Raw genomic sequence first — 114,011 nt, forward strand, 5'->3', positions numbered from 1 at the left:
CGTTCGATCATCCGGGTGCGGGCATCGGGCAGCATGCGGTCGGCCGGCCAAAGCACCCGGCGCTCGATGAAATGGCCGGTCAGTTTCAGCCCAGCCGCCACATCGCCCACGGCGACCGAACCGCCACCCTTCATGAAGCCCGGCAGAGCCAGCATGCGGTCCTTGTAGGGCTCCCCCGCCTCGGCGCTGACTGCCCGGCCGGATTTGGGGCTGACATAAACGAGATCAGTTTCAACGCCGGTGGCCGCGCAGCGCCTCAGATCGAGCCCGTATCCGAGATCAGACAACAGCCCCGCCTCCCACCGCACATAAAGCGCAGGCCAGAGATCGGGATCTTCCAGGGCGCTGATCAGCACCTCGAACGCGTCAGCGACGGCCGGGTGCTCTTCGCGTTCGGGCAAGCACATTGACGCCATGGCGCACGCCGCGTTCAGCCCGGACAAGGCCAGCGGGTCATCCATGAGGACACCGGCGGACAGGTCTTCCGCCTCGATCGCGAAACCGCCCAGATGGCTTTCCAGACGCGCCCGCCAAACCGCACGGACGCGGTTGCCCGGTTGCAGGATGGGCCGCATGGACTTTGATCGTCCGCCCCGGACCAGGCCGGCATGGCGGCCATGCTCCGCTGTCAGGACCTCAACCACCGCGCTCGTCTCCCCATGGGGACGCACGGCGACGATCCGGCCTGAAGCGGTCCACTCCATCAGGCGTCGAAATCAAGCCCGAGCGCGTTGAACCGGGCGCGTTCATCGCCCCAGTTCGGGCGCACCTTCACGAACAGGAACAGGTGCACCTTGCGGTCCAGCTGCTCTTCGAGATCGGTGCGTGCGGCGGTAGAGACCCATTTGATGGTCTGCCCGCCCTTGCCGAGGATGATCGGCTTGTGGCCTTCACGCTCCACATAGACCGTCTGCTCAATACGAACCGAGCCGTCCTTGTTGTCCTTCCAGCTGTCGGTCTCGACCGTCAGGCCATAGGGCAGCTCGTCATGGACCCGCAGATAGAGCTTTTCACGCGTCACCTCGGCGGCCAGCATGCGCTCGGACAGGTCCGCGATCTGATCCTCAGGATAGAGGAACGGGCTTTCCGGCATCAGGGTGACCAGAAAGTCCGCGAGGTCCTTGATCCGGTCGCCATTGCTCGCGCTGATCATGAAGACATCGCTATAAACGCCTGTTTCATAGAGCTTTTGAGACAAATCCAGAAGCTCTTCGCGTTTGATCAGGTCAATCTTGTTCAGGACGAGCACCGCCTTGAGATCATGGGCTTTGAGCCCGTCGATCACCCGCTCCACATCCTCAACTGTGCGGCGCGCCTGGCTCAGCTGAGCGGCGGCGTCCACCACATGGACGATCGCGTCCGCATCATCCGCGCCCTCCCAGGCGCTGGCGACCATGGCGCGATCCAGACGCCGGCGCGGCGCGAACACGCCGGGCGTATCCACCAGCACCAGCTGGGCGGCGCCGTGCATCATCACGCCGCGCACCTGAAAGCGCGTGGTCTGGACCTTGGGGGTGACAATGGAGACCTTGCGGCCGACCAGCGCATTCACCAGCGTGGATTTACCAGCGTTCGGCGCGCCAATGATGGCGACAAAGCCGGCGCGTGTCGCATTTTGATCAGCCATCTGCGGCCTCCCGTTTGAGCATTTCCGAGGCCGCGGCGCGTTGGGCGTCCTGTTTGGACCCGCCCTCGCCGCGCGCCGGTTCGACGCCGTCGAGCCGGACTTCAATTTCAAACACCGGACGATGATCCGGCCCCTTGCGCGCCACCGTTTCATAGATCGGGACGCCATAGCCTTTTTGCGCCGCCCATTCCTGGAGCTGGGACTTGGCGTCTTTCGGACGGCGGGTCAGCTGTTCAATCTCATCCGCCCAGAAGGTGGAGAAGAAGGCCCAGGCCGCATCCAGCCCGCCATCTAGATAGAGCGCGCCGATCACCGCTTCGCAGGCGTCAGCGATAATGGATTCCTTCTCGCGCCCGCCCAGCCGTTCCTCCGCAGCGGAGAGACGAAGTCCCTCGCCCAGCTCGCAGCGCCGTGCGGCGCGCGCACAGGCGGACTTGTTCACCACCGCATTGAGCCGCTGGGCCAGCCCGCCTTCCTCCAGATTGGGAAAGGTCTCATACAGACGCTGGCTCGCCATCAGGCCCAGAACCCGGTCACCGAGAAACTCCAGGCGCTCATTGGACGAGGCCCGAGAGCGCCCATCACCGTGCGAGGCATGGGTCAGCGCGCGCTCCAGAAGTTCCCGGTCCTTGAACCGGTACCCGATGCGCGCTTCAAAATCTTTGATCCGATCACTCATGATACGGGCTTCATTCTCTCAAGCGAGCCCCGGGTCAACCGCTTCGATCACCACAAAGGCCTGGGCGTAGGGCGGCTCGTCACTCATCGTCACATGAAACCGGGCGGCCCGGCCTTCGGGAATGCGGGCCATGAGCTGGGCCTGCGCCTCGCCACTGAGATGAATGGTGGGCTTGCCGCCCTTGAGATTCATCACCTCGATATCGGTGAAGCTGACCCCGCGCCACAAGCCTCCGCCAATGGCCTTGGCGCAGGCTTCCTTGGCCGCAAATCGTTTGGCGTAGGTATTGATCCGCCCCGGACGCGCTTCGGCGCGCGCCTGCTCGGCTTGAGTATAGATACGATCCAGAAACCGCGCGCCAAAGCGCCCGATCGCCCGGTCGATCCGCCGAATGTCGGTCAGGTCCGATCCAACGCCCAGAATCACAGGGCTGTCTCCGACCAGGCCTCATCCATCAAGGCGCGCATATGCTTCACCGCCGTGTCGAGTCCGGTGAAGATCGCTTCGCCGATAAGGAAATGCCCGATATTGAGCTCGGCGATCTCTGTAATGGCGGCAACCGGTTTCACATTGTCAAATGTCAGACCATGACCGGCATGGGGTTCCAAACCGCGCTTGCGCGCCTCAACCGCCGCCATGCGAATGCGCTCGAGCTCGGCCGCCGCTGCATCCTGACCACCTTCAAGCCAGAGCTCGGCATAGCGCCCGGTATGAAGCTCGACCACAGGCGCGCCCAGCACTTCGGCGACGGCGATCTGAACCGGGTCTGGCTCGATGAAAAGCGACACCCGGCAACCGGCATCCGCCAGACGGCGCACCACAGGCGCGATCTGATTGTGAAGGCCGGCGACATCGAGCCCGCCTTCAGTCGTCCGCTCCTCGCGCTTTTCAGGAACAATGCAGGCCGCGTGCGGTTTGAAGCCGACCGCGATCGCGGTCATTTCCTCGGTCGCAGCCATTTCCAGATTGATCGGCAATTGCGAGGCTTCACGCACTTTCTGAAGATCCGCGTCCTGTATGTGACGCCGGTCTTCTCGCAAATGAATGGTCAGCCCGTCCGCGCCCGCCGCCTGGGCCATGGCCGCCGCGCGCGCGGGATCGGGATGCACACCGCCGCGGGCGTTCCGGATGGTCGCCACATGGTCGATATTCAGGCCCAGTCTCTGGCGCGGCTTGGTCATCAGGCCAGCCCTCGGCTGCCCGGTTTGATCGCGGGAATGCGTTCCAGCTCTTCAGGCAGATCATCCGCCGGATAGGCCGGGAAGTTGACCGAGGCGAGCGCTACCAGCGGCACGCCCACATCGGCCTTGCCGCCGGACCGGTCCACCAGACAGCCTTCCGCCACGACCTTGGCGCCGGATTTTTCAATGGCCGCAATGCATTCGCGCGAGCTGAGTCCGGTGGTGACGATATCCTCGATCACGAGCACCCGGTCCGCAGCCGTCAGCTCAAACCCGCGACGCAGCGCAAACTCACCGTTCTCGCGCTCCACGAACATGAAGGGCAGATCCATGTGACGGCTGGTTTCATAGCCGGGAATGATTCCGCCCATGGCCGGTGAGACGATGGCCGTAAACGGGCCATGCCCTGCCTGTTTAAGCGCCTCAGCGAGCGCCTTGCACAGACGCTCGGTGCGCGCCGCATCGCGAAAGACCAGGGCCTTTTGCAAAAAGACCGGACTGCGCAGCCCGGACGAGAGAATGAAATGACCTTCAAGAAGGGCGCCCGCCTCCTTGAACTCCGCCAGCACGTCCTCGGTGGTCATGCGGTCTCCTTTAAGGCAGCGTCTTCGGTCAAACGCGCACGTTCAGCCGAAACGACGCGATCGCTGGTCTTCAGCGCCGAAACAATATTGCTCAGATGGCGCGCGTCAAAAACCTCGACATCAAACGCCATCTCGAAAAAGTCGCGAGTTCGCGACAAGGTCTTCACATCGGTGATGTTGCCGCGTGCATCCCCCACGACGCCCGCGATTTCCGCCAGCACGCCCGGTTCGTTCCGGATGGTGGCGTGAATCCGGCCCACAGATACGCCGCGCGTATCCGCTTCAGGCGTCCATTTGAGGTCGATCCAGTTGGCGAGGTTCGCGTCGTCTTCAAGCGCCGCCAGACGTTCGCAATCAATCACATGGACCTGAACGCCCCGGCCAGGCTGCATGACGCCCACAATCCGGTCACCCGGAATGGGCGAGCAGCACTCGGCGAAATGCAGCGACACGCCCGGCGTCAGGCCCCGGCCATGAACAAAGAGCGCGCCCTTGTCATCCTCAATGAGCTCGCGGTCAGACAGGCTGTCGCCACGATACTCTCGTTGACCGGGGAACACCGCATCAAGCATTTCAGACGAACTCACAGTGCCGCGCCCCAGGGCAATCAGCAGGGCTTCCGCGTCTTCAAGCTCGAGACGCTTGAGCGCGTCGCCTAGCGCATTGTCCTTGAATTCCTTGCCCTCACGCGCAAAGGCGTGCTCGGCGATCACGCGACCGATACGCGCAAACTCCTCGCTTTCGGATTCGCGGATCAGTTTGCGTATAGCCGCGCGGGCGCGTCCGGTGACCGCGACTTCTTCCCAACCGGCGGGCGGCTGGCGCTCGCCGCCTTTGACGATCTCAACCACATCGCCATTGGAGAGGCGCTGGCGCAGCGGACGTTCGCGACCATTGATGCGCGCGCCAATGGCCGTATAGCCCAGCTCGGTATGGACCGCGAAAGCGAAATCGAGCGGAGTCGCCCCGTTGGGCAAGGCAATGAGCCGCCCCTTGGGTGTGAAGCAGTAGACCTGGTCTGAGAACATTTCGAGCTTGGCGTGCTCGAGGAATTCGTCCGGGTCCCCACCCTGCTCCAGGATCTCCACAAAGGGGCGCAGGCGATCGAGCGGATCGCCGCCAGCCTCGCGCGCCGCCTTGGGATCATAGCCATAGCCATTCTCGGTCTTGTAGCGCCAATGCGCCGCAACCCCGGTATCGGCCACGCGCTCCATCTCTTCGGTGCGGATCTGAAGCTCCACGCGAATATTGCCCGGCCCGATGATCGTGGTGTGCAGCGAGCGGTAATTGTTCGGCTTGGGCGTGGAGATGTAGTCGTGGAAACGCTCGGGCACGCAGCGCCAGGTCCGGTGCACCACGCCAAGCGCGGCATAGCAGTCTTCCGGCGTCGCAGTGAGGATGCGGAAGGCGTAGATGTCGGCGATATCGTCAAACGACACGCCCTTCTTCTCCAACTTGCGCCAGATGGAATAAGGGCGCTTCTCACGCCCGAACACCCGACACTCAATTCCGGCGTCGGTGAGCTGCTCTGAGAGTGTGGACGAGACGATTGCAACAGCGTCAGCGCGGGTTTCACGCAATTCGGTCAGACGGCGCGTGACAGACTCATAGGCGGCCGGATTGACGTTCTCGAAGGACAGGTTTTCAAGCTCGACACAGACCCGGTTCACCCCGATCCGGCGAGCCAGAGGCGCATAGATCTCAAGGGTTTCAAGCGCCACGCGTTCACGCTTCTCGGGCTTGGGCACATAATGCAGCGTGCGCATGTTGTGCAGCCGGTCGCACAGCTTCACGAGCAGCACGCGGACATCGCGCGTAATCGCGACCACGAGCTTTTGCAGGTTTTCCGCTTGCTTGGTGCGTTTGGAGGCGAGCTCCATCTGCCCCAGCTTGGTGACCCCATCAACGAGCTTGGCGACGTCCGCGCCGAACAGGCGTTCGATATCCTCAAGCGTCGCCGAGGTATCCTCGACCGTATCGTGCAACAGGCCGGTGCATACGGTCGCCACATCCAGACGCAGCTCCGCCAATAACATGGCGACGGCGACGACGTGGGAGTAATAGGGGTGACCGGACTGGCGCGACTGTCCCTCATGACTGTCGCGCGCAAAGTCGTACGCGCGACGGATCAGATCCGCATCAGCCTGAGGATAATACGCCTGGACACGCGCAACCAGATCGTCGGCGCTCGGGATTGCGTCGGCGGATGCGAGCGCAGACGGGGACGCCAGCGCACTCATGAGGCTTAAAGTCGGCCGTCAGCCGGGCCGTCACGGTCAGACTGCAGCGCCTTCAGCATGGCGGTTTCGTCCATTTCAGGCGCAGGCAGCGCCGGAGCGGCAGGCGCTTCAGTTTGCGGCACGCGCTCTTCAATGCCGCCTTCGTCATCATCGGACGGGATGACGCGCTGCAGACCGGACACCAGGCTTTCACCCAGCGTCTCGAGGTCCAGCTTCTCGTCAGCAATCTCACGCAGCGCCACGACCGGGTTCTTGTCGTTGTCACGATCCAGGGTCAGCTCCGCGCCGGCGGAGATGTTACGGGCGCGATGCGCGGCCAGAAGAACCAGACGGAACCGGTTATCGACCTTCTCGATGCAATCTTCGACGGTAACGCGAGCCATGCCGGGGGGCGCTCCTTGAATACGTAAGAGTTGAAAGAGTGCTGATAGCTTAACTGGCCGCCCGCTTCAACCTGTACGACGCAGCATCAAGCACCCCGCCCGCAGGGCGACAGTCCTTGCGGTCATGCCAGCTGAGCCGACCGATCAAGCGGTCTATGTCCATGCCCGTATCGGGCGCTCGCCAGTGTGGCGCAATCTCCCGCAGAGGCAAGAGCACGAAAGCGCGATACTGAACCCTGGGATGGGGCAATGTCAGCTCGAAGGCGCTCTCTGGCCTGAGCACGCTTCCCTTGTAATCAATCAGATCTAGATCGAGCGTTCTGGGCGCATTGCGTATGGAACGCTCGCGCCCGCAAGCCGTTTCGACTGTGTGCAGGATCTGCATCAGACGGTGAGGATCATCGCCTGACCAGGCGATTTGCGCAGCAGCGTTCAGAAAGGGAGGCAAGGACGGGTCCGGCCAGGCCGGCGTTCGCCATGGACGCGAGCAAGACAGGAGGCGAACCCCATGTCGCCCTAATAACCCCAATGCACGACGCAGGTTTTCAAACGGCGTGCAACGACGGTAATGTTGATTGGCTCCCAGGGCGATGAATATTCCTGGCTGAGCCTTATTCCCGCTTAAAGATTGTTGGAAAGGCATAGATATGACCTTCTACCCGAACGAGAAGCTCGGATTGTTCATAGATGGCGCAAACTTGTATTCGGCTGCGCGAAACCTTGATTTCGACATCGATTACAAACGCCTACTGGAAGAGTTTCGTAAGCGCGGTCGCCTTATTCGCGCCAATTACTACACCGCTTTGATTGAAAGCGAAGAGTACACGCCCATCCGCCCCCTGATCGACTGGCTTGATTACAACGGCTTCAAGGTCATCACGAAGGCGGCCAAGGAGTTCACCGACGATTCCGGTCGTCGCCGCATCAAGGGCGATATGGATGTCGATCTGGCCATCGATGTCATGGAAGCCGCCGATTACCTCGATCACATCGTGCTGTTCTCTGGGGATGGCGACTTCAAGAAAGTGGTCGAGGCTGTGCAGCGCAAGGGCGTGCGGGTGTCGGTCGTCTCCACCCTGAAATCATCCCCGCCCATGGCCTCGGATGAACTGCGTCGCCAGGCGGACACTTTCATCGAGCTGCAGGATCTGGGCAAGCTGGTCGGCCGTGAACGTCGTCAGCGTGATTATGACGACGCCGACACTGACGATGACGAATAGGACGATCCCGGCAGAGCCCGCGCCTGATTGCGCGCTCTGCCCGCGACTGGTCGCGTATCGCCTTGAAAACATCGCGGCCGAGCCGGACTGGTTCAACGGCGCCGTTCCCAGCTTCGGGGACGACGCCGCCCGTCTGCTCGTGGTCGGGCTGGCTCCTGGTCGCGGCGGCGCAAACCGCACGGCTCGCCCGTTTACCGGCGACTGGGCCGGCGATCTCCTTTATCCGACGCTTGACGCCTTCGGCTTTTCCAGGGGCCCGTTTCAACCCGACGGCCAGGATGATCTGCGCCTTGTGGACGCCATGATCACCAATGCCGTGCGTTGTGTCCCGCCGCAAAACAAGCCCATTGGCGCGGAAATGAACAATTGCCGCCCCTTCCTGACCGCACGCATCACCGCCCTGCCCCGGCTGACCACCCTGATCTGTCTGGGACGGGTCGCGCACGAGAACACGCTCAAGGCGCTCGGCTACAAGCAATCGGCGTTCAAGTTCGCCCATGGCGCACGCCATGACGTGGACGGTCCCAATGGCCCGCTCGCCCTCTTCGACAGCTATCACTGCTCACGCTACAACACGAACACCGGGCGGCTGACCGAAGCCATGTTCCATGACGTGTTCCGCGCAGCGAGAACGCATATCGATGCACGCTGAGGCAGCTTAGCGTTCGTTTAGCCGAAGGTTTTCATCAGGCGCGACTTCTGGCGCTGCCAGTCACGCTCTTTCTTCGTCTCGCGCTTGTCCACGGTCTTCTTGCCCTTGGCGAGCGCGATCTGGAGCTTGGCGATGCCGCGTTCGTTGAAATACATGCGCAGCGGCACGACCGTCCGACCCTCGCGCGCCACAGAACCGGCGATCTTGTTGATTTCCTTCTTTTTCAGAAGGAGCTTCCGACGGCGACGGGGATTGTGGTTGAAGCGATTGCCATGATCGTAGGGCGGGATATCCGAATTGATCAGATAGACCTCGCCATCTTCGGGACTCACATAGGACTCGGCGATATTGGCCTTCCCCGCTCGCAGCGATTTCACCTCGGTTCCGACTAGCTGGATCCCGGCCTCGAACGTGTCCTCGATCTCGTAATCGAAACGCGCGCGCCGATTAACGGCGACCAGTCCGGCATCCTCTTTTTTCTTGCTCATATCAGACCACAGCCTTCCATCGCCGTGCGAACCCGGGCTTTCACATCGTCAGGGCATTCCACCAGCGGAAGCCGGACTTCCTCTTCGCACAGGCCCAGAAGCGACAGCGCATATTTGCTGGGCCCCGGGCTGGGCGCAGCGAACAGCGCTTCATGTAAAGGCTGCAGCGTGTCGTTCAATGTGCGCGCCTCGTCCCAGCGGCCTTCCAGACAGGCCGTCTGGAACTTCGCGCACAAATCGGGCGCGACATTGGCGCTGACCGAAATCGCGCCGTGCCCGCCATGGGCGTTATAACCCAGGGCCGAGGCGTCATCGCCGGACAACTGGATAAAGCTCTCACCGATCAGATTGCGATGGCGCGTCACCCGGGACATGTCCGCCGTCGCATCCTTCACGCCGACGATATTGGGATGCCGCGCCATCTGCGCCATGGTTTCCGGCGTAATGTCGACGATCGACCGACCGGGAATGTTGTAGACAAAGATCGGCAGAGCCACGGCGTCGGCGATGGCCGTGAAGTGCGCCAGAATCCCGGCCTGGGACGGCTTGTTGTAATACGGCGCGACGACCAGGCCCGCATCCGCCCCGGTCTCCTTGGCGTGCTGCTGGAACTGGACGGACGTCGCTGTCGAATTCACGCCCGTGCCCGCCATCACCGGAACCCGGCCGCCCGCCACCTCAACGCACAGCTCGACCACGCGCAGGCGCTCTTCCTGGGTCAGGGTCGGGGTTTCGCCCGTCGTGCCTGCGGGCACCAGGGCATGCGTGCCGGCCGCGATCTGGCGCTCAATCAGGGCTGCGAAGGCCTTCTCGTCAACGGCGCCGTTCTTGAATGGGGTGACCAGCGCTGTCATGGAGCCTTTGAACATGGGGCAAACCTTCATCGGAACTTCAAATTCTGGCGCGGACCATACGCGGGCCGCCGATTTGCGCCAAGTGCAGAGGACAACCATGGACAGCAGCGTGCACTTGGCTCACCCTGATCCTCATCTGGCTCTTACATAGGACGTTCAGCCGTGACTTCGACTCGCGCCGCGCTGCTCCTGCTCGCCCTTGCCCTGCCCTTGTCCGCCGCTGACGCGCAAACGCCGTCTCCGCGTCTGAAACCGGCCGTTCCCAACCATTCACTGGTGCTGAATGACGCCGATTTCACCGCGTTCCGACACGGCATGCGTGATGCGGATGACGATGATTGGGCCGCTGTCCGCCAGGCGATCATGACGCTCGAAAACCCGGTGGCCGATCACATCCTGCTGTGGCGCGTGGCGGTGAGTGATGCGCGCGCCCCCTTCTCCGATCTCGACCGCGCCATTGATGAGCTCGAAGGCTGGCCGCGCCACGCCTCCATCCGGCGCGAAGCGGAATGGAAGATCGAGGATTCAGGGCTCAGCCCGGCGCTGATCGTGGCCTGGTTCGAGGATCGCGAGCCGGTGACCGGAGAAGGCCGGATCGCCCTGGGCGAAGCGCTGATCGAGCTGGGACGCGCCGATGAAGGGGCTGAACAGATCAGGACCGCCTGGCGCACCCAGACCATGCGCCTGTCCAACCAGAATGAGGTGCTGCGCGAGCATGGCAACATATTGAGCGATGAAGATCACGCCGCGCGCGTGGACTTCCTGCTCTGGGCCGGACAACGCACCTCCGCCAGTCGTCTGCTGCCGCAGCTGAGCGCCGGTCAGCGCCGCGTGGCCGAGGCCCGCATCCGTCTCGCCAGCCGCTCCAGCGGCGTGGACAGCGCTGTCGCCGCGGTGCCGGACTCTCTCACCAACACGCCGGGGCTAGTCTATGAACGCGCCCGCTGGCGGCGTCAGCGCGGGCTCGACACCTCGTTGGAACTGCTGCTGGAGCTGCCTGACAGTTACACCAACAGCTCGGCGCTGGAATCCATGTGGACCGAGCGCAAGCTGATGATCCTGGACCTGATCCGCGATCAGGATTTCGAGACCGCCTATGAACTCGCCGCCGCCAACGGCATGGAAAGTGGTGTGGATTTCGCCGACGCCGAATTTCTGGCGGGCTGGCTGGCGCTGACCAAGCTCGACCAGCCCGGTGTGGCGTTTGATCATTTCGACCGGCTTGAAGACGGTGTAACCACCCCCGTATCAACATCGCGCGCGCTCTATTGGCAGGGCCGGGCCGCCGAAGCCGCCGGCGAACTGGAGATCGCTTCAGAGCGCTTTGAAGCCGCCGCAGGCTATCCCACGGCGTATTATGGCCAGCTCGCCATCCTCGCGCTGGGTCCGGATGCCGCACAGCTTGACCTGCCGCCCGATCCGCAACCCAGCGAAGAAGCGCGCGCCGCGTTCAACGCCCGTCCGGAAATCCAGGCGCTGCGCCTTCTGGCGGAGGTCAATGCGGACTATCTTTTCCGGGTCTTCATGTACCATTTCGATGACGAGATGCAGACGCCTGAAGAACAGGCCATGCTGACCGACATCGCCCTGGAATACCTCCAGATTCGCCAGGCCGTGCGGGCTGCGAAAGCGGGCCGCCTGCAGGGCATGATCCTGGCCGAGCGCGCCTATCCGATGATTGATCTGCCCGAGTCCGCGCCGGTCTCTCCCGAAGCCGCGCTGACCTATTCTGTGATCCGTCAGGAAACCGAGTTTGATCCGCAGGCCATCTCCGGCGCGGGCGCACGCGGGCTGATGCAGATGATGCCGGCGACAGCGCGCCAGACCGCGCGTCAGCTGGACCTGCCCTACAGCTTCCACTGGCTGACCGATGATCCGAACTACAATCTGACGCTCGGCATGGCGCACCTGCAGGAAGTCGTTACCGATTACGAAGGCTCGCTCGTCATGGCGCTCGCCGCCTATAATGCGGGCGGGCATCGCGTGCGGCGCTGGGTCAGAAATTACGGCGACCCGCGCACGGACGACATCGACCCGATCGACTGGGTGGAATCCATCCCGTTCTCGGAAACGCGCAATTATGTTCAGCGCATCATCGAGAACCTTCAGGTCTATCGCGCCCGTCTCAATGACGGGCTGACCACGCCGCTGAACATCACCGAAGACATGTCGGGTCAGTTTGCGCGCGACCTGCCGGCCTTGCCCGATGATTTCGTCGCGGCCTTGCGTGAAGCACAGGCGGCCGAAGCGGCCATGGAAGAGACCGATCCGGCTCAGGGACCGGACGCGCCGGTTCTCACCCTGCCTGAAGACGGCGAAGACGGCGGCGCGGAGCGTTGAGGCGCTAGCTGGACAGCGCCTGCTTGAAGACGGCGCTGTCCACATTGCCGCCGGTCAGGACGATCACCGTCGTCTTGTCCTTCACATCAACCTTGCCGGACAGAACGGCCGCCAGGGCCGCGGCGCCGCCCGGCTCCAGCACCAGCTTGAGCGTTTCAAAGCCGAGACGCACCGCCTGCAACGCCTCAAGGTCGCTGATGACGCCAATGTCCGCCAGGCGCGGCTGGTTGATCGCATAGGTCAGCTCACCCGGCGTTTCGGTCAGCAGCGCATCACACAGCGATCCGCCCTTGCGCGTATTGACGACCTTGTCCCCGCTGGCGAGCGAGCGCGCATGGTCATCAAAGCCTTCAGGTTCGGCGCCATAGATCTTGGTTGAAGGCGACAGCGCCTCGGCGGCGAGATTGATCCCGGCGATCAGACCGCCGCCACCGACACAGCAGACCAGCTGGTCTGCCTGAATATCCTGCGCCTTCAGGGTTTCGAAGATCTCCAGGCCCGACGTCCCCTGCCCGGCGATCACGTCCGGATGGTCATAGGACGGGATCAACGCAGCGCCGCTTTGGGCGCACAGCGCTTCGGCGATCTCGACCCGGCTCTCGGTTTCGCGATCATAGGCGCGGATTTCAGCGCCCCGCTCCAGAACGCCCGCCTTCTTCACCTCCGGCGCATCCTCCGGCATCACGATGACGGCCTTGATACCCAGAATGCGGGCGGCCTCGGCGACGCCCTGGGCGTGATTGCCGGACGAGAAGGCGACCACGCCGGCCCGCCTTTGCGATTCGCTCAACTTCGAGAGCGCATTGAACGCGCCGCGAAACTTGAAGGTGCCGGTGCGTTGAAGGCATTCCGCTTTTAAAAATATTCGTCCGCCCATCCGGGCATCGAGAGCGGGATTGGTCAGGAGCGGAGTGAGAACCGCCTGATCTTTCAAGCGTGCGGCAGCTGCACGAACATCTTCGAACACGGGAAGCGGATGCGTCATGGATACAAAGCCTTTCGCGGAGTTGTGCAGCTGCAAGAAACTGATGTGAAAGGGATTGCGTAGTGCGCTTTCGAGCCTTTTGATAGAGCCAACAACAAAACGAACCGGCATGTGATCGAACACATGTCAGGTGACAGGGGAGGAATACGACATGCTACGCGGTCAGATGATGAACCGTCCGCTGATGATTGCGGACATCCTGCGCCATGCGGCGCTGAACCACGGTCAACGCGAGATCGTGTCCCGGCTGCCCGATACTGGCGAGATCCATCGCTATGGCTATGCCGACTGTTTCAAGCGCACCCAGAAGCTCGCCAATGTTCTGACAGGACCGCTGAAGGTGAAGCCGGGTGATCGGATCACCACCATCGCCTGGAACACGCACCGCCATATGGAGCTCTATTACGCCGTGTCCGGCGTGGGCGCTGTCGTTCATACCGCCAATCCGCGCCTGAGCCCCGAACAGCTCGCCTGGATCATTGATCACGCCAAGGCCAAGCATGTCTTTTTCGACGTCAGCTTCGCGCCGCTGGTGGATGCCGTCGCCAAGCATTGCAAGACCGTGAAGCGCTGGGTCGCCATGACCGGCGAAGCGACCAAGCCGGAGATGAAGACCAAGGTCGACATCTACGAAACCCTGCTCTCGAACGCGGACGATCATTTCGACTTCCCCGAATTCGACGAGAATGCCGCTGCGGGTCTTTGCTACACCTCCGGCACGACGGGAGATCCAAAGGGCGCGCTCTATTCGCATCGCTCCACGGTGCTGCACGCCATGGCGTGCTGCGCAGCCGACGCCATCGGCGTGGGCGCGTCCGGTGTTGTGATGCCGGTGGTTCCGATGTTCCACGTCAATGCCTGGGGCGTGCCCTATGCGGCGGCGATGGCGGGCGCAAAGCTCGTCATGCCGGGCGCACAGCTTGACGGTGAGAGCCTGCAGAACCTCATCGAAGGCGAGTCCGTCAACAATATCCTTGGCGTGCCGACCGTCTGGCTGGGTCTGCTGCAGTATCTGCGCGACAGCGGCAAACGCATCGACAGCGTCGACAAGGTGCTGATGGGCGGCTCGGCCATGCCCGAAGCGCTGATGCGCGCCTATCAGGACGAGTATGACGTCGAGATGCAGCAAGGCTGGGGCATGACCGAGATGAGCCCGCTGGGGACAGTCGGCAAACTCCTGCCCAAGCACGAAGAGCTGACCGAGGACGAAAAGGTCGGCATCAAGCTCAAGCAGGGCCGCCTCCTGTTCGGCGTGGACATGCGCACCGTGGATGATGACGGCAATGTCCTGCCGCGCGACGGCCAGTCCTCCGGCCATATCCATGTGCGCGGCCCCTGGATCATCGACAGCTATTATCGCGGCGCCGGCCCGGACAGCTTCACTGATGACGGCTGGTTCAAGACCGGCGATGTCGGCCATATCGACCAGGATGGCTACATGACCATCACGGACCGCTCCAAGGACGTCATCAAGTCCGGCGGCGAGTGGATCAGCTCGATCGATCTGGAAAACGCCGCCATGGGCCATCCCGATGTGGCGATGGCTGCGGCTGTGGGCATGCCCCACCCCAAATGGCAGGAGCGTCCGCTTCTGGTCATCCAGCCCAAGCCGAACACAAACCCCACCGCGGACTCCATTCGCGATTATCTCGCAACCCGGGTCCCCAAATGGTGGCTGCCCGACGGCGTCGAGTTCATCGACGAGATGCCGATCGGCGCGACAGGCAAGATCCTGAAGACCAAGCTGCGCGAAATCTACAAGGACTACACCTTCCCTGAATAGGCTCAGGCCATATCAGGCTTCTGAAACCCCGGCGCTCCGCGTCGGGGTTTTTTGTGTCGGCCAACCTTACAAACTCGTCACTTGAAGTCTGACGGGCGCACCCCCACATTTATCGACAAACAATAAGGAGGTTGGTCATGGAAGTCATGGTTCTGCTTGCGTTGCTGCATTTTCTGCCCACGGTGATTGCGCTGCTGCGCGGACACCACAACAGCTTCGCGATCTTTTTGACGAATTTGCTGCTGGGCTGGACCGTAATCGGCTGGATCATCGCCCTGATCTGGTCCTTTACGGCAGTGGCGCGTCCCGTCCGCGCCTGATGGCAAAGATAAACGCGGCGTTTACCAACTGAGCGTTACCCCTATCGCATAGATCATACGGGGACATTCATGCTCAGCTTCGGTCGCAAACCTGCCGCGAATGCGTCGGCCCAATCTGCATCCGCTCCAGCGGCGGCTTCTCATCCATCTGATTGGACCGACGCGCTTGCGGTCGCCATCGCCGACATCAAGTCGGGACGGCAGCCGGATCTGAGCGCACTACCGCCCAAGGCGCAAAGCGCTCTGGCGGATCTGTCTGATGAGCTGAAAAAGCGCAACGCCGCAGAACTGGAGCGCACCGTTAACGCCTCGGTTCAGAATTCCAATGCGATGGCGGCAGTGTCACGTGCTACCGGCGAAGTGCGCAAGATGGACACCCACGTCTCGGGCATGTCCAAAGCGGTCGAAGAGCTCGACTTCTCGATCCACTCCATCACCAAGCTCGCCAATAGCGGCGCCGAATCGCTTAGCGCCTGCGTGGAGCAATCCCAGACAGGTCTGGACGCCGTGCGTCTGACCCGATCTGAAACCGAACAGCTTGGCGGCGCCTTTGAAACCATCACCGGACGCGTGACCGATCTTGAGCAGGCTTCGCGTCAGATCGCCGAGATCGTCGACACCATCGCCGCCATCGCCGACCAGACCAATCTTCTGGCCCTGAATGCGACCATCGAAGCAGCGCGCGCCGGTGAAGCCGGTCGCGGTTTCGCGGTTGTGGCAGGTGAAGTGAAAGCACTGTCGGGCCAGACGGCGAAAGCCACCGAGGATATCCGTCAGCGCATGGATCATTTGCAGCAGCAGGTGGGCGCCATCACCGAAGCGGTCTCGAACTCCTCCGGGTCGGTTCAGGAAGGCATCAATGCGGCGAACGCCTCTGAAAACGCGGTCAACTCCGTCACCGACACCATGCGTGAAAGCGCGCGCATCGTCTCCGAGATCGCCAGCCTGATCACCGAGCAATCAAGCGCCACCACAAACCTGTCGAGCTCGGTCACCGAAATCGCGAGCGGAGCCACCCGCGCCCGCGAGCGTGTCGAGCACGTAGTTGAAGCCAGCGCCGGGACAGAGTCGACCATTGGCCAGACGCTGGCGGCGCTGAGCGAACGCAATATCGAGAACTTTGTCCTGCATTGCGCCAAATCCGACCACCTGCTCTGGAAGAAACGCCTCAACAGCATGCTCGTGGGCGCGACCGAGCTGAGCGAGAGCGAACTGTCCGATCATCGCTCCTGCCGCCTGGGCAAATGGTATGAGAACGCCCGTCAGGACTATGGTCACATCCCGGCCTTCCAGGCGATCGAGCCGCCGCACGCCAAGACCCATGAATGCGGCAAGCGCGCCGCGCGACTGTGCGCCCAAGGCGACTACGCGGGCGCAGAATCAGCGGTTGAAGAGATGGAAGCGTCCTCAGAAGACGTGCTCAACGCATTGGACCGTCTCATTGGCGAGTTGAGCAGCGGCTCCGTCCGCCAAGCCTCCTGATCACATAGGCCTCAATGAAAAGGGCGGCGGGTCAGCCCGCCGCCCTTTTTGTATTCGCTATCGAAAATCGCTGATCTCGGAGAGCGCCTTTTTCTGAAGCGCATGCAGCGGCACCTGGGCGCCCTCCTGTGGATAGCCACAGACGACCAGCATCATCGGCTTTTCAGTTGAAGGCCGTTCACACAGCTCGGTCAGAAAGCCCATCGGGTTGGGCGTATGAGTCAAGGTCGCCAAGCCCGCCTGGTGCAGGCTTGCGATGAGCAATCCGCAGGCGATTCCAACGCTTTCAGAGACATAATAGTTCTTCCGGTCATCGCCGGGCTTTGGCCCGCCGCGACGCTGGGCGAAGACGGCGATGATCCAGGGCGCGGTTTCCAGAAACGGCTTGCTGGCGTCCGTGCCGAGCGGTTCGAGCGCTTCAAGCCATTCCGCGCTGGCCTTGCCCTCGTAAAAGGCGCGCTCTTCCGCTTCTGCCGCCTCGCGCAATTGCGTGCGCAACGGCCCCTGCCCCAGGGCGGTAAAGTGCCAGGGCTGGTGATTGGCGCCGTTGGGCGCTGTGCCCGCCGTCAGGATCGCCGTCTCGATGATCTCACGCGGCACGGGCCGATCGGAGAAGTCACGCACGGTACGACGCTGACGCATGGTGTCATAGAACGCCTCCGCCCGCGCGCGCATTTCGGCTTGGGGCAGTTCGGAAAACTCAAGCGGGGTTACGGGATGGGTCATTTGTCTATTCTTATCGCACGGACACAAAAGCGCCACTCACGAAATGATCAAACCTGCGTCCAGTCGAGGATCACCTTGCCCGCCTTGCCCGAGCGCATGGCGTCAAAGCCGGTCTGGAAGTCGGTCGCCGGCAGGCGGTGTGTGATGAGCTGGCTGACATCGAGGCCGGACTGCAGCATGGCCAGCATCTTGTGCCACGTCTCGAACATTTCCCGGCCATAGATCCCCTTGAAGGTGATCGCCCGCATGATCAGGCTGCCCATATCGAGATTGAACGGCTTGCCGGGCAGGCCCAGCATGGCGATCTTGCCGCCCATCACCATGTTCTCGACCATCTGGTTGAAGGCCGGTTCCGCGCCGGACATTTCAAGGCCGACATCAAAGCCTTCGGTCATCTTCAGGCGCGCGCGCACATCCTTGAGGTCATCTTTGGTGGTGTTCACCGGAACAGCGGTCGGGCAGACCTTTTCCAAGAGCGCCAGACGGTCGGGATTGATGTCGGTCACCGCGATATGGCGCGCGCCGCAATGACGCGCGACCGCAGCGGCCATGATGCCGATCGGCCCTGCGCCAGTGATCAGCACGTCTTCCCCCACGAGATCAAAGGCGGTGGCGGTGTGAACCGCATTGCCCAGCGGATCAAGAAAGGCCGCCTGCTCCATCGCGACTTCATCAGGCAGCGGCACCACATTGAACGCCGGGATGACGAGATATTCGGCGAACGCGCCGGGCATGTTCACGCCCACGCCCTTGGTGTCCGGATCGAGATGGAAGCGACCGGCGCGCACGGCGCGCGACTTCTCGCCCACCACATGCCCTTCGCCCGACACGCGCATGCCCGGGGTGACCCGGGTGACGTCCGCGCCAACTTCCTCGATCACGCCGCCAAACTCATGGCCGACGACCATGGGCACGGGCACGTTTTTTTGCGCCCAGCTGTCCCAGTTGTAGATATGCACGTCGGTGCCGCAGATGGCGGTGTTGTGCACACGGATCAGGACATCGTCCGGCCCGATGACCGGCTTGTCGACCTCCTGCAACCACAGACCTTCTTCGGCTTTGGCTTTGACGAGGGCTTTCATGAGGGGGCTCCCAGGTTGAGAGGTGGACGTCTCGGCTCGGTTTGATCACGCCGCGCGCCGAAAGAAAAGCGCTTTGCCTGACTCTGCGCCTCTCCCCGCCTGGAGCTTCATGACGTCTGCACCTGTCGCTGTTTGAGACGATGCCCGACATGAACGATGGCATCGAGGGCGGGCAGTAGCTCAGCTCCCAGATCGGTCAACTCGTACTCGGTTGAAGGCGGGGATGTATCGCGCACATGCCGCACCAACACGCCTCGCCCTTCGAGTTCGGAGAGCCGTGTAGACAACACCTTGGCGGAAATGGGTGGAATATCGGCGCGCAGCTCGCTGAACCGGCGCGGACCTGCCCGCAAACACCAGATCACATTCGGCGCCCAGGCGCCGCTGATCACAGTCATGCATTCCGTCAGCATGCAGGGCTCAGGCGGGTTTGACGCCTTGTTATGGCGCATTTTGAGCGGCATTCGGAGATACCTCGTAACTGGCGGGTAACGCGAAAAGAGACGTTACCCTTGGTGACCTGGTTGTCAATGGAAACTCCAAGTCTCACCTTCCAAGCCTCGACCAACACAGCAGAGGCTGAAGCCATGAAACTGTATCTCTCCCCCGGCGCCTGTTCGCTCGCCAGCCATATGACGCTGCGAGAACTCGGCGCTGACTTTGACGTCATCCGTGTCGACACTCAGAGCGGTCAGACCGAGACGGGCGCTGACTACCGCGCGATCAATCCCAAGGGCTATGTTCCCTCGCTTGAACTGGATGAGGGTCAAATCCTCACCGAAGGCCCCGCCATCTTGCAATATCTGGCGGATACGCATCCTGAGGCTGAGCTGGCGCCGCCTCTGGGAACGCTCGAACGCGCCCGAATGCTCGAAGTGCTCACATTCACCTCTTCGGAATTGCACAAGGCGTTTTCCCCGCTCTTCCGCGCCAGCTCATCAGAGGCGATCAAAACGGATGCGCGAGCTGAGGTGAGCCGGAAAATGGCGTTTGTTGAGGCGCTACTGGCTGATGGGCGCGAACATGTAACCGGTGCGACCTACACAATCGCCGACGCTTATCTCTTCGTCGTCAGCAACTGGGCCCATTTCACCGGGATCGATCTCAACGCCTGGCCAAACCTGTCCGCCTTTGTGCAGCGGGTCTCGCAGCGCCCCGCAACACAGGCGGCGATGAAGGCTGAAGGTCTGATCTGATGAGCGCTCAGGACTATGCCGAGATCAGCAGCCTGATGCAGGCTTATGCGGACGGGCTCTACCACGCCGATAGCCAGGCCTTGCGCCAGGTGTTTCACCCGAACCTGGCCTATGTCTGCGCCACACCGGGCGATGAGTTGCATCTCGATCTTGAAGCTTACATGGCCCGGATCGACAAGCGCACGCCGCCTTCGCAAACCGGCGATGTTCGGGACGATCGGGTGCTCGAAATCAAACTCGCAACACCTCAACTGGCCCACGTCACCGCCTCGATGGCGCTCATGGGCCGCACCTATCTTGATCTGCTCACTTTACAACGCACGCCCGAAGGCTGGCGCATCGTGACCAAGGTGTTCAGCTATGTGCCAATGGAGAAGTCCTGATGCCTTACGTCAATATCAAGATCACCCAGGAGGGCGGACCTGAAGGCAAGGGCCCTTCTGATGCGGAGAAAGCCGAGCTGATCGCCGGCGTGACCGACTTGCTTCATCGCGTTCTGGGCAAGACCCCCGCGACGACCGTCGTGGTCATCGACGAGGCGCCTTTGGCCAATTGGGGCATTTCGGGCCTTCCCGTTGAAGAATACCGCCACTCAAGACGCTAAACGCCTGACGCCCGGACGGCCGCCAACCCAGAGCGCGCCGTCCGAGCCCGCGTATACCAAGAGAACGCCCAATGTCGCCTTACTCAGCCCTGATGGTCCTCGCCGGCCTGGGCATACCCGTGTTAGCGGCGCTCAATGCTGCTTTGGGCGCCAAGTTGGGGGCTCCGCCGCTAGCCGCCCTCATCCTCTTCATTGTCGCACTGTGCGTTACGCTGCCGGTGGTCATCATGACGCCGACACCGGCGCTGTCAGAGCTTTCACAGGCGCCCCGACACCTGTTTCTGGGCGGCGTATTCGTTGTCATCTACATTCTTTCAATAACATACGTAGCACCGAAGATCGGGGTGGGCGCCGCCATCTTCTGTGTCCTTCTCGGCCAGACGATGGGCGCCGCCCTGATCGATCATTTTGGTCTGTTCGGAGCGCAGCCAACCCCGCTTTCCCTCAATCGGGTGGCAGGTCTGGGCTTGATGGTCGCCGGACTCTGGCTCACTCAACGTGCGCCAGCCTCGGCCTAGATCACCCCCAGCTCCTTGCCGACCTTGGTGAAGGCGGCGACGGCGCGGTCGATCATCTCGGGCGTATGCGCGGCGCTCATCTGGGTGCGGATCCGGGCCTTGCCCTTGGGCACCACAGGATAGAAGAAGCCGATCACATAGACGCCCTCCTCCATAAGCTTGTCCGCCATCTGCTGGCTCAGGGCCGCATCGCCCAGCATGACCGGAATGATCGGGTGCTCGCCCGGCAGAAGATCAAATCCCGCCTCGGTCATGCCGCTGCGGAAACGCTTGGCGTTGTCAAACAGGCGCGCGCGCAGATCATCGCCCTCGCGCACCATTTCCAAAGCCTTGAGGCTGGCCCCCGCAATGGCCGGCGCCAGCGAGTTGGAGAACAGATAGGGGCGTGAGCGCTGACGCAGAATGTCGATCACCGGCTTCTTCGCGGCGGTGAACCCGCCCATGGCGCCGCCGAGCGCCTTGCCAAGCGTGCCGGTGATGATGTCCACCCGGCCCATGACGCCGCAATGCTCGTGCGTGCCGCGGCCCTTGGCGCCCATGAAGCCATGGGCGTGACAGTCATCCACCATGGTGAGCGCGTCATACTTGTCCGCCAGATCGCAGATATCCTTCAGATTGGCGATATAGCCGTCCATCGAGAACACGCCGTCGGTGACGATGAGGATGGTGCGCGCGCCATCCTCGCGGGCCTGTTTGAGCTGGGCCTCCAGGTCATTCATGTCCGAGTTGGCGTAGCGATAGCGCTTGGCCTTGCACAGACGCACGCCATCAATGATCGAGGCATGGTTGAGCGCGTCTGAAATGATCGCGTCTTCCGGGCCCAGAAGCGGTTCGAACACGCCGCCATTGGCGTCAAACGCCGCCGCATACAGGATCGCGTCTTCCTGGCCGGTGAAATCGGCGATGGCCGCTTCAAGCTCTTTGTGAACCTCCTGAGCGCCGCAAATGAAGCGCACCGACGCCACGCCATAGCCATAGCGATCCAGCGCGGTCTTGGCCGCATTGATCAGCTCGGGCCGGTTGGCGAGCCCCAGATAATTGTTGGCGCAGAAATTGAGGACATGGCGTTCGGCGCCATCGGTTCCGCGCACATCGATCTCGGAAAATTGCTGCGAGGTGATGGTGCGCTCGCGCTTGTAAAGACCATCCGCTTCGATCTCGGACAGGGTTTCGGTCAGGCGGTCATAAAAGCTCTGGGACATGGGTGGACTCCCGTTGGAAGAGCGAAACTGGAAAGAGTCTAGTTCAGCGACAGCGTTTTGCCCGGCGCAATATCGGCCAGGCTCTGTTTGACATGGATGAGCGCGGGCCGACCCGCATTTAAAGCCTCATCAAGCGCGGCGGCGAAGTCACCGGTCTTGTCGACATAATACCCGGCGCAGCCGCACGCCTCCGCCATCATCTTGAAGTCGGGATTGGCGAGGTCCGTGCCGCTGACCCGGCCCGGATAGGCGCGCTCCTGGTGCATGCGAATGGTGCCATAAGCGCCATTGTCAAAGACACAGACGACGATGTTCGCCCCGTGCTGGACCGCCGTCGCCAGCTCTGGCGCAGCCATCATGAAATCACCATCCCCGCACACCGCGATCACCGGACGGTCGGGACTGTGCAGCTTGGCGGCTATTGCGGCCGGCAGGCCGTAGCCCATCGCGCCCGAGGTCGGGGCCAGCTGGCTGGGGCAGCACTGGTGCACCCAGAAACGGTGCAGCCAGGCCGCAAAATTGCCGGCGCCATTGGTCATGATCGCCTGGCCGCCCATCTTCTCGGAGGTTTCGCGCCAGATGATCGACGGGTTCACATCGCCGGTCACCTCGACCGGCTCGATCCATGCGTCATAGGCGGCGCGGCACTGCTTGACCCAGTCAATACGCGCAGCGGCGCGCTGGGGCCTGGATGCGGCGTGGATCTCGCTCAGCGCCGGGCCGGCTTGGGCCGTCACCGCCAGCTTGGGCCGATAGACGCGGCCCAGCTCTTCACCGCCCGGATGAATATGGACCAGACGATCCGCCACCCCTTCAGGCACATCAAACAGGTCATAGCTCTGGGTGGTCATTTCCCCGAGACGCGGACCAATGGCGACGATCAAGTCGGAGTCTCGAAGCGCGCCCACCACGGCGGGGCATGCGCCAATGCCAGCCTCGCCGCCATAATGGGAATGCTTGTTATCAAACAAATGCTTGACGCGGAAACTTGTGATGATGGGGCAGTTCATCTGCTCGGCGAAGGCATGTAGCGCCTGCCGATCCTCATCGCGCCAGCCCGGCCCGCCCACCATGACGACCGGACGCTCGGCGGCGTCGATCATGGAAGCGATATCAGAGGCGGTGGAGGCTGACACTTCGCTGCGCGCCACAGGCAAAGCCGCCGCAGCAGGCGCGTCCGCAATCTCGGTCAGCATGTCTTCAGGCAGGCCCACCACGACCGGCCCCGGACGGCCGTGCATGGCCAGCGCGAAGGCGCGCATCATCATCTCGGGCACGCGGGCCGGGTCGCGGATCTCGAACGCGGCCTTGGCGAGACCGGCGAAGGCCTGGCCATAATCAAGTTCCTGGAACGCCTCGCGCCCTTCATCTTCACGCCGGACCTGTCCGACCAGAAGGATCATGGGCGTTGAGTCCTGAAGCGCAGTATGCACCCCCACCGCCGCCTGGGTGGCGCCCGGACCGCGGGTCACGAAACAGATTCCCGGCTTGCCCGTCAGCTTGCCATGGGCTTCGGCCATATTGGCTGCGCCCGCTTCATGGCGGCACTGGATGAAGGGGATGCCCGCATCCACCAGCGCATCAAGCGCGGCCAGATAACTCTCTCCGGGAACACCGAAAATCCGTTCAACGCCATTGGCGGACAAGGCGTCGATCAGGTGCTGGGCGCCGGTGCGGGAGGGCATGATGAGGTCTCCGAATTTGTGGACCCGATCTGCTACCGCGGTCCGGCCGTACAAGGCAAGCTCAGCTCATGCATGGCCAAGTCTGTGTGGTCTAGAAGTCCAGACGCGCCCTGACGCTGAATGTCCGGGGCTCGCCGGGGAAATATCTGTAGCGTCCGAAGGCGAAATCCGCGCGCTCGGCGTAACGCTCATCCAGCAGGTTCCGGACGGCCACAGTCAGAGCCAGGGTCTGGGTCAGCTGGTAATCGGTGCGCAGATTGAACAGGTCGTGGCCCTCATACAGCGCTGTATTGCCCGCATCGGCGAAATACTCGCCCAGATGAACCCATTCGAGCTCGGCCGTCAGCGCGGCTGTCGGCCGCCAGGTCGCTCTGATATTGGACATCCATTCGGGCGCCGTATCTATCCGGGCGCCTTTGCGGATGGTTTCAGAGCTGTTGGGCGCGCCGCCATCAAAATCATATTCATGGACCGCCCAGCTGACCGCCCCGGACAGACGGAGCTGGTCGGAGAGGCTCCAGACGCCCTCCGCCTCAATCCCGTGATGTCGAGTGCGCGCCCCCGTCACCGTCAGACCGTCCGCATCGCGCAGAATGACATTGTCCTTTTCCATGACATAGCCGGTGAGCTCCAGCTGGGTTCCCGGAGTGGGCGTGAAACGGATTCCCGTCTCCAGGCTGTCGAGCGTTTCAGGCTCGATGCCCTCAACACTTTGCCCTGGTTGAAGCCGATAAAGCTCGGCGGTCTGCGGCGCCCGGACGCCCCGTGCGGCGCGACCGAACACAGACACGCTGTCACTCACATCGAGGATCCAGCCCGCATGCGGAGCCAGCGTGTCAAAGGTGTCCTCACGGTCGGGCAAACGCAAATAACGCCCCACGGCGCCATCCGGGGCCGCATTGGCGTAGTCATAGTGCGTGGCTTCCCATCTCAAGCCCGCATCCAGGCGTAGTCTGGGCGTCAGCTGATGTTCGCCCATGACGAAAGCGGCATAGGTCCGGGAGTCGACCTCGTAATCATAGTGGAGCCCCTGAACAAAGGGCCCGAGCGTGGGTCGGGTCTGAAATTCCCGCAAAGCGCCTTGGGTAAAGTCCGCATCCAGACCCAAGCGAACCGTGCTTTGATCCAGCGTCCAGACGAGCGCGGATTGCAGGCCGACGGAATCATGCCCGCTGGTCTCAAGCGCTTCGGATGGCAAGAAGTGCATGCGGAATTGCATGTCGTTGCTGCGCGCAAACAGAACGGCCTGAGCGCTCAGCGTGTCAGAGAGCGGGCGTTCGAGATGCAGGGCCGCGCGCAAGGCGTGAGCGTTGCGAAAGGCTTCCGGATCGGAATTGCGACGTGACGCGGCCTCATCCTCATATGCCTTGAAGCCGCCCACATAGGTCGCGGTTTCCTGCTCCAGATCAATACCGGAAAACCGCAAGGACCATTCCGTCAGTCCCATCTGCCCATCCAGTCGCGTTTGCAAGGCGCGCCGATCCAGGGATGCATCTTCGCGCCAGCTATCCTCATGACGCAGGCTCAGCCCCAGCCAGCCGGCGCCGAAACGCGCCTGCCCGGCCAGTGAGCCCCGCAGAGCCGCCCGGCCATATGATCCGGCTTCAATCGTCAGATGCCGATCCGCTGTTTCGGGATCAGGGGTGAGCACATTCACCAACCCGTGAAGCGCGTTGGATCCGTAGGCGGCAGATCCGGGGCCGCGCACGACCTCGATCTGTCCGGCCAGGCCATCGGCGGCTTCAAACAACCCGTTCAGATTGGCGAATCCGGCGGCGCGAAGCGGCACGCCGTCTTCCAGATAGAGGAAGCTGCCCGCGCCCTGCCCGCCCGTGAGCACGGGGGACCGGATCGCCGTCAGGTGCTCGGCTCCGTTCCCCCGGTTCAGAAAGACGCCCGGCAAGCGATTGAGCGCCTCGCTCACATGATGCGCGCCCAGTCGGTCGATCTCGTCAGACGTCAGGACGGAGACAGACAGCGCATTGTGCTGCTTCAGGGTTTCGCTGCGCGTGCCTGTCACGACCACAACATCGCTCACCGAAGTCTCTGTTTGTGCGACCGCAGCACTGTCCGGATACGTCAGAAAAGCCCACACCGACGCGGAGCATAGAGCCATGGATCGAATGGGGCTGATCATCACATTGAAATCCTTGTCTGCTTTCGCTCCAACATCTCGAAGCGGGCGGGTTCTGCGCGGAAGATAGCGCGCTTGGGGCATTCAGACATGCTTGACCGCAGGCGCGGCCTGCTTACCGTTACAAATTAACAACAAAATGGGGAGCTGCTGACATGCTGCGCGCGCTTGCAATATCTCTGGCCCTGGCCTTGCCCACGGCCGGAGCCGCTTCGGCTTATTTCGAACCGGACTACACGCCCAAACCGATCGCTGACCTGCTGGATTTCGATGCGCGCTATGACGCCGCCATCCCCACCCCTGAGTCAGTCCTGGGCTATCAAAGTGGTGAGATCATCTTCACCCCGGAAATGCATGCGGCCTATATCAATGCTGTGGCGGCGGCCTCCGACCGGGTGAGTGTGGAAACCATCGGACGCAGCCATTTTGGTCGCCCCATCCTGCGCGTCACCATCACCTCGCCCGCCAATCAGTCGCGTCTCGACGAAATCCGCCAGACACAGCTGTCCTTGAGCGAGCCGGGCGCGGCGACGCCGGCCGACCAGCCGGTGGTTGTGCAGTTCACCCACGGCGTCCACGGCTCGGAATCCTCAGGCTATGATTCCGCCCCGCTGATCTTGTATCACCTCGCCGCTGCGCAAGGCGCCGAGATCGAAACCCTGCTGGACCAGACGGTCATCCACCAGATCGTGATGATCAATCCCGATGGCGCGAACCGGTTCGCCCAATGGACCAACATGCACCACGCCAATGTGCCGGTCGCAGATCCCCAGCATCGCGAGCATTACTATGAGTGGCCCTGGGGCCGCACCAATCACTACTGGTTCGACATCAATCGCCAGTGGCTGCCCGTCACCCAGCCGGAAGCGCGCGCTCTGGTCACCGCCACTCAGGACTGGCGTCCCAACGTCGCCGCCGACCTGCATGAGATGGGCGAAAACTCGACCTTCTTCATTTCGCCGGGCCCGCGGGAAGGACTGCATCCGCTGCTGAGCCAGTCCGGCTTTGAACTCAATCTCGAACTCAACGAAACCCTCAACAGCCAGCTCGATGCCGAAGGCGCGGTCTATGTCAGCGAAGAGCTGTTTGACGACTTCTACCTTGGATACGGCTCCAGCTATCCCGGCCTGATCGGCTCCGTCCCTTATCTCTTCGAGCAAAGCTCCGTGCGCGGCATCGTGCAGGAGACCGAGTTCGGCGTGCAGCGCTATGATGACAAGATCGCCCAGCAAGCACGCACGGCGATCGCCCTGATCCGTTCCGCCCATGACAACCGGACGGAACTGCAAGATCATATGCGGGCCTTCTTTGACGAAACCCGCCAGATGGCCAATTCGGACTCCGTGCGCGGCTATGTCTTCGGCTCATCGGATCGGGGCCGGCTCGCCGATTTCCTCGATGTGCTGGCCACCCACCGCATCGAGGTGCGGGCGCTGACCCAGGCCTTCAGCCATGACGGCCAGGAATTCCGCCCCGGAGAAGCCTTTCTCGTGCCGCTGCGTCAGGACCAGTACCGCACGGTGCGCGCCCTGTTCGAAACCCGCGTGATCGAGGACAAGGTCGAGTTCTACGATGTGTCCGGCTGGACCCAGCCCCTCGCCTATGATCTCGATTACGCCGAACTGCGCGGTCGGGAATTCCGCAGCCAGCTGGCTGGCGAGGTCGTGACTGCCTACGACATGGCGGAAACCGCGCCTGACACCAGTGCGCTGGGCTATGTGATGGAATGGGATAGCTATTACGCCCCCCGCGCCCTCTATCGCCTGCTTGATGCCGGCGTGCGCGCCCGCATGATCCCCGATGAAACTTCGGTGCAGACCAGCCGCGGCGAGCAGGAGATCGGACGCGGCGCCGTCATGATCGAGCTGCGTCGCCAACCGGTCAGCGGTGAAGACATTCATGCGCTGCTCAGCCGCGCCGCCCGCGAGGACGGCGTGAAGGTTCATGCCATCACCTCGGCCAGCACCTCGCGCGGCTCGGACCTGGGCGGCTTCGCGCTGTCCAATGTCGAACGTCCTGAAGTGCTGCTGGTTACAGGCCGCGGCATCAGCACGGGGGATGCCGGGGAAGTCTGGCACCTGCTGGACCATGACATGCGCATGCCGGTCAGCATGATCGACCAGTCCGAACTCGGCGGCTCCGATCTGAGCCGTTACACCCACATCATCCTGCCCAATGGCCGGTTCAACCGTCTGCCGGACGACTTTTCCGCCGAGCTGGGCCGCTGGGTGCGCAATGGCGGCACCCTGATCGCCACAGGCAACGCCTCGCGTTGGGCGATTGATCAGGAGCTGACAAGCGCCACATTGGCCGAGCTGGAGACGCCTGAAGCGGATGCGGCGCCCGCGCCTCGGTATGAGGATATCGCCGCCTGGGACGCCGAAATGCGGATTTCCGGCGCGATTTTCGACACACGGATCGATACCAGCCACCCGCTGGCCTTCGGTCTGAGCGATGCGAACCTGCCCAGCCACCGGTCGAGCGACCTGGCTTTCGCGGTAGGCGACAATCCGCTCGCCCTGCCCGTGCGCTATGCGCCCGAGGACCCGATCCTGAGCGGTTATGCCTCCGAGGAGCTGCGCCGGGCGCTTGCCGATCAGGGCGCGATGCATGCCGAGCGGCGGGGTTCGGGTTCCGTCATCCTCTTCGCGGATGATCCGTATTACCGCGCCTATTATCGCGGCACGGCTCGCTTGCTGATGAACGCCATCTTCTTCGGCAATGATTTCAGGAACGCCTATCGCCGCACTGACGGCTAGACATGAAAAGGCCCGGTCACACGACCGGGCCTTTTTCTTCTCAGATCCACGTCTCTCAGCCTTTGGATGCGTGCCTTTGTTCCAGCACACCGGCCACATCCGCCAGGGACAGGCCCCGCGCCTTGAGCGTCACCATCAGGTGAAAGACCAGGTCGGCCGCCTCGCCCAGCAGGGCCTCATCATCTTCCGCGGCCGCGGCGAGCGCGGTTTCCACGCCTTCTTCACCCACTTTCTGAGCGCATTTCAGGACACCCTTGGACAGAAGCTTGGCGGTGTAGCTGTCCTTGGGCGCATCATTGGCGCGCGCATCAATCACATGCTGCAGCTCGCCCAGAAAGGCGAGCTCCGGTCCGGGCGCTTCGCCAAAACAGCTATGACTGCCCGTATGACAGGTTGGGCCCGCCGGACGCGCCCGCACCAAAATCGCATCAGCGTCACAATCGGTCGCCACGGAGACGAGCGAGAGCGTATTGCCTGAGGTCTCCCCCTTGGTCCAGAGCCGCTCCTTGGAGCGCGACCAGAACGTCACAAGGCCCTTTTCCTGGGTTGCATCCAGCGCCTTGGCGTTCATATAGCCCAGCATCAGCACCTCGCCGGTGTCGGCGTGCTGCACGATGGCCGGGGCCAGGCCGCCACCCTTCTTCCAGTCGATCTGCAAGCTCATAGCCGTATCTCCACGCCTTCTGCGGATAACCAGGCCTTAAGATCAGGGATGGCGATCACAGCTTTATGAAAGACACTGGCCGCGAGCGCGCCATCCACATCCGCTTTCTGAAAGACGTCGCGGAAATGGTCCATGGCGCCGGCGCCGCCCGAGGCGATGAGCGGAACCGAACACGCCTCACGCGCCGCTGCGAGCTGATCGATGTCATAGCCTTCGCGCACGCCGTCCTGGTCCATGCAGTTGAGCACGATCTCGCCCGCGCCGCGATCCACAACCTCGCGAATCCAGTCCAGCGTCTTGCGATGCTCGGTAGAGGTCTTGGACGGGTCGCCCGTATTCTTGTGGCAACGCCAGTCACCATCGATCACACGGCTGTCGATGCCGACCACCACACACTGGGAGCCGAACTCCTTGGCCATGGCATCGATGAGACCGGGGTTTTCAAGGGCTGGCGTATTGATCGAGATCTTGTCCGCCCCGCCAAACAGGCGCGCCCGGGCGTGTTCAAGTGAGCGTATGCCGCCTGCGACGCAGAACGGAATGTCGATGGCCTGCGCCACGCGGCCCACCCATTCAGGTTCAACCGTGCGCCCGGACGGGCTGGCGCTGATGTCGTAGAAGACCAGCTCGTCCGCGCCCTCTTCGGCATAACGTCGCGCCAGCTCTTCGATGCCGCCCACATCCTCGTGGTTCTGGAACCGGACGCCCTTCACAACACGGCCGTCACGCACATCCAGGCAAGGAATGATCCGACGCGCTAGCATGCCAGCGCCTCCTCCAGCGTGAACCGGCCCTCAAATAACGCCCGACCGATAATCGCGCCCGAGACGCCCTGGTCCTTCAGCGCCCTGAGATCGTCGAGCGAGGATACTCCGCCTGACGCCTGCCAGTTCATGTCCGCACGGATCTTGGACAAGTCCTCATACAGCTCGAGATTGGGACCCTCGAGCATGCCGTCACGCGCCACATCGGTCGCAAGGGCATGGCTGAGCCCGCCTGTGCGATATTCGGCCAGAAGGTCGGCCAGCGGCGTGACGGATTGTTCGGTCCAGCCGCGCAGGGTCGGGTAAGCAACGCCATTATCGGCGATCTTGACGTCAAAGGCGGCGGCGATCTGTTCAGAACCAAAGGCCGCGATCCAACCGATCACGGTCTGGGGCTCGCTGACCGCCAGGCTGCCGATCACGGCCCGACTGGCGCCGGCATCAAGGATGGCCTCCACGTCTTCACGCGTGCGCACACCGCCGCCGGTCTGGACCTTCAGACCCACATCGGCAATGGCGCGCACCAGATCCTGCTGGCGACGCGCGCCGTCGCGAGCGCCGGACAGGTCCACAAGATGCAGCCAGTCCGCGCCGGCGGCCTTGAATTGCTCGGCCACGGCGACCGGATTGTCGCCATATTCGGTGACGGCGTCGAAATCGCCCTTGGCCAGCCGCACGACGCGACCGTCAAGAACATCAATGGCGGGATAGAGGATCATGCCGCGCCCTTTACAAAATTGGTCAGGATTTGCGCGCCGGTCTTGGCCGAGCGCTCGGGATGAAACTGGCAGCCGGCCACATGGCCCTTGCGAGCGATGGCCGTAATGCCGATTCCATAATGCGTGGAGGCCGAGGTGTGCGCGCTGAGCGGCGTGTAAAAGCCATGCACGAAATAGACATGCGCCCCGTCAGTTACGCCTTCAAGCAGCGGCTCGTCCGACTTCACCGGCGTCAGCGTGTTCCAGCCCATATGCGGCCAGGGTCCATCGCTTCCAGGATCCAGTCGCTCGACCCGTCCCGGGATCAGCCCCAATAGCTCGCAATCACTTTCGACCGAGTAATCAAACAGCAATTGCATACCCAGACAGACCCCCAGAAGCGGCCGCTGATCACCTTGCAGGGCCTGGGCCCAGCCGGTCGCTTTCAATCGCGTCATGGCCGGCCCGGCCGCGCCGACGCCCGGCAGGATGATGCGGTCACATTCGCTCGCCTCATCAGGCGTTTCCGCCAGCTTGTAGCGCGCGCCCAACCTCTCCAGCGCATAACGCACCGACGCGATGTTCGCGGTCGAAGTGTCGACGATCGCAGTGGTCATCACAAAACGCCTTTCGTAGACGGAAGAGCATCACCCTCGACGCGCACCGCCATGCGCAGCGCCCGGCCGAACGCCTTGAACGTGCTCTCGATCATGTGGTGAGCATTGTCGCCCTCCACCTTCACATGCAGCGCGGCCTTCAGGCTCTCCGCTATGGACCGGAAAGCGTGCGGGCACATTTCGACCGGGAAATCGCCCACACGATCGCCCGGGATCTCGCCTTCAAACACCGCGTAGGGCCGGCCGGACAAATCAATCCAGACCCCGGCGCGGGTTTCATCCATGGGCAGTTCAAAACCGAAGCGGGCAATGCCGCGCTTGTCCCCGAGCGCCTGTCGCAAGCCTTCGCCCAGGGCCAGACAGACATCTTCAATGGTGTGGTGGGCGTCGACCTCCAGATCGCCTTGGCAGGACACGCTCAATGCAATCCCGCCATGGCGCGCGATCTGCTCGAGCATGTGATCGAAAAAGGCGTTACCGGTATCAATATCCGCGCCCTCACGATCAAGATCGAGGCTGAGCGTGATCTCGGTTTCCTTGGTCACCCTGCGAACGGTCGCGATGCGCCGCTGGGCGGAGAACCCCAGAAAGTCACTCAATTCGCGGGCTGTCTGGGCATCACGCACATGCCCGACCAGGCCTTCGCCATCTTCAGCAAGCACAAGTCCGAGCCGCCCCAGAGTCATCGGATTGGTGTGCTCATAGACCAGACCGCGGGAAGTAACCTGCGCCACCTCGCCCAGTTCTTCTGACAGAAGCTGGGCGATGTCCTGCAAGATCGCATCGCGTTCCTCGCGATCCTTGCGAGCGGCCAGACGGGCGCCCGGGCTGAGCTGGGTCAGGCCTTCTTCCAGAAGACAGCATGGCACGGCGTTGAGCTTGCTCTGCAGCAAAGCCGCCTGATTGGCGTCCATGGCGGACAGAACCGTGATCGGGGTCTGCTGCCCGCCGATCCGATATAGCGTAAGGCCTTGCTGGGCCGGCTCGTCCAGAGCAATGACGCCATCCGCGCCGAAATCATGGGTCAGGGTCAGCTCGCTGCTCCAGACCGCCTGCCGGGCTTCATCCGTGCTCGAGGCCAGCGCGAGATATTCCTTGGGCGTCTCCAGAAGGGTTTCCAGCCGCTCCAGCAAGAGCTGCTCTCCCATGGCGCGCATATCCTCAGGACGTTTGGAGAGATCGAATACACCGCTCATCGGTCTGCCTTTCTCTGTCGGCGCAAAACCATGGCGAGACGGTGAGCGTCCAGCCCTTCCAGGGTCGCCAGGCGCTCCACGACAGGGCCCAGCGTCTGAAGGCTGGTCTGGCTCAACTCCAGCACGGTTGTCGTCTTCTGGAACATCTCGACCGTCACACCCCCATAGGCGCGTGCAGCGCCCGCTGTGGGCAGGGCGTGATTGGGTCCGGCGGCATAATCGCCTGCAGCTTCAGGCGTCCACGGCCCCAGAAAGATCGAACCGGCATGACGAATTTTGTTCGCCAGCGCACGCGGATCGTCTGTCTGTACAATAAGGTGTTCGCTGGCATAGGCGTTCGCCGCCTCGGCCGCTTCGTCATCCGAACTGACCAGCACCACACGAGAGTTCGCCAACGCTGCTCGCGCTGTCTCTGCACGGGGCAGATCGCCCAGCAAACGCTCGATCTCGTTTTCAACCTGGCGCGCGAACGCATCCGAATAGGCGACAAGAACCACCTGGGCCAGAACATCGTGTTCAGCCTGACTCAAGAGGTCGATCGCCACAAGCTCAGCGTCAGCCTTGTCGTCGGCGACCACCATCACCTCGCTCGGCCCGGCCGGCAGATCCGCCGCTGCGCCATCCGGGCTTTGGGCCAATAGGGATTTCGCAGCGGCGACATAGGCGTTGCCCGGACCGAAAATTTTGTCCGCTTTCGGCAAGCCAGCCGCGCCTAGCCCAAGCGCGGCGACACCATGCGCGCCGCCAATGGCGTAGACCTCATCAACGCCCAGCAAGGACGCAGCGGCCAGAACCGTGGGCTCCACCCCCTGCCCCTTGCACGGCGGCGCAATCACGGCGATGCGCGGCACCTGCGCCAGCTGGGCGGGCACGGCCAGCATGATCAGGGTTGAGACCAGTGGCGCCGTGCCCGCTGGCACGTACAGTCCGGCCACATCAATCGGGGTCACCCGGCGTCCGGCCCGGGCGCCCGGCCAGGTCTCGACCTCATAGGAGCGGTAGCCCTGTTCCGCGTGAAAGGTGCGAACGGCGTTCGCAGCATCCAGAATGGCCGCCCTGTCATCTCCGCTGAGCGCATCAGCGGCGGCTTTGAGTTCAGTCTGCGGCACGCGAAACCCGGCCTCAGGCGCCCAGCCGTCCAGACGAACTGCATATTCGCGCACAGCCGTTTCGCCCCGCGCACGCACATCATCCAGGATGGATTGCGCGACCTTGAGCGCATCAGACCCCAGCGACGGTCGTTCGAACAGGCGCTGACGCGTCTCGGCGTCCGCCTGGCTCCATTCAATTCGGGTCAACATGTCAGGCCATCATCTTTTCAATCGGCATGACCAGGATGGATCGCGCGCCAGCCGCCTTGAGCTGTTCCAGCGTGGACCAGAATACGGCTTCGGTGCAGACGGCGTGTACGGCGACAACGTCCTCCCGCCCCACAACAGGCGCCACGGTCGGCGCATCCGTGCCCGGCAGAATGGCGCGCACCTGTTCCAGCCGGTCGCGCGGCGCATTGAGCAGGATGTATTTGGTCTGCCGGGATGCGATGACCCCCTTGAAGCGCTCGATCAGGCGTTCGGCAGTATCGGCAACGGTCTCGGAGGACGCCGTCTTGCGACGCACCAGAACCGCCTCGCTTTCCAGCACGGTTTCAAACGCCGCCAGCCCGTTCGCTTCCAGCGTGGCGCCGGTCGAGACCAGGTCGCAAATGGCGTCCGCCACGCCCATGCGCGGGGCCACTTCGACGCTGCCGCCCATTTCCACGATTTCCGCGTTGACGCCTCGCTCCTTGAGATAGGCGTCGGTCAGGGCGGGATAGCTTGTGGCGACCGTCTTGCCATCCAGATCCGCCGCCGATGTGATGCCGCCCTCCTTGGGCGCTGCGAGTTTCAGCGTGCACCGGGCGAAACCGAGCTTGAGCGCAATTTCCAGATCGGCCATGCGGCTGGACTTGTTCTGCGCCTCATAGAGCACGTTCTCGCCCACAATGCCGTAATCGCACGCGCCAGATGCGACGAAGCTCGGGATGTCGTCATCGCGGATCAGCATCAGATCGATCGGTTCGTTTTCGGACCGGCGCAGCAGGTCATCCCGGCTGTAGGCCAGCTTGACCCCGGCTCGCTTGAGCAGATCCAGGCCGCCTTCGGCCAGTCGCCCCTTTTTCTGGACGGCCAGCGTCAATCGGTTCTCGGTCATGAGCCTTGCTCCTTCAGACGATCCAGCACCAGCTGGTATCCTTGATGCTCTTCCTGGGTAAGGAAACGGGCGACTCGGGTGACGGTGGTGGTGCTGACGCCCGTATCCGCGCTGATCTCGCGGTAGGACTTCTCTCCTTCCGCCAACAGACGCGCCACGCGCCAGCGTTCCGCCAGAGCCTGCATTTCGCCCGGCGTCGTCAGGTCCTTCAGGAAACGCTGCATCTCCTCGCTTGAGCGCAAGGTCAGCAACGCATCACACAGCGCCTTGATATCTTCCGGACCGCCTACGCGGGTGCGTGTCAGGGACTCCGCCATCGCTCGCCTCCATGGTTCGGAGGACGTTATAGCGTGTTAGCGTGATAAAACAATGACGCAGATGCAGCGCGACCTAATTGAACAGAATGTTCTGAAAACTCTCGCTTATCCGCTCTGCCCGCTCCATGAAAAAGGCAGCCGCCTCAGGCGTGGGCGCGCGGTCTCTCAAGGTTTCCGCAAAGAGCGCGAGCCAGATTGAGAAGTGCTCAGGCCTAATCTTGTCGAGATGTTTGTGATGGGCGGGCACGGGACGGCCGCCATAGCTGCCGGCATTCAGAGCAATGGAGGACCAGAACTGCTTCATGGTCTGAAGATGCGGCGCCCAGTCGTCTCCAATGGCGGCTGCGAAGACCGGTCCGAGCTCGGGGTTCGCGCGCACGCGATCATAAAAGGCATCCACAAGCTCGGAGATGAGGGCCTCGTCAATGCCAAGCGCCTGCGCCCGTCGCGCAATGTCGCTTTGCCTCGCAGATGCGGTGCGGATCACGATTTCGGACATGGGACTCTTCCTTTCCAGCCGCCATGGCGATGCCGCACATCACAGAAAATGACAAGCCGCAGGAACGCGGCGGAATACCTCAAGGCGAACGCAGTCCGCTTTGCTTAAATGAAAGACTCTCTATTCAGAAATGCACCCCTCTGCGTTGTGCGTCGAAAACTGGGCTTTGGGCTGTCTATCCTAAAGTTCAGCGTTACAGAGCGCTGACACAAAACACACATTATAAATCACCGATATATGCGCTTTTCTGCATGTCAGCTTGACCTGCTGCACCAATTCCCTATCTAATACTCTCGATCCCTATTTCGTTCATTTAGCGCCGCTGGCAGCGGCAGGAGGACATGTGGCTTTTTCCAAACCCAATGCACGTCAAAATCGAATCGATCTCAATCACCTCGGCGCCTCCGGCGATATTGCGGTTCTCGCGGTCGACGGATTTGATGCGGGTGATCTGACTGACATCGCCGGATCTGCGGAACGCGCCGGATACCGGACGGTGATGATCAGCCCCAAGAAGGGTCTGATCACGGGCCGCCCCCAGGGTGGTGATGAAATGAATTTCGTGGTCGACGCCCAGCCGGGCGAAAAGACTGCGAGCGCGTTTACAGGTCTCGTGTTGCCGGCCGGCGCCGCCAGCATCGAGCGGCTGCGCAACGATCAGGATGCGCGCCTGTTGATCGCTGACTTCCTGCGCGCCGGCGCACCTGTGTGCGCCCTTGGCGAAGCTGTGGCCCTGCTCGCAGAAATCGCGGAAACCACCGATCCGAAATCTGACGCCGTTCTGGCGCTGAAAGGTGATCTGTTCGCTGCAGACGGCGACGATGCGCGCGCCGATGCGCGCAGCCTCTTCATCAAGGCGATGTCGATGACGGCTGAAGCCGCCTGACGCAACACGCCTTGCGACAATGGAAAACGCCCCGGCCGATGGCCGGGGCGTTTTTTGTTGCGCAAGGGGCGGAAGCCTCAGGCCTCTTCCCAGTCCTTGGCGATGGTCCGCGCGCCGATGAGGAATAGCGCACCCGCCACGAGATACAGGGTCGCGCCGATCATGATCGAATAGCGCAGCGCCTCCTCCCCGAAGCTCGGGGTGAGCAGCGTCGACAGCTCGCCCAGCGCATACACGCCAACGCCTATGCCCACGAGATTGTTGATCAACAGGAAGATCGCCGACGCCATGGAGCGCATATTGGGTGGCGCCATGTGCTGGAAGGCTGACAGCGTCGGACCAAGCCAGGCCAGACCCAATCCGGTCGGGATCATGAACATCAACACCGCAACAAGCGGAGTCGGCGCCAGAACGCCCGCAATATAGAACGGATAGGTCACAAAGAAGGCCACCGCCGGAACAATGGCGTACATCCGCTTGGAGCCTTTGCCCATCAGATCACCCAGCACGCCCCCCAGGATGATGCCCAGCGAGCCGCCCACGAACAGGATGGCGCCGAACAGCCAGCCCGACTGGATGATGGCGTCCTGCAGACCCAGGTCGGAAAAGAAGCTGCGACGGAAAAAACTGGGCACCCAGAAGAAGACGCCATAGCCCATCATCGAGCTGCAGGACGCTCCCAGAGTCATCCACCAGAATGAGGGCTTAGAGATCAGAACCGCCAAAACATCTGCAAAACTTGGACTGGGCTTAGCCCGTAAAAGGTCAAAGTAATTACTTGGGACAGGATTTGGCCCGTGAGAGTTATCCTCCACAGATGGCCGAGCAAGAATGACAACCACGAACACGAAGGCCAGAATGCGAGCCACAACTGCCAATGCGCCTGTCACCAAGCCAAAACCGACGCCGCCCAACAAGAAAAGAGGGATCAGTAACCAGAAGCCACTCATCCCAACATCGTGAAAACGGCGAACAGCGACAGAAATCAATAGCAGATTCAATGCCATAAAAACAGTCGAAACGGCTTTGAAGTCAGGAACAAATAAGGCAATAGCTATCAGCGCAAGTTGAGAAACAGACAGCAAAGCATATGCCCACCAGAACTCGGAGCGTCTCGCCCTTCCAGTAAAGGTGATTACCTTCTTTATTACCGTAAGAATGCTTGCCAATGGCGAAGGGCGCAGCGCGACTTGCTCCTTCGCCTCCATTGAATTTACGACAGCCGGCTCGCCTGCGGCCGCCTCATTTTCCGCCAGTTCGGCTTCAACGGCGGGACGCTGGGGCGCGTCCAGTCCGCCACGCTTGGGTTCGCGCACGGTGAACTTGAAGATCGGGGCGATCACAAGGCCAAGCACGCCGACAATGATGAACGCGGCGCGCCAGTCGAGATTTTCGCCCACAGCGCCGCCCGCAATCAGGGCGCCCGCAACAACCCCGAAGGCGGAGCCGATCGGAATGCCCAGAGAATAGATGGCCAGCGCGCGCGCCCGGCTTTGCGGCGGGAAATAGTCTGCAATCAGCGAATAGGACGGCGCCACGCCGCCCGCCTCGCCAACGCCGACGCCCACACGCGCCAGGAAGAGCTGGGTGAAGTTGGTCGCCAGCCCGCAAATGGCGGTGAAGCCGGACCAGATGGTCAGGGAAATCGTGATGATCCAGGTGCGCTTGGTCCGATCCGCCAGCCAGGCGATCGGAACGCCCAGGGTGGAATATAGAAGCGCGAAGGCGATCCCGCCCAGCAAGCCCAGCTGACGGTCAGACAGGCCCAGCTCTTGCTGGATCGGAATGGCCAGAATCGAAATGATCTGACGATCCAGGAAATTGAACGCGTAGACGATGAAGAGCATGGCCAGGACCCATGCGCTGTATCGTGTACTGGTTGGCGTGGGAGCGGCGCCCGGTTGCGCCTCGGTTTGAGTGGTCATGTCTCTCCCCAGGTCGTGTTGTTTTGTATGCGCCTAATCGCGCTCACCACATACTGAAGGGGTAAACCTTCAAAAGGCAAAGAAAAAACGCCGCCAACCCGGCAAGGTTGGCGGCGTTTTTCCGTCACACGCGATTAGTAGCGATAGGTGACGGAGGCGGTGACGGTGCGCGGATCGCCATAGAAGGCTGTCAGCGTCCCTTCAAGGCCCAGCGTCGGCGTGAACGGACCGCTGGTGCTGGAGTAGTCCACAAAGTCATAGCCCGCGACCTTGTAACGCTCGTCGGTCAGGTTCCGACCATACAGACCGGCCGTCCAGACGCCGTCATCGGAGTTCCAGACCACGCTGGCGTTCCACAGCGTGTACGCTTCCTGGTCGATCAGCGGGCTCGACAGCTCGAACTGCTGGGAGTCGCCGCGATGCGACACGGTGGTCAGGACGCTCAGCTCACCCGAATACACCGGCGCATGATAGCCCAGCGATAGCGAGCCAGTGGTGTCCGGGGTGTTCTGGATGGACGCCTGATCAGAGATATCCGCACCGAAGGCGTTGATGAACTGATCGTATTCGCCGTCCAGCAGGCCCAGGGTGGTGTTCAGCGTCATGTAATCGCCGTCCACGAACGCATTGGTTTCCCAGGCGCCGGACAGTTCAAACTCGATGCCGCGCAGGGTCGCTTCACCCGCATTGGTGGTCACGCCCGTGAAGGTGTCGGCCACGCCGTCGCCATCGGTGTCCACACCCACGGAGCCCGGCACCTGAACGTCGGAATAATCCATCTGGAACACGGCCAGGGAGTGGCGCCAGCCATTGCCCCAATCGGCTTTCCAGCCCAGCTCATAGCTGTCGACTTCTTCCGGATCGAACTGCATGAACTGGTAGACCTCGGCCGAGGACACGGAACCGTCGCCATTAAAGTCAGGCGCTGCCGAGGTTTGACCGCGCGGGTCGAAACCGCCGCCCTTGAAGCCTTGCGAGTAGGTCGCATAGACGTTCTGGCCCGCGGCGAAGTTCCATGCGATGGACGCCCGCGGAGAGAAATCGTCGAACTCGGCCGTGCCGTTGAAATCGGACGTCACAGCGATCGGAACGGCGCTGCCGCCGAACAGGTCCGAGGCGCCGCCGATAAAGGTAGTGCGACGCACCACGGAAGACCGCTCATCCTCGGTGTAGCGCGCGCCCAGCGACACTTCGATGGTGTCGGTCAGGTCATAGGTGAAGTCCGCGAACAGGGACCAGGTCTCGGTCGCCACGTCACCAAAGGTCTGCGCGTTCAGGCCCGGAAGCCCGATGACCGCCCCCGTCGTCGCCAGGATCACGTCAAAGCCGGTCATGGCGTTGGCGTCCAGATAGTATGCGCCAACCACGCCATTCAGGCGCTCGGATGAATACTGCAGCTGGAATTCCTGGGAGAACTGGTCGTTGGCGTAGATCGCCGGCACGTCGAGATCCGCTTCGGGCAGCGAATCAAAGTCGATCGGGGTGGTGCTCTCGTCTTCGCGATACGCAGTGATCGACTTCAGCGTGATCGAGTCATTGACCATCCACTCGGCGGTCACAGAGCCGCCATAGGCTTCAACATCCTGCTCGGGAAAAGCCAGGCCGGCGCGCGTGTCGTATTCGTCATCAAGCACGGGATAGGTGAAGGGCGGGAACTGGTCCGGGATCAGACGGTGACCCTGACGCGCGTTAGACGAGTCAGAGCTGTAATCGCCCGCGACGCGGATCTGGAAGGTCTCGGTGAGATCAAACTCCGCAGACAGACGACCAGCCCAGACAGATTTATTGTAGTTGTCCACGCCATTATAGAGGTTTTCGCCATAGCCTTCACGGGACAGGCGCGCCACAGCGCCGCCGACCCGGACAGTGTCGCTCAAGGGCGTGGAGCCGCTGGCGATGACGTCCAGCTGGTTATAGCTGCCCACATTGACGCGCACGCTGGCGGTCGGCTCATCCGACAGGCCGCGCGTGACGTATTTGACGGCGCCGCCAATGGTGTTGCGGCCATAGAGAGTACCTTGCGGACCACGCAGGACCTCGATGCGCTCAACGTCGTAGATATCGAGCACGGACGCCTGGGGACGGTTCAGGTAGACATCATCGAGATAGATTCCGACGCCGGATTCAAAGCCCGCCACAGGATCCTGCTGGCCCACGCCGCGGATGAAGGCGCTGAGCGTGGTGTTCGTGCCGCGCGACACTTCAAGGGTCACGTTCGGGGTGACCTGGGCGACAAAGGTGATGTCCTGCGCGCCGAACTCGTCGAGCTGATCGCCCGAAAACGCCGTCACGGACACCGGAACATCGGTCAGGGTCTCTTCCCGGCGACGGGCGGTGACGGTGACCACGTCCTGGATCGGACCGGCTGAAGCCCCGGCTTCCTGAGCAACAGCGGAAGCGGCGAATGGCAGGGCGGACGCAGAAACGAGCAATGCGGCCGCACCCAGAATGGTGCGTTTCATAGTCATGGGGTAATCCCTCCCTGTGAACGGAAGCTTCTATGAGCTTTTGCATGAGGTAAATTCAACGTTGAATGAAAAGTCAATAGGCATTAGGACTTCGGTCACAAACAATAAGGCGGCTGAGACCTGATAGACACAGGCTATGGCTGGCCAATTCATGGCTTTGGGCTCTAAAAGGGAGCCCAAGGGAGGACCAGAATAATGACCGACGCCGGAGGAACGCGCCGGGGCGAGCGCACGCGCACCCGCCTGCTGGACGCTGCAGAAAGCCTGTTCGCTGAAAAGGGCTTTCATGGCGTCACCGTTCGCGCCATTGCGCGCCAGGCCGACAGCGATCCGGCCCTGGTCGCCTATTATTTCGGCGGCAAGCGTGAATTGTTCGATGCGGTGCTGCTGCGCCGCGCCGAAGAGCTCAATACGATTCGCCTGGCCGAGCTTGAGGCCTGCGAAGCCAACGCCGGTCCGGACGGCCCCACCCTGGAAGCCATTATTCACGCCTTCACCCATCCGCTGCTTGATCGCAGCGCCAATGGCGGGCCGGGCTGGAAAAGCTATTTCGCGCTGGTCGGTCAGGTGACCAACTCCCCCGAATGGGGCGTGGCCATCATGTCGAAATACTTCGACCCGATCGTGCGGCGCTTCCTGGACGCCGTGCGCCGCGCCCTGCCCGATGCGCCCGATGAAGAACTGTTCTGGAGCTATCACTTCCTGTCGGGCGCCCTGGTTCTGACCTTTGCCGACACCGGCCGTATCGACGCCCTCTCCGGCGGGCTGTGCAAATCCAGCGATCTCGAAGCCGTCACCGAACGCATGCCCGAATTCCTGGCCGCCGGCTTCAAGCGCATGGCGCAACGCGGCTCCAGTACAACACAAGCCACAGAGACTGTTTGATGACCCCGTTTTCAGAGCACTATTTCACCGCTCCCGATGGCGTGCGCATCTATTACCGCCGATATCCGGCGCAAGGCGACAACGGCAAGACGCCGGTGATCTGCCTGCATGGGCTGACCCGCAACAGTCGCGATTTTGAAGACCTCGCCCCGATCATCGCCGAAACGGGCCGCTCCGTGGTGGCCGTGGATGTGCGCGGACGGGGACGTTCTGATTATGACGCCAATCCCGAGAACTATACGCCCGTGAAGTATGTCGAGGATGTCATCGGAACCCTTGATGAACTGGGCTGGCCGAAAGTGATCTCTGTCGGCACCTCCATGGGCGGACTGATGACGATGATCCTGTCCACCATGCGCCCGGGCCAGCTGACCGGCGTCGTCATGAATGATATCGGCCCCGAGCTTGATCCTGTCGGCCTTAAGCGCATCCAGGGCTATGTGGGCGGCGCCGGCCGGTTTGCGAACTGGGAAGAAGCGGGTGAAGCCCTGCGCGCCATCAATGGCGTCGCCTTCCCCAAAGAGACTGGTCAGGACTTCTGGATCGCCTTCGCCAAGCGCACCTGTCGCGCCATTGATACGGGTGAGATCGTGCTTGATTACGACGCCAATATCTCAAAGCCGGTTCAAAGCGGCGATGTGGCGCCGCCCGATCTGTGGCCCTTCTTTGAGGGCCTGAAGGGCGTGCCGCTGCTTCTGGTGCGCGGCGCCATCACCGATCTGCTGGCCATGGAGTGCGTCGAGGAAATGTCGCGCCGCCATGGCGCGATGGAGCTTGTGCAAGTGCCTGATGTGGGCCATGCCCCGCTCCTGACCGAACCTGAAGCGCTTGAACCGATCAAGGCTTTCCTGAACCGTCTCGACTAACGCCTAGAAGGATGACGACCATGTTGCTGCGAATTCTGGGCGGGGTGATCCTGCTGGCGGTTCTGGTGATCGCCTTTATCGCCTGGACCCTGAGGCCGCTGGATGCGGGCGCGGTCCAGTCTGAATGGATGACCGAGGCAGACCGGTTCGTCACCATTGAAGGCGAAGACTGGCGCGTGCGCGAGACGGGCCCCGCCGATGCCCCGGCGCTGATCCTGATCCACGGCTACAGCCATTCGCTCGAAGCCTGGGACGGCATGTCCGCCGAGCTGGAGGATGACTTCCGGGTCATTCGCTTTGATCTGCCCGGCCATGGCCTGACGGGCCCTCGCGAAGATGGCGCCTATTCAGTTCCCGACACGGTGAAACAGGTAAGCGCCCTGCTTGATGAGATCGCGCCGGAGCGGTTCGCCATTGGCGGCAATTCCCTGGGCGGTCTGATCGCCTGGCGCTATGCCGCGGACCATCCTGATCGTGTGGATCATCTGGTGTTGATGGATCCGGGCGGCTATCCCAATCTGGGTGTGGGCGACGAGCCTGCGCCTATTCCCGACGCCATGAAAGCCTATCTCAGACTGGCGCCGGAAGCCGGTGTGGCGATGGCGACGTCGGGCCTATACGCCGACCCCACCCGCATCACGCCCGAGCAGCTTGAGCGCATTCGCGCCATGATGCGCGTCGAGGGCAATGGCCAAGCCCTGATCGAGCGGATCGAGCAATTCACCCTGCCCGATCCCAATCCGGACCTGGCGCGCATCCAGGCCCCGACCCTGATCATCTGGGGCGATCGTGATTCCATGATCCCGGCGGCCCATGGTCCGCGCTTTGACGCGGCCATCCCCGATTCCCGGCTGGTGCTGATGCAAAACACCGGACACATGCCGATGGCGGAATGGCCGGTCGAGACCGCCGAGCTGGTGGACGACTTTCTGGACGACTGACCCAAGCGATTGTTCCAACAAAAAAGGGCGCTCAGATCACTGCGCGCCCTTTTCCATGCGTTTGCAAGGCTCAGCCCTGCAGCACCATCTGACCGGTCGACGGTTCGATCCGGTAATAGCCCAGACCCGCCGCTTTCCAGGCGCCCATGCCGCCGGCCATGTGCGTGACCACATCCGAGCCGGCCGCCGCACACGCTTGCAGGGCCTTGCCCGATCGGCCGCCGGCGGCGCAATGCAGAACGACCTTGCGCCCCTGCCCGGTCGGAAGCGCAGCCGGATCAAAGGTCGACAAGGGCAAAAGCAGTGCGCCGGGGATGCGTTCGTTCTCGTACTCTCCGGGCTCGCGCACATCGACAAGGATGATCTCGCCAGCCTTCAGAGCCGCATCAACCTGTTCAGGGGACCATTCTTCCATCTTCGCTCTCTCTTTGCAGCGCCGGGCGGAGGCGCCCCGCCCACTTCAATTATCAATTTTGACAAGTTTGGAGGCAGAGCTCAAGTGCGACCTGCCGTCACTGATGCGTGATCAGTCTTCGAAGACGATCTCCGGCGCGGGTCGGTGAGCGCCTTCAAGGGCGTGCAGCATGCCCGCGGCGGCGCGCTGGAAGGCTTTGGCGACCGGCCCGTCGCCCGACCCGACCAGACGGCCTTCATCGCTGGCTTGGCGCAGTTCGGGATGCAGCGGGATCTCGCCCAGGAAGGGCACTCCCAGAAGCTCAGCTTCAGAGCGGGCGCCGCCGCGACCGAAGATTTCCGTGCCCTCGCCACAGGACGGGCACAGGAAGAAGCTCATATTCTCGACAATGCCCAGAATCGGAATGGCGGTGCGATCAAACAGCGAGACCGCCTTGCGCGCATCATCAAGCGCCAGCGTTTGCGGTGTAGACACCACGACCACGCCCGAAATCGGTGCGCCCTGGGCGATGGCCAGCTGGGCGTCGCCCGTGCCCGGCGGCATGTCGATGATCAAAACGTCCAGATCGCCCCAATTCACCTCGTTGAGAAACTGGCGGATCGCGCCGGTCACCATCGGGCCGCGCCAGACCACCGGATCGCGCTCGCCAATCAGAAAGCCCATCGAGACCACTTTCACGCCATGCGCTTCGACCGGTTCGATGCCGTGTTCGGATTTCTGCAGACCGGACACCTCGCTGAGACCGAAAATCCGAGGCGCCGAGGGGCCGTAGACGTCCGCATCCATCAGCCCGACCGACAGCCCCATTTTCACGCAGGCCGCAGCCAGATTGGCGGCGGTTGTGGACTTGCCCACCCCGCCCTTCCCCGAGGCGACGGCGATGATCGCCTTGGCGGGCGCCTTGGCGGTTTTTGAAGCATCATCGGGTTCGGGCTTGGTCGTCTTGGCGCTCAATGCCGCTTCGATGATGACGCGGGCGCGGTCAATCTCGGGATGGGCTGTCAGCGCGGTCTGGATCGCCTCGCGCAAGGCGCTGGCGTCTTCCCCGGCGGCGCCGGGTTTGAGCACGAGCGTCGCCACGCCATCGCGCAAATCCGCGCCCTCAATCCGGCCGGAACGGTTCAGGGGCGCACCACTGGCCGGATCGGCCACCGAAGCGAGAGCATTGAGCACGGTTTCGTTCATGGGGCTGAGATAGGCGAGCCCTGCGCCGAACGCAAAGCCATCGGCGCTTATTCCCGTCTGTTTGCAGCATAAACTGCAGCTCAGACGCGCGAGCGACTTGATCGGCGGGGGCAAGCGCGGCTAAACCCGTGAGTGGAGACGTGGCCGAGTGGTCGAAGGCGCTCCCCTGCTAAGGGAGTAAGCGGCAAAACCGCTTCGTGGGTTCGAATCCCATCGTCTCCGCCATTTCAAGTTCCCACTGAGAATTCAGAGGGGGCGATACGAGCGGAACCAAGCGTACTTTGGCGAGTGAGGTTGGTTCCACTTGCGATGTCTTCGGCCCTGTTCTGTGACACAGAGTCGGAGACACCCATCGGGGTAGGTTGACAAAAATCCCTTCCTATACATTGGCTTAATTGCTTCGGGGCAAAAACGTGCAAACTGCACTGTGCCAATCGAGACCGATCCTCTGCTAAGGGAGTATACCTCAAAAGGGTATCGTGGGTTCGAATCCCATCGTCTCCGCCAGACCTTCTGACCTGTCGAAACCGACACCAATCCATCTACAGAGTTTCAAAAGTCTGGGCGCTCACTGCGGAGCGTCATGAATATCTGTGCGATCTACTCGGCCTTAACACAGTCATGAAAAAAGCCGGACCGTGACCGGCCCGGCTTCTTCCGTTGGCGTTCAGATACGCCTAGCGCAACGAGCTGGCGACTTCGTCGATCACATCCTGCAGGCGTGACAGGCGACGCACAGAGGCTTCGCCCTGCACGGATACATCAGACAGGCCGCGACGCAGCTGGCGCAGTTCGCGCGACAGCTGAGCGTTGTCTTCGCCAGCCTCAACGGCGTCCGCCGCCTGACCGAGCGCGGCATAGAGCGCTTCAGCCTGTTCGGCCGGCAGCGCCTCGTCACGCATCAGCTGATCCATATAGGCGAGCCCGACCACGGGATGGTCCGGCCAGCTCACGGGATATTGCTGCTGCGGGTTGAAGGTCTGGCCCTGGTCCGCCAGGCGAGCCGCCGCGATTTCGTTCTCGCTCAGATACTCGCTCGGCTCCAGCTCGAACACATCGAGCCCGCGCACGATCTCGGTGCCGTAGATGCGGCCGTCATACCAATAGGTGGACCAGTAACCGCCCAGCACCATCACGTCCGGATCGATGGGACCGCGGTCGAAATACGCGATCTCATAGGCATTGCCCGGATCGGTGAAGTCCAGGATGGACATGCCGCCCTGATACCAGGCCTGCACGAAGACATCGCGGCCCGGCACCGGAATGATCGAGCCGTTATGGGCGACGCAATTCTCTTCCTCGGACTGGGCGGACGGGATCTTGTAGTACCCGTCAAACTCCAGCTGGCCGTCATTGATGGAGTAGATCGCATTGGCGCCCCAGTCGGACGGATCCTGTGCGCGGCAGCGCGGACGACCGCCCCCGCCCCATTCGTCGGTGAAGAGCACCTTGTCGCCGTCATTGCTGAAGGTGGCGGAGTGCCAATAGGCAAAGCCCTGATCGACCACGGCGTCGATGCGGCGCGGCGCCAGCGGGTCGCTGATGTCCAGGATGATGCCATTACCCGAGCATGCCCCTGCGGCCAGGTCGAGCGAGGGGAAGACCGTGATGTCGTGGCACTGGTCGGTCCGGCGGGTCCGCTGGGTGCCCTCGCCATGATCGCCGCCCGTCCACAGACCGGCGATCCGGCCCGTTTCATCATCGGCGAAGACGCGCGGGCTATCGACAATGCGCGACGCGGCCGGGTTGTCGACCGGGATCTCGATCACGTCGATGCTGAACAGCGCCGTATCCTCATCCCCCGGCAGGCCGGCGACACAGCCCGCCAGTTCCTCTTCGTCGCGAATGGAGCTGGTGCCGGAATTGTAGACGACGACCCGCTCTTCATTGCTGGAGACCACCGAATGGGTGTGCGACCCGCGGCAGGTCTGCACCTGGCCGACCTGGCGCGGCGCCAGCGGATTGCTGATGTCGAAGATGCGCAGGCCGCGGAAGCGTTCATCACTCACCTCCTCGCTCACGCCCTGACGCCCGCAATCAACCCGGGCGCGGGTGTCCTGCACCGAGACCAGCAGCAGATCGCCCACGATCGAGACATCGCCCTGCCCGCCCGGACAGACGACCGAGCTCATCAGCTCGGGCTCATCACCGCCCAGACGATACAGGTTGAAGCCGTGGTAATTGCCCACCGCGAGCAGATCGCCGGCGAAAGCCATGTCCGTGTTCGAGAAGCTCAGGAAAGGCGCGCGCTGTCCAAAGCGGCGCTCCACCTCTTCATCGGTATCCTCAGGCTCGATTTCCGGCGGCAGGCCCGCCGGGTTCTCGCTGTCGAAAAAACCGGTCGGCTTGGGCAGGCTGGCGATCAGCTCCAGATTGGAGATCGCCTGGCCCGCATCCCGGAAACCCGCTTCCAGACCATTGCGCGGATCTTCCGACAGGGAGGACAGAACCGAATTCATCCGGCGGATCTCAGCGGTCTGCTCACCGCGCACATCATTGATGAAATCGTACAGCACAGGGTCATAGGCCGAACCACGCTGGTCCAGCAGGTGGTCCACCATGTCCACGGCGCCTTCGTGGTGCGCAATCATCAGCTCCAGGAACAGGGCGTCGAACTCGCCGCCATTCGCCGCCGCCAGCGCCTGCATCTGCTCGGGCGTGGCCATGCCTTCCATGGTGGCGTGGCCCATATGGTCCCCGGACCCGTGATGCATGGCGTGCGCGTCATTGGCCGGATCAGGCGCATCCTGGCCCCGTTCGGTCAGCCAGTTCTGCATGAAGGCGATCTCATCGGCCTGGCTGGCGTTGATGCGGCCTGCAACAGCGACAATCTCGTCCGTGCTGGTCCGGTCCGCCACCAGATCAGCCATTTCCACAGCCTGGTAGTGGTGGATGATCATGTCCTGCATGAAGCGCACATCATCAACCGAAAACCGGTTGGCCGCGATCTCGACAGCTTCTTCCGCACTGATCTCGCGCACATCCTCGCCCGGCGCGCCGGGCTGAACGATGGGTGCATTTTGCGCGGCGGCGACAGCATTGGCGCTAAGCCCGGCCGCCAGGGCAACCATGGCGGACTGCAGGAGCAGTCGTGAGTTTATGGACATGAAAGTCTCCCCGTTATTTTGCCGGGAAGATTAGTGGCCCACTCAGAGAGGGCAAGTGAATCCCGAGAAAGCCCACAGTTGCGCCGCCTCTCCAGACTGAAACCGGATTGACTTGCAGCGCGTGCGCGTCGCGCTATTACACCGTCGGCTCAGCAAGGGGACAAAACATGAAACGGTCAAAGCCCGATATCGCACCCGGCGCGTTCAGGCTCTACGACGCGTACGCCCATGGCGACATGTCCCGACGCGATTTCCTCGACGGATTGAGGACCTATGCCGTCGGCGGCGTGACCGTGGCCGGATTGGCGGGCGCATTGATGCCCGATTACGCCAATGCCCAGCAGACCGAAGCGGGCGATCCGCGCCTTCTGGAAGAGGATCTGCTGTACGACTCCCCTCAAGGTGCAGGCGAGATGAGCGGCTATCTCGTACGTCCTGCCGGCGACGCGGTCCCGCGCGGCGGCGTTTTGATCATTCATGAAAATCGTGGCCTGAACGCGCACATCCGCGATGTCGCCCGGCGTGCAGCGCTGGCGGGCTATGTGGCCTTCGCACCGGACGCGCTGCACCCGCTGGGCGGCTATCCGGGAACCGATGACGAGGGCCGCACCCTGCAGCGCCAGCGCGACCGCGCCGAAATGCTTCAGGACTTCATCGCGGCCGCCCATGTCCTACGCGATCACCCCGCCACGACCGGTCGCGTCGCCGCTGTCGGGTTCTGCTATGGCGGCGCCGTCGCCAATGCGCTGGCCGTTCGTCTCGATTGGCTCTCAGGTTCCGTCCCGTTTTACGGCGGCTGGCCCGAACCCGAAGCTGCGGAGCGTGTCCGCGTACCCCTACAAATCCATCTCGCCGAGCTCGATGATCGGGTCAATGCCGGCTGGCCGGCTTGGAGAGACGCATTGGAGGCGGCTGGCGCGCCCTACGAGGTCCATCTCTATGAAGGCGCCCAGCACGGTTTCCATAATGACACCACGGCGCGATTTGATCCCGATCAGGCGGCACTGGCCTGGGCGCGCACGCTCAGCTTCTTCGAGCGACTTCTAGTCGACTAGGCGCCGGACGATACCGCTATGACGCGATCAGCGAGCGCGTGAAGCGCCTCACTGTCGAGACGTTCCGTCTTGAGTGTCGTCACGCTCTGCCTCATGCGCTTTCGCCGCGAGCGGTCATACGCCGGGTCATAGTGCGCCTGCATCAGCTCGGTCGCCAGCTCAATGGACGCGCCCGAATGGGCTAGCTCGCGCCAATGCGCGATCCGGTCACGAGGCTGAAACGGGCTGATCAGGTCGAGCGCCTGCTCGGCGCGCTCGGGATCGTCGACGATATCGGCATAGCTCTGCGTCAGAAACCGCGCCCGCTCTGCCAGCGGAGCCACGATCTCAAGCCGGGGCGTGTTTTTCATAAGGTTCCACAAGGCGGCAGGCAATCGGATGGATCCGATACGGGCGGATTCCGCTTCGACGAACACCGGCCGCGTCTCATCCAGAAGCTCGACCTGGCTCCATAGCGCACTTTCAAAGGCTTTCTGGCTGGGCTGGTCTGCATCGGCAAACCCGCCAAAGGCCGAGCCGCGATGCCGGGCGAGCCCTTCAAGATCAATGACCTGTTCGCCCTTCTCGCGCAGCACCTGCAACAGCGCTGTCTTTGCCGTTCCGGTCTGGCCGTCAATGAGGACAAGATCGAGCTTGGGGCAAACGGCCTCGAGGCCAGCGATCACGGCGCGTCGCCAGGTCTGGTACCCGCCTTCAAGTACCGCCACCGGCCATCCGACCGCGGCCAGGATCGTCGCCATGGAATTGGAACGCATGCCCCCGCGCCAGCAATACACGAGCGGGCGGAAGCGCTTGGGTTTGTCCGCCAAAGCGGTCTGCAAGTGAACCGCCGCATTGCGCGCCACCAGCGCCGCACCGGCGCGCCGCGCTTCGAAGGGTGAAACCTGCACATAAGTCGTCCCGATCTCGGCGCGTTCGGCGTCGTTCAGGACGGGCATGTTCACCGCGCCGGGCAGATGATCCTCCCCATGCTCGGACGGGGAGCGGACATCGATGATCATGTCATAGCGTTGCAGCCGGGCTGCACTGACATCGGTCAGGGTCTCGTAACGTATCATGCGCGCCTTATAGTTCCGTTCTCGGCTCGAATCGAACACAGACGGATGCTTGTGATGACTGACGCCTCTTCCGCCCCTGCGCCATCCCTGACAAGCCTTGCGCGCGGCGGAGGCTGCGGCTGCAAGCTCGACCCCGCTTTCCTCGATCGCATTCTGGCCGATAGCCCGCCCTTGCCGCTCAACCCCGCCTTGATGGTGGATGCAGCGACCCGCGATGACGCAGCCGTCTACCGGATCAATGACGAGACCGCTTTGGTGGCGACGACGGATTTCTTCGCCCCGGTGGTGGATGATCCCCACGAATTCGGTCGTATCGCCGCCACCAACGCCCTGTCCGACATCTACGCCATGGGCGCCAAACCGATCTTCTGCCTGGCGGTTCTGGGCATGCCCATCAATACGCTGCCGCCTGAAACCATTCGCCAGATCCTCGATGGCGGTCGGAGCGTGGCTGAAAGCGTGAATGCGCCGGTGGCGGGCGGGCACTCCATCGACGCCGCCGAACCGTTCTACGGCCTCGTGGCTTTGGGACTGGCCCATCCCGACCGGATTCTGACCAATGCCGGCGCTCAGCCCAGAGACGTCCTGATCCTCGGCAAACCGCTGGGCGTGGGCGTGTTCAGCGCCGCCCAGAAGCGCGGTCTTCTGAACTCGTCAGATTACGAGGCGATGATTGACTCCACCACGAAGCTGAATACGCCCGGCGCGGACCTCGCCCATCTGGACGGCGTTCATGCGGTCACAGATGTGACCGGCTTCGGCTTGCTGGGGCATCTGTCAGAGATGTGCCGCGGATCGGGCGTTTCGGCGCAGCTGGACCGCACCGCCCTGCCCGTTTTCGACGGCGCCCGCCGCCTCCTGGCCGAAGGTGTGCGGACCGGCGCCTCCGGACGCAACTGGGCAGCCGTTGAACCTCACGTGGAACGCCCACAGGATTGGTCCGACGCAGATCGCGACATGTTGTGCGACCCTCAGACAAGCGGCGGGCTATTGGTGGCCTGCACGCCGGACTCCGCTCCCCAAGTCCTGGAGGCCTTCCGCCGTCAGGGTCATGACGCCGCCGTGCAGATCGGACAGGTCGAGGCTGGCGCCCCGCTTATCCGGTTCAGCGCCTGACCCGGATCGCTCTGCGATCCCCACTTAATCCATAAACAGGATTAACTTTTACTCGTCTCTCGTGCCGGGCCGGGGCATGCTGGGCGCATCTGTTATAAGTTAATGACGCTGGGGGGACATCATTATGACCATCAAGACGAGCCGCAAGGCGCGTTTACGCGCGACTGTCGCTACGGCCTTGCTGGCGAGCCTCCTTCCCGCGACAGCCTGGGCCGAGTGCCTCGTCGAAGCCGACACGATCCTGATCTGTTACGACGACGCACCGGACACCCGGATCATCGAATCCGCGTATGATCGTTACGAGATCACAGGTCGATATCAGGGCGTAACGATCAGCGGCCTGGACGGCGCCCTGATCCTGACCGCTGCATCCCAGATCAGCCACACCCCCTCTGATGCCGCGGACGCCGCGATCGTGATCGAGAGCGCGTCTGCAAATGGCTCTTTCACCCATGAGGGGCTGATCCAGTCCAGCGTGGGCAATGGCGTCTATCTCGCCGCGGAGAACGCGGCGGGCGCCGCCAACGAACTGGGCGGCTTCACGAACACCGGCACGATAACCACCTCGGCGCCGGGCTACGAAGCCGTGGTGCTGGAAGGCCGGATAACCGGTGATGTGAACAATTCCGGCACGATCAGCGGCGCCTATACCGGCCTGTTCTCCAGTTATATCGGTGGCGACCTGATCAATTCAGGCACGATCAGCGCGACAGGTGATGTGGACGCCGCTGGCGTTGAGGTCACCAGCGTCATCGGGGGCGTCATAAACTCAGGCACGATCAGCGGCGACGCATACGGCGTGATTGGCGTGTCGCTTGAAGGCGGACTGTTCAATGCCGGCCATATCACCAGCGGCGGAACTGCAGTGGATGTCATCACGCTGGGCGGGTTCACCAATGCCGGTCGTGTTGAAGGTGGCGCGTACGGACTGGTTTCGCAAACCCTCAATGGCGATCTGGACTTACGCTCGAACAGCCTGATCTCCGGCGGCGTGCGGGCCATTGATGTGGGCACGCTCAACGGCGATCTGCTGATCGGCGCTCAGGTCCGGGCTGACAACGGGATAGTCATTGATCAGCTCAATGGCGGCGTCCTCAACACCGGCGATCTCATCCTGACCGGCGCCGGACTGAGCATCGGAACCCTCACGCAGCCCCGCAACACCCCCACCATCGATTTTGGCGCCCTTCGGCTCGAGAACGCCTCGACCGGGACCGGGCTGGCCTTGCGTGTCGATGACTTCCAGCTCGGAGATCATGTGCTGATCAACGCGGAGCTGGATGGCGGCGCGTCCTTTGACTTTTCCAACTCTGACGCGTCCCTCACCCGCAATGTGTTCGTGCATGGACGCTATGAGACCGATCTTGGCAGCGGACTGTCAGGCTTGGTGCTCGATGGAGGCGCCAATATCCGCTTCCTGAACAGCTTTGGTGAAACGCTGGAAGTCTTCGGGGACGATTGCGGGCTGTGCGTGACCAACCTCACCGCCATTCCCGGCATTGATATAGAGCCAACCACACCGGTTGGCCTGCCGGGCGCGGGCTCTGCTCATTCCCTGGCAGGCCTCTTCTTCGGACGCACGGCGGCCCTGGATATCGAACTGGTGAATTCCGGTGAAACTGCAGACCGGATGAACACGCTTTTCCTGAATGGCAGCGCCTTCTCCCAAACCGGCGACGCCATTCATCTGCGAGGCGATCTGAGCGGGCTTTCACTTGCACAATTTCCGATACTGGGCGCATGGGCGCCGCAAGGCAGCGCCGTGACGATTGAGGGGAATGTGGATCGGCTTCTTGTACGAGGCAGTCGACAGGGCGCCTCCCCCACTGACGTGCTCCAAGATTATCTTTCAGGCTTTCTCGACGATGAGGATATTGAGACCTATCTGGCGCCAAACCGGGACTTCACGGACTATTTCTCCAGGCGCGTCGCCATGTTCGCGGCCCGTGATCACGCCCTGCACGTCACCGGTGACATCGAGCAGTTCCGCTTCGGGTTCGGCAGCGACAGAACGCGCCCATCCGCCTATAGCCTGGAAGGCGACGCCATCCGCATTGACGGCGATGTCAGTCAGGCCTTCATCACCGGTGTGGCCATCAGCTATGCCGCCTCGGCGGACGCAGCCGGCCTGCGGATTGGCGGGACGTCCGGAACCCGGCTTTCAATCGCCCCCTTCTCGGTCATTCACGGACAAACGGCCGTAGTGCTGGGGGATGGCGACGATCAGGTCTTCATCGGCAGAGGCGCAAATCTGTTCGCTTATGGCGATACGGTCATGGATCTGGGCGGCGGTGATGACACCGTGTATGCGACCGGCGCCATTCTGGAGGCCAATGTCACCCCCCCCACGGTCCCGACGTCCTCAAGCGTCGCCTCGATCCAGTCCGTCGCCGCTCCCTTCAATCTGAGTGCAGGCCTGATACAGGGTGGCGACGGCGATGACACGATCATTCTGGAAGGCGACAGCACGCTTGACCTCCTGTTGACCGATTTTGAACAGCTCACTGTCGCTGAAGGCGGAACGCTGACATTCGGTCGCGACCAGACGGTGGACAATGTCACTGTGCTGAGCGGCGGCCTCGATCTGAACGGGTTTGATCTCACAGGCGATCTGACGCTGGTCGACAGCACGCTGACAGGCAATGGCGGACGCATTGAAGGCGCGCTGACAACACTGGGTAATGTGCTGGTCGAGGATCTGGAGCTGGGGGGCGACTTCACCATTTCCGGTCTGCTCAATCCCGGCGGCTTCGGCGTCATCGACACGCTCTTTGTCGGAGGCGATTTCGCCTTACTGCCCGAGGACGGCGCCCTAGCGGTGGCAACGATCGCGAACCAGCAAGCGACAGATGTCACAGCCGGCGCGGCCGCGCGCCTGGCGATCGATTTTGACGGTCTGCGCCATGACCGGGTCCGCGTGGATGGCGCGGCTCAATTGCAGGGTGATCTCTATCTGCTGGGCGATCTGACAGACGCGCTCAAATCGCGCCAGTCCTTCAACCTCGTCACGGCGCAAGGCGGGCTGAGCGGCGGTTTGACCCTCGCCAATACCGGCGGCGTGCTGTTCACCCCCGTGATCGAGCAAAGCGCGACCGCTCTGAGCTTGAACTTTGAGCGCGCTGCGGACTTCGCAGACGCGCTCAACGCCTCCACGGGCAATCGCCGGCGCGCCGCCCAAGGGCTTCAGGCGCAATGGGATGCAGGGCCCAGCGAGGTGGATGATGTCCTGCTGTCGCTGGATGCCGGCCTGCCCGCCGCCGGGACATTGCAGGGCTATGCCGCCGAACCGGCCGCCGCCGTCTTGCGCGACGGTGCGGAAACCGCCGGCCTGATCGCCCGCACCATCGCCGCCTGCGGCCATGACACCGCATCCTGTTCGGGCAGCGATCGGGGCTGGGTGCAGTACTCCCGCAGCGCGACCTGGCTAGATGGCGACGCCAATGCCGGCAAGGTGCGCCAGAGCACGAGCCTGACCTCGTTCGGCCTGCGTCACGCCTTCACCCCCGAGCTCAATCTGGGCGCGTATGGCGCGATGGCGCGAACCCGCGTCAAGGTCGAGGCCGGTGATTACGGTCGTGGGGAGAACGAAACCCTCTCGGCGGGCGCATTCGCCGACTTCACGTCAGGGCGCGTTTCGATGTTCGCGCTTGTGGGCGTAGGCAAGGCCGAGTCCGAAACCAATCGCCGAACGCCGCTGGGTGTCGCGACGGGCAATACCGAACAATGGCTGACATTGGGACGCGCTTCGGCGCGACTGGCCTTGTCTCAAGGCCCGCTCATGTCGGGCCTGACGGTGTCCTACGCCCATGCCCGGTCGGACATGGATCGCTATACCGAAGCGGGCCCGAACGGATTTGATCTCGATCTGGCCCCTGAGGACTATCAGTCCGATCAGGCCGAGCTCGCATTCGATGCGTCCACAACTCTGGGCGAGCCTGGGTCCGGGCGGATCTGGCGCGTCGGCGCGGAAGCGGGGTATGCGGTCAATCTCAGCGACACCGCAGCGATTGTGCGCGCAAGTTTCGCAAACAGCTCTGTCGGCTTTGACACCTTCGGTCCGGACGGCGGCGAAGACGGCCCGGTTGCTTCCCTGTCGCTGTCGAGCCAGGACCCGGATGGTCGCTTCCGGCTGGATCTGCAGGCTTCGGGACGCTGGACGGACTCCCGGGCCAGCGCGACCGTGACCGGGCAGCTGGGCTGGCGGTTCTAGGCGCGCATCAGGTATCGCCTCAGGTCCCGTCCCGGGCGGGCTGATGTCGCCGTTTCGGGACTTGGGCGCGCGATGATCTAGCTTCTTTCCTCCAAAGAGGATGAAGCATGACTGACAGACGCGACAATCGAGGCGCCGCGATTCCCAAAGGCCGGTTGAGCCGGCTGGGCCGGTTCGGGCGGCTTGCGGCCGGGACTGCGAGCGAAGCTCTGGGCAATTCGCTTCAGGCCCTGGCGCGAGGCGAAAAGCTTGATGCGTCCCGCCTCGTCCTGACCCCATCAAACGCGCGTCGCATGGCGAATGAGCTGGCGCATTTGCGTGGCGCCGCCATGAAGATGGGGCAGATGCTGTCCATGGATGCGGGCGATCTTCTTCCGCGCGAATTGACCGACGTGCTTGCGCGTTTGCGCGAGAGCGCCCAGCCCATGCCGCCTCATCAGCTCAAGCGGGTTCTGACACGCAATTGGGGGCCTGACTGGCTGAGCCGGTTCGCGCATTTCGAAGCGCGCCCCATGGCCGCCGCGTCCATTGGCCAGGTCCATCGCGCCCGAACACAAGACGGCCGGGAGCTGGCGATCAAGGTTCAGTATCCCGGTGTTCGCGACAGCATCGACAGTGATGTGGACAATCTCGCCAGCCTGATCGCGCTATCCGGGCTTGCCCCGCGCGGCCTCGACCTCAAGCCCATGCTCGAAGAGGTAAAGCGCCAGCTGCGCGACGAGGCCGATTATCTCCGTGAGGGGCGCATGATGACCCGGTTCGGCGACTGGCTCGCGGGGGCGGATGCGTTTGTGACCCCGCAACTGGACGAGGAACTGACCACGCCCAATGTGCTGGCGATGTCATATCTGCCCGGAGATCCCATAGAAACGGTGGCTGAGGCTGCACCGGATATACGCAACCGGGTCATCGCGGACCTCTCCGAACTGGTCTTGCGTGAAGTCTTCGAGTTCGGCGCCATCCAGAGCGATCCCAATTTCGCCAATTATCGCTATCATCCCGAGACGGGCCGGATCGGACTTCTCGATTTCGGCGCCGTCCAGGACATTCCCGACACGGTTCGCCAGGCCGGGCGGCGTTTGCTCAGAGCCGGGCTCGCGGCGGATGGATCGGAGCGGGAACAGGCCCTGATCGAATTGGGCTATCTGTCAGACGAGACCCCGCCCGATCAACGCGCGCTGGTGCTTGAGCTGACGGATATGGCGCTGGCGCCCCTGTTTGAAGCGAGGACCTTCGACTTTGACGCCTCCACGCTCATCGCGCCCCTGCGGGAAGGCGGGTTCAAGCTGCGCGAAATGGGATATGCCCGCACCCCTGCCCCCATGGCGGTGTTCATTCAGCGCAAGGTCGCGGGGCTGTACCTGTTGGGCGCAAAACTGAACGCCCGGCTGGACACACGAAGCCTGCTCGAACGCTACGTCTAGTCTGACGGTCCAAGCTCAGGCCTCAAGGTGCAGGTCGAGCAAGATCCGATAGCGCCGAATATTGCTCACATAATGGACGGGCTCGTGCCCGCGCGCATATCCGCGCGGCAGGGTCCGGTAATGCTCTGGATCTGACAGCAGGGGCAGCACTTTACGCACATCGCCCCAACGTCCCTTCTCCAGCGATTGTCGTTCCGCCAGACGCCGCGCGTCGTAAAGATGGCCCATGCCCACATTGTAAGCAGACAAAGCCAGGAACAGCCGGTCGCGGCCCTGCACGTCGTCCGGCAGGCGCTCCATGAGATTGGACAGATAACGCGCGCCGCCCTCAATCGACTGGGCCGGATCAGTGCGGTCCTCAATGCCCAGCTCATTGGCGGTGGGCAGGGTCAGCATCATGATGCCCCTCACCCCGGTCGCACTGACCGCGTCCTCATCCCAATGGGATTCCTGATAGGCTTGGGCGGCCAGCCAACGCCAGTCGATGCCCGTGGCCTCTTCCGCGGCCTCAAAGTGTGGACGCAGGGCGGGCAATCGTTCCTCGATCCGGCGGATGAACCGGGCCGTATCCACATAGTCGAACTCCTGGGTCGCGCCATACCAGCGCTGGTCCAGACGCTCGAGCAGGCCGGTTTCATGCAGACGGTCCGACCAGGTGTTCAACCGATCGGTCAGCGCCGTGTCAGTGGGCAGCACCAGGGCGAGCGAGCGTTCTTCACTCAGATCGAGCGGCGTCAGCAGCTCGGGGAAACGCAAACGGGCATGGGCGATGAGATTGGAATCCGCCACGGTGCAATCGATCGATTCCGCCTGGACTTGCTCGAGCAAGGGCATGGCGGAACGTGCATTGACCGTCCGCCAGCTGAGGTCGGGATAATCCGCCGCCAGGCCTTCCAGGGTTTCGACGAAGCTGGAGCCCTGCAGCACCACAATCTCCACGCCAGCCAGATCGGACAGCGCCTGTATGCGCGGCCCGCCGCGTCGGCAGACAAGCTGTTCGGTCACCGTCTTGTAGGCCGGACCGAAGCTGACTTGGGCAGACCGCGCTTCGGTGACGGTCACGCCGCCCGCAGCCAGATGGCCCTGCCCTTCGGAAATACGGGTCAGCAGCTGGTTGAGATTGCGCTGCGGCTCATAGCGAACGCTCACGCCCAGTTCCTGAGCAAAATCCTCGATCAGCGCGACTTCATAGCCTTCCGGCTCGCCATCTTCGTCCAGATGATAGGTCGTCGGGCTTTCCAGCGTCAGAATGATGAGCTCGCCACGTTCGACGATTTCATCCAGCGTCTCGCCCCCGGGCAGTTCGGGCGATGAACAGGCGACCAGGCTGACAAGCGACGCGGTCGCGCCGCCCAGCCATTTTGTGCTTTTTGTCCAAAACTCCATGCCTCAAACCTAGGCGATTTTCGGGCACAACCCAAATTTTGCCCTATTTCGAGCGCCGAAACCGGATCAAGAAACCACGCTATCTCACTGTTTTTGATTCAGCTCTGCTTTTTGACAAAAAAACGGCGTCAGGCATGAGCCTGACGCCGTTCCGACCAGAGAGGGGCTGGTCTTTAAGTCTGTCTGGAGACCTTAATTCAGGCTGGTGCGTAGGCTGACGCCCCAGATGCGCGGCTCGTTGACGAACCCGGTATTGTTGTTGAAGTCGATGCCGCCCATGAGGTTTTCCTCATCGGTGATATTGCGCACGAACAGCGCCGCTTCCCAATCGCGGCCATCGGCGTTGCCGGCATAGCCCAAGCGCAGACCGCCTTCGAAATTACCGTCGGAATAGAATTCCTCGGACTCATACAGGAACAGATTGGTTTCGCCCTGCCAGAACCAATCGGTGTAGACGAACCACTCTCCGCCCCATTGAGACGGGATACCGTAGCGCGCGGTCAGGCTGAGAATATAGTCCGGCGCTTGCGGGAACGGATTGCCGTCCACTTCGACGAACCCGTCATTGTCCGCATCCGGATCGGTGGGCGTGCACTGGCCCGAACCGCACGGCGCAACCTCCAGATTGGAGTCCTGCAGCTCGGTCTCGTTCCAGCTGAAGCCTGCGGTCAGCAGCAGGTTGTCTCCGATCAGGAATTCGGAATCCACCTCGAAGCCATAGCCCACGCCTTCATCGGCATTGACCAATTGCACGAGATTTCCCGCCCCGCCGACGGCGGACAATTGCAGGTCCGACACGGTATAATAGAAGGCCGTGGCGTTCACGCGTGCGCGGCCATCGGCGAACTCGGACTTGAAGCCGGTTTCAAAAGATGTGGAGGTTTCGCTGTCCGCCGTGGAAGGCGGGCTGAAGAAGGCCACATCGCGCGCCTGGATGGTCGGGCCGCGGAAACCGCGCGCCACACGCCCGAACAGCGCAAACTCGTCATTAACGTCATAGAAGGCGGACACATCCCAGCTCACTTCCTCGTCAGACACCGAGACCGGGCTGACCGGGAAAGCGGCGAGCGGGACCGTCAGATCCTTTTCATCGCTGGTATAGCGCAGGCCGCCGGACAGGCGCAGCTGGTCGTTGAGCTGATGGCTGACCTGGCCGAACAGCGCCCAGAGCTGGTTTTCATGGGTCACCGTGGTGGTCGGCGGGAAGCCGATCGGGGAAGAGGTGGTCACCGAGAATTCGGAATCGAACCAGTACGCGCCAACCTGCCAGCTGGTGGCGCCATCGGTATCGGACGCCAGGCGAATTTCCTGAGTGAACTGCTTGAGATCATCAAGCGAATCCTGGGTTTCGGACTGGAAGGGAATAAAGCCCGGCCCGCCCGGATTGCCGCCATCAATATCGCCCAGCGAGAAGCCGTCCGCGTATTCATACCCTGTGATCGAGGTCAGCGTGAGGCCGTCAAAATAGCCGTTCAGCGTCAGGCTGGCGCCATGACCTTCATATTCCTGCGGATTGTTCGCCGGGGAATCGAAGAAGACGGTATCGCGGTCGAAATTGGCGTTGAGGTTATTGGACCCCGTGGTCAGGATGTTGGCGCGGAACACCGCGGATGTGCCCTCATAATCGCGCGCATGCACATTAAGCAGGGCATCGAACTGGTCGTTGGGCGTGTACAGAAGCTGTACCCGGGCGGCGCGCTCATCAAACCCGCCCAGAGCATCATCCTGACCGCTGAAGCCATTGTCGATCCAGTCATCACGATGCTGGCTGAGCACCGACACGCGTGCGCTCAGGACATCTTCGACCAGAGCGCCGCCCACAGCCGCTTCGGCGTTCACCGTGCCGAGCGAGCCGACCGTCCCGCTGAGATAACCGTCGAACTCCTGGCTGGGACGAACCGATTCAAAGCGCACCAGACCGGCCGTGGTGTTACGACCGAACAGCGTGCCTTGCGGACCGCGGGCGATCTCCACCTGCGCGATATCGAACAGCGGGAAGCTTTTCAGGATCACGTTTTCCTGCACCACGCCGTCCATCAGGATGGAAACCGGCTGGGAGGCGGCGAGATCGAAATCGGTGTTGCCCAGACCGCGAATATAAAAGCGCGGCGCGACCCGGCCGTTCGAGCTTTCCGCGTACACGCTCGGCGCCCGCGCAGCGAGCTGGAGAATGTCTCCGCCCGCTTCGGTGATGGCGTCCAGTGTCGGCTTTTGAACCGTGGTGACCGACGCCGCCACGTCCTGGACGTTTTCTTCGCGACGCGTGGCGGTGACGATGATCGTGTCGAGACGATCCGGCGTCATTTCCGCCTCATTGGCGAGCGCTGCGGGCTGGGCGGCGGCCATGAGCGCAAGCGCGCTGGCAGAGCTGGCGGCGAGTAAGGACAGGCGGGTCTTGAACTGGGGCACGAGTTCGACTCCGAAGAGGCGTCAGATAGCACTGACGCGAAGGGTGGAGGTCCATCGCTCCGTATCTGCGGAGCGGGCTCGTCCCGAGCGTGTTACGGATTTTTGTCAGCAGCAAAAGGGAAATATGACGCTTCAACATCTCAAGAAGCGTTCTGTGTGCGCTTGCAGCAACAGTTTTCACTTGATCCGTATACGGCGCTTTGAGTTATCGCATGTTCAAGGCGCTGCCGGTCTGGTTGAGCGACCAGTCATACGCGTAGCCGGCGATCCTCGGCCGGGCGCGAATCGCGTTCGCGAGATCATCGGTCGCATACTCAAGCAGGTGCGCCCTCACCCCGGCGTCATCTCCGCCAAAATCCTCATCGAACCAGTCATAGATCCGGGAAACCACGAGCCCTTCTTCGGTCACGCTGACGCCGCGCGGATGATTGATATAGGCGCGCGCCGCCGTCTCGAGATCGGTGTCCAGCGTCGCCCCGCGCCAGGCGGTCGCTTTCAGGTTGGGACAACCGATGGAGGCGCAATTGACGGCATAATGGACCAAGGGCGCTTCGAACTGTTCGCGCATGATATCATGCTCGATATTGTCCAGCGACAGCGCGCGGCCTTCCACCTCGACCCGGTCCACGCCCCAGGGGCCGATGGACCAGGGCCGCGGCCGGATTTGCCGGATAGAGCGTTCAGGCGCTTCATCCACGATCAGTTTGACGGTGACGGCGTTGTAGAGATTGGCCCAGAACGCGAACTGGTCCTCGGCGGCCAGCGTGCTGACCGGAACCGTTTCCAGCGTCTCGATATAATCATCCAGGCTGGACCGATCCTGGCTGGCATTCCGCAAAGCGTCATAATCGAACCGGTTGATGCCGTCCGGGCTCGGCGAGAGATAGCCCTCGAGAATCTGGTCCCAGGGGTGATGCAGGTCTGACGACTCCTGCGCCAGACCCGGCCCGGCAAGGCCGAGAACCAGAACACACAGACTGAAGAATGCTTTCATGCCACGCTCCTGAGCTCAGGAGTTTAGGGTAGCGGACTGTCCATCCAAGGCCAGTCACGCCCCGGTGAGAATCGGGCATGGTCAAACACTTGTGACCGCCAGACCGAAAGCCGCGCCATGACCGAGCCCATTCGCACACAATTCACGCTCGAACAGGGCGTCATGGCCGCCTGGCATTGGCCCAGGCCCGACGCGCCTCTGCTCGTCTTCGCGCACGCCAACGGCTTTAACGGCGGAGTTTATCGTCGGCTTCTGACGCCGCTGTCCGAGCATTTCGAGATCATCGCGCCCGACCTGCGTGGCCATGGCCGCACCACTCTGCCCGCGGATCCGCAAAGCCATAAAAGCTGGGACATTTATGCGAGCGATCTTCTGGCGCTCTATGACCAGCTCGATCGCACGCCGGCGCTGCTGGCCGGCCATTCCATGGGGGCGTCCAGCACCTTGCTGGCCGCCGCGCGCATGACGGCGGCCCCGCCGCTCGCCCTCATCGAACCCGTTGTCCTGCCCGCCTCGCTTTACACGATGGCGCGCTCACCGCTCTGGCGGTTCATGAAGGGCACGGTCAAACAAGGCCAGATGGCGCGCAAACGCTCCAATGGCTGGCCGGACGCGCCCAGCGTCGCAGAACGCTACAAAAGCCGCCCCACCTTCGCCCGCTGGGCGGAGGGCGTGCTTGAAGATTATCTTGAGGACGGCCTCACCGAGACCTCGGACGGCGTGCGCCTGTCCTGCGATCCCGAATGGGAAGCCGCCAATTTCGAAGGCCAGGCGCATGACCTGCTCAAAGCGGCGCGCCGCGTGGGCCACAAGACGCACGTCCTCAAGGCGCTCAAAGGCTCCACAGTGATCAACGCAGAAGGCCTGAAGCAGCGTGGGGTCCATATTGACGCTATTGAGGGCGGCCATCTGGCGCCCATGGAGCAACCCGAAGCGGTCGCGGACTGGCTGTCTCGAACCGCCCGGGCGGCGGGCCTCTGATACAAAAAGGCCGGGCAAGCGCCCGGCCTTTTCATCAGATGTGCGAGAAGCCTATTTCGCCTTTTCGCGGCTGGCTTTCTTGCGTTCGTGCTCAAGCAGATACTTCTTGCGGATGCGGATGCTTTCCGGCGTCACTTCCACAAGCTCGTCATCGTTGATGAACTCGAGCGCGTATTCCAGCGTCACGCGGACCGGCGGGGTCAGGACCACCGCTTCATCGGTGCCCGAGGCGCGCATGTTCGTGAGCTTCTTGCCCTTGAGCGGGTTGACGATCATGTCCTCTTCGCGCGCGTTCAGACCGATCACCATGCCCTCATAGACTTCGACGCCGTGACCGATGAACAGCTTGCCGCGCTCCTGGATGTTCCACAGGGCGAAGGCCAGCGCCTTGCCGGTCTCCATGGAGATGATCGCGCCCTTCTGGCGTTGACCCACCTCGCCCTGCGACCGCGGTGCGTAGTGGTCGAAGGTGTGGAACATCAGGCCCGACCCCTGGGTCAGGGTGAGGAACTCGGACCGGAAGCCGATCAGGCCACGCGTCGGCGCCATGTATTCCAGGCGCACCCGGCCGTTGCCGTCCGCTTCCATGTTCTTGAGTTCGGCCTTGCGCGAACCCAGGCGCTCCATGACGCCGCCCTGGTGCTCTTCCTCGACGTCGATGGTGAGCGTCTCGAACGGCTCGGACATCACGCCGTCGACTTCCTTGTAGATCACCTGCGGGCGACCCACGGCCAGTTCGAAGCCTTCACGACGCATGGTCTCGATCAGCACCGACAGGTGCAGTTCGCCGCGGCCTGAAACAAGGAATTTGTCGGCATTGTCCTGCTGCTCGACCCGCAGGGCCACATTGTGGATCAGCTCGCGATCCAAGCGTTCCTTGATCTGGCGCGATGTGACGAACTTGCCTTCGCGACCGGCGAACGGGGAATCGTTCACCTGGAAGATCATCGAGATGGTCGGCTCGTCCACCGTCAGCGGCGGCAGCGCTTCCACATGCTCGGGATCGCAGAGCGTGTCGGAGATGTTCAGCGGATCGATGCCGTTGAAGGTGATGATGTCGCCCGCCGACGCGGAATCGCGCTCGACCTTGTCCAGACCGTGGAAGCCGAACACCTGCAGCACCTTGGCGCGACGCTCGACGCCGTCCGCGCCCACCACGACCACCTGCTGATTCTTGCTCAGCTTGCCGCGGCGGATGCGGCCCAGGCCGATGACGCCGGTATAGCTGGAATAATCCAGCGCAGAGACCTGCAGCTGCAGCGGCGCGTCCTGATCCACTTGCGGATGATCCACACGGTCGACAATGGCCTGGAACAGCGGGTTCAGATCGCCGCCGCGCTCATCCACATCGAGCGACGCCCAGCCTTCAAGGGCCGAGGCGTAGACGACCGGGAAATCCATCTGCTCGTCGGTGGCGCCCAGACGGTCGAACAGGTCAAAGGTCTGGTCAACGACCCAGTCCGGACGCGCGCCCGGACGGTCGACCTTGTTGATCACCACGATGGGCTTGAGCCCCAGGGCCAGCGCCTTCTTGGTCACGAAGGTGGTTTGCGGCATCGGACCGTCCACCGCGTCGACCAGCAGCAGCACCGAATCCACCATGGACAGCACGCGCTCGACCTCGCCGCCGAAATCGGCGTGGCCGGGGGTGTCCACGATGTTGATGGCGTAGTCGTTCCAGGTCACCGCCGTGTTCTTGGCGAGAATGGTGATGCCGCGTTCTTTCTCCAGATCATTGGAGTCCATGACGCGTTCGACATCAGCGGCGCGTTCGTCGAACGTGCCTGATTGCCGGAGAAGCTTGTCCACCAGGGTGGTCTTGCCGTGGTCGACGTGCGCCACGATGGCGATATTGCGAATGCGCTCAACGGGAGCGGTCATGGGGAGGTCCTTGTCTCGCAGATCAGTCTCTTCGCAGGTGCGAAGCCTGCGGTCTTTGGCGCTCTCATACAGGGGGAAATTGCATTCGGCTAGCACTGGTCGCCGCAGGACGGTCGGTCTAGGTTGCCCAGCAAATCATCGCCATGACAAAATCGAGCCCAATAACGGCTCATGGGGAGACATTATGAAGAGCATTATCCGCGCAAGCATCGCTGCGCTTGGCGCTGCTTTGGCAGGCGCTCAGGCGTCTGCCGAGCCCATTTCCTTCTTCATGCCCGAAGACGTGACCTATGACGACGCCATCCCGGCGCCGGAGGACAGCTTCGGCTATGAAATCGGTGATCGTCCCGTGCGCCATGCCGACATGGTCGCCTATCTGCGCGATGTCGCCGAACAATCCGACCGGATCAGCGTGGAGACCATCGGCTACACCCACGAGCACCGCCCGATTCTCTTTTTCACCGTCACCTCGCCTGAAAACCAGGCGCGAATCGACGAGATCCGCGCGGCGCATCTGGCCCGCATGCGCGGGGAAGCGGTCGCCGAAGACACCCCGCTCGTGCTGTGGATCAATTTCGGCGTTCATGGCGCAGAATCCTCGGGCATGGATGCCGCCATGCCGGCGCTCTACCACTTCGCAGCCGCCAGCGACGCCGATGTCGGCGAAACACTGGATGACACGGTGGTGCTGTTCACCGCCGTCTTCAATCCGGACGGACATTCGCGCCGGGTGAACCATGTGGAGACCTTCCTCTCCGAAGCGCAGAACACCGATCCGGCCGACATCATCCACAATCTGTGGGTCGAAGCGCGCACCAATCACTACTGGTTCGACCTCAACCGCCAATGGCTCCTGCTGACCCAACCCGAAGCCCAGGCCTGGATCGGCAAATGGCATGAGTGGAAGCCGATGGTCTCGGCGGACTACCATGAGATGGGCTCTTCCAGCCCGTTCTACTTCCACCCGGGTGAAGCACTACGTCGCAACCCGCTGATCCCCGAACGGGCGCGCGATCTGACCTATCGCATCGGTCAGCAGCACACTTCTGATTTCCTCGATCCCGAAGGCCGCCTGTACACGACCCAGGAAGGCTTTGATAACTTCTATATCGGCAAGGGGTCGACCTATCCCCAGATCAATGGCTCGCTCGGCATTCTGTTTGAAATCGGCGCGGCGCGTGGCGGCGCTCTGGAAACCGATCGCGGCCTCGTCACCCATGGCGACAATGTGCGCACCCAGTTCCGCACCGTGCTCACCACGATCGAGGGCGCGCGCAACATCCGCGATGAGCTGATCGACTATCAACGCAGCTATTTCGAAGAGTCTGCGCGGATGGCGAACCAGGACAATCGCCGCGCCTATGTCTTCACCGCCTCGGGTGATCCCGAGCGCGCAAACCGCTTCGTGCGCCTTCTGCGCATGCACGATATCGAGGTGTTCGAGCTGGAAGGCGATGTCCGCGCGGATGGGCGCACCTATCGCGCCGGCGAAGCCTTCATCGTGCCCATGGAACAGACCCAGCACCGGATGATCCGGGGCATCTTCGACCGGGTCACCGAATTTCCCGAAAACATCTTCTATGACGTTTCCGGCTGGACCCTCCCTCTGGCCTATGACCTCGACTATTCGGCTCTGAACGGCCTGCGTTCGGTATCCTGGTCGGATGAGCTGGCCACGGGTGATTTTGAACCCGCGCCGGCGCCGGATGTCGCCCCCTACGGCTATGTTCTGGAATGGTCGCACACCTATGCGCCGCGGGCTCTGAACCGCATCCTGTCGGCCGAGCTTTACGCCCGCGCCGGAAGCGAGCCGGTCACGGCGGAAACCACGCGCGGCCGCGTCGAGCTGGGCCGCGGGGCCGTGTTCGTCCCCTATGCCCGCCAGGATATGAGCCGCGAGGACATTCACGCCCTGATGGAAACCATCGCCCGCGAGGACGGGGTGACTGTGCACGCTCTCACCTCGGGCCTCACGCCCACTGACGGCGCCGATTTTGGCGCGGCGGGCGTGTTCCGCTCTCTGGAAGCGCCGCGCGTCGTGCTCGCCTTTGATGATGGGCTGACCCGGTATGATTCCGGGGAAATGTGGTGGACGCTCGATCATCAGCACAACATGGAAGTCACCCTTGTGCGAAAGGATGATCTGGGTCGCCTGACGATGAGTGACTATTCCCATCTCATCCTGGTGGGCGGCAATGCCCGCCTGTCAGAGCGCACCCAGGAACAGATTGAAGACTGGATCCGTCGCGATGGCGGCACGCTGATCGCCACCCGTCAGGCCGCCGTCTGGGCGCAGGAGGCCTTCTTTGACCGCGTGATGGAGGAGGACGAGGAAGAGCGCGAGCCGCTTACCCGTCTGAACGTGTCCGAAATGGCGGTGCGTGAAGCCGAACACATCATCGGCGGGGCGCTGTTCGAGACCGATCTCGACATCTCCCACCCGCTCGGCTTCGGCTTCAATGACCGCACCTTGCCGGTCCAGCGCAACATGACCAGCGTGCTGATCCGTCCCGAAGACGATCCCTATGCGGTCGTGGCCGAATATACGGATGAACCGCTGTTGTCCGGCTATGCCTCCGAGCGCCGTCAGGGCGAGATCGCCGGCACGCCGGCCGTGGTCGCCGAACGGCTGGGTCGCGGCTCGGTCATCATGATGGCCGACAACCCGGTCTTCCGCGCCACCTTCCCCGGCTCGGAGCGGCTGTTGATGAACGCCATCTTCTTCTCTGACATGATCGACGGCGCCCGCGGCGTCTACGCAGAGGAATAGGCGAACGCCACTCCTGAACAAGAACGCCCCGCCAGGATATGGCGGGGCGTTTTGCATCTTGTTCCTAGAATTGACCGTGCCGGCCCTGGCCTTGTGTGAAGCGCGTCGCGCCTTCCACCGTCTCTCCGCTGGCGAGCGTCTGAAGCCCGAGCCGCGTTTCATTGAGGAGCGCCCCGGCTTCATTGAGCGACCATTGCTCCAGCACCGACTGGCGATCATGGCGCAGGCAAAGCTGGGGAAAACCCGCAATCTGTTCTGCAAGCGCCAGGGCCATCTCCAGCGCCTGACCCTTGGGACAGGTGCGATTGGCGAGCCCGATCTGCAGCGCTTCGTCCGCATGAACCGCCCGTCCGGTCAGGATCATGTCCATGGCCCGGGACTGCCCGATCAGGCGCGGCAGGCGGATCGTGCCGCCATCAATGAGCGGCACCCCGAACCGTCGGCAATAGACGCCAAAGACCGCATCCGCGGCCATCACCCGCAGATCACACCACAGCGCCAGCTCCAGACCGCCCGCCACGGCATGGCCCTCGACCGCGGCGATGACCGGCTTGGACAAGCGCATGCGTGACGGCCCCATGGGGCCATCGCCGGTCTCTTCGACCCGATTACGCCCTTCGCCGGTGCTGACCGCCTTGAGGTCCGCGCCGGCGCAGAACGTATCGCCAGCCCCGGTCAGGATCGCGACGGACAGCGCCTCATCGGCGTCAAATCGGCGAAAGGCCTCCGCCAGCGTCTCGGCGCTCGGCCCATCGACGGCATTGCGCCGATCGGGACGGTCTATGGTGATGATCGCAACGGCGCCGCGCGTCTCATACTGAACGCTCATGGCTGTCCTCCCCTGTTGTTTTGAACAAGGGTCGGTCAGCCTCGACACACAGGCAAGCCTTATTGCGCGGGCGCCTGCACCTGTGATGTTTCAAGGGTGTAGAAGCGCAGGCTCAGCTCTCGCCCCTTCACGGCGTTATAGCCTTCCAGGGTCGCCAGCTGACGGATCGCGGCGCCGTTCAACGCACTCTGGAAGGCCGCGTCTTCAGACTGGTCCACAATGGCGACGCCGCAATCGGGATGGTTCAGGAGATACGCCGCCGTATCCGCCCCATCCGTGCCCAGATGCACGTCGGTGGAGAAGTTGAAGACATTGGACGGCTCGCGATAGCCCGCCGTCGCCACGTCCAGCACTTCGCACCCTGTAAAGGTGTCGGCGATGCGCGCAGCGTTATAGGACGGCCACAGCTTGTGCACGCCAGGAATGGCGACGCCGAACGCGACCACATAGACCGCGCAGGTTGCCGCGGTCACTGCGAGAAACCGGGTCAGGTCCGGCTTGAACGCCAGCACGATCAGGCTGGCCACCGCCAGGGCGCCCATGACGGCGGTGACCTGACTGGCCAGGCTGACGGGTTCGCCAAACTCGATCTGGCCCACCCAGGGGACCAATCCGACCAGCACGCCCACAAGGATGGCCGCGACAGCCAGCACGCCAAACAGCGTCCAGTGCTTCCAGCTGCTCAGCAGCGCCTTGGCGTTCACAAGCCCGATCCCGATCAGGATGGCGATCGCCGGGAACATCGGCGAGACATAATGGGGCAGCTTGGTCTGGATCAGTTCAAACACCAGCCAGGACGGCAAAATCCAGACGAGCAGGAACTGCACGCTCGCTTCGCCCTTGCGCGCCCAGGCCGCCAACCCGGCCAGGCCCAGCAGCGCCGAGGCCGGCCACAGCGTCACCGGCATCAAAAGGGTGTGGTAACCGAACGGCCCGCCATGGCTGTCATCGGCGACACCCACCTTGCCGAACAGGGCATGGCCCACCGCTTCCTGGAAAAAGCCCCACTCGGTCTGGATGTTGATGGCGACCAGCCAGGGCATGAAAATCGCCATGGCCAGCAACAGCCCTGGAAAGGGCCGGATTTTCAGAAGCAGTCTGGGATCGCGCTTCAGGGCGACAAAACCGATCAGGGTCAGCGCTGTGACCATGAAGAAGATCGGCCCCTTGATGGCGACCGCAGCGCCCGTTCCCGCCCAGAGCACCGCTGGCCAGCCCCAGAATTTCGGCCGGGCCTCCTTGACCTTCAACATCAGCATGGCGAGCGCGACCTGGGCAAACATGCCCGCCGCCAGCAGCGCTGCATCCGTCTTGGCGGTGCGCGCCTCGATCTGCATGGCGAGGCTGAGCGCCATCACAAGACCCGCAATCAAGCCTACCGAGGGCGAGAACAGGCGCGCCCCCAGCCAGGCGGTCAGAGCAACCGCGATGATCGAGCCGACAAAGCTCGGCAGGCGGTGCGCGCCGATGGGCGCATCCTCGCCGCCAAAGGGCTGCGTGGTGATCACTTGAAGCCAGTAGATCCCGCTGGGTTTAACGTGGCGCGGATCGCCCTGGAACCGGATGTCCACATAATCGCCCGTCTCCATCATCTGGCGACTGGCCTGGGCGTAACGCGCCTCATCCCGGTCCATGGCCGGAATGGAGAACAGGCCCGGCAAATGCGCCAGCACAGCGACCAGCATCAGGACGATCCAGGCGCGAACAGACAGCCCCCCGGAATCACCGGGCTGGGTGAGAGACTGCGTGAAGCCGTTCATGGTTAGTGGTCCTCGCCCCGGGCGCCCAGCAGCATGTGCGGGTCGGGATAATGGGTGCGGCGCATCAGCCAGATGACGCCCATCAGGTCAAACAGGCCGGCCGCGGCGCGACCGATATTGGTGTATTTGCTTTCCCCCGCCGCACGCGGACGGTTCACCACCGTCACATTGACGGTCTCAAAGCCCAGATGACCGGCCAGCGCCGGCAAATAGCGATGGATCGCGTCAAAGAACGGCATGATCAGGAACAGGTCCCGCGGCAGGATCTTGAGCCCACACGCCGTATCCGGGCAATCATCATTCAGGAGCGAGCGACGCAGACCGTTGGCGAACCGCGAGGCGAACTTGCGGTTCGCGCCATCGGTGCGGTTCTGGCGGCAGCCCGCTACCACGCCGGTCTTGCCCACAGTCTTGAGATCAATCGCCTTGCTCATCTCCACGACCGAACGCGGATCGTCCTGGCCATCGCCATCCATGGTCGCAACCCAGATCGCCCTGGCCGACAGAAAGCCGGTGCGCAGACCGGCGCTCTTGCCCGACCGATTGGGATGACGGATGACGCGCACGCGCGGATCGGCCTTGGACAGCGGGCCGAGGGCGCCGGCCGTGTCGTCATCGCTGCCATCGTCGACCACGATGATTTCGAAGCTCTCAAGGCCGGCGTCGAACACCGAGATGGCCTCCTTGACCACTTCTTCGATGCTGTCCGCTTCATTGAAGGCGGGAATGACGATGGACAGGGCTGGCGTGGTCATGAGCGCTCATCTGGCAAGGCCGATCGCAAAACGCGCGATCTAATGAGCTAGCGTTTAGCGCGAACCGGCCAAGCGCGGCAATGACTACCCGAAGCGCAGGCTGCGATAGAGCGTGCTAGACCCCGTAAAGCGCTGCAATCCGGTCGATCTTGCGAAACGCCTTGCCCGGCGCACGCGCCAGCGGCCCCAAGGGCAAGGGATCTGCGGTCTTCTCTATGAATCCCGCCGCCTGGCGCGCCCAGCCCATAACGCCCGGTCGAATTATGCAACCGGTTGCGAGGCCTTCCTGGAACGAGCCCATGGCCTGTTTCTGGCGCTGATCGCCCGGTCCCATATGCACTTCACGCACACCCGCCTCGGCGCCCGCCTTCAGCATCTCGATCAGAAGAGCATTGCCCGGCGTCAGATGCGCGAACTCGGGATCATAGGCCGGGAACCAGGAGTGCAGCACGGTTGGGCCGATCAGGCCGAAATGCACGGCCGCGAGACGACCATCCAGCTCGAGCGTGGACATCAGACCCGCGCCCACATCCCGATCCTGCCGCCAAAGCTGCTCGAGAAGGTCCCGCACCCAGGTCAGGGCGAACAGGTCGGGAAAGCCGGACTCGACATATTGCGCGGACTTCCAGGCATAGAGCGCCTCCAGGGTCTCCGGTCGGCGATCATCAAACCGGAAGGTCAGCTCGCCGTTCTTGGCCAGTTTTTTCGGTGCGCCCAGAGCGCTGCGAAACGTGTTCCCGCCCGGCTTCTTGCGCAGAGCGGCATAAGCCTCGAAGCCGTCGCTGATATCGATCACCCAGCCGCCTTCGACCATTTCGGCATGACGGCGGAAGGGCGCCTGGGCGGACAGACAATCCTTGAAGTCGAACACTTCGACTCCCGCCTGGGTCAGGACATGACTGAGCGCGATGTCCTCGCCCGGCGCACAGATCACGGCATGACAGTCATTGACCATGCCGCCCGGCGCGCGGGCATGGCCCATGGGCCCCTTCTGGAACGAGAAGAACCCCGCAATCCTGTCAGACTTGCGAATGACTGCGACCTTGATATCCGGCCGCGCCAGCGCAATCGCGTCAAGATACCCCAAAGTCAGATAGGGGCTGACCAGGAACGGGTTGGCCGCCAGCATGGTGCGCCAGGCAGCGCGTTCTTCATCAGACAGCGTTTGAGGCGTCTTCAGATCCACTGACAACATCTGCATTCCGGTCCCCGTCTCGTATTGCAACAGTCCTGACAGACAGAACTGAACAAAGCCTTGGCGGGAGCCCGTACTGGCCCGCTTCGGCACAAAATTCCGGCTGTTAGGCCGTTTTTCAGCACTCTGAGGCAAACTTGGGACCGGTCGCGCTCTTGCATGGGCGCGAAGAGTGCTGAACTGGATACTGAACCGCTCATGCTGAACCGTCACCTTCTGGCTTATCTGCCGGTCTATCTGGCCCAGGCGCTTGTCGGCTTTGGCAGCGTGGTGGTGTTCACGCGCCTTCTGAGCCCGGACGCTTACGGCCAGTACATGCTGGTGCTGACAGGATCCGCGCTGATCAGCACGCTGATCTTCACCTGGCTCGACGCCGCAGTGGCGCGCTATCACGCCCGCGCCGCCTCGCGCGGACGTCTGGGCGGACACCTGTTCACCGCCCTCACCCTGTTTGCGATGATCGCGGCTCCGGTTCTGATCATCGGTGCAGTCGCGCTCCTTGTTCTTGATCTTGGACCGAGTCTCAAAACCGCCTGCGCCTACGCACTCGCTTATGTGTTGCTGCGCGCCGGCGTGATGATTGCCCTCGAAACCCGGCGAGCGGCGGGCGAGGCCTGGCGCTATTCGATGCTGGAAACCTTTTCGCTTGCTGGCGGGTTCGCCTTCGGCGCCGCGCTGACGCTCCTGACCGATCTGGGCTCCGCCGGACCGCTGGCCGGGCTGGCGCTGGCGTCGGCGATGGCGCTGGTCTTCGACCTGCCCGCCCTGGCGCGCAAGGCGCGCAAGGATCGCGCTCATCGCGCACGGGTCACCGCCTTTTTCGCCTATGGGGGGCCGATCGCCTTTTCGCTCATATTCGAGCAGCTTCTGACCAGCGGAGACCGCTTCCTCATCGCCGCCTATCTGGGCGAAGCCGCCACGGGCGCCTATTCGGCCGGCTATGCATTGGCGGACCGCTCCTTGAGCATCATGTTCCTTTGGCTGGGCATGACGACCGGGCCGCTGCTGATCGCTGCGCTCGAACATGAAGGCCGCAGCGCGGCGCAATCGGTTGCTCGTCAGACCGGGGCGCTGATGGGCGCGATCGGCTTTCCCGCCGCCGCCGGACTGGCGCTGGTCTCTCCCGATCTCGCCCGTCTGATGATTGGCGAAGAGCTAGCTGCGACCGCCGCCTCCATCGTGCCCCTGATCGCCCTGTCCGGGCTGATGAACGGGGTGATGACCCATTACTTCCACACCGCCTACACGCTGGGACGCCGGACCGGATCGATGGCCTTCATCATGACCGGCTCTGCGGTCCTGAACCTGGTATTGAACGCGGCGCTGATCCCGCTGCTGGGCCTGCATGGCGCAGCCTGGGCGACGGTCGCGGCCTATGGCGTCGCGATGATCGCCTGCATCCTTCATGGCCGCACCATTTTCGCGATGCCTATTCCTGTGCGTGAATGGAGCAAGGCGGCGCTGGCGACCGCCGGCATGAGCGCCGGCGTGGTGCTGGCGCCGGCGATGGGCCCGGTTGTGCTCGATCTCATGGTCCAGATCGGTGCGGGCGTGGGCGTCTACGCCATCATCATGTTGGCGCTTGATGGACTGGGCGCGCGCAGCTGGCTCGTCGAGAAACTTGCAGACCGACTTGCGCGGAGGGCCGCCGCATGACCGCCCTGCCCCTGGAACTGACCCGCTCGTCTGCGTCCCCATCGCGCCCGATCACGCTGTCCGTGCTGATCCCGTTCTATGGCGATGATCCGCGCCCGCTGCTCGATAGCCTGGCCGCGCAGGCGGACACTGAAACCGAAATCATCCTGTTTGATGACGGGGCGCCTGACGCGGCTCTGTCAGACAAAGTGGCTCACGCCGTGAAGGCGATGTCAGCGCCGGTCATCCTGATCACGAGCCCGGACAATCAGGGCCGCTCCCGGGCGCGCAATGCGCTCGGCGCCGCCGCCCAGGGCGAGTGGCTGCTGTTTCTGGATGCCGACATGGAGATAGATCCCGGCTTCATTCCGCGCTGGCGGCGCGCCTTGGCGGCGACATCCCAGGACGCCCTGTTTGGCGGCTATGCGCCCTGCGCCCCGCGTTCGCCCGAAGACCATTTGCACGCCGCGCTCGCACAAGCCTCTGATGCGGTGGAGGCGCAAAGCCGGTCAGCGCAAGGCGCCTATGCGGTGTGTTCCTCCAACCTGGCGGTCCGCGCGTCCCTCTTCGCCGAATGCCCCTTTGATGAGGGCTATGCCGGCTGGGGCTGGGAAGATGTCGACTGGGCGCTCAGTGCGTCGAAAGTGGGGGCGCTCGGCCATGTGGACTGCCACGCCGCCCATGGCGGACTGCAAAGCGCGTCTGAATTGCTGGCCAAGTTTGACCGCGCCGGACCGAATTTCGCGCGGCTCTTGAACCGCCATCCCGACTATGAAACCCGGCCGGGCGCACGACTGGCCCGCAAGATGCAAGCCTTGCGTCTGGCAGGTCCGGCGCGCGTCATCGGTCGGGGTCTGGCCTTGAGCCGCTGGGCGCCGATCAAGGCGCGCGTGCTGGCGTTGAAACTGTTCCGTGCGGGCGCTGCCGCCCGCGATTTGCCCAGGGGGCGTGCATGAACCAGACAGCGTATAATCCTGACGAGGTCGTCTATCGCCCGCGCGGCGGGCTGACCGGACGCGTTCAGAAGCATCTGGCGCGACGGTTCGGCGTAACGCCCCTGAAGATCAAGCTGGATCGACCGATCGTGACATTCAGCTTTGACGACTTTCCCAAGTCCGCCTTGGAGCTGGGCGCGTCTCGGCTGAATGCGCGGGGCTGGCGCGGCACCTTCTTTGTCAGTGGCGGGCTCGCAAGCATCAACAACCATCATGGCGACCTCTTTGACCCCGAAGACCTTCTTCAGCTTCAGTCAGACGGGCATGAGGTCGCCTGTCATGGCTACAGCCATCTGGACGCTTCTCGTCTGACGGCCGAGGCTGTCGCCTCAGACGCCGCGCGTAATCGCGCCTTTCTCAAGGAGGCGGGACTGAACCGCGCGCCCTCGAGCTACGCCTTTGCGTATGGGGAAGCGACCCCGCAGGCCAAGAAACGTCTTCTGGAAACCTATTCGAGCCTGCGCGGCGTCCAGCCCGGGATCAATCGGGGCGTGGCAGATCGCGGATTGCTCAAGGCCATGCCGCTGGATGGCGGAGAAGCCGGTCTCAAACGCGCTGTCGACGCCGTCAGGGATGTGGCGCGCAATCCGGGTTGGCTGATTTTCTACGGTCACGACATTCGCCGCACCCCGTCAGAATGGGGCTGCACGCCCGAATTCTACGACGTCGTCCTGCACGCCGTCGAGCAGTCGGGCGCGCAGGTGCGCACCCAGTCTGAAGCGCTCAAGGCGATCCTGGCCAAACAATGAGTGTTGCGGTCCTGATCCCGACCTATCGGCGCAATGACGCCCTGGCTGAAGCCGTATCCAGCGTGCTCGCCCAATCCCGGCTGCCCGATGAAATCGTCGTGGTCGATAACGATCCCGAGGGCGGCGCGGCTGAAACGGTCGCCAATCTGGCCAAGGGCGCGAGTACGAAACTGGTTTACGTGCACGAACCCAAGCCCGGCGTGTCCAATGCCCGCAATGCCGGCTTCGCCACGACCGCCGCACGCTTCATCGCTCAGCTCGATGACGACGAAACCGCCCATGACAACTGGCTCGACGCCCTTCTGAAGGCGCACAAGCGCCTGCAAACGCCCATCATCTTCGGTCCGGTCATCGCACAGATATCCGGCGCGGTGAGCGGCCCGGTGCGGCGCGCCTATCTGGCGCGGATCTATTCGCGTCTGGGCCCGTCCGAGGACAAGATCATTGATGAGCCGTTCGGTTGCGGCAACGCCCTGTTTGATCGCGCGGCGCTGGATCTGCCTGATCCGGTTTTCGATCCGGCCGCCAATGAGCTGGGCGGCGAGGATGACTTGCTGTTTGAAGCGCTGGCGAACCGCGGCGTCCGCTTTGGCTGGGCAGCCGAGGCGCGCGTGAACGAGCATGTACAAGTGTCGCGGCAAAGCTGGCGCAAATTGCTCGAACGCAGCTTTGCGCACGGACAAAGCCCCAGCCAGTCCTGCGCCTCCGCCCATCCGTCCAGCTGGCCCCGTGTCGGCTTCTGGATGACGGTGGGCCTGGCGCAGCTGGTGGGTTACGGTCTCAGCGCTCCGCTGGCGCGACTGGTTTCCGCAACCGCTGCCGCCAAATGTCTGGATCGGGCGGCGCAGGGAGCGGGCAAGATCTTGTGGTTCGATCGTGTGGCGCCGCGGCTCTACGGCGCAGGAGCGACCTAGGCCTCGCGCCGCGCGGCGAGCTTGCTGAAGGTGATGCAGAACAGCGTCCAGGTCAGGCCGTTCGTGGTCATGAAAATGCTTTCCGACTGGCTGGTCAGCCCCCAGATCGCCATGGCGGGCAGCGCCCAATAGGCTTCTACACCGGCGAAAACGCGCTTCACCGAAGCAGCCAGTCCTCCGAGATAGACCAAGAACGCCCAGATCGCTCCAGGCAGGCCGAGCGCCAGCGCGATCTCTATCCATGAATTGTGAGCCGACGGCACCTCCCATCCGGTCGCCTGACGCACCCAGAACACCGGCCCGTCTTCCACGAGCCAGAAGGCGCCCCAGCCAAACCCCGTCCAGGGCCGCATCTGGACCGCCTGCATCAGGCCGATCCAGATATCGGTGCGTCCGGTCAGCGTCGGGTCGCGACCAAGCGCCTCCAGGATCACGCCCGGCCCGATCACAATGACGAGCGTCAGCGCGAACACGCCAAACAGGCCACTGAACACCGCCAGAGCGGCCATGATGAAGCCCTGCCGGGCGAAATAGATCATCAAGGGCCCCGCCACGCCGATCATGCAGGCCATCAGGGCCGTCCGAGAGGTGGACATGAGCACCAGCGCGACCGCCAGGATCACAAGCGCGCCCCAATACCGCACTTCCCGGCGATGGGGCGTCGTGAAGGCGGCCGCCATGCCTGCAAGCGCAGCCAGCGCCATGACCCCGCCCAGACGGTTCTTTTCAAACCAGAGACCGGACCAGGCGCCAGGGTGAATTTCCGACATCACCCCATAGGACGGCATCAGAACCGACATCAAAAGCGAGCCGACAGCCAGGATTGCAAACGACAGCGCCAACAAGCGGATCAGATCGCGCCAGCTGTATCGGCTCGCCATCCAAAGGCCGAACAGGGCCGGCATGACAACGCCCAATCCGCGCCGCAGGCTCAGCCCGGGATCGAGTGACCAGCTCGCCGAAACAAGCGGCAGCGCCGCCAGCAGCATCAACGGCCAGGCGCGCGCCAAAAGCCCCAGCACTGGCATGGGACGCACCCCGATCAGGATCAGCGTCAACAGATAAACCGGCGGCCAGATCAGGCGCAGGATCGGACTGCCCTCTTCGCCGCCATCAAAAATTTGCGGCAACAGCGCGCTCGAGAACAGGAAGATCAGGAGTGCCGCAAGGCCGGTTTCCAGCATGGATGCGAAACGCAACCGGGGCAAACCGCCGCGCCAGCGATCGGCCAGAGCGAGCGCGCTCACGCTGTCGGCGCGGTCCGGGCGCGATTGACGACCACGCCCCAGACCTGCGCTCCCTGCTCACGCAACCGCGCCGCTTCGGCCTCACAGCGTTCGCGGCCATCCGTGCGCGCATTCGCGACCAGGATGACCCCATCCATGTTCGGCGCCACCAGGGGAATGGCGGCGCTGTTATAGGACGCGTCCACCAGGGTCAGTCCCGCACTGCGCCGCGCCTGCATCCAGTAATCGGGCGTGTCGAGAAAAGTCAGGCTGCGCACCTGCCCCGGTTCGCGCTCGAACCGGCTGACATAAATCGGCTGATCCTCGACCCGGCGCAGCGCCACACGTCCGGCATTGTCCGGCGTCGTACGCCAGAACCGCCGACCTGACAGCGCACCCGAATAGGCCTTTCCGTTCAGGCGGAAAGCGTCCGATTGGGGATTGTTCCGGAAATCGAGATCATAAAGCCAGACCGGTTTGACCCCGCGCTGGACTGACGCGCGCGCCAGACCGGCGGTGATCGTCGACGCACCGGCATTGGCGCTGACCGGCACGACCATGACCGCACGCGCATTGGCGCCCTGCGGCGCCAAGCGCCGGGCCAAGCCGTCCAGTTCCACCTCGATGCTCATGCGCACAGCCATGCCTGTTTACCCAACAGACAGATGTATGCGTGAATGGTTAACGGAGCCCTGTCAGATCAGCGCGTATCACTGACCCGCGCCAGCACCGGCAAGGGCGCGCGCTGCGGCGGTGGCTCTGAAGCGCCGTATTGCGGCGTCGGAGCGGCGTTTGGCTCATGCTGCGAGGGCGGGTTTTGCGGCGACGGGCTGCGGGGCGCAGGCTCATGACGCACACTCACCACATAACCACGGATCAGGCCCAGCAGCAGCGCAACGCCGCCCGCCAGAACGCCCACCGCCATGACGGCCAGCTTGCGCTTTGACGAGGCCTGAACCGGCGGCGTGGCGCGGGATACGATCCGGATGGCGTCTGCGCCGCCCGGCGGCATGTCCCGACGCGCCAAGGCATCGGCCGCCTGAACCGACAGCTGGTCCGCTGCAGCTGAGCGCGCATCCACAGCGCGCGTCAGGCGCTCATAATCAGATTGCAGGTCCCGCAGACGGTCCACTTCGGCGCGCGCCTCGCGCAATTGCGCATTCAGGGACGCCGCCAGACGCGCCTGCCCGGCGGCGTTGGATTCCTGCTGCAGGCGGGAGGATTCCAGCTCCTGCCAGATCGGGTTCACGCCCGTGCGGCGCTGGCCCTGTCCATTGGCGCGGCCTTCCTCGACAAAGCGTTCGAGCGCTTCGATTTCGCGCTGAACCGCGATGACGGGCGGAGCGTCGGGTTGATACCGCGCCATCAGTTCGGCCTGGCGCACCTGCAGGTCCAGCAGCTGCCCTGTGACCGAGTTTTCGACATAGAGCTCAATAGTTTGCGGGATATTCTCAAGCCGCTGCTCCAGCGCCTGGGCCAGGGCGCGCGCCTGCGCGGCATCCGCGTCTGCCTCCAGTTTCCGGCCTTGCAGATTCGCCAGCCGCCCCAGGGCCGAATTGAGCTCGGTCTCGAAATCCGTAATGTCATTCTCGGCCAGAAACGCTCTGAGCGCCCGTTGCGCGGCCTGCGCGTCGCGTTCCGCCGCGTCGAGCCGCGCCTGGATGCCGCCTTCATACCCGCCGGTCAGGAGCTCCACGCGATAGCGCAAATAGGCGTCGACAATGGCGTTGACGGTATTCGCCGCCACCACCGGGTCGGGATTCTTGAAGGTCGCGATCAGGAAACTGGCGTTCGGCGCACGCGACACCCCGAAGCCCTCGCCTAGCGATTTGAGCTGCTCAGGATCCGCTTCGCCGGTCAGTTCGATCAGCATGCGCCGCCGCACTTCCTCTGACGCCAGAAGATCAGCTTCTGACTGCATGATCTGGTCGAACATGAATTCACCGCCCGCCCCGGCGGCGCCCGGGGTCAGGTCCTCATCATCCATGATCACCAACAGACGGCTGCCGGCTGTAAAGGTCGGCGTCAGGCTCATATAGGCCGCCACGGCGAGCGGAATAAAAAGCAACAGCGTAATCAGGATGATGAAGAGTCGTTGCGTCCAGGCGATCGCGACCAGATCCACAAGATCCAGTTCGCGCCGCACCCGCCCGTCGGCGGTGGAGTTCGAAGGCGTTGACGTCATAGGTGCATCTGGCGTGATTGCGCTTAATTTTTCCTTAGCCGCAGCCTTTCATGGTGAAGATCTTATTAGGGGAGTTTCCGGGATGGCTTCGCCAACACGACGATCTGTCTTGTCCGCTCTGGGCGTTCTGGCTCTGGGCGCCTGCACCAGCACGCCTCAGGGGCGGACGGCCGAAGGCTTTGAACCGAGCCGGTTCCAGACCTGGTCCGACAGCGATCCCGCCTATCGCCTGTTTCCCGGCGACGAAGTGGCCGTGACGGTTCACACCGCTGAAGAGCTCAACAGGACGCTGTCGATCGGACCGGACGGGCGCGTCAGTCTGCCCCTGGCCGGATCGGTAATGGTGGCGCAGATGACCGCGCCTCAGGCCGCCCGCAGCATCGCCGAGCGTTATGCGCGCGTTCTCAGGGATCCGATTGTGGAAGTGCGCCCTGTCGCCTTCGGCGCCCAGCAGATCCTGGTCGGCGGCGAAGTGCGCAGTCCGGGCGTCTATGAAATGATCAGCCCGCGCATGGGCGTGATGGAAGCGCTCACGCTCGCTGGTGGCGCGAACAATCGCGCCCGGCTCAGCCAGGTGGTCGTCCTGCGCCGCGCAGACGATGGCGGCGTCATGATGCGCACGGTCAATATTCGCGACGCCCAGAGGGGCGCGCCTGCGGATTTGATCCCGCTCGCCCGGCACGACATTGTGTTTGCGCCCCGCACGACAATCGCTGAAATCAACGATTTCACAGAGCTTTACATTCGGAACATCCTGCCGCTCGACAACGCGTTCGCGTATGCCCTCGCTGATCAGGTGTTCAATTCAAACTAGGGAATGCAGACGGATCGAGCCTGTCGCTTCTGTCGGCGATCATGGCTCGATCTGTCCTAGTGCCGCGTGGACAACCACTCGCGCGCAGCCGTCAGGGCGGCGGCGATCTGATCGCCATCCATCTCGGCGGCGACTTCGCTGCGGTAGTATTTCGCGGTGTCCGAGCCCATCAGCGAGGCCAGGTTGAACCATTTGTGCGCCTCGATGTAATCGATCACACCGCACTGGCCCGTCGAGTACAGAAGGCCCAGCTTGCACAGGTCATCCCCGGTCGGGTCCATTTTGACCGCGTCGTGAACTTGCGCCGTTTCCACATCAGTGAAAGCCATTTTAGTCTTCCCATCGTTGGCGAAGGGCCGGACTTTTCGCCCGTGTCGCCTTCGCATCCCACCATGCACCCGATGCCTTTTCGGTGGCCCGTTGTGCACGATCAGAATGCTCGCGATGTCTGACCACAGGGTTAAAGAGTCTCAAGAATAACGCCGATTAACCCTTTAATTCCGTTAGATATTCCTACCCAAAATTAACCGACTGATCTCGGCGTCCAACCGTTCCAGCGCGCCCGGAGAGCCACCCGAACGCCGAATCCGCCCTGAAATCAAAACGATTCCCAACATCGCCACAGCCAACAACGCCAACAGAGCAGCCAGCAGAAGCTGGGGCCGATCAAAATCGGTCCTGAAAAAACTTTCAGAGGGCGACAGCGTGACCATTTCCTCGGCCAACAGGATACGTCCCGCCAGCATGCGCCCCTCGCTGATGGCGCTCAGCCGGGCCAGGACTTGAACATCGTCCCTGGAGTCCAGCACGTCAGAAACACGGAGGGCGACGAGCGCGTCTTCGTTGCGCCGGATCTCTTCAAAGGCGGCAAACCAGCTCTGTCGCCGCCCGTCATCCAGTCCCGCCATGGCGTGAAGCTCCGCCATCGCCGCCGCACACCGGGCATGACAGGTAGCAGGCCGGGCATGGATCTGATCCGCATCCGCCAGGATCGGCATTAGGGCGGTCAGCAAGCGCATCTCCCGCTCACGCGCTGGCGGGCCCAGCATCAAGGAAGCAAGCCATTCGCCATCCAGGCGGCCTGCAGCGCGCGCAGCCAGCGCCAACCTGACCGTAGCCGGGTCAAGCGCAGGGTCATGAAGCGACAGGGCCAGCGCAGCACGCACAGGATCCGCCTCGGGCAGGACCAGCTGAGCCCGCTCACAAGCGGGAACCCGTTGACTTTGCGCCCGCGCCAGAGCGCAGCCTTGCACGATCAATTCACGGGCATCGGGCAGCACGCGCGCCTGAGACGGTGACAAACCCGGTGCAAGGCCCGGCAGGGCCGCCAGATTGAGGGCCAAACCATCAGGGCTGTGAAACCAGGATTCGGCCGCCTGGAAGCTGCGTTCGTAAAGCGCTTGGGCCCGCCGGTAGCGTTGTTGCGCTCTCGGACTGGCTTCGCGCAACCAGACTGGTTCGCCGACCAGTCCTTCAGATTGCTGGCGTCCTTCAAGCACGCCATTGATAATCTGTTCTCGCCGCCAGACCGGCATGGCGGCCAGATCCGCGCGCATCAATTCAGGCCGGCGTTCATTCTGCATGAGGTAGAGGGCGAGCGCCTCCCGCCCCATCAAAGCTGGCAGGCTTGAAGCAAAACTGCGCGCCCGCGGCAAGTCCGGCGGTCCAGGCAATGTCGGCGCGAGAGACTGCTCAATCTCCGTGCGCCAGCGCGACAGAGTGTCCTCTGCATCCTGCGCGGGAACCGCAGCGTTAAGCGCAGCGTCAAATTGTTCAGACAGGGTTTGCGGCGCTCTCAGCGAGTCCGCAGGGGCCGCCTCCAAAGCGCGATACACGCTGATCAATGCGCCAGCGCACAAGGCCAGAAACAGCGCAGGCCGGACCAAGGCGAACAGCGCGCGCCAGATCAGATAGACTGCCGCGCGCCAACGCGGCGCCAGCCATGGCGAGCGCGCGCCATAGCGTTCGCTATAGGTACGAGACGGTGGCGTCCCAGCCCTCATCAGTCTTCCCCCTGCCCTCATCCGCCAACCTAAAAGGCGACACCGGCAGGGGAAAGCCCAATTTACGTTTGGTTAGGATTTGGCGCGCTGACCGAACAGCACATCCCGCGCCTTCTTCATTTCCTCGCTGTCTTCGGCGAGCGACTTGAACAGGTCCTTGCCCACGGCGCGACCGGCCTTGACCGCTTCTCGCGCGCCCACACGCTCATGCCAGGCTTTCAGACGCGGAAACTCATCCAGGTTCTGCCCCTGCCCCTCGGGCAGAATCCAAGGCCAGGCGGCCATATCGGCGATGGAGTAGAAATCACCCGCCAGATAGTCGCGGTGCTCGAGATCACGCTCGATCACGCCATACAGGCGATGCACCTCATTGGTGTAGCGGTTCTTGCCGTATTCGAGCTTGGTCTCGTCCGGTTCAATCTTCAGCGCATAGGTGCGGAAATGGTGAGCCTGACCGCACATCGGGCCCAGACCGCCCATCTGCCAGAACAGCCATTCCTCGACCGCGGTCTGCTCGCGCAGGTTCGAGCCATAGAACTGACCCGTCTTGCGCGCCAGATATTGCAAGATGGCGCCGCTTTCAAAAACCGAGATCGGTTCGCCATCCGGACCGTTCGGATCAATGATCGCGGGCATGCGATTGTTCGGGCTGATTTTCAGAAAATCCGGTTCGAACTGTTCGCCCAACCCGATATTGACCGGTTTGAGCTCATAGGGCAGGCCCATTTCCTCAAGAGCGATGCTGACTTTCCATCCGTTGGGGGTGGGCCAGTAATACAGTTCGATCGGCTTGCTCATCGGGGGGCCTCCCTGCCCTTAAATACAGCTTTGAACGTCCTATGTCGGGCCCTGCGACCATTCGTTCAAGACATAGCGACTTCACGAGCCTGCGAGGGAGCGCTAAAGAGCCCGACATGACCGATATCATTCTTACCGACCAGAACCTCGAACCGGTGTCCTTCAAGCTCGCCGGTCAGGATCCTGAAGCGTTCGCCCGCGAACTGGGCGCGAGCTTCCGTGAAACCGGCTTTGCCGTGATCAGCGATCACCCTGTCGATACCGATGTGATTGATCGCGCCCTGGAAGACGCCAAGGCCTTTTTCGCCCTGCCTGACGCCGCCAAGCGCGCCTACGCCATTGAAAACGGCGGCGGCCAGCGCGGCTACACCCCGTTCGGCACCGAAAACGCCAAGGGCATGGACCAGAAGGATCTCAAGGAATTCTGGCACCATGGCCGGAACCTGCCCGAGGGCCACAAATACTCCGACGTCATGCCCCCGAACGTGCCGGTGAAAGAGATCGCCCGCTTTGACGACAGCATCCAGGCGCTCTACGCCGCGCTCGACGAGATGGGCGCGGTGCTGCTCCAGGCGCTGGCCAAGGATCTGGGCCTTGAGGAGAACTGGTTCTCCAAGACCGTCAATGACGGCAATTCCATCCTGCGTCTGCTGCACTATCCCCCGATCGATGGGGATCCGGACGGCGTGCGCGCCGGCGCCCATGAGGACATCAATGTCATCACCCTGCTGCTGGGCGCTGAGGAAGCGGGTCTGCAGGTGAAGACCAAGACCAGCGCCTGGCTGCCCGTGCAGCCGCCCGAAGGCGCGCTGGTGATCAATATCGGCGACATGCTGCAGCGCCTGACGAACCATGTGTACCCGTCCACCACGCACCGCGTGGTGAATCCGTCAAAGGAACGCATGGCCTTCTCGCGTTATTCCACGCCCTTCTTCCTGCACTTCAATCCCGATTTCCTGATTGAAACCCTGCCGGGCTGTATCAGCGCGGACAATCCGAACCGGTATCCCGAGCCGATGACGGCGCACGAATACCTCCTGGAACGCCTGCGTGAAATCGGACTGATCAAGGCGTGACTGATCCGGCACTCACCCGCTCGCTCGCCAGCCGGACCCGACTGTTCACGCGTTTCTTCGGCGCGGGCTTCGCCGGCTGGCAGGGCGGTGAGGCGCTGATCGCCTTTGGATTAGGAGCGCCGGGCTTCTTTCTGTCCGGCATCGGCATGGGCGTGACCATTGTCAGCATTATCCTGCTGGCGGGTACGGTCCTGCACGCCCGCAAGGCCAAGGCGTTCGACGTCTTCAAGGCGCCGGCCATCGCACCGGCGTCGCGCACGGCCGTGATTGCACTGGGCGTCGCCATGGCGGTCTCGGCCGCGTTGATCGGGCTTGCTCAAGCGCCGCAGTCGCCCCTGATCGACCTGATCATCGCCGCGCCGGTTCTGGCGTTCTGTCTGCATTTCGCTCACAGCTTCAAACCGAACCTCGACTGATCCGCAAAACCGTGTTTAAGTAACCTAAAGGTTACACGACACGGGAGAGCCGTCATGGACCAGCTCGAAAAAATCAATGCGCGTATGCGCGTGCTGCTGCTGTGCCAGGCGGCAGGCTTCTTCTTCTGGCAGGCAGCAGGCGGCGTGGCTCAAACCGACTCGCTGCCGCAAGCGTTCTCAGGGCCGGGTCTGATGGTCAGTCTGTCCGGGTTCGGGCTCTGGCTCGTGTCGATCAGCCTCTATTTCCTGGATGCGCGTCGCGCCCACAAACTCTTTGGATACGACGTGATCAATGACGAATGGGCGCGCGATGTACGTCGCCGCGCCGCTGAAGCCGCGTTCTGGGTGATCACGGTCTCAACGGTTCTCGCCATGACCATCAGCAATTTCGGCGTCGATGGCGGGCTTTTGCTCAAACTCCTGACCGGAGTGACGGTTTCCAGCTTCTTCGTCGCAACGGTGTTTTATGATCGACGCGGAGACACGGCAGAGGACACCCACGCATGAGCGGAGCAGAGCTGGGCAACGCCATGAAGGCGCTGCGGGCGCAAGCGGGCATGACCCAGGCCGAGTTGGCCGCGGCGGTCGGCGTGACCCGCAAGACGATCAACACTGTTGAAAACGGCGTTTTCATTCCGTCAGCTCTGCTCGCGCTGAAAATCGCCAAGGCGCTCGATCATCCCGTCGATCAGGTGTTCTGGCTCCAAGAGGACATGTGAACGGACTGAACACGACACAGACACATCCTCTTGAGCGTGATTGTCGGGGCCGCGTCCCTGCCCTAGCTTTCGGTTTCCCGCTTGCAATGACTCGGATCGTTCATGCCTGACGCTTCAGCGCCGCTTCTGAAATTTTCTGACCCTGTGACGACCGCCAAGGGCGAGCAGCGCGCAAGCGTCAGTTTCGATACGCTCAAGACGCTGTGGTTCAACACCGGCACGCTGTGCAATATCGAATGCAAGAACTGCTATATCCTCAGCTCACCCACTAATGACGCGCTGGTCTATCTGACCGAAGCGGATGTAACCGCTTATCTCGATGAAGTCGACGCCCTGGGTTTCGGCCCTGTGGAGATCGGGTTTACCGGCGGCGAGCCTTTCATGAACCCGGACATGATCCGTCTTATGGAGGTGTCGCTGGAGCGTGGCCACCGCGTGCTGGTGCTGACCAACGCCATGAAGCCGATGATGCGCCCGCGCGTTCAATCAGGCCTTCTCGACCTGCAAGCTCGCCATGGCGACCGGATCGAGATGCGGCTGAGCCTTGATCACTATACCCGCGGCTATCACGACGCCGAGCGCGGACCGGGCGGCTTTGACGCCACCGTCGAAGGCATGGTCTGGCTGGCCGAGCACGGCTTCACGCTCAGCGCCGCCGGCCGGTCAGTGTGGAATGAAACCGACGCCGAAGCGCGTCGGGGTTTCAAGGCGCTGTTTGACGGGTTGGGCGTGGATATTCCCTCGGAGGATCCGGCCCGCCTCGTGATTTTCCCTGAAATGGATGAGAGCGGCGATCCGCCCGAAATCACCGTGGATTGCTGGGGCATTCTCAACCAGAACCCCAAGGACATCATGTGCGCCAGCCAGCGCATGGTGATCAAGCGCCGCGGCGCGGACCGCCCCAGCGTCGTGGCGTGCACGCTCCTGCCCTATGAAGACGAGTTTGAATTGGCCGACACGCTGGAAGCCAGCCTCAAACCGGTGCGCCTGAACCACAAATACTGCGCTCAGTTCTGTGTGCTGGGCGGGGCCAGCTGCTCGGCCTAGTCCGCGTCCTTGGCCTCGTCTGACGCTTTCGCGCGCTCGGGCAAGGCCTTCACATGCAGGTCCATTTGCGGGAACGGGATCTCGATGCCCTCTTCGTGCAATCGATCCCAGATCGCCAGATAGACGTCGGACCGCACATTCGCCTGACCGTTCTGCGGATCACGGATCCAGAAGCGCAGATCGAAATTCACTGACGAGTCGCCAAACTCCATCACATTGCAGACCGGGTCCCGTTCACTGACGACCCGGTTCACCGTCTTCGCCGCTTCAATGGCGAGGCTCTGCACCTTTTTGAGATCGCGCGTGTTGTAGGACACGCCGAACGGCGCGTGCATGCGCACGATATGATCCGATTTCGACCAGTTGGTGACGCCGTTATTGATGAAGTGGTCGTTCGGCAGCAGCATTTCCGTGCCGTCACGGGTCCGGATCGACACATAGCGCGCCTGCATGCCGGTCACCCAGCCGAACTGATCATCCACCGAAATGGCGTCGCCAGGCTTGATCGACTTGTCCGCCAGGAGCGTGAAGCCGGCTGCGAAGTTCGACACGGTTTTCTGCAGGCCCAGACCCACGCCAATGCCGACCGCGCCGGAAAAGATCGCGAGCGTGGCGAGGTTGAAGCCGGTCATCTGCAGCGCGATCAGAAGCGCCAGAACCGGCAGCAACACCCCCAGAACCTTGGAGATCAGGGCGCTGAGCGCCGGAGAGATCTCGTCCGAGCGTTGCAGCTGCTTGTCGATGGTGCGTCCGGCGAAGCTCGCGATCGAGAACAGCAGGCCGAAATAGATCATCGTCCGCAGCACATCGAACAGGCTCAAAGTAACCGGCTCGCCTTCGCTGGTTTCGCCCAGCGGAATGGCCAGCGCCTGCAGCTGGGCGATGACGTCATCGAGCAGGCCGAACACATCCAGCGCCGCAATGGGCCAGATGATGTAGAACGCCAGGGTGGACCAGAAGCGCGAGCGGATGACCAGGGTGACCGCCCGGATGATGAGCCAGGCGCTCATCAGGCTGATCGCCGCGCTGACAATGGCCACCGGCCGGTCCAGCGCGCCCAGCCCCACCCGGATCGCCGTCAGGATGAGATAGAGCGCCAGCGGCGTCATCAGCTCGAGCGCGGCGGACAGCAAGCGTCGCCACAGCCCTGTCTTGATACGCGTTTTCGTCTGCTCATTGATGACATGACGCAAACGCGGACCGAACAGCAACGCTGGTGCGATGGCCGCAATGATCAGCGCCAGTTGCAGGGCGTTGTCGATATTGAACGCAGAGACCTGAACCCAGTCCCAGAGCGCTTCTGCGCGCGTGCGCAGCTCATCAACGGGCACAATGTCTGTAATCGCGGAGTTCGGCTGTTCAGTCATGACGATAAGGGTAGCGCGTTTGGGGCGCGTGTCACCAGAGCGGGTGCGGAGAGAGCCGAACTTATCCGCCCCCAACCGAAGCCGCATCATACTCTGATCCGTTCCTTCCATGACGGGCGGCCGGCGCGTTCAGGCTGGGAGGGGCGGGATGTCCCGAGGACAGAGGCTGTAACGCTGTCTCTGGCCGAAAAGGCGGGCAATCACCGGGCGGTCCAGGGCAGCGGCGTCTGATGAGGCGGTGACTGCACCGGCGGCGCGACAGCGCAAAAGTCTCCGGACGGTGATCCCGATAAAACATCTCAGGCGCGGGAGCCGGGCTCGGTTCTCATTCAACCTTGTCGCAACTCAAGACGCCCAGCTCTCGCGCGACCCGTCTTCGCCTCCCCCTGCGTTTGCGCGCGGGGCGATTGGTGCATGGGTCCCCGGGTCAAGCCCGAGGACCGAGAAGATAAAGCCCCAACATTTCGGCCTTCGGACTTGATCCGGAGGCCCAAAACAAAAACCCCGGAGCCGCGCTCCGGGGTTTTGTCATCGTGATCGATGAAGTCGTCTAATCGAGCAGTTTCTTGGCGAGGATCTCGTTGACCGCTTGCGGGTTGGCCTTGCCGCCCATCGCCTTCATCACCTGGCCCACGAACCAGCCCATGGTCTTGGGCTTTTCCTTGACCTTCTCGGCCTGTTCGGGGTTCGCCGCGATCAGGTCATCGACGACCTTCTCGATGGCGCCGGTATCTGTGACCTGCTTCATGCCGCGGTCTTCAACGATCTGAGCGGGGTCGCCGCCTTCGGCCCAGACGATCTCGAACACATCCTTGGCGATCTTGCCCGAAATGGTCTTGTCGCTGATCAGCGAGACGATGCCGCCCAGCTGTTCGGGGCTGACCGGGCTTTCGGTGATGGAAAGCCCTTCCTTGTTCAGGCGACCAAAGAGCTCGTTATTCACCCAGTTCGCCGCCAGCTTTGCGTCACGGCCTTCGAGCACTTTCTCGAAATAGTCCGCGCGATCCTTGTCCGCGGCCAGAACCGAGGCGTCATATTCGCTCAGGCCCAGCTCCTCGACGAAGCGCTTGCGCTTCTCGGCGGGCAGTTCGGGCAGGTTCGCCTTCAGATCCGCGATGAAGCTGTCTTCGAGCTGCAGCGGCAGCAGGTCGGGATCGGGGAAGTAACGATAGTCATGCGCTTCTTCCTTGGAGCGCATGGAGCGGGTCACGCCGGCATTGGCGTCGAACAGGCGGGTTTCCTGATCGATGGTTCCGCCCTCTTCCAGGATGTCGACCTGACGCTGGGCCTCATACTCGATAGCCTGCATGATGAAGCGCAGCGAGTTGACATTCTTGATCTCGCAGCGCGTGCCCAGATGTTCGAACGAACCGGTCTCGATGAATTTCTCGTACTGGCCCGGACGACAGACCGACACGTTCACGTCAGCGCGCAGCTGACCCTTCTCCATGTCGCCGCCGCAGGTGTCGAGATAGCGCAGGATGGTGCGCAGGGTGCGCACATAGGCCGCCGCATCCGCGGGCGTGCGGATATGCGGTCGCGAAACGATTTCCATCAGCGCCACGCCCGAGCGGTTCAGGTCCACATAGGTCGCGGTGGGATCAAGATCGTGGATCGACTTGCCGGCGTCCTGTTCCAGGTGCAGGCGCTCGATGCCCACGGTGAACAGGGTGCCGTCATCGCGTTCGCACTCGATCTCGCCCTCACCCACGATCGGATGGGCGAACTGGCTGATCTGATAGCCCTGCGGCAGGTCCGGGTAGAAATAGTTCTTCCGGTCAAAGCGCGAGAAGGCGTTGATCTGGGCGTTCAGTCCCAGACCCGTGCGCACGGCTTGCGCCACGCACGCCTCGTTGATCACCGGCAGCATGCCGGGCATGCCGGCATCCACGAGGGACACTTGCGTGTTGGGTTCCGCGCCAAAGGCCGTCGCCGCGCCGGAGAACAGCTTGGCGTTGGATTTGACCTGGGCATGCACCTCAAGCCCCATGACGAGTTCCCAATCGCCTGTGGCGCCTTTGATGACGTAGGTGTGCTCGCTGCTCATGGCGGTCTTCTCTATCTCAACTGAACAAGCGCATCGTCACGCGGGGGTGACGATGACGCTCCCGATTTTGTCTCCGGCCTCCACCCGTTTATGGGCGTCGGCGCAATCTTCCAAGGCATATACGCTGTCGATGCGCGGTTTGAGCGCGCCGTCAGCCAGTGCGCGGGTCACATCCTGAACGGCTGAGGCCCGCTGGGCCGGGGTGAGCGTATAGACGAACACGCTTTGCACCGCGGCGTTTTTGAACATCAGATCGTAAAACGGCAGTTCGGGCGTCTTCTCCGCCTCACTGCCATAGCTGGCGATCATCCCGTGCGGACGGATCAGCGCGACGGAGGCGGCCAGATTGCCGCCGAATTCCACCTCGACGATATGATCGACGCCCTCGCCCTCGGTCATCGCCTCGATGGCGTCGACCACGTCCTGCTGGCGATAATTGACCACCTCGTCCGCGCCCGCGTCCAGCGCAGCTTCGGCTTTTTCAGGGCCCGAGACGGTGGTGATGACCTTGCCCGCGCCCATCCATTTGGCGAGTTGGATCGCCTGAAGGCCCACCGCGCCCGCGCCGCCGGTGATGAGCACCGTCTTGCCCGTGACCGAGCCATTGGTGGTCAGCGCGCGATGGGCGGTCAGGGCCGGAATGCCCAGCGCCGCGCCCTCATCGAAACTCACAGCGTCGGGCAGTGCGCCCGTAAACTCCACCGGCACGACGCAGATCTCGGCGCAGGTCCCACCGGCGCGCTTGAAGGCGGCGTTGAAGACAAACACCCGCTCGCCGATCCGGGCCGGGTCCACGCCCTCACCCACCGCGCGGATGACGCCGGCGCCATCCGAATGCGGGATCTGCCGCGCCACGCTCATCGGCGCGCGCAGACCGGCGCGGGTCTTCACATCTGATGGATTGACGCCCGACGCCTTGATGAAGACCGCCACCTCGCCGGGCCCCGGCTGGGGATCGGGGCGTTCGCCCAGCGTCAGCACATCGTCCGCCGCGCCTTGAGCCTCGTACCAGATCGCGCGCATCAGGACGGCTCCCCGTTCGAGGCGTCGCTGGCAGGCGCGTCCGGCGCTTTGTTCGCCATGTCATCGAGCGAGCGCTTGAGCCGGGTGAAGAAGATGGTGTTCATCACCCCGATCGCGCCGGTGACCAGCAGCGTAATCCCCACCGCCATCTGCACGCCGCCCTCACCCAGTCGCCCGGACGCGAGCAACGCGCCCAGAATGGCGACCAGGCCGAAGCCGATCATGAGGAGACGGGGAAGATTGGTCACGCTGGTCCTTCTCGATTGTCATGGCCCGACTGGTTCGGGCCATCCATTCCGGTCGGCATCCATCAAACGCTACGGCATGGATCCCCCGGACAAGCCGGGGGATGACATGCGTGTTAAGCCCACCACTGCTCCGGCTTGGCGGTGAAGCCTGCAGCCTGTTCCAGAGCGCCGCCGACGGCGAACATGGTTTCCTCGTCGAGCGCCTTGGTGATGACCTGAAGGCCCAGCGGCAGGCCGTTCTTGTCCAGACCCGCCGGAACGCTCATCGCCGGGATGCCGGCGATATTGGCGGTCACGGTGAAGATGTCATTGAGATACATCTCGATCGGATCCGCATCGGCCTTTGAGCCAATGCCGAAGGCCGCGCTCGGCGTGGTCGGTGTCAGGATGGCGTCCACGCCTTCAAAGGCGGCGTTGAAATCCTCAAGGATTTTGCGGCGCACTTTGAGGGCCTTGAGGTAGTACGCATCGTAATACCCCGCGCTCAGCACATAGGTGCCGATCAGGATGCGGCGCTGGACCTCGTCGCCAAAGCCTTCGCCGCGCGTCTTCTCATAGGTGTCGATCAGGTCTTCACCCTCGACGCGCTGGCCAAAGCGCATGCCGTCATAGCGCGCGAGATTCGAGGAGGCTTCCGCCGGGGCGATGATGTAGTAGGCCGGCAGGGCGTATTTGGTCATCGGAAGGGAAATCTCGACGACTTCCGCCCCCTGCTCTTTGAGCCATTGGGCGCCCTTCTCCCACAGCGTATCGATGGCTGACGGCATGCCGTCCACGCGATACTCTTTCGGGATGCCGATCTTCAGCCCCTTCACGCCGCGACCGACGGCGGAGACCATGTCCGGAACCTCGCCCGGATAGGAGGTGGAATCCTTGGGGTCATGGCCCGACATGATCTGGGTCAGCAGCGCCGTGTCCTTCACCGTCTTGCCGAACGGGCCCGGATGGTCGAGCGAGCTGGCGAACGCCACAACGCCCCAGCGCGAGCAGCGGCCATAGGTGGGCTTTGCGCCCACAAGGCCGGTGAACGCGGCCGGCTGGCGGATGGAGCCGCCGGTATCGGTGCCGGTGGCGCCGTAAGAGATGCCCGCAGCCAGCGCCGCCGCAGAGCCGCCCGAACTGCCGCCCGGCACCAGCTTCTCGTCAGAACCCTGGGCGCGCCAGGGGTTCACGACCGGGCCCGTGGCGGCGGTTTCGTTGGACGAGCCCATGGCGAATTCATCCATGGAGGTCTTGCCGAAGAACACCGCGCCCGCATCCCAGAGCTTGCTGGTGACGGTGGATTCATAGCGCGGCTTGAACCCTTTGAGGATGTTCGAGCTGGCGCTGGTCTCGACGCCATGAACGCCGAACAGGTCCTTGATCGCGATGGGCACGCCCTCAAGCGCGCCAGCCTCGCCCTTGGCGCGACGCGCATCAGAGGCTTGCGCCATCTCCTTGGCCTTGTCGCCATCAATGGAGGTGAAGCAGTTGAGCGCGCCTTGCGCCGCTTCCGCCGCCTTCACCGTCGCCTCGGCGACGTCGACCGCCGAGAAGTCCTTCTTCTCAAGGCCGTCGAGCACATCGAACAAAGAGAGCTGGGTAAAGTCAGTCATGGGGCTGATCCGTTATGAGTTCGGCGCGGACGAGCCGCAGCCGCATGATGAAGTATGAAACAGCGTTTCCAACCAGAACCGCGCTGGCGCAGAACCAGCCGTTCAGCCGGTCAATGGTTTCAAATCGGGCCGCTTCCAGCGAATGGGTCGGGAAGGACAGGTAGAGACTGCAGAAGCCGAACAGCGCCAGCGTAGCGATGGACACATACCAGGGCAGCCAGTGATCACGCGGAATTGCGAAGGCCTCATTCAACCTTCGGGCAAGGAATGAACCCAGCAATCCGGCGAAACCGGCGATGGCCATAAAGACCAGTATGAGGCCAAGCGGCGCCACAGCTTACTCCACGCTCTTGGGCACAACGAAGAAGCCTTCTTCGGCTTTCGGGGCGTTGGCCAGAATGTCGTCACGCTTGCCGCCATCGGTGATTTCGTCCGGACGCAGGGGCAGCGGCGTCTGGACCGGCGTAGTCATCGGCTCGACGCCCGTGACATCGACCTCACCCAGCTGCTCGACCCAGTCGAGAATGCCGTTGAGTTCATTGGTGAGCGAATCGAGGCGGTCAGCCGGCTCGGCGATGCGGGCCAGACGCGCAATGCGCCGGACATCGTCTTTTGTCACAGACATGGGCAGGTCTCCGAATGGGAGGGCAAGGCTAAGCGCTCTGCGTACCAACGCCGGTGCTGCGGCGCAAGATTGTGACGGAGTCAGACCCTTCCCTTGTGCGGTCGGGAGGCCTAAACCGGGGCCATGTTGTTCCTGGACCCCGCCCTCTTTCCTGCTGGCCCGCTCATGGCCATTGATCCCGGCACGAAAACGCTGGGTCTGGCGGTGTCCAATACCGACCGCACTTTGGTCACGCCGCTGACCACCATCCAGCGCGAGAAATTCACCAAGGACGCCGAGGCGCTCCTGGCGCTCTATGACGAACGCGCTTGCGTCGGACTGATCGTGGGCCTGCCCTTACACATGGATGGCGGAGATGGCCGCCGGGCCCAGTCCTCGCGCTCCTTCGTGACCAATCTTCTGCGCCTGCGCGATCTGCCTGTCGCCTATCAGGATGAACGGCTGAGCACCTTCGCTGCGACCGAGTCCCTGATCGAGGCCGGGGTGAAGCCCTCGCTTCGCAAGGGCTTTGTGGATGCGCAGGCGGCGGCGGTGATTCTGGAAAGCGCGATCGGGCGCATCAATCAGGGCGTCACCCATACCCCGCTATCGCCGGACGACCCGATCTCATGAACGCCGTCGCCAGCGCCCTGATCCCCATTTTCGGCGTGATCGCGCTTGGCTGGGCCATGCGGCGTTCGGGCCTGGTGCGCAAGGAGCTCTGGCTCGGCGTGAACCGGCTCAGCTATCAGGCCCTGCTGCCGTCCCTCCTGTTCTCCACCATTTCCCGCGCCGATTATGCCGGCCTGCCCGCTGGCTCCTTCCTGATTGCGGTGACCTTGGGCTTTCTGGTGATGGGCGCCATCAGCCTGGCCTTCAAGCCGCTGCCCGTGCCCGGGCCGTCCTATACCAGCCTGTTCCAGGGCGGGGTGCGCTGGAACGGCTTTGTCCTTCTCGCGCTGGCGGGCACAGCCTTTGGCGCGGAGGGCAATGCGCTCGCCGCGCTGGTCTTCGCCCCCACCGTGCCTTTGATCAATGTGATGTGCGTGGTGGTGCTGACCATCTGGGGCACCAGCGATGTCAAACCCGATGCTCGCCGGGTCGGCATGCGCATCATCACAAACCCGCTGATCATCGCCTGTCTGCTGGGCGCGGCCTGTAATGCGCTCGGCCTGTTCCAGACCGGGCCTGTGGCCGATACCGCCGCCCTGGCTGGACGCGCCGCATTGCCGCTGATCCTGATGGCGATCGGCGCCGGGCTCGACTTCTCCGCCCTCAAGGCCCGGCCCAAGCTGTTGATGCTGTCCGTCGGCCTGAAGCTGATCATCGCGCCTTTGGTGTTCATCGCCCTGGGGCGGATGTTCGGGGTGGAAGGCGTGGCGCTCGCCATTCTCGCCGCCATCGGCTCGACCCCGGGGGCGGCCGCCTCCTATGTGCTGGCCTCCGAGCTGGGCGGGGATGCCCGGCTGATGGCGGGCCATGTCACCGCCACCACCTTGCTGGCCGCTCTGGCCATGCCGTTCTGGATCTGGACCACCAGCCTGCTATGACCCAGGTCATCATCTCCGCCTTCCTGCCGGTCTTCGCGATCATCGCCCTGGGCTATGGCGTGCGCGCCCTGGGCTATATCCCCCGCGAGCATTGGCGCGGCGTGAACGCACTGAACCATCGGCTTCTGCTGCCGAGCTTCCTGTTCTCGCTTCTGGCCCAGGCCCGGTTTGACGGCGCGAACAGCCTGACGCTTGCAGGCGTGTCCGCGCTCGGTTCAGTCCTCATGATCGCGCTCGCCCTGTTGCTGGGCCGGCTCGTCAGCAATTCGGGCCGCATCACCGCCCCGATGATCGCCAGCGCCGTGATGTGGAACATTGTGCTCTCGCTCGCCCTGGCGGAGCGCCTGCTCGGCGACGCGATTGCCAGCGCCGGCGCCGCGGTCTCCGCGACCGGCGTCATCATCGGCGCCGCCGCGTCCGTGGCCGGCTTTGCGCTGACCTCGGGACGCGGCTTGCAAGCCGCCCTGATGAAGACGGCGAAGGACCCGGTCGTTCTGGCCTGCGTGTTCGGCCTGCTGGCCAACCTGTCCGGTCTGGGGCGCGTGTCCGTCCTGGTCGGGCCCATCGAGATGATTGGCGCAGGGTCCATGGCCGTCATTCTGTTGTCCATGGGCGCCGGGCTTGATTTCAAGGCGCTCAAGGGCCGTCTGACCGTTCTTCTGTCCGCCGCCGTCTTGCGCACCTGTATCGGTCCCGTCGTCTATCTGGGATTGGCGCTGGCGTTCGGGCTGACCGGAGATCTCGCGGTGCTCATGGCGATCGCCGGCGCCGCGCCCGCCGCCGCCTTCATCTATGCCGTCGCCGCGGATTGTGACGGCGAGGCCGGACTGACCGCAGGCATGATCACGCTGACCGTGCTGACAAGCCTGATCAACCTGCCTGTCGCGGCCGCTGTCGCGCTGTCGCTCTGACAGGCTGCGACACCGTTCAGCTTGCCCGATCCCGCATGCGCGCCTATACCGCCGCGAATGCTTTTCGGAGGGTGCTTTGATGGAGCGCACCGGCTTCGCCTATGATTTTCCCCATGACAGCCTGCTGAGCGTCGGGGATCTCAACCCGCTCGACGTGCAGATGATTTTCAAGCGCGCCAGGCATCATTTCGACAATGCGCGCCGGGGCGACAAGGAGGGCGACACCCTCAAGGGCCTCACCCAGATCAATCTGTTCTTCGAGAACTCCACCCGCACGCTGGCGAGTTTCGAGATCGCCGCCAAGCGCCTGGGGGCCGATGTGGTGAACTTCGCCGCCGGCAGCGCCTCGATCTCCAAGGGCGAGAGCCTGGACGACACCGCCCTCACCCTCACCGCCATGCGCCCGGACGTGTTGGTGGTGCGCCACAAGGCGGCCGGCGCGGCGGCGCACTTCGCTCGCGTTACCGGGGTCCCCACCGTCAATGCCGGCGATGGCGCGCATGAGCATCCGACCCAGGCGCTTCTGGACGCCTTCACCCTGACCCGTCGCTGGGGCGAGGTGGGTGGACGCCGCATCCTGATCGTGGGCGATATCCTGCATTCGCGCGTCGCCCGCTCGAACGTGTCCTTGCTGAACCTGCTGAACGCCGAGGTGCGCCTGTGCGGCCCGGCGACGCTCCTGCCCGCCGATGCGGATCGCTGGGGCGTCAGTGTCTTTCACGATCTTGATGAAGCGCTGGAAGGCTGCGACGCCGTCATGGCCCTGCGCATCCAGAAAGAGCGCATGACCGGCGGGCTGATCCCGTCGGATCGCGAATACGCTGCGCTGTGGGGGCTGACCGAGGACCGTCTGGACCGCGCGGCGCCCGATTGCCTCGTCATGCATCCCGGGCCAATGAATCGGGGCGTGGAGATTGACGGCGCGCTGGCGGACGATCCCGAGCGCGCCCTGATCCTCGAGCAGGTGGAAAGCGGCGTCGCCGTGCGCTCCGCCATACTGGAGCTGATCACGGGCCGCGCGCCCAATTCCACGATTGCGGACATGCGCAGCCATGACGCCGATGGCCTGGGAGACGGGGCATGATGCTGTTTGAAAACGCCCGGCTGATCGATCCGGCCTCGGGCCGGGACGAAATGGGCGCATTGAGGGTGCGCGACGGCCTGATCGAGGAGATCGGCCCCGATCTTGAGTCCCATGACGACGAACAGGTGATTGACGTGAAGGGCGCGGTGCTCGCCCCCGCCCTGATCGACATGCGCTGCACGGCGGATCCCGCTTCCACCGGCGCCCGCGGCGTGGATGCGGCGGCTCGCGCAGCGGCCGCTAGCGGCGTCGCCACTCTGGTGCTGTCACCGGAAAGCGGCGGCGGTTTCCGCACCCCTGAAGACATTGCGGCCGTGAACGCCGCCGCGCTGACGAGCGCCGTCCGGCTCTATGCCGCCGGCCTGTGCGTCAGCTCGCCCGAAGACATGGCGGAAATCGGCCTGATGCTGCGCGCCGGCGCGCTTTATCTCGGCGATGGCGGCCAGCCTGTGGCGGATACCCGCCTGGCGCGCCGCGTCCTCGCCTATGCGGGCGGGTTTGACGCCTGGGTCAGCTTGCGCCCGGACGATCAGGGCCTCAGCCGCGGCACGGTGGCGACCGAAAGCGATCTGTCCATGCGCCTGGGGCTGCCCGCCCGCCCCGCGCAATCGGAAGCCATGGCGGTCAAGCGCGATGCGGCGCTCGCCGCGCTCACCGGCGCCCGTCTGATCTTTGACCGGGTGACCACGCGCGAAGCGCTCGACGCGGCGCAAACCGCGCGCAAGGACGGGCTTGAAGTCGCCGTCACCGCGCCGGTCAGCCATCTCAGTTTCAACGAGATGGATCTCGGGGGACTGGATCCGCATTATCGGCTGGAGCCGCCCCTGCGCAGCGAAGACGACCGGCAGGCGCTGATCGACGCGCTTTCCCAGGGCCGTATCGATGCTGTCGTTTCCGACCATGTGGCGCGCACCAATGAGTCCAAGGCGCACCCCTTCCCCGAGGCGCAGGCGGGTTCGGCGACTCTTGAGGCCCTGCTGCCCGTGCTGTGCGGTCTGGTGGAGGACGGCCGGATGAGCCTGGCCGACGCGCTGCGCCCAGTGACTTCGGGACCGGCGGACATTCTGGGTCTGGAACAGGGCCGCCTGAACGCAGGCGCCCCGGCCGATCTGGTGGTCTTCGACCCGCACGCCCCCTTCGTCTATGGCCGCGGCGCCATGCAATGCCGCGCCCCCAGCGCCTTTTCCGGACGTCGCCTGTTCGGTCGCACCTTGATCACAATCGCGGAAGGCGCGATTATCCATCAACTGGAAGATGAGTAATGATGCTTGACCCCTGGTTCGCGGCGGCGCTGGTCGTCGGCTATGTCTTCGGTTCGATCCCGTTCGGCCTGCTGCTGACCCGGCTCGCCGGCCTTGGGGATATTCGCGCCATCGGCTCGGGCAATATTGGCGCGACCAATGTGCTGCGCACCGGACGCAAGGACCTGGCGCTCGCCACGCTCATTCTTGATTCCGGCAAGGCGGGCTTCGCCTGCCTTCTGTTCACCTATATCGCCAATCCCACCGCGGGCCTGATCGCGGGCGGCGCTGCGTTTTTCGGCCATTGCTTCCCGGTCTGGCTCAAATTCAAGGGCGGCAAGGGCGTCGCGACCTTCCTGGGCGTGCTGCTGGCGGCCCACTTCCCGGTCGGCGCGCTGACCTGCTTTGTCTGGCTGGGCATGGCGCTGATGCTGCGCATGTCCTCGCTCTCCGCCCTGACGGCGGCGCTGGCGGCGCCTGTCCTTGCCTACGCCTTCGCCCGTGAAGACGTCGCCATACTCGCGCTCTTTCTCGCGGCGCTGCTCTACTGGCGCCATCAGGAGAATATCGGCCGCATCCTCAAGGGTGAGGAACCCAAGATCGGAGCGAAGAAGACGTGACGCGCCGGTCCCTCTCCCCGACCGAGCGCGTGGACTGGCTTCGCTTGTCGCGCACGTCGGGGGTTGGACCTGTCACCTTCGCCAGGCTGATCGAGCGGTTTGAAACCGCCAGCCGCGCCATTGACGCCCTGCCCGAATTGTCAAAGCGGGGCGGACGCACCAAGCCCCTCAAGGCGGTGTCCCGCAATCAGGCCGAGGATGAGCTCGCCGATCTGGAACGAACGGGGGCGCGCCTGCTGTGCGCCTGCGAGCCGGATTTCCCCGCCGACCTCGCCGCCCTTGATCCGCCCCCGCCCGTCATCACCGTCAAGGGACCGCTCGAGCTCAGGGACAATCCCGTCTGCGCCATGGTGGGCGCGCGCAACGCCTCGGCCGCCGGATTGCGGTTTGCCGGCGATCTGGCCCGTGGCCTGGGTGAGCGCGGCGTGCTGATCGCATCCGGGTTGGCGCGCGGCATAGACGGCGCCGCCCATGCCGCCAGCCTTGAGACCGGCACGATCGCCGTCCTCGCAGGCGGTCTCACCTCCATCTACCCGCCCGAGCATGAGGCGCTCTATCACGCCATCGCCGAGCAGGGCCTGCTGGTCAGCGAGAGCCCGCCCCGCTACAGCCCGCAGGCGCGCGACTTCCCGCGTCGCAACCGTTTGATCTCGGGGCTCTCCCTGGGCGTTCTGGTCGTGGAGGCGGCGGAGCGCTCGGGCTCGCTGATTACGGCGCGCTATGCGCTGGAGCAGAACCGCGAAGTGATGGCGGTCCCCGGCTCGCCCATGGATCCGCGCGCCCGGGGGTCAAACCGCCTCTTGCAGGACGGCGCCGCGCTGATCCAGAGCGTGGACGACATACTCGACATCCTGTCCGGCGCGCGCCGCCCGAAACTGCAGGAGCCCTCGGGAGCCGATTATGAGGATGAGTTCGACCATCCCGACGCGCTGGACAACGCCGTCTCCGACATCCGCGAACGCATTGCCGAACTGCTCTCGCCCACCCCGGTTTCCCGCGATGAACTGGCCCGGCTCACCCAGGCGCCGACCCGGATCGTGTTGGCGGCGCTTGTGGAGCTGGAGCTGGCGGGACGGTGCGAGATCTGGCCCAACGGCATGGTCTGCAGCCTTTAATCGCGCGTTTTGCGCGGGCTTCCGTCCGGAGAGAAAGGAAAAAGCGTCCTGTGATCGGCGTCGGGATTGGCCAGCGGCGGCTTATGCGTCAACTGACGGCATTCCTGCTCGATCACATGGGCCGCGGTCGCCAGCATGACGGAAGAATTATTCAGATCCGCCCGATGCGCGAAGTGGGACAGCGCGGCCAGCATCTCGACGAGATAGCCCGCCGCCTCCTGCGTCGTCTGTTCACGGAGGGCGCGATCATTCGCAGCGCCGGTTGGGGTATTCGTCATAATCGTTTTGATTGCTCTTGGAACAACTCTACGGGGAGCCGTAAACCTGTGCCCTGGTTCTGGCAAGCGTCAGCCCCATGTTGACAGGGTGATGAACTATCCCCACCTTCCGCCGCCATTGACCGGACCAGTCTTGACGCTGGACCGCTTCACCTTGCTATCAGTGATCATATGAACGTCGTTGTCGTCGAATCCCCGGCCAAAGCCAAAACCATCAATAAGTATCTGGGGAGCGACTACACCGTGCTCGCCAGCTTCGGCCATGTGCGCGATCTGCCGCCCAAGGACGGCTCGGTGCGTCCCGACGAAGACTTCGCCATGGACTGGACGGTCGAGGGCAAGTCGAAAGAACGCATCAAGGCGATCGCCGATGCCCTGAAAGACGCCGACACCCTGATCCTCGCCACTGACCCGGATCGCGAGGGAGAAGCAATTTCCTGGCACCTGCTTGAAGCGCTGCAGAAGCGCCGGGTGCTCAAGGACAAGCAGGTTCAGCGCGTGGCGTTCAACGCCATCACGAAAAAGGCCGTCAGCGACGCCATGGCCAGCCCGCGCGAGCTCGATATGGAGCTGGTCGAAGCCTATCTGGCGCGCCGGGCGCTCGACTATCTCGTCGGCTTCACCCTGTCGCCCGTTCTGTGGCGCAAGCTGCCCGGCGCCCGTTCGGCGGGCCGGGTGCAATCGGTGGCCCTGCGCCTGATCACCGAGCGTGAAACCGAGATCGAGCGCTTTGTCAGCCAGGAATACTGGTCAGTGGACGCCGAGGTGAAAGCCGAGGGCGCCGATCAGCTGATCGCCTCCAAGCTGACCCGGTTTGAAGGCGAGAAGATCACCCGCCTGACCATTGGCGAAGAAAAGCGCGCCCGCGCCGCCGAAGCCGCCATCAAGGCGGCGGACTTCACGGTCGCCGCGGTCGAGGCCAAGCCCACCAAGCGCAATCCGCCGCCGCCCTTCACCACCTCGACGCTTCAGCAAGAGGCCGCGCGCAAGCTGGGCTTTGACGCCCAACGCACCATGCGCACCGCGCAGCGTCTGTATGAAGGCGTCAATCTGGGCGGCGAGACGGTCGGCCTGATCACCTATATGCGGACCGACGGCGTCTCCATGGACATGAGCGCCATGATGCAGGCGCGCGACGTCATTGGCGAACGTCACGGGTCCGACTTCGTGCCGGAAAAGCCGCGCTTTTATTCCACCAAGGCCAAGAACGCCCAGGAAGCGCACGAAGCGATCCGCCCGACAAGCTTTACCCGCCATCCCGACGAGATGCGGCTCGATGCCGACCAGGCCAAGCTCTACTCGCTGATCTGGAAGCGCGCCGTGGCCAGCCAGATGGAAGCGGCCCGGCTTGAGCGCACAACCATCGACTTTGAAAACGACGACAAATCCCTCGCCTTGCGCGCCACCGGCACGGTGGTGACCTTCCCGGGCTTCTTCGCCCTGTACCAGGAAGGCCGCGACGATGAAGAGGATGAAGGCGAGAACCGGCTTCCGCAGATCCAGCAAGGCGCCTCGGCCAAGGCCGAAAAGACGCTGGCCGAACAGCACTTCACCCAACCCCCGCCCCGCTTCACCGAGGCCTCGCTGGTCAAGAAGATGGAAGAGCTGGGCATTGGCCGTCCGTCGACCTACGCCTCGACCCTGTCTGTGCTGCGCGACCGCGACTATGTCCGCATGGAAGACAAGCGCTTCAAGCCCGAGGACAAGGGCCGCGTGGTCATCGCCTTCCTCGAGAACTTCTTCGCGCGCTACGTCCAGTACGATTTCACCGCCTCTCTGGAAGACCAGCTCGACAAGGTCTCGGCGGGCGATCTCGAGTACAAGCAATTGCTGCGCGACTTCTGGAAGGATTTCCACGCCTCCATCGAGGACATCGCCGATCTGCGCATTGGCGACGTGATCGACGCGATGAATGTGGCGCTGGCGCCGCTGATCTTCCCGCCGCGCGAAGACGGCTCCGACCCCAAGGTCTGCCCCAAATGCAATGAGGGCGCATTGTCACTGCGTCTGGGCAAACACGGCGCCTTTGTGGGCTGCTCGAACTATCCCGATTGCCGCTATACGCGCCCGCTGGGCGGCAGCGAGCTTGATGCCGTCGAAGGCGATGGCGAGCTCGGCGAGCATCCTGAAACCGGCGCCATGATCGTGCTCAAGGACGGTCGCTTCGGCCCGTACCTCGAAATGCAGGTCGAGGACGAGGACAAGCCGCGCCGCGGCTCCATTCCCAAGGGCTGGGATCCGGCGTCCGTGACGCTGGAGAAGGCGATCGCGCTCATTGACCTGCCGCGCAAGATCGGACCGCACCCTGAAGACGGCGAGATGATCGAGGCGGGCATTGGCCGCTATGGCCCGTTCGTCAAGCACGGCAAGACCTATGCGAACCTGTCGAACGCCGACGAGGTGTTCGAGGTGGGCCTGAACCGCGCCGTGGACCTGATTGAACAGAAGAAAGCCAATCCGCGTGGGCGCGGCGCTGCGGCGGCGCCCCTGAAGGAGCTGGGCGAACACCCTGATGAAGGCGGCGCCATCAATGTCATGAACGGGCGCTATGGTCCGTATGTGAAATTCGGCAAGATCAACGCCACCCTGCCCAAGGATATGGACCCGGCCGAGGTCACCCTGGAACAGGCGCTGGAGCTGATTGCCGCAAAAGCGGCCAAATCGCCGGCCAAGAAGAAGGCCCCGGCGAAGAAAAAGGCGCCCGCCAAGAAAACGGCGGCCAAGAAGGCGGACGGTGAGACCAAAACCGCCGCCAAGAAGCCTGCTGCGAAGAAAACCACCGCCAAGAAAACCACTACGAAGAGTACAAAGGCCCCGTCTTGAACGAAGATCCATACGCCCGCTCCGGTTTCACCAAGGACGCCCTGATCGAGGCGATCCGGCTGGGCGAAGGACGCTTCACCAAGCGTGAACTCGCCAAGGCTCTGGGCCTGAAGGGCGACCAGCGATCCGGCCTCAAGCTTGCCTTGCGCGAGCTCACTGATGCCGGCGTGATCCGCAAGAACGAGCAGAAGGCCTATGAAATGGCCGATCAGCTGCCTTCGGTCACCGTGCTGGAAGTCATTGATCGCGATGTGGACGGCGAGTTCCTGTGCCAGCCCGTGAAGCCTGAGCTGCAGGGCCCGAAAATCATCCTCAAGCCCGGCGAACGCACGCGCGGTCCTGCAGCCGGCGTCGGCGACAAGATCCTGGCGCGCCTCGCTCCGCTGCCGGGCGAGGAAGAGGGCTATGAAGCCAGCGTCATCAAGAAGCTGGGCCAGTCCGCGCACCGCATTCTGTGCGTGCTGCGTCACAATGATCGCGGCCCGGCGCGCCTGGTCCCTGTGGACCGCCGCGCGCGGCATGAGCTGGTCCCGGCGCGGGGCGAGACCAGCAAGGCCGAGGATGGCGATCTGGTTATCGTGCGTATCGCGTCAGAGCGCCGTCACGGCCTGAAAACGGCCATAATCGACGAAGTGGTGGGCCGCGCTGACAGCGCGCGCGCCGGCTCCATCATCGCCATGGCCGAACACGGCGTGCCTGATGGTTTCCTGGACGCCGAACTCAAGCAGGTCGACGACATTGAGCCTGTATCCATGGGCAATCGCGAGGATCTGCGCGACATCCCGCTGGTCACCATCGACCCTGCGGACGCCCGCGACCATGACGACGCGGTCTGGGCGGCGCCCGATGACGATCCCAAGAATCCGGACGGCTGGATCGTGATGGTCGCCATCGCCGATGTGGCCGCCTATGTCACGCCCACCAGCGCGCTGGACAAGGGCGCGCGCAATCGCGGCGTTTCGGTCTATCTGCCCGACCGGGTGGTGCCGATGCTGCCCGAACGCCTGTCCAATGATCTGTGCTCACTGCGAGAGGGCGAGGAACGCCCCTGCCTCGCCGTGCGCATGGTGTTTGACCGCAATGGCAATCAGATCGGTCACCGCTTCATTCGCGGCTGGATGCGGTCGGCCGCCAAACTGGCCTATGAAGAGGCTCAGGCGGCGATAGACGGCCAGGGCTCGGGCAAGGCGGAAACCCTGCTTGAAGACGTGCTCAAGCCGCTCTGGGGCGCGTATGACGCCCTGCGCAGCGCCCGCAAGCGTCGTGAACCGCTGGAGATCGATGCGCCCGAGCGCAAGGTGATCGTGGGCGAGGATGGCCGGGTCCAGGGCGTGCGCCTGCGCGAACGCTTTGATGCGCACAAGCTGATCGAGGAAATGATGATCCAGGCGAACGTGGCGGCCGCCACGGCGCTGGAAGCCAAGAACAGCCCCCTCATCTATCGCATCCACGACGAACCGGGCTCGGAGAAGCTCGATACGCTGGCGGACTTCCTGCCCCATGTGGGCCTGAAATGGACGCGCGGCGAGCGCCCGACCGCAGCGCGCTTCAACACGCTGCTGCAAGCCGCCCACCCCACCGACCATTACGAAACGGTCAATGAGGTGGTGCTCAGAAGCCAGTCCCAGGCGGTCTATGACACCGACAATATCGGGCATTTCGGCCTGAATCTGGCCAAATACGCCCACTTCACCTCGCCCATCCGGCGCTATGCGGACCTGACCGTCCACCGCGCGCTGATCCGCGCCTACAATCTCGGATCAGACGGGCAAAGCGATAAAGAACGCAGCCAGCTACAGCGCATCGCCGAGGACACCACCCAGAACGAACGCCGGGCCATGGCCGCCGAACGTGATGCCGTCGACCGCTTCATCGCCGCCTGGCTCGCCGATCGCGTGGGGACCGAATTTGAGGGCCGCATCACCGGCGTGACGCGCTTTGGCCTGTTCGTCCGGCTTCATGAAACCGGCGCGGACGGTCTGTGCCCGGTCTCGCGCCTGGGCTCTGAATACTTCATGCATGATGAAGCCGCCCACGCCCTTGTCGGGCAAAGCTCGGGCGGGCGGTATCGGCTTGGCATGGCGGTGACAGTGCGCTTGGATGAAGCGACACCCGTGACGGGCGGATTGTTATTCGACATTCTAACACCGCCTGAGTCAGGAAAACCGCCCAAAGGACGCGGACGTCCGCGCGACAAGTACGAGCGCCGCGGCTCTCCGCGCGCAAAGAAACACAATGCCAGACGCAAAAAACGATAAGAAAACCGCGCCTAAAACCAGTCCACGCCCGAAACTCGCCGCCTCCTTGCTGCTGCGCCGCCAGCGCGCCAATGGCGAGATCGAACTCCTCTTTGGCCGCCGCTCGACCGGGCATGTCTTCATGCCCAGCAAATATGTGTTTCCCGGCGGACGCGTGGACCCCACGGACGGCTATGCGCCGCTCGCCGAAGAGCTGAACGACAAGACCCGCTCGGTCATGACGCGCGTCCTGACCGAGCGCCGCGCCCGCGCCGCCGCAGCGGCGGCCTTGCGTGAAACGGCGGAAGAGACAGGCCTGATCCTGGGCAAGCCGGCGGACGAGGCCTGCAGCTTCAAGCCGCCCTGGGCCCCGTTTGAAGCGGCCGGGGCGCAGCCCAATGCCGCGCCTCTGGACGTGATCACCCGCGCCATCACCCCGCCCAAGCGGCCGCGCCGGTTTGACGCCTGGTTCTTCACCTGTGATGTGGAGCATGTGCACGGCCCGGCCGAGCTGACCAGCAATGGCGAGCTGGAGGACTTGCGCTGGGTCAGCCTGAGTGAACGCGGATCGCTCGACCTGCCCATCGCCACCCAATATGTCATTGGCGAGCTGGAAACCTGGTTGAAGGATCCGGCCCGTCCCATCCGTTATCTCAAGAGCACCCGATCCGGCCCGAAAGTGGAGACCCTATGAGCGCCCGCCCGATCAATATGGCGACCTTGCTGCTGGCCGATCCGCATACGCGTCAGATCGCCCTGGTGCGCTCGGACAAGGGATATGGCGTGCCGCTATCGCGTCCGGCGCGCGGCGACGGCTTGCCGGAGTTTGGCGGCCCGACGATTTCGCGCAAACGCCTGGGGGCCTCTGAAAACCAGACCGGCGCTTTCATGGACGCCGCCATCCGAGCGCTGTCCGAAGAGCTGGGCCAGCTGCTGGCGCGCCCCCTCACCGCTGATGTACGCGTGCCGGGCACAAACCCCTGGGCGCGCCTGACCCGACACCATCTGCAGCCTGATCGCGACAGCCTGACCTATCTGGGGCGTGCGCTGGATCCAGCGGACGCTGAAACGCGCCGTCATGTCCGCGTCTTCACCGCGCCCGTGGCGCGGATCTCCAACTCCGTGAAACGACGCGGCGGCGAACGAGTCGCTTGGGTCAGTCCGGAAAAGGCGCCGGAGCTCCTTCAGGATCCCGCGCTCAATGTCTTCGCTGAAACGGCGCTGGCGTCGCTGGGCGGACGACCGCGGCCGCTGCTGGTGTCATTCCGGGCGGGACAGCGCCAGGAAGTCCGGCTATAGGCCGGCAATGGTCACAAGCTTTCTCACATCACCGGATCTGGCGCGGACGCGCTCGCTGATCGCCGCCATAGTCTGCGCCGCCCTTGCCGGTTGCGGCTTCGGGTTACTGATGCCGCTCGTCGCGCTCAATCTTGAAGCGATGACGGGCTCCGCCGCCATTGTGGGCACGAACGCCGCCGCCGCCGCGCTGTCCACGCTGCTGGCGACCCCGCTCATTCCCGCATTGATGGCGCGCATGCCGCCGCGTCAGACCGTTGTCATCAGCGCCCTGGTCACCGCTTTGGGCTTTGTGCTTTTTCCCGCCATGCCCGACCCCGTGGTCTGGTTCATTCTACGGTTTGCGATGGGCCTGTCCGTCACGGTGATCTTCGTGGCCAGCGAAACCTGGATCAATCAGCTCGCCAAGCCCGAAAGCCGCGCCAGCCTGTTGGCAGTATACGCCACCGTTCTGTCCGGCGGCTTCGGGTCCGGCGGTTTGCTGCTGGCGCTACTGGGGTCGGAAGGCTGGACGCCCTGGCTGGCGGGCGGGGCGATCTACGCGCTCGGCGCCCTCCCCATCCTCATTCTCAAAGGCCCGCAGATCGAACCGCCGAGCGTGGAGGATTCCGGTCTGAAAAGCCTTCTGGGGGCAGCCCAGCTGGCGCCCATGGCGATTCTGGCCGGGCTGGTCTTTGGCGGGCTGGAAACCAATGTCTTCTCCCTGATGCCGGTTTACGCCGAACGAATCGGCATCGCTGAACAGGGCGTCGGCCTCCTTGTCGCGATTGGCGCCCTGGGCGCGATCATGCTCCAGATCCCTCTGGGCAAGCTCGCCGACCGGACGGGACGGGATCGCACCTTGTCCGGCGTGGCGCTCAGCGCAGTGATTCTGTCGATCGCCATGGGGTTGGCGGGCGCGAATCTGTGGTTGCTGATACCGATGGTGTTCTTCTTCGTGGGCGCCAGCAGCGCGTTTTACACGATCGGACTAGCCATGATCGGCGAACGCGTCAGGCCCGGCGCGCTGGCTTCGGCCAACGCCGCCTTCATCTTCGCCTATGGCCTGGGATCGCTTCTGGGCCCGGCTCTGGGCGGCGTGTCGATGGACCTGGCCGATCCGTGGGGCTTGATGGCTGCTTTCGCCGCCATGGCCGGGCTGTACTTCGTCCTGTCCATACTGAGCAAACCGCGTTCTCGGCATTGACAGCAGCGCAGGCGCGAGTATGTTCCGCGGCTCGTTGCGCCGGACCTGTGTCTGGCGCGCCAAGTTTTTGTGTACGGGTGCGCGACTATGGCCAAGCCGACTACCATCAAAATCCGCCTGAACTCGACGGCGGGCACGGGCTATTTCTACGTGACCAAGAAAAACGCCCGCACGATGACCGAGAAACTCGTTCTGAAAAAGTACGACCCGGTCGCGCGCAAGCACGTCGAGTTTAAAGAAGGCAAGATCAAGTAAATCTGCGCTCAAGCGCGATTTATTTCGGTCTGACCGGACTTACGAAAGCCGCCTGTTTGTTCAGGCGGCTTTTCGTTTTGCCTCGATCACGCGATTGCGCCCGGACCGCTTAGCCTCATAAAGGGCCGTATCCGCACGCTCGATCAACGCCTCGACCGAATCCTCCAGGAAGGCCTCGGCGACGCCCACGCTCATGGTGACGTTGATGATGTCACCGGTCTCTCTGAGGGTGACCGGCGTGGCGCACACCGCCAGACGGGCCCGCTCCATGGCGTCGCACGCATCCCGTGCGGTGGTATTGGAAAACACCACCAGGAATTCCTCGCCGCCATAGCGACCTGCGATGTCGATGGCGCGCAATTGCTCGCTCAGACGCGCACAGATCTCCTTGAGCACCTGGTCACCGGCATTATGCCCCCAGGTGTCGTTGATCCGCTTGAAGTGATCGATATCGATCAGCGCAGTCGTCACCGGCTCATGATTGGTCCGAAGACCATCCAGCGCCTGTCGCAGGCGTGAAACGGTGTAGCGGCGGTTGAACAAGCCCGTCAGTGCATCGCGCACCGACATCTCGAGACTTTCATCCAGCCGATCGCGCAGGGCGTCCGCATAGCGCTTGCGCTTGAGCTGTGTGGCGCTGCGCGCCGATAGTTCGCCCGGGTCGAGCGGACGTGAAATCACGTCATTCACGCCCAGATCGAGCGCGCGCACCATGGTGCGCTTGTCCATTTCATCCACAACGCCCAGCAGCGGCACCTGCCGCGTTTCCACATCCGAGCGGATACGCGCACACAGGCGCAGACCGTCAAATCGCGGCGAGCTGAGATCCACGATCACAAGATCGGCGTGACGCGCCTGGGAAATCGCAATCCGCGGATCGCCATAACCATGCGCATCCAAGGACGCCGGCAAGGCTCGGGCGATCCGGTGAGCCGCCGCCTGATCGGCCGCGGCGACAACCACGCGCCCATCCCCGTTCGCAGGCTCATAGGGCAACATTTCGACGCCATTGCTTTCGCGCTGGCGCAATTCATCCATCACGCTCGTCAGGCGCAGCAAGGAGCGTACGCGGGCGAACAGCGCGACATCATCCACCGGCTTGGTGAGAAACTCGTCCGCGCCCGCCTCAAGCCCGCGAATACGGTCCGTGCGTTCATCAAGCGCAGTCACCATGACCACGGGGATGTGACGGGATTCAGGGTCGGATTTCAGCCGACGGCAGGTCTCGAACCCGTCCATGCCCGGCATCATGATGTCGAGCAGGATCACATCCGGCTTTTCGCTTCGGGCAAGGTCCAGACAGGTCGGCCCGTCGGGGGCCATCAGGACGTCGAAATATTCGGCCGTCAGTCTCGCCTCGAGCAGACGACGGTTCGTTTCGATGTCATCGACGACCAATATGCGCGCGCTCACCCGTGTCTCCTTCTAGTCGAGGAAGTCCCGAACCGTCTTGATGAAGGATGCGACCGTAATCGGTTTGGACAGGTATCCTTCGCACCCGCCTTCACGGATGCGTTCCTCATCGCCCTTCATGGCGAATGCGGTGACGGCCACCACGGGAATGGCCGATAACTCATCATCATTCTTGATCCATTTGGTGACATCCAGACCTGACACTTCAGGCAACTGAATATCCATAAGGATCAGGTCGGGCCTGTGCTCACGCGCCATATCGAGCGCCTTGAGGCCTTCGCTGGTCTGCACGGTCTCGTAGCCGTGCGCTTCGAGCAGATCACGAAATAATTTCATGTTCAGCTCGTTGTCTTCAACGATCAGAACTTTTTTGGACATGACCTGCAGCATTATAACCGCGCTTTCCCCAATTCGCCCCGCCGTCTGTGCAGCGTGAGCGTTTTGACCATCCAGAGTGCATTAAACCCCACTTTCCTTAATCAAGAATGAGTCCCCGACTTCGCAGGACGATTAGAACAAGATATGAACGTGTGAAGCGAGGAAAAAGAGGCGACCCGTGTTACGGTTAGGCGTGGATCTCGGCGGCACGAAGATCGAGGCGGCATTGCTGGATGAATACGGCGCCTGTTCCGTGCGCCGCCGCACCGCGACCCCGGCGGGGTATGAGGAGAAACTGGACGCCATTGCCGACCTCGTCGCCGCTGTGGAAGCCGAAGCCGGACTGACAGCGCCCTTGCCGGCGGGCATCGGACATCCCGGTTCGATCAACCCCAGAACCGGTCTGATGCGCAACGCCAACTCAACAGCGCTCAACGGTCATCCGCTGGACCAGGACCTCGCCCGTCGCCTGAACCGCCCTGTCCGCTGCGCCAATGACGCCAATTGTTTCGCCTTGTCCGAAGCGCGCGATGGCGCAGGCGCCGGCGCTCGAAGCGTGTTTGGCGTGATTGCCGGCACCGGCGTGGGAGGCGGGATCGTGCTGGATGGCGCGCTTGTGCCGGGAGCCGACGGCAATGCAGGCGAATGGGGACATACCGCCCTGCCCTACATGACACCCCAGGAGCTGGCGATCAGCCCGCCCTGTTACTGTGGCAAGACCAATTGCGTGGAGGCCTGGTGTTCAGGCCCTGCGCTATCGCGCGATCATGAGCGCCGCACGGGCGAAACCTGCTCGGTCCAGCAAATCGCCCTGGCCGCCAAGACCGGGGATGAGGCCGCTCAACTCAGCCTAGACCAGCATGAGGACCGGTTCGCGCGCGCCCTGTCCAATGTCATCAACATTCTCGACCCGGACGTGATCGTTCTGGGCGGAGGGCTGTCCAATCTGGACGGCTTTGCCGATCGTCTGGCCAAACGCGTGGCGGACTGGGCGTTCACTGATGATCCGATCACTCAGATCCGCACACCGGTCCATGGCGACAGCTCGGGCGTGCGCGGCGCCGCCTGGTTGTGGGACGGCGCGAATTGACCGCTTCGCCTCGCTCTCAAAGCTATTGCCGAAGCTGCCTCGCCCCGGCGCCGCCAGGGGCGAAATGCCCTCATTGCGGCCGGGGCCCGGTCCTGGCTCATCCCGAGCTCAACGCGCTCGCCATTGCCCATATCGACTGCGACGCCTTTTTCGCCTCGGTGGAAAAGCGCGACAATCCCGCGCTTGAGGACCAGCCGGTGATCATTGGCGGCGGCAAGCGCGGCGTGGTCTCCACGGCCTGCTATGTGGCGCGGCTTTACGGCGTGCGCTCGGCCATGCCCATGTTCAAGGCGCTCAAGGCGTGCCCGGACGCGGTGGTGGTCCGGCCGCGCATGGAGGTCTATTCCGCAGAAGGCAAGCGCATCCGCGCCATGATGGAGGATGTGACCCCTTTGGTGGAGCCGCTCTCCATCGATGAAGCGTTTCTGGATCTGTCCGGCACGGAGAAGCTGCATGGCGCGCCGCCCGCATTGACGCTTTTGCGCCTGCAGCGCCGCATCCTGAACGAGGTCGGCGTGACCGTGTCCGTGGGGCTGAGCTTTAACAAGTTTCTCGCCAAGACCGCGTCTGATCTTGATAAGCCCAACGGCTTTTCGGTGCTGGGCCGCGCGGATGCCACAGGTTTTCTGGCGCAGATGAAGGTGGGCGATGTCTATGGCGTGGGCCCCGTGCTGGGCAAGAAGCTGAACGCGGACGGTCTGTACACATTGTCTGACGTGCTCAAGCGCTCTGAAGGCGATCTCGCACGCAAATACGGCGAGTCCGGTCTGCGGCTCGCCCGCCTGGCCCGGGGCCAGGATGATCGCAAGGTCAGCCCCGAGCGCGAGCGCAAATCCGTCTCAGCCGAAACCACCTTCAATGACGACGTCTCGGACAAGTCGGTGCTGAAAGATCGGCTGTGGCCGCTTTGCGTGAAGGTCGCCGACCGCATGAAGGCCCAGGGCGTGGCGGGCCGGGTCGTGACGTTGAAGATCAAGACCGACAAGTTTCGCACCATCACGCGGCGGCGCACCCTGACCGATCCCGCCCAGCTGGCCGATACGCTGTACCGCACCAGCACCGACATGCTCGACAAGGAGCCCGAAGGCGTGCGCTACAGACTGATCGGCGCGGGCTATTCCGTTCTGGAGCCCGCCATTGCCGATGCGGGTGATCTGCTGGACCCCAACGCGCTCAAGCGCGCCGCCGCCGAGCGCGCCATGGACGCGGCCCGGGCGAAATTCGGAGCTGCGGCCATCATCAAGGGCCGTATGCTCAACAAGGATCGCGACTAGCTGCTGCGCGACAGCCTGTAGGCGTCCTGGGACAGCCAGCGAAACACCTGCGGCCAGAAGACATCCGCCATCTTGGAGCGGAACAGGCCATCATGACCGAGCGCGCCGCGGCCGGCATCAACATGGCTGACAAGCTTCATCTCGGTTTGCGCGTTTTCATAGCGCTCCAGAAGCCAGCGCACGGTCTGGGGATTGGCGATCGGGTCGTCATCAGGCGTCCAGGCCCGGACCGGGGCGCGAAAGTCTTCGTATCGCGATGTCAGGCCCAGCTCGGCGATGACGTCGCGAAAGCATTCGGGATTGATCCCGAAATCCCGCCAGTCCGCCCAGACGCGCGGCGGCAAGGGCTCGCCGCGCCAGAACACCCCCTTGGGAATATGTCCGCGCAGCAGCAGATAGGCCGGTCCGACAATCCGCCAGAACGCCCAGGCGAAGTATTTCAGCGGCGCGGACTGATCGCCCCAATAGCCCGAAGACGCCGAAAGCAGGGCGAGACGGCGCACTGGCAGAGCCGGATCCACGAGCGCAGCAAACTGTCCGCCAATGGAGTGTCCCACAATATCGAGCGGCAAGCCCGGAAACGCCTGGCAGGCCGCTTCGGCGGCGGCGGGAATGTCATAGCGCGCCCAATCGAGCATGCGCGCGGTTTCCCGGCGCGGATGGCAACGTGCGGATTCGCCCTGACCGCGATAGTCATAGGTCAGAACGGCCCAACCATTTTCCGCCGCCGCTTCGGCAAAGGCGGCGTAGAAGTCCTTGCGATAGCCGGTGGCGGGATTGATCACCATGACGGCGGTGGGGGCGTTGGGCACGCGAAACTCGCCCGACAGCAATTTGCCGTCGGCCGTCCGCAAGCGGACTGGTCTCAGCGTTGTCATGCTCGCCGCATCGCGCGCCATTCTTTCACCTTGTTGTTACAGTGCAGCATGCAGGGCGCGCCCGCTGAATTCAACCCGGCCCCCTCATTGCCATAACGTCTCTCAGGCGCCTATTTGGAGAGGACATCATCCAATCGGAGCTTGCCTCATGGCCGACATCGAATCCCGTCTGAAAGAGCTGGGTCTGACCCTGCCCGAAGCCGCTGCGCCCGTGGCCAATTACGTGCCTCACGCGCAGAGCGGCCAGACCGTCCACATTTCCGGTCAGATCTCGATGGGCGCGAACGGGCTGATGACCGGCCGGCTCGGCGATGGCCTGTCGCTCGAAGACGGTCAGGCGGCGGCGCGCCTGTGCGCCCTGAACCTGATCGCCCAGTTCAAATCCGCCTGCGACGGCAATCTCAACCGCGTGCTGCGCGTGGTGAAGCTGGGCGGGTTCGTCAATGCCCATCCCGACTTTCACGATGTCCCGAAAGTCATCAATGGCGCTTCGGACCTGATGGTTGACGTGTTTGGTGATGCAGGACGCCATGCCCGGTCCGCTGTTGGCGTTGCGGTCCTGCCGCTCAACGCGGCTGTGGAAGTGGACGCGGTGATCGAGATCGCGTGAGCGCGCTCGAAGTGAAGGCCCGGCGCGCCTATATCGTGGCGCTGAGCAAGCTTCTGGACGGTTCATGACCGATATTTCCGTGCGCATGATCACCGCGATGGCGCAAATCGATCCCGCAGACTGGGATCGGTGCGCCAATCC

At 63.2% G+C, this 114,011-nt stretch carries 106 protein-coding genes, 1 tRNA gene and 1 pseudogene (2 of these 108 running past the window's edge); 49 read left to right on the forward strand and 59 right to left on the reverse strand.

Annotated features, from left to right (window positions below; all coding sequences use genetic code 11):
- The 9 genes in view from recO to folK are tightly spaced (at most 49 nt apart) and all read right to left on the reverse strand, a layout consistent with a single transcriptional unit that may run on beyond the window.
- Positions 1–704, reverse strand: the 5' portion of a protein-coding gene (gene recO, locus RBA95_RS04705) for a DNA repair protein RecO (protein WP_306015655.1). It extends 25 nt beyond the left edge of the window; only the first 704 of its 729 coding nucleotides appear in the window; its start codon is at positions 702–704; the stop codon falls past the left edge of the window.
- Positions 704–1,627, reverse strand: a complete 924-nt coding sequence (era, locus tag RBA95_RS04710) for a GTPase Era (protein ID WP_306015656.1) — start codon at positions 1,625–1,627, stop codon at positions 704–706. Before era ends, recO begins: the two co-directional genes overlap by 1 nt.
- Positions 1,620–2,306: a ribonuclease III gene (gene rnc, locus RBA95_RS04715; protein WP_306015657.1), complete on the reverse strand. Its 687-nt coding sequence runs from the start codon at positions 2,304–2,306 to the stop codon at positions 1,620–1,622. Before rnc ends, era begins: the two co-directional genes overlap by 8 nt.
- 18 nt (positions 2,307–2,324) lie before the next feature.
- Positions 2,325–2,732, reverse strand: coding sequence for a holo-ACP synthase (acpS, locus tag RBA95_RS04720; protein WP_306015658.1), 408 nt, complete (start codon positions 2,730–2,732; stop codon positions 2,325–2,327).
- Positions 2,729–3,487: a pyridoxine 5'-phosphate synthase gene (locus RBA95_RS04725; RefSeq protein ID WP_306015659.1), complete on the reverse strand. Its 759-nt coding sequence runs from the start codon at positions 3,485–3,487 to the stop codon at positions 2,729–2,731. The genes acpS and RBA95_RS04725 overlap by 4 nt, the downstream gene beginning before the upstream one ends.
- A complete protein-coding gene (gene pyrE, locus RBA95_RS04730; RefSeq protein WP_306015660.1) occupies positions 3,487–4,071 on the reverse strand; it encodes an orotate phosphoribosyltransferase in 585 nt (194 codons plus the stop codon). Before pyrE ends, RBA95_RS04725 begins: the two co-directional genes overlap by 1 nt.
- Positions 4,068–6,311 carry a bifunctional (p)ppGpp synthetase/guanosine-3',5'-bis(diphosphate) 3'-pyrophosphohydrolase gene (locus RBA95_RS04735; protein WP_306015661.1) on the reverse strand — a complete coding sequence of 748 codons (2,244 nt, stop codon included), beginning with the start codon at positions 6,309–6,311 and terminating at the stop codon, positions 4,068–4,070. The genes pyrE and RBA95_RS04735 overlap by 4 nt, the downstream gene beginning before the upstream one ends.
- A 5-nt stretch (positions 6,312–6,316) precedes the next feature.
- The gene (rpoZ, locus tag RBA95_RS04740) at positions 6,317–6,694 is read right to left on the reverse strand and encodes a DNA-directed RNA polymerase subunit omega (RefSeq protein WP_306015662.1); all 378 of its coding nucleotides are present in this window, start codon (positions 6,692–6,694) and stop codon (positions 6,317–6,319) included.
- 49 nt (positions 6,695–6,743) lie between these two features.
- Positions 6,744–7,337 carry a 2-amino-4-hydroxy-6-hydroxymethyldihydropteridine diphosphokinase gene (folK, locus tag RBA95_RS04745; protein ID WP_306015663.1) on the reverse strand — a complete coding sequence of 198 codons (594 nt, stop codon included), beginning with the start codon at positions 7,335–7,337 and terminating at the stop codon, positions 6,744–6,746.
- Positions 7,338–7,341: 4 nt separating this feature from the next.
- On the opposite strand from folK, the gene RBA95_RS04750 reads away from it, so the two are divergent.
- Entirely contained in the window at positions 7,342–7,914 is a 573-nt protein-coding gene (locus RBA95_RS04750) for an NYN domain-containing protein (protein ID WP_306015664.1), read from the forward strand.
- On the forward strand, positions 7,904–8,566 hold the full coding sequence (locus tag RBA95_RS04755; RefSeq protein ID WP_306015665.1) for a uracil-DNA glycosylase: 663 nt from the start codon (positions 7,904–7,906) through the stop codon (positions 8,564–8,566). The genes RBA95_RS04750 and RBA95_RS04755 overlap by 11 nt, the downstream gene beginning before the upstream one ends.
- A gap of 17 nt (positions 8,567–8,583) precedes the next feature.
- Here RBA95_RS04755 and smpB read toward each other — a convergent pair whose 3' ends face one another.
- Complete coding sequence (smpB, locus tag RBA95_RS04760; RefSeq protein WP_306015666.1) at positions 8,584–9,054, reverse strand: SsrA-binding protein SmpB; 471 nt, start codon at positions 9,052–9,054, stop codon at positions 8,584–8,586.
- On the reverse strand, positions 9,051–9,923 hold the full coding sequence (gene dapA, locus RBA95_RS04765) for a 4-hydroxy-tetrahydrodipicolinate synthase (RefSeq protein WP_306015667.1): 873 nt from the start codon (positions 9,921–9,923) through the stop codon (positions 9,051–9,053). Before dapA ends, smpB begins: the two co-directional genes overlap by 4 nt.
- A gap of 147 nt (positions 9,924–10,070) precedes the next feature.
- Between dapA and RBA95_RS04770 the strand changes: the two genes are divergently transcribed.
- The gene (locus RBA95_RS04770; RefSeq protein ID WP_306015668.1) at positions 10,071–12,248 is read left to right on the forward strand and encodes a lytic transglycosylase domain-containing protein; all 2,178 of its coding nucleotides are present in this window, start codon (positions 10,071–10,073) and stop codon (positions 12,246–12,248) included.
- A gap of 4 nt (positions 12,249–12,252) precedes the next feature.
- On the opposite strand, the gene RBA95_RS04775 is transcribed toward RBA95_RS04770, so the two are convergent.
- Positions 12,253–13,233, reverse strand: coding sequence for a threonine/serine dehydratase (locus tag RBA95_RS04775; protein WP_306015669.1), 981 nt, complete (start codon positions 13,231–13,233; stop codon positions 12,253–12,255).
- Positions 13,234–13,384: 151 nt separating this feature from the next.
- Between RBA95_RS04775 and RBA95_RS04780 the strand changes: the two genes are divergently transcribed.
- The 3 genes from RBA95_RS04780 (at position 13,385) to RBA95_RS04790 (ending at position 16,818) form a co-directional block, all read left to right on the forward strand.
- Complete coding sequence (locus RBA95_RS04780) at positions 13,385–15,016, forward strand: long-chain-fatty-acid--CoA ligase (protein WP_306015670.1); 1,632 nt, start codon at positions 13,385–13,387, stop codon at positions 15,014–15,016.
- A 137-nt stretch (positions 15,017–15,153) separates the two neighbouring features.
- Positions 15,154–15,336, forward strand: a complete 183-nt coding sequence (locus tag RBA95_RS04785) for a superinfection immunity protein (RefSeq protein WP_306015671.1) — start codon at positions 15,154–15,156, stop codon at positions 15,334–15,336.
- Between the two features lie 69 nt (positions 15,337–15,405).
- The gene (locus RBA95_RS04790) at positions 15,406–16,818 is read left to right on the forward strand and encodes a methyl-accepting chemotaxis protein (protein WP_306015672.1); all 1,413 of its coding nucleotides are present in this window, start codon (positions 15,406–15,408) and stop codon (positions 16,816–16,818) included.
- Between the two features lie 57 nt (positions 16,819–16,875).
- Here the strand turns inward: RBA95_RS04790 and RBA95_RS04795 are convergent, their stop codons facing one another.
- The 3 genes from RBA95_RS04795 to RBA95_RS04805 all read right to left on the reverse strand — a co-directional run bounded on the left by RBA95_RS04795 (position 16,876) and on the right by RBA95_RS04805 (position 19,090).
- Complete coding sequence (locus tag RBA95_RS04795) at positions 16,876–17,544, reverse strand: nitroreductase family protein (protein ID WP_306015673.1); 669 nt, start codon at positions 17,542–17,544, stop codon at positions 16,876–16,878.
- A 47-nt stretch (positions 17,545–17,591) separates the two neighbouring features.
- On the reverse strand, positions 17,592–18,626 hold the full coding sequence (tdh, locus tag RBA95_RS04800) for an L-threonine 3-dehydrogenase (protein WP_306015674.1): 1,035 nt from the start codon (positions 18,624–18,626) through the stop codon (positions 17,592–17,594).
- 107 nt (positions 18,627–18,733) lie between these two features.
- The gene (locus RBA95_RS04805) at positions 18,734–19,090 is read right to left on the reverse strand and encodes a winged helix-turn-helix transcriptional regulator (protein ID WP_371933587.1); all 357 of its coding nucleotides are present in this window, start codon (positions 19,088–19,090) and stop codon (positions 18,734–18,736) included.
- Positions 19,091–19,213: 123 nt separating this feature from the next.
- Between RBA95_RS04805 and gstA the strand changes: the two genes are divergently transcribed.
- From gstA to RBA95_RS04825, 4 genes are all read left to right on the forward strand, one after another.
- Positions 19,214–19,822, forward strand: a complete 609-nt coding sequence (gene gstA / locus RBA95_RS04810; protein ID WP_371933590.1) for a glutathione transferase GstA — start codon at positions 19,214–19,216, stop codon at positions 19,820–19,822.
- Positions 19,822–20,205, forward strand: coding sequence for a nuclear transport factor 2 family protein (locus tag RBA95_RS04815; RefSeq protein WP_306015677.1), 384 nt, complete (start codon positions 19,822–19,824; stop codon positions 20,203–20,205). The genes gstA and RBA95_RS04815 overlap by 1 nt, the downstream gene beginning before the upstream one ends.
- Entirely contained in the window at positions 20,205–20,426 is a 222-nt protein-coding gene (locus RBA95_RS04820) for a 4-oxalocrotonate tautomerase family protein (RefSeq protein ID WP_306015678.1), read from the forward strand. Before RBA95_RS04815 ends, RBA95_RS04820 begins: the two co-directional genes overlap by 1 nt.
- Positions 20,427–20,497: 71 nt before the next feature.
- Positions 20,498–20,944 carry a DMT family transporter gene (locus tag RBA95_RS04825; RefSeq protein WP_306015679.1) on the forward strand — a complete coding sequence of 149 codons (447 nt, stop codon included), beginning with the start codon at positions 20,498–20,500 and terminating at the stop codon, positions 20,942–20,944.
- Here RBA95_RS04825 and RBA95_RS04830 read toward each other — a convergent pair.
- The 3 genes from RBA95_RS04830 to RBA95_RS04840 form a co-directional block, all read right to left on the reverse strand.
- Positions 20,941–22,146 (reverse strand): glycine C-acetyltransferase, encoded by a 1,206-nt coding sequence (locus RBA95_RS04830; protein ID WP_306015680.1) that lies wholly within the window; start codon positions 22,144–22,146, stop codon positions 20,941–20,943. The genes RBA95_RS04825 and RBA95_RS04830 overlap by 4 nt on opposite strands.
- 38 nt (positions 22,147–22,184) lie before the next feature.
- Positions 22,185–23,831: a thiamine pyrophosphate-dependent enzyme gene (locus RBA95_RS04835; RefSeq protein ID WP_306015681.1), complete on the reverse strand. Its 1,647-nt coding sequence runs from the start codon at positions 23,829–23,831 to the stop codon at positions 22,185–22,187.
- 91 nt (positions 23,832–23,922) lie between these two features.
- Positions 23,923–25,869, reverse strand: coding sequence for a TonB-dependent receptor (locus RBA95_RS04840; RefSeq protein ID WP_306015682.1), 1,947 nt, complete (start codon positions 25,867–25,869; stop codon positions 23,923–23,925).
- A gap of 251 nt (positions 25,870–26,120) precedes the next feature.
- Here RBA95_RS04840 and RBA95_RS04845 point away from each other — a divergent pair, with 251 nt between their 5' ends.
- Positions 26,121–28,724: a M14 family zinc carboxypeptidase gene (locus RBA95_RS04845; protein WP_306015683.1), complete on the forward strand. Its 2,604-nt coding sequence runs from the start codon at positions 26,121–26,123 to the stop codon at positions 28,722–28,724.
- A gap of 55 nt (positions 28,725–28,779) precedes the next feature.
- Here the strand turns inward: RBA95_RS04845 and hisIE are convergent, their stop codons facing one another.
- The 9 genes from hisIE to RBA95_RS04890 form a co-directional block, all read right to left on the reverse strand.
- Positions 28,780–29,388 carry a bifunctional phosphoribosyl-AMP cyclohydrolase/phosphoribosyl-ATP diphosphatase HisIE gene (hisIE, locus tag RBA95_RS04850; RefSeq protein ID WP_306015684.1) on the reverse strand — a complete coding sequence of 203 codons (609 nt, stop codon included), beginning with the start codon at positions 29,386–29,388 and terminating at the stop codon, positions 28,780–28,782.
- Positions 29,385–30,152, reverse strand: a complete 768-nt coding sequence (gene hisF / locus RBA95_RS04855; protein ID WP_306015685.1) for an imidazole glycerol phosphate synthase subunit HisF — start codon at positions 30,150–30,152, stop codon at positions 29,385–29,387. Before hisF ends, hisIE begins: the two co-directional genes overlap by 4 nt.
- Positions 30,146–30,871, reverse strand: coding sequence for a 1-(5-phosphoribosyl)-5-[(5-phosphoribosylamino)methylideneamino]imidazole-4-carboxamide isomerase (hisA, locus tag RBA95_RS04860; protein WP_306015686.1), 726 nt, complete (start codon positions 30,869–30,871; stop codon positions 30,146–30,148). Before hisA ends, hisF begins: the two co-directional genes overlap by 7 nt.
- A complete protein-coding gene (hisH, locus tag RBA95_RS04865; RefSeq protein WP_306015687.1) occupies positions 30,868–31,467 on the reverse strand; it encodes an imidazole glycerol phosphate synthase subunit HisH in 600 nt (199 codons plus the stop codon). Before hisH ends, hisA begins: the two co-directional genes overlap by 4 nt.
- Positions 31,467–32,663 (reverse strand): imidazoleglycerol-phosphate dehydratase HisB, encoded by a 1,197-nt coding sequence (gene hisB / locus RBA95_RS04870; RefSeq protein ID WP_306015688.1) that lies wholly within the window; start codon positions 32,661–32,663, stop codon positions 31,467–31,469. Before hisB ends, hisH begins: the two co-directional genes overlap by 1 nt.
- A complete protein-coding gene (hisD, locus tag RBA95_RS04875; protein ID WP_306015689.1) occupies positions 32,660–33,964 on the reverse strand; it encodes a histidinol dehydrogenase in 1,305 nt (434 codons plus the stop codon). The genes hisB and hisD overlap by 4 nt, the downstream gene beginning before the upstream one ends.
- 1 nt (position 33,965) lies before the next feature.
- Positions 33,966–34,853: an ATP phosphoribosyltransferase gene (gene hisG / locus RBA95_RS04880; protein ID WP_306015690.1), complete on the reverse strand. Its 888-nt coding sequence runs from the start codon at positions 34,851–34,853 to the stop codon at positions 33,966–33,968.
- Positions 34,850–35,170, reverse strand: coding sequence for a YerC/YecD family TrpR-related protein (locus RBA95_RS04885; protein WP_306015691.1), 321 nt, complete (start codon positions 35,168–35,170; stop codon positions 34,850–34,852). Before RBA95_RS04885 ends, hisG begins: the two co-directional genes overlap by 4 nt.
- Positions 35,171–35,243: 73 nt before the next feature.
- Positions 35,244–35,669: a group III truncated hemoglobin gene (locus tag RBA95_RS04890; RefSeq protein ID WP_306015692.1), complete on the reverse strand. Its 426-nt coding sequence runs from the start codon at positions 35,667–35,669 to the stop codon at positions 35,244–35,246.
- Positions 35,670–36,012: 343 nt separating this feature from the next.
- Here RBA95_RS04890 and RBA95_RS04895 point away from each other — a divergent pair, with 343 nt between their 5' ends.
- Positions 36,013–36,555, forward strand: coding sequence for a DJ-1/PfpI family protein (locus RBA95_RS04895; RefSeq protein ID WP_306015693.1), 543 nt, complete (start codon positions 36,013–36,015; stop codon positions 36,553–36,555).
- Between the two features lie 77 nt (positions 36,556–36,632).
- Here RBA95_RS04895 and RBA95_RS14515 read toward each other — a convergent pair whose 3' ends face one another.
- From RBA95_RS14515 to RBA95_RS04905, 3 genes and pseudogenes are all read right to left on the reverse strand, one after another.
- Entirely contained in the window at positions 36,633–37,244 is a 612-nt protein-coding gene (locus RBA95_RS14515) for a hypothetical protein (protein WP_371933591.1), read from the reverse strand.
- A gap of 108 nt (positions 37,245–37,352) precedes the next feature.
- Positions 37,353–38,480 (reverse strand): annotated as a pseudogene (locus RBA95_RS14520) (MFS transporter); the annotation flags it as partial.
- A gap of 134 nt (positions 38,481–38,614) precedes the next feature.
- Positions 38,615–40,948: a TonB-dependent receptor gene (locus RBA95_RS04905; RefSeq protein WP_306015696.1), complete on the reverse strand. Its 2,334-nt coding sequence runs from the start codon at positions 40,946–40,948 to the stop codon at positions 38,615–38,617.
- A gap of 195 nt (positions 40,949–41,143) precedes the next feature.
- Between RBA95_RS04905 and RBA95_RS04910 the strand changes: the two genes are divergently transcribed.
- From RBA95_RS04910 to RBA95_RS04920, 3 genes are read left to right on the forward strand one after another with little or no spacing between them, the layout of a single operon-like run.
- On the forward strand, positions 41,144–41,833 hold the full coding sequence (locus RBA95_RS04910; protein ID WP_306015697.1) for a TetR/AcrR family transcriptional regulator: 690 nt from the start codon (positions 41,144–41,146) through the stop codon (positions 41,831–41,833).
- The gene (locus RBA95_RS04915; protein ID WP_306015698.1) at positions 41,833–42,699 is read left to right on the forward strand and encodes an alpha/beta fold hydrolase; all 867 of its coding nucleotides are present in this window, start codon (positions 41,833–41,835) and stop codon (positions 42,697–42,699) included. The genes RBA95_RS04910 and RBA95_RS04915 overlap by 1 nt, the downstream gene beginning before the upstream one ends.
- Positions 42,700–42,719: 20 nt before the next feature.
- On the forward strand, positions 42,720–43,640 hold the full coding sequence (locus RBA95_RS04920) for an alpha/beta fold hydrolase (protein WP_306015699.1): 921 nt from the start codon (positions 42,720–42,722) through the stop codon (positions 43,638–43,640).
- Between the two features lie 70 nt (positions 43,641–43,710).
- Here RBA95_RS04920 and RBA95_RS04925 read toward each other — a convergent pair whose 3' ends face one another.
- Both RBA95_RS04925 and RBA95_RS04930 read right to left on the reverse strand, forming a co-directional pair.
- Positions 43,711–44,055: a rhodanese-like domain-containing protein gene (locus RBA95_RS04925; protein WP_306015700.1), complete on the reverse strand. Its 345-nt coding sequence runs from the start codon at positions 44,053–44,055 to the stop codon at positions 43,711–43,713.
- 111 nt (positions 44,056–44,166) lie between these two features.
- A complete protein-coding gene (locus tag RBA95_RS04930) occupies positions 44,167–45,354 on the reverse strand; it encodes an Mrp/NBP35 family ATP-binding protein (RefSeq protein WP_306015701.1) in 1,188 nt (395 codons plus the stop codon).
- 20 nt (positions 45,355–45,374) lie between these two features.
- Here RBA95_RS04930 and RBA95_RS04935 point away from each other — a divergent pair.
- Positions 45,375–45,465, forward strand: a tRNA-Ser gene (locus RBA95_RS04935).
- Between the two features lie 452 nt (positions 45,466–45,917).
- Here RBA95_RS04935 and RBA95_RS04940 read toward each other — a convergent pair.
- A complete protein-coding gene (locus RBA95_RS04940; protein WP_306015702.1) occupies positions 45,918–48,347 on the reverse strand; it encodes a DUF305 domain-containing protein in 2,430 nt (809 codons plus the stop codon).
- 167 nt (positions 48,348–48,514) lie between these two features.
- Here RBA95_RS04940 and RBA95_RS04945 point away from each other — a divergent pair, with 167 nt between their 5' ends.
- Entirely contained in the window at positions 48,515–49,402 is an 888-nt protein-coding gene (locus RBA95_RS04945) for a dienelactone hydrolase family protein (RefSeq protein WP_306015703.1), read from the forward strand.
- Here RBA95_RS04945 and mnmH read toward each other — a convergent pair.
- The gene (mnmH, locus tag RBA95_RS04950) at positions 49,399–50,460 is read right to left on the reverse strand and encodes a tRNA 2-selenouridine(34) synthase MnmH (protein WP_306015704.1); all 1,062 of its coding nucleotides are present in this window, start codon (positions 50,458–50,460) and stop codon (positions 49,399–49,401) included. The two genes, RBA95_RS04945 and mnmH, sit on opposite strands and share 4 nt — an antisense overlap.
- 54 nt (positions 50,461–50,514) lie before the next feature.
- On the opposite strand from mnmH, the gene selD reads away from it, so the two are divergent.
- From selD to RBA95_RS04965, 3 genes are all read left to right on the forward strand, one after another.
- Complete coding sequence (gene selD, locus RBA95_RS04955; protein WP_306015705.1) at positions 50,515–51,576, forward strand: selenide, water dikinase SelD; 1,062 nt, start codon at positions 50,515–50,517, stop codon at positions 51,574–51,576.
- 124 nt (positions 51,577–51,700) lie between these two features.
- Positions 51,701–55,786 carry an autotransporter outer membrane beta-barrel domain-containing protein gene (locus RBA95_RS04960; protein WP_306015706.1) on the forward strand — a complete coding sequence of 1,362 codons (4,086 nt, stop codon included), beginning with the start codon at positions 51,701–51,703 and terminating at the stop codon, positions 55,784–55,786.
- Positions 55,787–55,893: 107 nt separating this feature from the next.
- Positions 55,894–57,210 carry an AarF/ABC1/UbiB kinase family protein gene (locus RBA95_RS04965; protein ID WP_306015707.1) on the forward strand — a complete coding sequence of 439 codons (1,317 nt, stop codon included), beginning with the start codon at positions 55,894–55,896 and terminating at the stop codon, positions 57,208–57,210.
- Positions 57,211–57,225: 15 nt separating this feature from the next.
- On the opposite strand, the gene mltF is transcribed toward RBA95_RS04965, so the two are convergent.
- The 3 genes from mltF to RBA95_RS04980 all read right to left on the reverse strand — a co-directional run bounded on the left by mltF (position 57,226) and on the right by RBA95_RS04980 (position 61,999).
- Positions 57,226–58,596 carry a membrane-bound lytic murein transglycosylase MltF gene (gene mltF / locus RBA95_RS04970; protein ID WP_306015708.1) on the reverse strand — a complete coding sequence of 457 codons (1,371 nt, stop codon included), beginning with the start codon at positions 58,594–58,596 and terminating at the stop codon, positions 57,226–57,228.
- 192 nt (positions 58,597–58,788) lie between these two features.
- The gene (locus RBA95_RS04975) at positions 58,789–61,005 is read right to left on the reverse strand and encodes a TonB-dependent receptor (RefSeq protein ID WP_306015709.1); all 2,217 of its coding nucleotides are present in this window, start codon (positions 61,003–61,005) and stop codon (positions 58,789–58,791) included.
- A 205-nt stretch (positions 61,006–61,210) separates the two neighbouring features.
- Entirely contained in the window at positions 61,211–61,999 is a 789-nt protein-coding gene (locus RBA95_RS04980; RefSeq protein ID WP_306015710.1) for a DUF547 domain-containing protein, read from the reverse strand.
- 117 nt (positions 62,000–62,116) lie between these two features.
- Between RBA95_RS04980 and RBA95_RS04985 the strand changes: the two genes are divergently transcribed.
- Positions 62,117–62,980 (forward strand): alpha/beta fold hydrolase, encoded by an 864-nt coding sequence (locus RBA95_RS04985; protein WP_306015712.1) that lies wholly within the window; start codon positions 62,117–62,119, stop codon positions 62,978–62,980.
- Positions 62,981–63,031: 51 nt separating this feature from the next.
- On the opposite strand, the gene typA is transcribed toward RBA95_RS04985, so the two are convergent.
- Positions 63,032–64,861, reverse strand: coding sequence for a translational GTPase TypA (gene typA / locus RBA95_RS04990; RefSeq protein WP_306015713.1), 1,830 nt, complete (start codon positions 64,859–64,861; stop codon positions 63,032–63,034).
- A gap of 184 nt (positions 64,862–65,045) precedes the next feature.
- On the opposite strand from typA, the gene RBA95_RS04995 reads away from it, so the two are divergent.
- Complete coding sequence (locus RBA95_RS04995) at positions 65,046–67,631, forward strand: M14 family zinc carboxypeptidase (protein WP_306015714.1); 2,586 nt, start codon at positions 65,046–65,048, stop codon at positions 67,629–67,631.
- A 64-nt stretch (positions 67,632–67,695) separates the two neighbouring features.
- Here RBA95_RS04995 and RBA95_RS05000 read toward each other — a convergent pair whose 3' ends face one another.
- The 4 genes from RBA95_RS05000 to RBA95_RS05015 form a co-directional block, all read right to left on the reverse strand.
- The gene (locus RBA95_RS05000) at positions 67,696–68,460 is read right to left on the reverse strand and encodes a crotonase/enoyl-CoA hydratase family protein (protein ID WP_306015715.1); all 765 of its coding nucleotides are present in this window, start codon (positions 68,458–68,460) and stop codon (positions 67,696–67,698) included.
- A gap of 59 nt (positions 68,461–68,519) precedes the next feature.
- The gene (locus RBA95_RS05005; protein ID WP_306015716.1) at positions 68,520–70,220 is read right to left on the reverse strand and encodes a glycosyltransferase family 39 protein; all 1,701 of its coding nucleotides are present in this window, start codon (positions 70,218–70,220) and stop codon (positions 68,520–68,522) included.
- A 2-nt stretch (positions 70,221–70,222) separates the two neighbouring features.
- The gene (locus RBA95_RS05010; RefSeq protein ID WP_306015717.1) at positions 70,223–70,975 is read right to left on the reverse strand and encodes a glycosyltransferase family 2 protein; all 753 of its coding nucleotides are present in this window, start codon (positions 70,973–70,975) and stop codon (positions 70,223–70,225) included.
- A 115-nt stretch (positions 70,976–71,090) separates the two neighbouring features.
- Positions 71,091–72,176 (reverse strand): GNAT family N-acetyltransferase, encoded by a 1,086-nt coding sequence (locus RBA95_RS05015; RefSeq protein ID WP_306015718.1) that lies wholly within the window; start codon positions 72,174–72,176, stop codon positions 71,091–71,093.
- 192 nt (positions 72,177–72,368) lie between these two features.
- On the opposite strand from RBA95_RS05015, the gene RBA95_RS05020 reads away from it, so the two are divergent.
- From RBA95_RS05020 to RBA95_RS05035, 4 genes are read left to right on the forward strand one after another with little or no spacing between them, the layout of a single operon-like run.
- Positions 72,369–73,826, forward strand: a complete 1,458-nt coding sequence (locus tag RBA95_RS05020; RefSeq protein ID WP_306015719.1) for an oligosaccharide flippase family protein — start codon at positions 72,369–72,371, stop codon at positions 73,824–73,826.
- A complete protein-coding gene (locus RBA95_RS05025; protein WP_306015721.1) occupies positions 73,823–74,761 on the forward strand; it encodes a glycosyltransferase family A protein in 939 nt (312 codons plus the stop codon). Before RBA95_RS05020 ends, RBA95_RS05025 begins: the two co-directional genes overlap by 4 nt.
- A complete protein-coding gene (locus RBA95_RS05030) occupies positions 74,758–75,549 on the forward strand; it encodes a polysaccharide deacetylase family protein (RefSeq protein WP_306015722.1) in 792 nt (263 codons plus the stop codon). The genes RBA95_RS05025 and RBA95_RS05030 overlap by 4 nt, the downstream gene beginning before the upstream one ends.
- On the forward strand, positions 75,546–76,463 hold the full coding sequence (locus RBA95_RS05035; RefSeq protein ID WP_306015723.1) for a glycosyltransferase family 2 protein: 918 nt from the start codon (positions 75,546–75,548) through the stop codon (positions 76,461–76,463). Before RBA95_RS05030 ends, RBA95_RS05035 begins: the two co-directional genes overlap by 4 nt.
- Here RBA95_RS05035 and RBA95_RS05040 read toward each other — a convergent pair.
- From RBA95_RS05040 to RBA95_RS05050, 3 genes are read right to left on the reverse strand one after another with little or no spacing between them, the layout of a single operon-like run.
- Positions 76,460–77,710, reverse strand: coding sequence for an O-antigen ligase (locus tag RBA95_RS05040; RefSeq protein WP_306015724.1), 1,251 nt, complete (start codon positions 77,708–77,710; stop codon positions 76,460–76,462). The two genes, RBA95_RS05035 and RBA95_RS05040, sit on opposite strands and share 4 nt — an antisense overlap.
- Positions 77,707–78,333 carry a hypothetical protein gene (locus RBA95_RS05045; RefSeq protein WP_306015725.1) on the reverse strand — a complete coding sequence of 209 codons (627 nt, stop codon included), beginning with the start codon at positions 78,331–78,333 and terminating at the stop codon, positions 77,707–77,709. Before RBA95_RS05045 ends, RBA95_RS05040 begins: the two co-directional genes overlap by 4 nt.
- 56 nt (positions 78,334–78,389) lie before the next feature.
- Positions 78,390–79,874 (reverse strand): Wzz/FepE/Etk N-terminal domain-containing protein, encoded by a 1,485-nt coding sequence (locus RBA95_RS05050; RefSeq protein ID WP_306015726.1) that lies wholly within the window; start codon positions 79,872–79,874, stop codon positions 78,390–78,392.
- Positions 79,875–79,956: 82 nt separating this feature from the next.
- Between RBA95_RS05050 and RBA95_RS05055 the strand changes: the two genes are divergently transcribed.
- Positions 79,957–80,688 (forward strand): polysaccharide biosynthesis/export family protein, encoded by a 732-nt coding sequence (locus RBA95_RS05055; protein ID WP_306015727.1) that lies wholly within the window; start codon positions 79,957–79,959, stop codon positions 80,686–80,688.
- A 56-nt stretch (positions 80,689–80,744) separates the two neighbouring features.
- Here the strand turns inward: RBA95_RS05055 and RBA95_RS05060 are convergent, their stop codons facing one another.
- From RBA95_RS05060 to RBA95_RS05070, 3 genes are all read right to left on the reverse strand, one after another.
- Entirely contained in the window at positions 80,745–81,017 is a 273-nt protein-coding gene (locus RBA95_RS05060) for a hypothetical protein (RefSeq protein WP_306015728.1), read from the reverse strand.
- 174 nt (positions 81,018–81,191) lie between these two features.
- Entirely contained in the window at positions 81,192–82,691 is a 1,500-nt protein-coding gene (locus RBA95_RS05065; protein ID WP_306015729.1) for a hypothetical protein, read from the reverse strand.
- Between the two features lie 72 nt (positions 82,692–82,763).
- Positions 82,764–83,489 carry a glutathione S-transferase family protein gene (locus RBA95_RS05070; protein ID WP_306015730.1) on the reverse strand — a complete coding sequence of 242 codons (726 nt, stop codon included), beginning with the start codon at positions 83,487–83,489 and terminating at the stop codon, positions 82,764–82,766.
- 116 nt (positions 83,490–83,605) lie between these two features.
- Here RBA95_RS05070 and RBA95_RS05075 point away from each other — a divergent pair, with 116 nt between their 5' ends.
- From RBA95_RS05075 to RBA95_RS05095, 5 genes are all read left to right on the forward strand, one after another.
- On the forward strand, positions 83,606–84,565 hold the full coding sequence (locus tag RBA95_RS05075; protein ID WP_306015731.1) for an isopenicillin N synthase family oxygenase: 960 nt from the start codon (positions 83,606–83,608) through the stop codon (positions 84,563–84,565).
- Positions 84,562–84,981: a hypothetical protein gene (locus tag RBA95_RS05080; RefSeq protein WP_306015732.1), complete on the forward strand. Its 420-nt coding sequence runs from the start codon at positions 84,562–84,564 to the stop codon at positions 84,979–84,981. The genes RBA95_RS05075 and RBA95_RS05080 overlap by 4 nt, the downstream gene beginning before the upstream one ends.
- Positions 84,982–85,035: 54 nt before the next feature.
- The gene (locus RBA95_RS05085) at positions 85,036–85,488 is read left to right on the forward strand and encodes a hypothetical protein (RefSeq protein WP_306015733.1); all 453 of its coding nucleotides are present in this window, start codon (positions 85,036–85,038) and stop codon (positions 85,486–85,488) included.
- Positions 85,485–85,700 carry a helix-turn-helix transcriptional regulator gene (locus RBA95_RS05090; protein ID WP_306015734.1) on the forward strand — a complete coding sequence of 72 codons (216 nt, stop codon included), beginning with the start codon at positions 85,485–85,487 and terminating at the stop codon, positions 85,698–85,700. The genes RBA95_RS05085 and RBA95_RS05090 overlap by 4 nt, the downstream gene beginning before the upstream one ends.
- A gap of 102 nt (positions 85,701–85,802) precedes the next feature.
- The gene (locus tag RBA95_RS05095) at positions 85,803–86,747 is read left to right on the forward strand and encodes a radical SAM protein (RefSeq protein WP_306015735.1); all 945 of its coding nucleotides are present in this window, start codon (positions 85,803–85,805) and stop codon (positions 86,745–86,747) included.
- On the opposite strand, the gene RBA95_RS05100 is transcribed toward RBA95_RS05095, so the two are convergent.
- From RBA95_RS05100 to gatC, 7 genes are all read right to left on the reverse strand, one after another.
- Positions 86,744–88,114, reverse strand: a complete 1,371-nt coding sequence (locus RBA95_RS05100) for a mechanosensitive ion channel family protein (protein ID WP_306015736.1) — start codon at positions 88,112–88,114, stop codon at positions 86,744–86,746. The two genes, RBA95_RS05095 and RBA95_RS05100, sit on opposite strands and share 4 nt — an antisense overlap.
- 550 nt (positions 88,115–88,664) lie before the next feature.
- Entirely contained in the window at positions 88,665–90,161 is a 1,497-nt protein-coding gene (gene gatB, locus RBA95_RS05105) for an Asp-tRNA(Asn)/Glu-tRNA(Gln) amidotransferase subunit GatB (RefSeq protein ID WP_306015737.1), read from the reverse strand.
- Positions 90,162–90,197: 36 nt separating this feature from the next.
- The gene (locus RBA95_RS05110) at positions 90,198–91,184 is read right to left on the reverse strand and encodes an NADPH:quinone reductase (protein WP_306015738.1); all 987 of its coding nucleotides are present in this window, start codon (positions 91,182–91,184) and stop codon (positions 90,198–90,200) included.
- Positions 91,184–91,432: a hypothetical protein gene (locus RBA95_RS05115; RefSeq protein ID WP_306015739.1), complete on the reverse strand. Its 249-nt coding sequence runs from the start codon at positions 91,430–91,432 to the stop codon at positions 91,184–91,186. The genes RBA95_RS05110 and RBA95_RS05115 overlap by 1 nt, the downstream gene beginning before the upstream one ends.
- A gap of 113 nt (positions 91,433–91,545) precedes the next feature.
- Positions 91,546–93,027, reverse strand: coding sequence for an Asp-tRNA(Asn)/Glu-tRNA(Gln) amidotransferase subunit GatA (gatA, locus tag RBA95_RS05120; protein WP_306015740.1), 1,482 nt, complete (start codon positions 93,025–93,027; stop codon positions 91,546–91,548).
- A complete protein-coding gene (locus RBA95_RS05125) occupies positions 93,020–93,361 on the reverse strand; it encodes a hypothetical protein (RefSeq protein ID WP_306015741.1) in 342 nt (113 codons plus the stop codon). Before RBA95_RS05125 ends, gatA begins: the two co-directional genes overlap by 8 nt.
- A 3-nt stretch (positions 93,362–93,364) precedes the next feature.
- Positions 93,365–93,652 (reverse strand): Asp-tRNA(Asn)/Glu-tRNA(Gln) amidotransferase subunit GatC, encoded by a 288-nt coding sequence (gene gatC, locus RBA95_RS05130; RefSeq protein WP_306015742.1) that lies wholly within the window; start codon positions 93,650–93,652, stop codon positions 93,365–93,367.
- 165 nt (positions 93,653–93,817) lie between these two features.
- Here gatC and ruvX point away from each other — a divergent pair, with 165 nt between their 5' ends.
- The 7 genes from ruvX (at position 93,818) to dprA (ending at position 100,152) form a co-directional block, all read left to right on the forward strand.
- Positions 93,818–94,264, forward strand: a complete 447-nt coding sequence (gene ruvX, locus RBA95_RS05135) for a Holliday junction resolvase RuvX (protein WP_306015743.1) — start codon at positions 93,818–93,820, stop codon at positions 94,262–94,264.
- Positions 94,261–95,181: an AEC family transporter gene (locus RBA95_RS05140; protein ID WP_306015744.1), complete on the forward strand. Its 921-nt coding sequence runs from the start codon at positions 94,261–94,263 to the stop codon at positions 95,179–95,181. Before ruvX ends, RBA95_RS05140 begins: the two co-directional genes overlap by 4 nt.
- Entirely contained in the window at positions 95,178–96,092 is a 915-nt protein-coding gene (locus RBA95_RS05145) for an AEC family transporter (RefSeq protein WP_306015745.1), read from the forward strand. Before RBA95_RS05140 ends, RBA95_RS05145 begins: the two co-directional genes overlap by 4 nt.
- A gap of 79 nt (positions 96,093–96,171) precedes the next feature.
- Positions 96,172–97,176: an aspartate carbamoyltransferase catalytic subunit gene (locus RBA95_RS05150; RefSeq protein ID WP_306015746.1), complete on the forward strand. Its 1,005-nt coding sequence runs from the start codon at positions 96,172–96,174 to the stop codon at positions 97,174–97,176.
- Positions 97,173–98,438 carry a dihydroorotase family protein gene (locus RBA95_RS05155; protein ID WP_306015747.1) on the forward strand — a complete coding sequence of 422 codons (1,266 nt, stop codon included), beginning with the start codon at positions 97,173–97,175 and terminating at the stop codon, positions 98,436–98,438. Before RBA95_RS05150 ends, RBA95_RS05155 begins: the two co-directional genes overlap by 4 nt.
- Positions 98,438–99,037 carry a glycerol-3-phosphate 1-O-acyltransferase PlsY gene (plsY, locus tag RBA95_RS05160; RefSeq protein ID WP_306015748.1) on the forward strand — a complete coding sequence of 200 codons (600 nt, stop codon included), beginning with the start codon at positions 98,438–98,440 and terminating at the stop codon, positions 99,035–99,037. Before RBA95_RS05155 ends, plsY begins: the two co-directional genes overlap by 1 nt.
- Positions 99,034–100,152: a DNA-processing protein DprA gene (dprA, locus tag RBA95_RS05165; RefSeq protein WP_306015749.1), complete on the forward strand. Its 1,119-nt coding sequence runs from the start codon at positions 99,034–99,036 to the stop codon at positions 100,150–100,152. Before plsY ends, dprA begins: the two co-directional genes overlap by 4 nt.
- Here the strand turns inward: dprA and RBA95_RS05170 are convergent.
- Positions 100,149–100,430, reverse strand: coding sequence for a hypothetical protein (locus RBA95_RS05170; protein ID WP_306015750.1), 282 nt, complete (start codon positions 100,428–100,430; stop codon positions 100,149–100,151). The two genes, dprA and RBA95_RS05170, sit on opposite strands and share 4 nt — an antisense overlap.
- Before the next feature lie 171 nt (positions 100,431–100,601).
- Between RBA95_RS05170 and topA the strand changes: the two genes are divergently transcribed.
- The 6 genes from topA (at position 100,602) to rpmG (ending at position 108,227) form a co-directional block, all read left to right on the forward strand.
- A complete protein-coding gene (gene topA / locus RBA95_RS05175) occupies positions 100,602–103,253 on the forward strand; it encodes a type I DNA topoisomerase (protein ID WP_306015751.1) in 2,652 nt (883 codons plus the stop codon).
- Complete coding sequence (rnr, locus tag RBA95_RS05180) at positions 103,250–105,511, forward strand: ribonuclease R (protein WP_306015752.1); 2,262 nt, start codon at positions 103,250–103,252, stop codon at positions 105,509–105,511. The genes topA and rnr overlap by 4 nt, the downstream gene beginning before the upstream one ends.
- Entirely contained in the window at positions 105,489–106,184 is a 696-nt protein-coding gene (locus tag RBA95_RS05185) for an NUDIX domain-containing protein (protein WP_306015753.1), read from the forward strand. The genes rnr and RBA95_RS05185 overlap by 23 nt, the downstream gene beginning before the upstream one ends.
- Positions 106,181–106,789 (forward strand): hypothetical protein, encoded by a 609-nt coding sequence (locus tag RBA95_RS05190; protein ID WP_306015754.1) that lies wholly within the window; start codon positions 106,181–106,183, stop codon positions 106,787–106,789. Before RBA95_RS05185 ends, RBA95_RS05190 begins: the two co-directional genes overlap by 4 nt.
- Before the next feature lie 7 nt (positions 106,790–106,796).
- Entirely contained in the window at positions 106,797–107,972 is a 1,176-nt protein-coding gene (locus tag RBA95_RS05195) for an MFS transporter (RefSeq protein WP_306015755.1), read from the forward strand.
- 87 nt (positions 107,973–108,059) lie between these two features.
- On the forward strand, positions 108,060–108,227 hold the full coding sequence (gene rpmG / locus RBA95_RS05200; protein WP_009800672.1) for a 50S ribosomal protein L33: 168 nt from the start codon (positions 108,060–108,062) through the stop codon (positions 108,225–108,227).
- 60 nt (positions 108,228–108,287) lie between these two features.
- Here rpmG and RBA95_RS05205 read toward each other — a convergent pair whose 3' ends face one another.
- Positions 108,288–109,640, reverse strand: a complete 1,353-nt coding sequence (locus RBA95_RS05205) for a PleD family two-component system response regulator (protein ID WP_306015757.1) — start codon at positions 109,638–109,640, stop codon at positions 108,288–108,290.
- A gap of 12 nt (positions 109,641–109,652) precedes the next feature.
- Positions 109,653–110,018, reverse strand: a complete 366-nt coding sequence (locus RBA95_RS05210; RefSeq protein WP_306015758.1) for a response regulator — start codon at positions 110,016–110,018, stop codon at positions 109,653–109,655.
- Positions 110,019–110,196: 178 nt separating this feature from the next.
- On the opposite strand from RBA95_RS05210, the gene RBA95_RS05215 reads away from it, so the two are divergent.
- Both RBA95_RS05215 and RBA95_RS05220 read left to right on the forward strand, forming a co-directional pair.
- Positions 110,197–111,108: an ROK family protein gene (locus tag RBA95_RS05215; RefSeq protein WP_306015759.1), complete on the forward strand. Its 912-nt coding sequence runs from the start codon at positions 110,197–110,199 to the stop codon at positions 111,106–111,108.
- Positions 111,105–112,382 (forward strand): DNA polymerase IV, encoded by a 1,278-nt coding sequence (locus tag RBA95_RS05220; protein WP_306015760.1) that lies wholly within the window; start codon positions 111,105–111,107, stop codon positions 112,380–112,382. Before RBA95_RS05215 ends, RBA95_RS05220 begins: the two co-directional genes overlap by 4 nt.
- Here RBA95_RS05220 and RBA95_RS05225 read toward each other — a convergent pair.
- Positions 112,379–113,260 carry an alpha/beta fold hydrolase gene (locus tag RBA95_RS05225; RefSeq protein WP_306015761.1) on the reverse strand — a complete coding sequence of 294 codons (882 nt, stop codon included), beginning with the start codon at positions 113,258–113,260 and terminating at the stop codon, positions 112,379–112,381. The two genes, RBA95_RS05220 and RBA95_RS05225, sit on opposite strands and share 4 nt — an antisense overlap.
- A gap of 148 nt (positions 113,261–113,408) precedes the next feature.
- Between RBA95_RS05225 and RBA95_RS05230 the strand changes: the two genes are divergently transcribed.
- Together RBA95_RS05230 and RBA95_RS05235 are read left to right on the forward strand one after the other, a co-directional pair.
- Positions 113,409–113,870, forward strand: a complete 462-nt coding sequence (locus RBA95_RS05230; RefSeq protein WP_306015762.1) for a RidA family protein — start codon at positions 113,409–113,411, stop codon at positions 113,868–113,870.
- A gap of 64 nt (positions 113,871–113,934) precedes the next feature.
- A protein-coding gene (locus RBA95_RS05235; RefSeq protein WP_306015763.1) for a GNAT family N-acetyltransferase crosses the window boundary here: on the forward strand, positions 113,935–114,011 show its start. 1,069 nt of this gene lie beyond the right edge of the window; 77 of the gene's 1,146 nt are visible here — the first part of the coding sequence; it begins with the start codon at positions 113,935–113,937; its stop codon lies beyond the right edge, outside the window.

This window comes from Oceanicaulis sp. MMSF_3324 (genome assembly GCF_030733545.1).
Taxonomy (GTDB): Bacteria; Pseudomonadota; Alphaproteobacteria; order Caulobacterales; family Maricaulaceae; genus Oceanicaulis.

Bases quoted from the DNA above. Each gene is read 5' to 3' on its own strand.
- era (WP_306015656.1), bottom strand. From the start codon at position 1,627: ATGGCTGATCAAAATGCGACACGCGCCGGCTTTGTCGCCATCATTGGC.
- rnc (WP_306015657.1), bottom strand. From the start codon at position 2,306: ATGAGTGATCGGATCAAAGATTTTGAAGCGCGCATCGGGTACCGGTTC.
- RBA95_RS04725 (WP_306015659.1), bottom strand. From the start codon at position 3,487: ATGACCAAGCCGCGCCAGAGACTGGGCCTGAATATCGACCATGTGGCG.
- pyrE (WP_306015660.1), bottom strand. From the start codon at position 4,071: ATGACCACCGAGGACGTGCTGGCGGAGTTCAAGGAGGCGGGCGCCCTT.
- RBA95_RS04735 (WP_306015661.1), bottom strand. From the start codon at position 6,311: ATGAGTGCGCTGGCGTCCCCGTCTGCGCTCGCATCCGCCGACGCAATC.
- rpoZ (WP_306015662.1), bottom strand. From the start codon at position 6,694: ATGGCTCGCGTTACCGTCGAAGATTGCATCGAGAAGGTCGATAACCGG.
- folK (WP_306015663.1), bottom strand. From the start codon at position 7,337: ATGCCTTTCCAACAATCTTTAAGCGGGAATAAGGCTCAGCCAGGAATA.
- RBA95_RS04750 (WP_306015664.1), top strand. From the start codon at position 7,342: ATGACCTTCTACCCGAACGAGAAGCTCGGATTGTTCATAGATGGCGCA.
- RBA95_RS04755 (WP_306015665.1), top strand. From the start codon at position 7,904: ATGACGAATAGGACGATCCCGGCAGAGCCCGCGCCTGATTGCGCGCTC.
- smpB (WP_306015666.1), bottom strand. From the start codon at position 9,054: ATGAGCAAGAAAAAAGAGGATGCCGGACTGGTCGCCGTTAATCGGCGC.
- dapA (WP_306015667.1), bottom strand. From the start codon at position 9,923: ATGTTCAAAGGCTCCATGACAGCGCTGGTCACCCCATTCAAGAACGGC.
- RBA95_RS04775 (WP_306015669.1), bottom strand. From the start codon at position 13,233: ATGACGCATCCGCTTCCCGTGTTCGAAGATGTTCGTGCAGCTGCCGCA.
- RBA95_RS04780 (WP_306015670.1), top strand. From the start codon at position 13,385: ATGCTACGCGGTCAGATGATGAACCGTCCGCTGATGATTGCGGACATC.
- RBA95_RS04785 (WP_306015671.1), top strand. From the start codon at position 15,154: ATGGAAGTCATGGTTCTGCTTGCGTTGCTGCATTTTCTGCCCACGGTG.
- RBA95_RS04790 (WP_306015672.1), top strand. From the start codon at position 15,406: ATGCTCAGCTTCGGTCGCAAACCTGCCGCGAATGCGTCGGCCCAATCT.
- RBA95_RS04795 (WP_306015673.1), bottom strand. From the start codon at position 17,544: ATGACCCATCCCGTAACCCCGCTTGAGTTTTCCGAACTGCCCCAAGCC.
- tdh (WP_306015674.1), bottom strand. From the start codon at position 18,626: ATGAAAGCCCTCGTCAAAGCCAAAGCCGAAGAAGGTCTGTGGTTGCAG.
- RBA95_RS04805 (WP_371933587.1), bottom strand. From the start codon at position 19,090: ATGCCGCTCAAAATGCGCCATAACAAGGCGTCAAACCCGCCTGAGCCC.
- gstA (WP_371933590.1), top strand. From the start codon at position 19,214: ATGAAACTGTATCTCTCCCCCGGCGCCTGTTCGCTCGCCAGCCATATG.
- RBA95_RS04815 (WP_306015677.1), top strand. From the start codon at position 19,822: ATGAGCGCTCAGGACTATGCCGAGATCAGCAGCCTGATGCAGGCTTAT.
- RBA95_RS04820 (WP_306015678.1), top strand. From the start codon at position 20,205: ATGCCTTACGTCAATATCAAGATCACCCAGGAGGGCGGACCTGAAGGC.
- RBA95_RS04825 (WP_306015679.1), top strand. From the start codon at position 20,498: ATGTCGCCTTACTCAGCCCTGATGGTCCTCGCCGGCCTGGGCATACCC.
- RBA95_RS04830 (WP_306015680.1), bottom strand. From the start codon at position 22,146: ATGTCCCAGAGCTTTTATGACCGCCTGACCGAAACCCTGTCCGAGATC.
- RBA95_RS04835 (WP_306015681.1), bottom strand. From the start codon at position 23,831: ATGCCCTCCCGCACCGGCGCCCAGCACCTGATCGACGCCTTGTCCGCC.
- RBA95_RS04845 (WP_306015683.1), top strand. From the start codon at position 26,121: ATGCTGCGCGCGCTTGCAATATCTCTGGCCCTGGCCTTGCCCACGGCC.
- hisIE (WP_306015684.1), bottom strand. From the start codon at position 29,388: ATGAGCTTGCAGATCGACTGGAAGAAGGGTGGCGGCCTGGCCCCGGCC.
- hisF (WP_306015685.1), bottom strand. From the start codon at position 30,152: ATGCTAGCGCGTCGGATCATTCCTTGCCTGGATGTGCGTGACGGCCGT.
- hisA (WP_306015686.1), bottom strand. From the start codon at position 30,871: ATGATCCTCTATCCCGCCATTGATGTTCTTGACGGTCGCGTCGTGCGG.
- hisH (WP_306015687.1), bottom strand. From the start codon at position 31,467: ATGACCACTGCGATCGTCGACACTTCGACCGCGAACATCGCGTCGGTG.
- hisB (WP_306015688.1), bottom strand. From the start codon at position 32,663: ATGAGCGGTGTATTCGATCTCTCCAAACGTCCTGAGGATATGCGCGCC.
- hisD (WP_306015689.1), bottom strand. From the start codon at position 33,964: ATGTTGACCCGAATTGAATGGAGCCAGGCGGACGCCGAGACGCGTCAG.
- hisG (WP_306015690.1), bottom strand. From the start codon at position 34,853: ATGACCGAGAACCGATTGACGCTGGCCGTCCAGAAAAAGGGGCGACTG.
- RBA95_RS04885 (WP_306015691.1), bottom strand. From the start codon at position 35,170: ATGGCGGAGTCCCTGACACGCACCCGCGTAGGCGGTCCGGAAGATATC.
- RBA95_RS04890 (WP_306015692.1), bottom strand. From the start codon at position 35,669: ATGTCCGAAATCGTGATCCGCACCGCATCTGCGAGGCAAAGCGACATT.
- RBA95_RS14515 (WP_371933591.1), bottom strand. From the start codon at position 37,244: ATGACTCTGGGAGCGTCCTGCAGCTCGATGATGGGCTATGGCGTCTTC.
- RBA95_RS04905 (WP_306015696.1), bottom strand. From the start codon at position 40,948: ATGACTATGAAACGCACCATTCTGGGTGCGGCCGCATTGCTCGTTTCT.
- RBA95_RS04910 (WP_306015697.1), top strand. From the start codon at position 41,144: ATGACCGACGCCGGAGGAACGCGCCGGGGCGAGCGCACGCGCACCCGC.
- RBA95_RS04915 (WP_306015698.1), top strand. From the start codon at position 41,833: ATGACCCCGTTTTCAGAGCACTATTTCACCGCTCCCGATGGCGTGCGC.
- RBA95_RS04920 (WP_306015699.1), top strand. From the start codon at position 42,720: ATGTTGCTGCGAATTCTGGGCGGGGTGATCCTGCTGGCGGTTCTGGTG.
- RBA95_RS04925 (WP_306015700.1), bottom strand. From the start codon at position 44,055: ATGGAAGAATGGTCCCCTGAACAGGTTGATGCGGCTCTGAAGGCTGGC.
- RBA95_RS04940 (WP_306015702.1), bottom strand. From the start codon at position 48,347: ATGTCCATAAACTCACGACTGCTCCTGCAGTCCGCCATGGTTGCCCTG.
- RBA95_RS04945 (WP_306015703.1), top strand. From the start codon at position 48,515: ATGAAACGGTCAAAGCCCGATATCGCACCCGGCGCGTTCAGGCTCTAC.
- mnmH (WP_306015704.1), bottom strand. From the start codon at position 50,460: ATGATACGTTACGAGACCCTGACCGATGTCAGTGCAGCCCGGCTGCAA.
- selD (WP_306015705.1), top strand. From the start codon at position 50,515: ATGACTGACGCCTCTTCCGCCCCTGCGCCATCCCTGACAAGCCTTGCG.
- RBA95_RS04960 (WP_306015706.1), top strand. From the start codon at position 51,701: ATGACCATCAAGACGAGCCGCAAGGCGCGTTTACGCGCGACTGTCGCT.
- RBA95_RS04965 (WP_306015707.1), top strand. From the start codon at position 55,894: ATGACTGACAGACGCGACAATCGAGGCGCCGCGATTCCCAAAGGCCGG.
- mltF (WP_306015708.1), bottom strand. From the start codon at position 58,596: ATGGAGTTTTGGACAAAAAGCACAAAATGGCTGGGCGGCGCGACCGCG.
- RBA95_RS04980 (WP_306015710.1), bottom strand. From the start codon at position 61,999: ATGAAAGCATTCTTCAGTCTGTGTGTTCTGGTTCTCGGCCTTGCCGGG.
- RBA95_RS04985 (WP_306015712.1), top strand. From the start codon at position 62,117: ATGACCGAGCCCATTCGCACACAATTCACGCTCGAACAGGGCGTCATG.
- typA (WP_306015713.1), bottom strand. From the start codon at position 64,861: ATGACCGCTCCCGTTGAGCGCATTCGCAATATCGCCATCGTGGCGCAC.
- RBA95_RS04995 (WP_306015714.1), top strand. From the start codon at position 65,046: ATGAAGAGCATTATCCGCGCAAGCATCGCTGCGCTTGGCGCTGCTTTG.
- RBA95_RS05000 (WP_306015715.1), bottom strand. From the start codon at position 68,460: ATGAGCGTTCAGTATGAGACGCGCGGCGCCGTTGCGATCATCACCATA.
- RBA95_RS05005 (WP_306015716.1), bottom strand. From the start codon at position 70,220: ATGAACGGCTTCACGCAGTCTCTCACCCAGCCCGGTGATTCCGGGGGG.
- RBA95_RS05010 (WP_306015717.1), bottom strand. From the start codon at position 70,975: ATGACCACGCCAGCCCTGTCCATCGTCATTCCCGCCTTCAATGAAGCG.
- RBA95_RS05015 (WP_306015718.1), bottom strand. From the start codon at position 72,176: ATGCAGATGTTGTCAGTGGATCTGAAGACGCCTCAAACGCTGTCTGAT.
- RBA95_RS05020 (WP_306015719.1), top strand. From the start codon at position 72,369: ATGCTGAACCGTCACCTTCTGGCTTATCTGCCGGTCTATCTGGCCCAG.
- RBA95_RS05025 (WP_306015721.1), top strand. From the start codon at position 73,823: ATGACCGCCCTGCCCCTGGAACTGACCCGCTCGTCTGCGTCCCCATCG.
- RBA95_RS05030 (WP_306015722.1), top strand. From the start codon at position 74,758: ATGAACCAGACAGCGTATAATCCTGACGAGGTCGTCTATCGCCCGCGC.
- RBA95_RS05035 (WP_306015723.1), top strand. From the start codon at position 75,546: ATGAGTGTTGCGGTCCTGATCCCGACCTATCGGCGCAATGACGCCCTG.
- RBA95_RS05045 (WP_306015725.1), bottom strand. From the start codon at position 78,333: ATGGCTGTGCGCATGAGCATCGAGGTGGAACTGGACGGCTTGGCCCGG.
- RBA95_RS05050 (WP_306015726.1), bottom strand. From the start codon at position 79,874: ATGACGTCAACGCCTTCGAACTCCACCGCCGACGGGCGGGTGCGGCGC.
- RBA95_RS05055 (WP_306015727.1), top strand. From the start codon at position 79,957: ATGGCTTCGCCAACACGACGATCTGTCTTGTCCGCTCTGGGCGTTCTG.
- RBA95_RS05060 (WP_306015728.1), bottom strand. From the start codon at position 81,017: ATGGCTTTCACTGATGTGGAAACGGCGCAAGTTCACGACGCGGTCAAA.
- RBA95_RS05065 (WP_306015729.1), bottom strand. From the start codon at position 82,691: ATGAGGGCTGGGACGCCACCGTCTCGTACCTATAGCGAACGCTATGGC.
- RBA95_RS05070 (WP_306015730.1), bottom strand. From the start codon at position 83,489: ATGAGCAAGCCGATCGAACTGTATTACTGGCCCACCCCCAACGGATGG.
- RBA95_RS05075 (WP_306015731.1), top strand. From the start codon at position 83,606: ATGACCGATATCATTCTTACCGACCAGAACCTCGAACCGGTGTCCTTC.
- RBA95_RS05085 (WP_306015733.1), top strand. From the start codon at position 85,036: ATGGACCAGCTCGAAAAAATCAATGCGCGTATGCGCGTGCTGCTGCTG.
- RBA95_RS05090 (WP_306015734.1), top strand. From the start codon at position 85,485: ATGAGCGGAGCAGAGCTGGGCAACGCCATGAAGGCGCTGCGGGCGCAA.
- RBA95_RS05095 (WP_306015735.1), top strand. From the start codon at position 85,803: ATGCCTGACGCTTCAGCGCCGCTTCTGAAATTTTCTGACCCTGTGACG.
- RBA95_RS05100 (WP_306015736.1), bottom strand. From the start codon at position 88,114: ATGACTGAACAGCCGAACTCCGCGATTACAGACATTGTGCCCGTTGAT.
- gatB (WP_306015737.1), bottom strand. From the start codon at position 90,161: ATGAGCAGCGAGCACACCTACGTCATCAAAGGCGCCACAGGCGATTGG.
- RBA95_RS05110 (WP_306015738.1), bottom strand. From the start codon at position 91,184: ATGCGCGCGATCTGGTACGAGGCTCAAGGCGCGGCGGACGATGTGCTG.
- gatA (WP_306015740.1), bottom strand. From the start codon at position 93,027: ATGACTGACTTTACCCAGCTCTCTTTGTTCGATGTGCTCGACGGCCTT.
- gatC (WP_306015742.1), bottom strand. From the start codon at position 93,652: ATGTCTGTGACAAAAGACGATGTCCGGCGCATTGCGCGTCTGGCCCGC.
- ruvX (WP_306015743.1), top strand. From the start codon at position 93,818: ATGGCCATTGATCCCGGCACGAAAACGCTGGGTCTGGCGGTGTCCAAT.
- RBA95_RS05140 (WP_306015744.1), top strand. From the start codon at position 94,261: ATGAACGCCGTCGCCAGCGCCCTGATCCCCATTTTCGGCGTGATCGCG.
- RBA95_RS05145 (WP_306015745.1), top strand. From the start codon at position 95,178: ATGACCCAGGTCATCATCTCCGCCTTCCTGCCGGTCTTCGCGATCATC.
- RBA95_RS05150 (WP_306015746.1), top strand. From the start codon at position 96,172: ATGGAGCGCACCGGCTTCGCCTATGATTTTCCCCATGACAGCCTGCTG.
- RBA95_RS05155 (WP_306015747.1), top strand. From the start codon at position 97,173: ATGATGCTGTTTGAAAACGCCCGGCTGATCGATCCGGCCTCGGGCCGG.
- plsY (WP_306015748.1), top strand. From the start codon at position 98,438: ATGATGCTTGACCCCTGGTTCGCGGCGGCGCTGGTCGTCGGCTATGTC.
- RBA95_RS05170 (WP_306015750.1), bottom strand. From the start codon at position 100,430: ATGACGAATACCCCAACCGGCGCTGCGAATGATCGCGCCCTCCGTGAA.
- topA (WP_306015751.1), top strand. From the start codon at position 100,602: ATGAACGTCGTTGTCGTCGAATCCCCGGCCAAAGCCAAAACCATCAAT.
- RBA95_RS05185 (WP_306015753.1), top strand. From the start codon at position 105,489: ATGCCAGACGCAAAAAACGATAAGAAAACCGCGCCTAAAACCAGTCCA.
- RBA95_RS05190 (WP_306015754.1), top strand. From the start codon at position 106,181: ATGAGCGCCCGCCCGATCAATATGGCGACCTTGCTGCTGGCCGATCCG.
- RBA95_RS05195 (WP_306015755.1), top strand. From the start codon at position 106,797: ATGGTCACAAGCTTTCTCACATCACCGGATCTGGCGCGGACGCGCTCG.
- rpmG (WP_009800672.1), top strand. From the start codon at position 108,060: ATGGCCAAGCCGACTACCATCAAAATCCGCCTGAACTCGACGGCGGGC.
- RBA95_RS05210 (WP_306015758.1), bottom strand. From the start codon at position 110,018: ATGTCCAAAAAAGTTCTGATCGTTGAAGACAACGAGCTGAACATGAAA.
- RBA95_RS05225 (WP_306015761.1), bottom strand. From the start codon at position 113,260: ATGACAACGCTGAGACCAGTCCGCTTGCGGACGGCCGACGGCAAATTG.
- RBA95_RS05230 (WP_306015762.1), top strand. From the start codon at position 113,409: ATGGCCGACATCGAATCCCGTCTGAAAGAGCTGGGTCTGACCCTGCCC.